The 115,343-nt window shown below is 42.2% G+C and carries 84 protein-coding genes (2 of these 84 cut by a window edge); 29 read left to right on the top strand and 55 right to left on the bottom strand.

All coding sequences use genetic code 11. The features are described from left to right. The 12 genes from ACYQ2C_RS05075 to ACYQ2C_RS05020 all read right to left on the bottom strand — a co-directional run. Nucleotides 1-1,086, bottom strand: the 5' portion of a protein-coding gene (locus ACYQ2C_RS05075) for a class I adenylate-forming enzyme family protein (RefSeq protein ID WP_460100383.1). Its footprint begins 363 nt before the window's first position; the window shows 1,086 of its 1,449 coding nt (coding positions 1-1,086); its start codon is at nt 1,084-1,086; the stop codon falls past the left edge of the window. 53 nt (nt 1,087-1,139) lie between these two features. Beyond that, complete coding sequence (locus ACYQ2C_RS05070) at nt 1,140-1,688, bottom strand: hypothetical protein (protein ID WP_460050366.1); 549 nt, start codon at nt 1,686-1,688, stop codon at nt 1,140-1,142. 42 nt (nt 1,689-1,730) lie between these two features. Further along, nucleotides 1,731-2,291 (bottom strand): hypothetical protein, encoded by a 561-nt coding sequence (locus ACYQ2C_RS05065; protein ID WP_460050368.1) that lies wholly within the window; start codon nt 2,289-2,291, stop codon nt 1,731-1,733. A 31-nt stretch (nt 2,292-2,322) separates the two neighbouring features. Beyond that, nucleotides 2,323-2,613, bottom strand: a complete 291-nt coding sequence (locus ACYQ2C_RS05060) for a DUF1330 domain-containing protein (RefSeq protein ID WP_460050370.1) — start codon at nt 2,611-2,613, stop codon at nt 2,323-2,325. A 66-nt stretch (nt 2,614-2,679) separates the two neighbouring features. Next, nucleotides 2,680-3,645, bottom strand: coding sequence for a hypothetical protein (locus ACYQ2C_RS05055; RefSeq protein WP_460050372.1), 966 nt, complete (start codon nt 3,643-3,645; stop codon nt 2,680-2,682). Nucleotides 3,646-4,838: 1,193 nt separating this feature from the next. After that, nucleotides 4,839-5,768, bottom strand: coding sequence for a LysR family transcriptional regulator (locus tag ACYQ2C_RS05050; protein ID WP_460100378.1), 930 nt, complete (start codon nt 5,766-5,768; stop codon nt 4,839-4,841). Nucleotides 5,769-6,842: 1,074 nt separating this feature from the next. Continuing rightward, nucleotides 6,843-8,297 carry a Na+/H+ antiporter NhaC gene (nhaC, locus tag ACYQ2C_RS05045; RefSeq protein ID WP_460100375.1) on the bottom strand — a complete coding sequence of 485 codons (1,455 nt, stop codon included), beginning with the start codon at nt 8,295-8,297 and terminating at the stop codon, nt 6,843-6,845. Nucleotides 8,298-8,604: 307 nt separating this feature from the next. Then, nucleotides 8,605-9,978 carry an N-succinylarginine dihydrolase gene (gene astB / locus ACYQ2C_RS05040; RefSeq protein ID WP_460100372.1) on the bottom strand — a complete coding sequence of 458 codons (1,374 nt, stop codon included), beginning with the start codon at nt 9,976-9,978 and terminating at the stop codon, nt 8,605-8,607. After that, nucleotides 9,975-11,507, bottom strand: coding sequence for a succinylglutamate-semialdehyde dehydrogenase (gene astD / locus ACYQ2C_RS05035; protein WP_460100369.1), 1,533 nt, complete (start codon nt 11,505-11,507; stop codon nt 9,975-9,977). The genes astB and astD overlap by 4 nt, the downstream gene beginning before the upstream one ends. A gap of 30 nt (nt 11,508-11,537) precedes the next feature. Next, the gene (locus ACYQ2C_RS05030) at nt 11,538-12,560 is read right to left on the bottom strand and encodes an arginine N-succinyltransferase (RefSeq protein WP_460100366.1); all 1,023 of its coding nucleotides are present in this window, start codon (nt 12,558-12,560) and stop codon (nt 11,538-11,540) included. 331 nt (nt 12,561-12,891) lie between these two features. After that, nucleotides 12,892-14,172, bottom strand: a complete 1,281-nt coding sequence (locus ACYQ2C_RS05025) for a hydrolase (RefSeq protein WP_460100363.1) — start codon at nt 14,170-14,172, stop codon at nt 12,892-12,894. Then, a complete protein-coding gene (locus ACYQ2C_RS05020) occupies nt 14,169-15,500 on the bottom strand; it encodes an acetylornithine transaminase (RefSeq protein WP_460100361.1) in 1,332 nt (443 codons plus the stop codon). Before ACYQ2C_RS05020 ends, ACYQ2C_RS05025 begins: the two co-directional genes overlap by 4 nt. A 451-nt stretch (nt 15,501-15,951) precedes the next feature. Between ACYQ2C_RS05020 and ACYQ2C_RS05015 the strand changes: the two genes are divergently transcribed. The 9 genes from ACYQ2C_RS05015 (at nt 15,952) to tcdA (ending at nt 27,492) form a co-directional block, all read left to right on the top strand. Beyond that, a complete protein-coding gene (locus ACYQ2C_RS05015; RefSeq protein WP_460050388.1) occupies nt 15,952-16,434 on the top strand; it encodes an Lrp/AsnC family transcriptional regulator in 483 nt (160 codons plus the stop codon). Between the two features lie 574 nt (nt 16,435-17,008). After that, nucleotides 17,009-18,409, top strand: coding sequence for an amidohydrolase (locus tag ACYQ2C_RS05010; protein ID WP_460100359.1), 1,401 nt, complete (start codon nt 17,009-17,011; stop codon nt 18,407-18,409). Between the two features lie 4 nt (nt 18,410-18,413). Then, complete coding sequence (locus ACYQ2C_RS05005; protein ID WP_460100356.1) at nt 18,414-19,661, top strand: amidohydrolase family protein; 1,248 nt, start codon at nt 18,414-18,416, stop codon at nt 19,659-19,661. A gap of 627 nt (nt 19,662-20,288) precedes the next feature. Then, a complete protein-coding gene (locus ACYQ2C_RS05000) occupies nt 20,289-20,858 on the top strand; it encodes an RNA polymerase sigma factor (RefSeq protein WP_460100353.1) in 570 nt (189 codons plus the stop codon). 94 nt (nt 20,859-20,952) lie between these two features. Then, on the top strand, nt 20,953-21,681 hold the full coding sequence (locus ACYQ2C_RS04995; protein ID WP_460100351.1) for a hypothetical protein: 729 nt from the start codon (nt 20,953-20,955) through the stop codon (nt 21,679-21,681). A gap of 392 nt (nt 21,682-22,073) precedes the next feature. Next, nucleotides 22,074-25,277, top strand: coding sequence for a CHAT domain-containing protein (locus tag ACYQ2C_RS04990; protein WP_460115642.1), 3,204 nt, complete (start codon nt 22,074-22,076; stop codon nt 25,275-25,277). 65 nt (nt 25,278-25,342) lie between these two features. Beyond that, the gene (locus ACYQ2C_RS04985) at nt 25,343-25,861 is read left to right on the top strand and encodes a hypothetical protein (RefSeq protein ID WP_460050398.1); all 519 of its coding nucleotides are present in this window, start codon (nt 25,343-25,345) and stop codon (nt 25,859-25,861) included. Nucleotides 25,862-25,873: 12 nt separating this feature from the next. Further along, nucleotides 25,874-26,575 carry a hypothetical protein gene (locus tag ACYQ2C_RS04980; protein ID WP_460100346.1) on the top strand — a complete coding sequence of 234 codons (702 nt, stop codon included), beginning with the start codon at nt 25,874-25,876 and terminating at the stop codon, nt 26,573-26,575. Nucleotides 26,576-26,676: 101 nt separating this feature from the next. After that, nucleotides 26,677-27,492 carry a tRNA cyclic N6-threonylcarbamoyladenosine(37) synthase TcdA gene (gene tcdA / locus ACYQ2C_RS04975; RefSeq protein ID WP_460100344.1) on the top strand — a complete coding sequence of 272 codons (816 nt, stop codon included), beginning with the start codon at nt 26,677-26,679 and terminating at the stop codon, nt 27,490-27,492. A gap of 5 nt (nt 27,493-27,497) precedes the next feature. On the opposite strand, the gene ACYQ2C_RS04970 is transcribed toward tcdA, so the two are convergent. From ACYQ2C_RS04970 to pomA, 6 genes are all read right to left on the bottom strand, one after another. Continuing rightward, complete coding sequence (locus ACYQ2C_RS04970; RefSeq protein ID WP_460100342.1) at nt 27,498-27,938, bottom strand: SufE family protein; 441 nt, start codon at nt 27,936-27,938, stop codon at nt 27,498-27,500. 2 nt (nt 27,939-27,940) lie between these two features. Then, nucleotides 27,941-28,771 (bottom strand): TatD family hydrolase, encoded by an 831-nt coding sequence (locus ACYQ2C_RS04965; protein ID WP_460100339.1) that lies wholly within the window; start codon nt 28,769-28,771, stop codon nt 27,941-27,943. 91 nt (nt 28,772-28,862) lie between these two features. Next, the gene (locus ACYQ2C_RS04960) at nt 28,863-29,432 is read right to left on the bottom strand and encodes an HNH endonuclease (protein ID WP_460050408.1); all 570 of its coding nucleotides are present in this window, start codon (nt 29,430-29,432) and stop codon (nt 28,863-28,865) included. Between the two features lie 1,166 nt (nt 29,433-30,598). Then, complete coding sequence (locus ACYQ2C_RS04955; protein WP_460050412.1) at nt 30,599-31,156, bottom strand: PilZ domain-containing protein; 558 nt, start codon at nt 31,154-31,156, stop codon at nt 30,599-30,601. A gap of 13 nt (nt 31,157-31,169) precedes the next feature. Continuing rightward, nucleotides 31,170-32,165, bottom strand: a complete 996-nt coding sequence (locus tag ACYQ2C_RS04950) for a flagellar motor protein MotB (protein ID WP_460050414.1) — start codon at nt 32,163-32,165, stop codon at nt 31,170-31,172. Between the two features lie 12 nt (nt 32,166-32,177). Next, complete coding sequence (gene pomA / locus ACYQ2C_RS04945) at nt 32,178-32,939, bottom strand: flagellar motor protein PomA (RefSeq protein WP_460050416.1); 762 nt, start codon at nt 32,937-32,939, stop codon at nt 32,178-32,180. A gap of 233 nt (nt 32,940-33,172) precedes the next feature. Here pomA and ACYQ2C_RS04940 point away from each other — a divergent pair, with 233 nt between their 5' ends. From ACYQ2C_RS04940 to dxs, 3 genes are all read left to right on the top strand, one after another. Continuing rightward, the gene (locus ACYQ2C_RS04940; RefSeq protein WP_460050418.1) at nt 33,173-33,427 is read left to right on the top strand and encodes an exodeoxyribonuclease VII small subunit; all 255 of its coding nucleotides are present in this window, start codon (nt 33,173-33,175) and stop codon (nt 33,425-33,427) included. A 42-nt stretch (nt 33,428-33,469) separates the two neighbouring features. Continuing rightward, entirely contained in the window at nt 33,470-34,354 is an 885-nt protein-coding gene (locus ACYQ2C_RS04935; protein ID WP_460050420.1) for a polyprenyl synthetase family protein, read from the top strand. A gap of 82 nt (nt 34,355-34,436) precedes the next feature. Next, nucleotides 34,437-36,380: a 1-deoxy-D-xylulose-5-phosphate synthase gene (gene dxs, locus ACYQ2C_RS04930; RefSeq protein WP_460100334.1), complete on the top strand. Its 1,944-nt coding sequence runs from the start codon at nt 34,437-34,439 to the stop codon at nt 36,378-36,380. A gap of 174 nt (nt 36,381-36,554) precedes the next feature. Here dxs and ACYQ2C_RS04925 read toward each other — a convergent pair whose 3' ends face one another. Both ACYQ2C_RS04925 and ACYQ2C_RS04920 read right to left on the bottom strand, forming a co-directional pair. After that, nucleotides 36,555-37,046 (bottom strand): N-acetyltransferase family protein, encoded by a 492-nt coding sequence (locus tag ACYQ2C_RS04925; protein WP_460100331.1) that lies wholly within the window; start codon nt 37,044-37,046, stop codon nt 36,555-36,557. Between the two features lie 21 nt (nt 37,047-37,067). Then, a complete protein-coding gene (locus tag ACYQ2C_RS04920) occupies nt 37,068-37,454 on the bottom strand; it encodes an MmcQ/YjbR family DNA-binding protein (RefSeq protein ID WP_460100328.1) in 387 nt (128 codons plus the stop codon). 123 nt (nt 37,455-37,577) lie between these two features. On the opposite strand from ACYQ2C_RS04920, the gene ACYQ2C_RS04915 reads away from it, so the two are divergent. Further along, nucleotides 37,578-37,889, top strand: a complete 312-nt coding sequence (locus tag ACYQ2C_RS04915) for a hypothetical protein (RefSeq protein ID WP_460100326.1) — start codon at nt 37,578-37,580, stop codon at nt 37,887-37,889. Between the two features lie 276 nt (nt 37,890-38,165). Here the strand turns inward: ACYQ2C_RS04915 and putA are convergent, their stop codons facing one another. The 5 genes from putA to speD form a co-directional block, all read right to left on the bottom strand. Beyond that, nucleotides 38,166-41,306, bottom strand: coding sequence for a bifunctional proline dehydrogenase/L-glutamate gamma-semialdehyde dehydrogenase PutA (gene putA / locus ACYQ2C_RS04910; RefSeq protein WP_460100323.1), 3,141 nt, complete (start codon nt 41,304-41,306; stop codon nt 38,166-38,168). A gap of 689 nt (nt 41,307-41,995) precedes the next feature. Then, nucleotides 41,996-44,239, bottom strand: a complete 2,244-nt coding sequence (locus ACYQ2C_RS04905; protein ID WP_460100320.1) for an EAL domain-containing protein — start codon at nt 44,237-44,239, stop codon at nt 41,996-41,998. 775 nt (nt 44,240-45,014) lie between these two features. Then, nucleotides 45,015-46,175 (bottom strand): type III PLP-dependent enzyme, encoded by a 1,161-nt coding sequence (locus ACYQ2C_RS04900; RefSeq protein WP_460100317.1) that lies wholly within the window; start codon nt 46,173-46,175, stop codon nt 45,015-45,017. Nucleotides 46,176-46,771: 596 nt separating this feature from the next. Beyond that, nucleotides 46,772-47,629: a polyamine aminopropyltransferase gene (gene speE, locus ACYQ2C_RS04895; protein WP_460100314.1), complete on the bottom strand. Its 858-nt coding sequence runs from the start codon at nt 47,627-47,629 to the stop codon at nt 46,772-46,774. Then, nucleotides 47,629-48,108, bottom strand: coding sequence for an adenosylmethionine decarboxylase (gene speD, locus ACYQ2C_RS04890; protein ID WP_460050440.1), 480 nt, complete (start codon nt 48,106-48,108; stop codon nt 47,629-47,631). Before speD ends, speE begins: the two co-directional genes overlap by 1 nt. A gap of 825 nt (nt 48,109-48,933) precedes the next feature. On the opposite strand from speD, the gene ACYQ2C_RS04885 reads away from it, so the two are divergent. Then, nucleotides 48,934-49,719 (top strand): TSUP family transporter, encoded by a 786-nt coding sequence (locus ACYQ2C_RS04885; RefSeq protein WP_460050442.1) that lies wholly within the window; start codon nt 48,934-48,936, stop codon nt 49,717-49,719. A 156-nt stretch (nt 49,720-49,875) separates the two neighbouring features. Here ACYQ2C_RS04885 and ACYQ2C_RS04880 read toward each other — a convergent pair whose 3' ends face one another. From ACYQ2C_RS04880 to ACYQ2C_RS04845, 8 genes are all read right to left on the bottom strand, one after another. Then, nucleotides 49,876-50,331 carry a methyltransferase family protein gene (locus ACYQ2C_RS04880; RefSeq protein WP_460100310.1) on the bottom strand — a complete coding sequence of 152 codons (456 nt, stop codon included), beginning with the start codon at nt 50,329-50,331 and terminating at the stop codon, nt 49,876-49,878. A gap of 404 nt (nt 50,332-50,735) precedes the next feature. Beyond that, nucleotides 50,736-51,098 (bottom strand): putative quinol monooxygenase, encoded by a 363-nt coding sequence (locus ACYQ2C_RS04875; protein ID WP_460050446.1) that lies wholly within the window; start codon nt 51,096-51,098, stop codon nt 50,736-50,738. A gap of 586 nt (nt 51,099-51,684) precedes the next feature. Continuing rightward, complete coding sequence (locus ACYQ2C_RS04870; protein WP_460050448.1) at nt 51,685-52,344, bottom strand: 3'-5' exonuclease; 660 nt, start codon at nt 52,342-52,344, stop codon at nt 51,685-51,687. Nucleotides 52,345-52,346: 2 nt separating this feature from the next. Continuing rightward, nucleotides 52,347-54,212 (bottom strand): DUF294 nucleotidyltransferase-like domain-containing protein, encoded by a 1,866-nt coding sequence (locus ACYQ2C_RS04865; RefSeq protein WP_460050450.1) that lies wholly within the window; start codon nt 54,210-54,212, stop codon nt 52,347-52,349. Further along, nucleotides 54,209-54,715: a hypothetical protein gene (locus ACYQ2C_RS04860; RefSeq protein ID WP_460100305.1), complete on the bottom strand. Its 507-nt coding sequence runs from the start codon at nt 54,713-54,715 to the stop codon at nt 54,209-54,211. Before ACYQ2C_RS04860 ends, ACYQ2C_RS04865 begins: the two co-directional genes overlap by 4 nt. A 328-nt stretch (nt 54,716-55,043) precedes the next feature. Continuing rightward, a complete protein-coding gene (locus tag ACYQ2C_RS04855) occupies nt 55,044-56,774 on the bottom strand; it encodes a sodium:solute symporter family protein (protein WP_460100303.1) in 1,731 nt (576 codons plus the stop codon). A 15-nt stretch (nt 56,775-56,789) separates the two neighbouring features. Next, complete coding sequence (locus ACYQ2C_RS04850) at nt 56,790-57,056, bottom strand: DUF4212 domain-containing protein (RefSeq protein WP_460050456.1); 267 nt, start codon at nt 57,054-57,056, stop codon at nt 56,790-56,792. An 80-nt stretch (nt 57,057-57,136) separates the two neighbouring features. After that, nucleotides 57,137-58,510 (bottom strand): DcaP family trimeric outer membrane transporter, encoded by a 1,374-nt coding sequence (locus tag ACYQ2C_RS04845; protein ID WP_460050458.1) that lies wholly within the window; start codon nt 58,508-58,510, stop codon nt 57,137-57,139. 377 nt (nt 58,511-58,887) lie between these two features. On the opposite strand from ACYQ2C_RS04845, the gene acs reads away from it, so the two are divergent. The 3 genes from acs (at nt 58,888) to ACYQ2C_RS04830 (ending at nt 62,559) form a co-directional block, all read left to right on the top strand. Next, on the top strand, nt 58,888-60,840 hold the full coding sequence (gene acs, locus ACYQ2C_RS04840; RefSeq protein ID WP_460050460.1) for an acetate--CoA ligase: 1,953 nt from the start codon (nt 58,888-58,890) through the stop codon (nt 60,838-60,840). Between the two features lie 234 nt (nt 60,841-61,074). Further along, nucleotides 61,075-61,764 (top strand): response regulator transcription factor, encoded by a 690-nt coding sequence (locus tag ACYQ2C_RS04835; protein ID WP_460050462.1) that lies wholly within the window; start codon nt 61,075-61,077, stop codon nt 61,762-61,764. A gap of 639 nt (nt 61,765-62,403) precedes the next feature. Beyond that, nucleotides 62,404-62,559, top strand: a complete 156-nt coding sequence (locus ACYQ2C_RS04830; RefSeq protein WP_460050464.1) for a hypothetical protein — start codon at nt 62,404-62,406, stop codon at nt 62,557-62,559. 131 nt (nt 62,560-62,690) lie between these two features. Here ACYQ2C_RS04830 and ACYQ2C_RS04825 read toward each other — a convergent pair whose 3' ends face one another. Continuing rightward, the gene (locus ACYQ2C_RS04825) at nt 62,691-66,236 is read right to left on the bottom strand and encodes a sensor histidine kinase (RefSeq protein ID WP_460100297.1); all 3,546 of its coding nucleotides are present in this window, start codon (nt 66,234-66,236) and stop codon (nt 62,691-62,693) included. 435 nt (nt 66,237-66,671) lie between these two features. Here ACYQ2C_RS04825 and ACYQ2C_RS04820 point away from each other — a divergent pair, with 435 nt between their 5' ends. Beyond that, complete coding sequence (locus ACYQ2C_RS04820; RefSeq protein WP_460100295.1) at nt 66,672-68,231, top strand: diguanylate cyclase; 1,560 nt, start codon at nt 66,672-66,674, stop codon at nt 68,229-68,231. 256 nt (nt 68,232-68,487) lie between these two features. Continuing rightward, nucleotides 68,488-69,162, top strand: a complete 675-nt coding sequence (locus ACYQ2C_RS04815; protein ID WP_460100292.1) for a DsbA family oxidoreductase — start codon at nt 68,488-68,490, stop codon at nt 69,160-69,162. 25 nt (nt 69,163-69,187) lie between these two features. Here the strand turns inward: ACYQ2C_RS04815 and ACYQ2C_RS04810 are convergent, their stop codons facing one another. After that, entirely contained in the window at nt 69,188-70,081 is an 894-nt protein-coding gene (locus ACYQ2C_RS04810) for a DMT family transporter (protein ID WP_460100289.1), read from the bottom strand. A 498-nt stretch (nt 70,082-70,579) separates the two neighbouring features. Between ACYQ2C_RS04810 and ACYQ2C_RS04805 the strand changes: the two genes are divergently transcribed. Both ACYQ2C_RS04805 and ACYQ2C_RS04800 read left to right on the top strand, forming a co-directional pair. Next, nucleotides 70,580-71,635 (top strand): extracellular catalytic domain type 2 short-chain-length polyhydroxyalkanoate depolymerase, encoded by a 1,056-nt coding sequence (locus ACYQ2C_RS04805; RefSeq protein ID WP_460100286.1) that lies wholly within the window; start codon nt 70,580-70,582, stop codon nt 71,633-71,635. A 30-nt stretch (nt 71,636-71,665) separates the two neighbouring features. Further along, nucleotides 71,666-72,187, top strand: a complete 522-nt coding sequence (locus ACYQ2C_RS04800) for a hypothetical protein (protein ID WP_460050476.1) — start codon at nt 71,666-71,668, stop codon at nt 72,185-72,187. Nucleotides 72,188-72,455: 268 nt separating this feature from the next. Here ACYQ2C_RS04800 and ACYQ2C_RS04795 read toward each other — a convergent pair whose 3' ends face one another. The 6 genes from ACYQ2C_RS04795 to ACYQ2C_RS04770 all read right to left on the bottom strand — a co-directional run bounded on the left by ACYQ2C_RS04795 (nt 72,456) and on the right by ACYQ2C_RS04770 (nt 78,396). Beyond that, on the bottom strand, nt 72,456-72,878 hold the full coding sequence (locus tag ACYQ2C_RS04795) for a group II truncated hemoglobin (protein WP_460100282.1): 423 nt from the start codon (nt 72,876-72,878) through the stop codon (nt 72,456-72,458). 296 nt (nt 72,879-73,174) lie between these two features. Continuing rightward, nucleotides 73,175-73,993, bottom strand: a complete 819-nt coding sequence (locus ACYQ2C_RS04790) for a dipeptide ABC transporter ATP-binding protein (protein ID WP_460100279.1) — start codon at nt 73,991-73,993, stop codon at nt 73,175-73,177. Between the two features lie 14 nt (nt 73,994-74,007). Next, the gene (locus tag ACYQ2C_RS04785) at nt 74,008-74,835 is read right to left on the bottom strand and encodes an ABC transporter ATP-binding protein (protein WP_460100275.1); all 828 of its coding nucleotides are present in this window, start codon (nt 74,833-74,835) and stop codon (nt 74,008-74,010) included. 3 nt (nt 74,836-74,838) lie between these two features. Next, nucleotides 74,839-75,732: an ABC transporter permease subunit gene (locus ACYQ2C_RS04780; protein WP_460100273.1), complete on the bottom strand. Its 894-nt coding sequence runs from the start codon at nt 75,730-75,732 to the stop codon at nt 74,839-74,841. A gap of 7 nt (nt 75,733-75,739) precedes the next feature. Next, nucleotides 75,740-76,744 carry an ABC transporter permease subunit gene (locus ACYQ2C_RS04775; RefSeq protein ID WP_460050481.1) on the bottom strand — a complete coding sequence of 335 codons (1,005 nt, stop codon included), beginning with the start codon at nt 76,742-76,744 and terminating at the stop codon, nt 75,740-75,742. Between the two features lie 56 nt (nt 76,745-76,800). After that, nucleotides 76,801-78,396 carry an ABC transporter substrate-binding protein gene (locus ACYQ2C_RS04770; RefSeq protein ID WP_460050483.1) on the bottom strand — a complete coding sequence of 532 codons (1,596 nt, stop codon included), beginning with the start codon at nt 78,394-78,396 and terminating at the stop codon, nt 76,801-76,803. An 893-nt stretch (nt 78,397-79,289) separates the two neighbouring features. Here ACYQ2C_RS04770 and ACYQ2C_RS04765 point away from each other — a divergent pair. From ACYQ2C_RS04765 to ACYQ2C_RS04750, 4 genes are all read left to right on the top strand, one after another. Next, nucleotides 79,290-81,158 carry a M2 family metallopeptidase gene (locus ACYQ2C_RS04765; RefSeq protein WP_460100269.1) on the top strand — a complete coding sequence of 623 codons (1,869 nt, stop codon included), beginning with the start codon at nt 79,290-79,292 and terminating at the stop codon, nt 81,156-81,158. 422 nt (nt 81,159-81,580) lie between these two features. After that, a complete protein-coding gene (locus ACYQ2C_RS04760) occupies nt 81,581-82,099 on the top strand; it encodes an RNA polymerase sigma factor (protein ID WP_460050487.1) in 519 nt (172 codons plus the stop codon). Nucleotides 82,100-82,533: 434 nt separating this feature from the next. Continuing rightward, nucleotides 82,534-83,535 (top strand): FecR family protein, encoded by a 1,002-nt coding sequence (locus ACYQ2C_RS04755; RefSeq protein ID WP_460100266.1) that lies wholly within the window; start codon nt 82,534-82,536, stop codon nt 83,533-83,535. A gap of 299 nt (nt 83,536-83,834) precedes the next feature. Beyond that, nucleotides 83,835-86,945: a TonB-dependent receptor gene (locus tag ACYQ2C_RS04750; protein ID WP_460100263.1), complete on the top strand. Its 3,111-nt coding sequence runs from the start codon at nt 83,835-83,837 to the stop codon at nt 86,943-86,945. Nucleotides 86,946-86,970: 25 nt separating this feature from the next. On the opposite strand, the gene ACYQ2C_RS04745 is transcribed toward ACYQ2C_RS04750, so the two are convergent. From ACYQ2C_RS04745 to ACYQ2C_RS04720, 6 genes are all read right to left on the bottom strand, one after another. Then, entirely contained in the window at nt 86,971-87,885 is a 915-nt protein-coding gene (locus tag ACYQ2C_RS04745; RefSeq protein ID WP_460100261.1) for a class I SAM-dependent methyltransferase, read from the bottom strand. A gap of 6 nt (nt 87,886-87,891) precedes the next feature. Continuing rightward, on the bottom strand, nt 87,892-89,685 hold the full coding sequence (locus ACYQ2C_RS04740) for a putative 2OG-Fe(II) oxygenase (RefSeq protein ID WP_460100258.1): 1,794 nt from the start codon (nt 89,683-89,685) through the stop codon (nt 87,892-87,894). 64 nt (nt 89,686-89,749) lie between these two features. Further along, complete coding sequence (locus ACYQ2C_RS04735; RefSeq protein ID WP_460100255.1) at nt 89,750-92,593, bottom strand: TonB-dependent receptor plug domain-containing protein; 2,844 nt, start codon at nt 92,591-92,593, stop codon at nt 89,750-89,752. Nucleotides 92,594-92,869: 276 nt separating this feature from the next. Beyond that, complete coding sequence (locus tag ACYQ2C_RS04730) at nt 92,870-93,565, bottom strand: 2OG-Fe(II) oxygenase family protein (protein ID WP_460100253.1); 696 nt, start codon at nt 93,563-93,565, stop codon at nt 92,870-92,872. A gap of 108 nt (nt 93,566-93,673) precedes the next feature. Further along, nucleotides 93,674-95,908 carry an NADP-dependent isocitrate dehydrogenase gene (locus ACYQ2C_RS04725; RefSeq protein ID WP_460100251.1) on the bottom strand — a complete coding sequence of 745 codons (2,235 nt, stop codon included), beginning with the start codon at nt 95,906-95,908 and terminating at the stop codon, nt 93,674-93,676. Between the two features lie 468 nt (nt 95,909-96,376). Beyond that, complete coding sequence (locus ACYQ2C_RS04720) at nt 96,377-96,694, bottom strand: hypothetical protein (RefSeq protein ID WP_460100248.1); 318 nt, start codon at nt 96,692-96,694, stop codon at nt 96,377-96,379. Between the two features lie 448 nt (nt 96,695-97,142). Here ACYQ2C_RS04720 and ACYQ2C_RS04715 point away from each other — a divergent pair, with 448 nt between their 5' ends. From ACYQ2C_RS04715 to ACYQ2C_RS04705, 3 genes are all read left to right on the top strand, one after another. After that, nucleotides 97,143-98,441: a dicarboxylate/amino acid:cation symporter gene (locus tag ACYQ2C_RS04715; RefSeq protein ID WP_460052745.1), complete on the top strand. Its 1,299-nt coding sequence runs from the start codon at nt 97,143-97,145 to the stop codon at nt 98,439-98,441. Nucleotides 98,442-98,452: 11 nt separating this feature from the next. Continuing rightward, nucleotides 98,453-99,997 (top strand): alanine/glycine:cation symporter family protein, encoded by a 1,545-nt coding sequence (locus tag ACYQ2C_RS04710; RefSeq protein ID WP_460052748.1) that lies wholly within the window; start codon nt 98,453-98,455, stop codon nt 99,995-99,997. A gap of 115 nt (nt 99,998-100,112) precedes the next feature. Then, on the top strand, nt 100,113-101,126 hold the full coding sequence (locus ACYQ2C_RS04705) for an aldo/keto reductase (protein WP_460100245.1): 1,014 nt from the start codon (nt 100,113-100,115) through the stop codon (nt 101,124-101,126). A 68-nt stretch (nt 101,127-101,194) separates the two neighbouring features. On the opposite strand, the gene ACYQ2C_RS04700 is transcribed toward ACYQ2C_RS04705, so the two are convergent. The 5 genes from ACYQ2C_RS04700 to arsS all read right to left on the bottom strand — a co-directional run bounded on the left by ACYQ2C_RS04700 (nt 101,195) and on the right by arsS (nt 107,462). Then, nucleotides 101,195-102,247 (bottom strand): methyltransferase domain-containing protein, encoded by a 1,053-nt coding sequence (locus ACYQ2C_RS04700; protein ID WP_460100242.1) that lies wholly within the window; start codon nt 102,245-102,247, stop codon nt 101,195-101,197. Between the two features lie 54 nt (nt 102,248-102,301). Next, entirely contained in the window at nt 102,302-102,979 is a 678-nt protein-coding gene (locus tag ACYQ2C_RS04695) for a TIGR04282 family arsenosugar biosynthesis glycosyltransferase (RefSeq protein ID WP_460100240.1), read from the bottom strand. 188 nt (nt 102,980-103,167) lie between these two features. Beyond that, nucleotides 103,168-103,848, bottom strand: a complete 681-nt coding sequence (locus ACYQ2C_RS04690) for a TIGR04283 family arsenosugar biosynthesis glycosyltransferase (RefSeq protein ID WP_460100237.1) — start codon at nt 103,846-103,848, stop codon at nt 103,168-103,170. 210 nt (nt 103,849-104,058) lie between these two features. Continuing rightward, the gene (locus ACYQ2C_RS04685) at nt 104,059-106,221 is read right to left on the bottom strand and encodes an FAD-dependent oxidoreductase (protein WP_460100234.1); all 2,163 of its coding nucleotides are present in this window, start codon (nt 106,219-106,221) and stop codon (nt 104,059-104,061) included. Between the two features lie 203 nt (nt 106,222-106,424). Beyond that, nucleotides 106,425-107,462, bottom strand: a complete 1,038-nt coding sequence (gene arsS / locus ACYQ2C_RS04680; protein WP_460100231.1) for an arsenosugar biosynthesis radical SAM (seleno)protein ArsS — start codon at nt 107,460-107,462, stop codon at nt 106,425-106,427. A 748-nt stretch (nt 107,463-108,210) separates the two neighbouring features. Between arsS and mtnP the strand changes: the two genes are divergently transcribed. Then, complete coding sequence (gene mtnP / locus ACYQ2C_RS04675; protein WP_460052816.1) at nt 108,211-109,089, top strand: S-methyl-5'-thioadenosine phosphorylase; 879 nt, start codon at nt 108,211-108,213, stop codon at nt 109,087-109,089. 345 nt (nt 109,090-109,434) lie between these two features. Here the strand turns inward: mtnP and ACYQ2C_RS04670 are convergent, their stop codons facing one another. The 3 genes from ACYQ2C_RS04670 to ACYQ2C_RS04660 form a co-directional block, all read right to left on the bottom strand. After that, nucleotides 109,435-109,695 (bottom strand): phage tail protein, encoded by a 261-nt coding sequence (locus ACYQ2C_RS04670; protein ID WP_460052834.1) that lies wholly within the window; start codon nt 109,693-109,695, stop codon nt 109,435-109,437. Between the two features lie 397 nt (nt 109,696-110,092). Beyond that, nucleotides 110,093-113,281, bottom strand: a complete 3,189-nt coding sequence (locus ACYQ2C_RS04665) for a sensor domain-containing protein (protein ID WP_460100227.1) — start codon at nt 113,279-113,281, stop codon at nt 110,093-110,095. Nucleotides 113,282-113,729: 448 nt separating this feature from the next. Continuing rightward, nucleotides 113,730-115,343, bottom strand: the 3' portion of a protein-coding gene (locus tag ACYQ2C_RS04660; RefSeq protein WP_460100224.1) for an ATP-dependent DNA helicase. The gene runs 1,080 nt beyond the window's last position; 1,614 of the gene's 2,694 nt are visible here — the last part of the coding sequence; its start codon lies off the right edge, out of view — the gene reads right to left on this strand; it ends in the stop codon at nt 113,730-113,732.

The raw sequence follows: 115,343 nt of genomic DNA, 5'->3' as shown, positions 1-115,343 counted from the left end.
CCAATCTGGCATAAAGTAACCTTGCTCAACACCGTAGTAATAACCCAACATACGAGTGTCTGTGCGTACTAAAAGCTCGCCGTATTCGCCTTCAATATCGTGATTATCGATAATCAATTCGCAACCTGGTAAGGCTTCGCCTAGGGGTACAATTTCCGAATCGGGAACCACTCGATTATCAAATCGCCACGTGGCCACACGTGGACCAGCTTCCGTTAAGCCATAGGTGCTGTATAGTTCACATTGTGGGAAACGTTGTTGCAATTCGCGAGCAATATGACCAAACATGGCATCACCGCCAAAGGTCATCACACGCAAACTCGGCACGTTCATATTTAATTGCATGGCAAACCAGGGAGTTAGTGATAAAACAGATATTTTCTGCTCATTCGCCCACTCTTCGGTTAAACCCGATGCATTTCCTAAAAATACAAACTTAGCACCAGCGGCCAAACTTCCCATTAAATTAGCAACTAATCCGTAGCTGTAATAAATTGGTAGAAATCCAGCGATAGTGTCAGTACTGCGTAAGCCAATCGCATCAGCGTGTTTTTTAGCGTTTTTCAGTACAGAACTTACATTATGTAAAATGGCTTTTGGCTCCCCGGTAGAACCAGAGCTGAATACCGCAATATTTACATTTGCCATTCTTTCATCTTGATTGGCTAAAGTCCGGCTAAAATGTGGGCAAAAACCAGCGGCAAGTTTACCAGTTTGCAAGCGCTCTACTCGCACGCCTTCACCTAGGCTTGCTTGTAACGCCAATACCGACGGCTTATCACCAAAAAAAGCTCCGATACCAAACTTTTTAATAATACCATCACACTTGGCAATAGGATCGTGAGGATTACCAACAAACACCACACCACCAGCTTTTAAAACAGAAAATAACATAACAACGCTGGCCACGTTGTTACTTAGCCGAACAAGACAGGAGGTTCCTGCTTTAAAGCCTGAGTCGATAAGTTCTTGGCTTGCCGATAAAACTTCTTTTAAAAACTCTTCGCCTGTCACTTCCGATTTTTGATCTGCTAGTACTACACTTTTGATATTTCCGACGGCATCTAAAAATGCTTGAATCGTCATGAATAAGACCTCACCTAGAATTTAGAGTTAAAACCAGAAGTCCCACAAAGCTCTTAATTTATGAATTGGTAAATATTGGCCAATTCACTGTATTGCTCAAATGCCTTAAACGGATCAATTGAAGAAACCCAAGGATAATCTAATAAGTTTGATTGTAATTTCAAAAGCCAGTTATTTTCATTGGCTGGAAATGAAACCATATCTAAAATAGTAATTTCTAATCGCGCTACCTTTGCTTGTTCTTCTTCAGTAAAAAACCAATTGTAGTAACCAGCACCAATGCGAGTATTAAGTGTTTCTCTCTCGATCATGGTAACTAGCCAACGTTGATTTTTTACCGATTTTTTTGAATACAGCTTATTGATATCCGAATCAATGTAGTAGCTTTTTACATCCTTGAATTTATCATGAAACTCGCCAAACATTTCTATCGAAATATTTTTTGCACCAGTAATAATTTCTGGAAAATAAATATTGCTAGGTTTGATATCAAATACAACATCCGCATTTTGACTGAACACAGACTCTAGTACATCTGCCTTGATGTTATCTTTGCCATCCATGTATCGTTCTAATAAAAAACGCGCATCGTTTGCATTCATATCATTTACATCCTAAATAATAATCCGATTAATAATTCTGAATTAAATCCAAATACCATCGTACACTTTTGGATTTGCCCGCAAAATCAACGACTCAACTTCAATGGCAGCTTTAAATGTTAAGCCGTATTTGTTGGGTTCTTTATAATGTTTAAAATCGCGAACTCGGCCTTCCATTTTTACGCGCATAGTCTTGCCTTCACCTTTATCTAAGGCCCAGACGGCAAAATCTAAAACACAACCCGGCGGAATCGGATGACCATAATTGCCTTTAATTTCTTTAAATGCAGTGAAGTCGCCATTTAATGGCCCAGTCATCGCCGAGAACAATAAGGTCGCAATCTGATTGATGTCTTGGGTTAGGTTGGTACCTGGATACATTGCCGCGTCAAAAAAGTGACCCGCAAAGACAGGATCAGAAATTGAAATCCCTCTTACTGCGTGCACCCAGCCTTTTTCGAAATCATGATCAGCAATCCAATCAACGCCTAGCGCCGGATGTGAATGTCGCAAATATTTTTTACACTCAGTGTGGCCGATCATCCCATTACCGTGCCCGCTTAATTCATGAACTATATAATCAAAACTCATTTCTTCGTTCATAGCACAGCCTTTTTCTGGTTACATAATTTAATTAGTCTGCAAGCAACAGTGTCATTTGCGTAAATGCTTTATCGCGCAAAGGAATTAACGCTGCGTATTCCTCACCATAAGCAAAATCTTTAAGACCTTCTTCAGTTTCAAATTGCACAACCATAATGACTTTGGCTTCGAAACTACCGGTTACAGTTTCGGTTGCAACGGAACGTGAAGCGATGGAGCCGCCAAATTTTCCTAAAAGCGCTTTCACGCCAGCGCCATATTCTTCTGCCGCTTCTTTGCCTTCTGGATTGGGATTTGATAAAACAATTAACTTAGTTGCCATGTACGTTTTCCAAAATTTATCGATAATAAAAATGTCGTGCCGCACAAGGCAGCACGACAAAAAACCTTATTTACCGGCGAAAATGCTTCGGTAAGGTGTTTTACAACCGTGAACAGGACGGCCAAATTCGGTCGCAGGCGCTTGTAATAAGTCACCGTTGATTGGCCAAACCATTTGGTTGCCTGCGTATAGACCCGCTGGCGCGTTTGCAAAAGTACCCGCAGGTGATGCACCATAAGCTTGACCATCAAAGTGATAGAAGCCTGCTACATAACTGGTACAAGATTCCGCACCACTTTTACATTCACGAGTTAAATCGTAAGGAAGAATAACTTCACGGAATACACAGCCTTCGGCGTCGGTACGAACAACGTTAGGAATACCACCTAAAGGTACTGCGTAACCGGCTTCATTCTCAGATAACGGGAAATTCGAACCTACATCCCATAAAGTAAATACTGCATTGGGGAATGCATCGCGTAGCGTAACGCGTACTGTGGTTGTGCCATCATCATTTACCACTGCTGTTAACACACCACGTGCGGCTTCCCACTCTGCAACGGTAGGAGCTTCATTAACACCTGCAGAGCGATAAACGGTTGGGTTACCGCTGATGGTTTCAAATGATGGTGGTACGATACGATCATCAACTGCGGTAAAACCAAAGAAGTTGCTGCCGATTTGATCTAAAGGTACGTTCAGTAGAGATAAATCAATTTCGCCGCCTGGATTAAAGAAATCTAAAAAGTCGCGGGTAGTTGCAACTGGCAAAGAACGATCAGTATCCGCGGTAATCACACCACCATCAGTACCTTCCGGTGCTCCTTCAATGAAAACACCAATTTCGCGTGGAGCTTCAAATAACCACTCAACGCCTGGAGAAGTATTCGAATAGTCCGCAATTAACTCGCCGTTATAAACGTTAATACCGTGAGAAATATAACCTGGAAATACTTGGACTTTTTTATCAGCAAATGCAGCTGACGCAACAACCAAGCTCAGCGCAGTAACTCCCGTTTTTACGAATTTCATTTTTTGCTCCTACTTCCTTTTAATTAAAATCTAAGAATATTTTTCAGCGTGGATAATTTCCACCTCCAACTGAGCCGAAACCTTATACGAAAGACTTAATAAGGGGTAACCCCAAATAATCGAACTTAGAGTTACGTTTTTTTGAACACAATCTTAAACACTCTATAAATTAGATTTAATTATTTTTTTCAAACGAAAAAGGCAAAAAAACGCACCGAAAAAAACAGCCTATAAATTTAAAAATTAAAATATCTGTAACATTAGGGTCGAACTTAAACAAAAACCAACACCTTAAGATTTATTAAAAATCTCACCTTGCTCACCAAATACTAGGCTTTCTTACAGGAAAAAAATCATCGGCTTCAAAAAAGCAATCAAAACAAGAACATCCGTGGTGCATTTAAAGATTTAACTGCACCAAATAATATTTACACAGCAAAGATATTAAGTATTTTTCTCAACAACTTGTCACGAATAAATAACAGAAAAGTCAAAATATAAATTGGGCCAAATTAAGACAGTCAATCTTAAAAAGCACCAAAATAGGAAGATTAGAAAGATCTGGTAGAGATCGATAAAATGATGAAGATCAATTTTTTTAAAAAAATATTCTCAGAAGTATTTATTCTTCAAAACATGAACCATACCTCAGAAGAAAATCAAATAATTCGCGATTACATGAAATTACTCAAAATATCCATTACACACGATTTCAAATCTAAACAGACCCACTCTTACAATAAAAACAAATAATACCGTTTTTTAGAATATTACTAATTGGCGAATTAAAGACAGAACAATTGGCCTTCGATATATCGGAAATCGAACATTTTTGCATTTCTTATTTTTAACAATCGTTACTGAATAATTTAATACGCTTAACCTATTAGTAGGGAGGCGACGAAATTTTCAAACAAGTATCGAAACCGTAACCAATCTTTAACAAAAACCGGAATAAATTATACGAAAAACTCGCCAATCGACGATTTACCGAAAAAACTCTGAATAAATTATGGAAGGTTCATCGGAGCTCTCTAACCCCTCATTTAGAGAGAAGCTCAGATGTAATGACGTAACAGAATAGCTAGAGGTAGATTTTAAATTTGAACAATTGATGAGCGCCACTCAAGATCTAGCGATATCTAGAGCTCACTCTCATCAATCGATCATTAGATGAGGCGTATTATTAACGTTTAAATAACGTATTGTTTTTTTTGCGGAATAATTTCCGCGATTTTATTCTCAACACTATCGATAAATGTTTTAATTTTATTCGGCACCTTGCCGTGATAAGGATGCACTGCATAGATAGGCCATTGAGTGCACTTTAAATCGGGCAATATCCGAACTAATCGTCCTTCATTTAAAGCATTTATGACGTAAATATCTGGCAAGATAGCGATTCCCATACCCAGCTCGACCATTTTAAAGGCAGCAGGTAAAGTGTTCGCTCTCATATCTTGAGGGAAGTCAAATATCTCAACATCACTATTACACGAGTGCACAAAACTGTATTGTGGCTTTATTTGCTGCCAGCCAGTTGCAATCCATTTGTGTTTATAGAGATCTTCGACACAATTGATTGGGTCGTGTCGCTCAAGATATTGAGGCGATGCACACAAAACGTCGTTAATGGTGCCGATATTTCTCGCACGATAATTACTATCGCTGAGTTTGCCAATGTGAATTGAGATATCAATATTATTTTTAATGAGGTCCAGCGGTTTGTCATCCGTAATTATACACGGCTGAATATTAGGAAACTGTTCACAAAAACTTTGTATAACAGGAATAACAACGTGCTGTTCTAGCGAATGCGGCGCTGTAACTGTAAGCGGCCCTTTGGGCTGATGATCGATTTCTTGTAACTCATTAAACGACTCAACTAAATGCGTGTTTATTAAATTACAGTATGAAAATAGACGCTCTCCGGCCTCGGTCAATTGAATACCACGTGTAGAACGATTCAACAACTGCACTTGCAACCGCTCTTCTAAACTTGTGATATGAAGGCTAGCGCCGGATTTTTTTAATCCAAGTTTTTTGGCTCCTTCAGTAAATGAGCCTTGTTTGGCAACCTCTAAGAAAATAATAAGTCTAGGTAGGTCTTTTAAATCGTACATAAAACTAATAAAAACCCCGAAAAGGTAATGCCAAATTTAAGCTCGCAAATACGAATTACGCGAACACTAATAGACGTACCAACATGAATTACATCAAATTAGGCTACCTAAAAATCCACCGTTTAAAGAGAGTGAGATTAGGTCTTTTAGATCATCAAGAGTATTATGCCTTGTTAAACGCTCGGTCAAAATAGTAAAGAAATCGCGATAATAATACAACCACGCAATTTGGTGCAGATATTATAGATTTTTGTTCTAAACAAAACTGTTAATTCATCCGTTCTTTGACAGGTATTGATAAGACAGTTCGGATTGTTGTTCTTAGTCAAATTCTAGCTGCTATTATCCTAGCCACTATTAATAAATGGTGTTTCTAATAAGCGCTTGGCTTGACACGTCGGCTTGCATATTTTGGTTACTACTTGCATATTTCGGTTACTAATAGTACGGAAGCGTTTCGGCTCGCAGATGGTGTTAAAGCTAATCACAAAAGCAAAGAATTAGCACTTAACGCTTTAGTCACAGCCACTGAAAATAGCGAACACGTCAAAATTAAAAAATGATCTCAATATTTACAAGCTATCTGCGTAAATAATATTTTTAATCCGACTAAAAATCTTGCAATAAATTTTAGTTTATCGCCCTTTAACCAACCAACTAATTGGTAGATTGGTCAGCTAATTTCGATAGCAACAGAATTAACGTGTCGAAGATCGGAATAATGGGTGCTTGATTGGATAAAATCACGGAATCTAAAAATACGCGTCTGAATTTCATAATAATTTTATTCACATGTAACCGTTGAAACTGTCGACACATCTTCTCGTTGCGAGAAAAACTCTAGGAACCTCTGATTAACTCATCCTTGATTTAATCAGAGGGACACATCCTTGTGTTGCGAGAAACTCTAGTTTAATTAGAGTTTCCTTATTATTAACGTTGTTCAATCTTTAAGATTGACGTGTTAATAGTCGATCAGTTTACTGGGCAACACGCAAAAAAAACGGGCTTTAGTAGCCCGTTTAATTATCCGATAATTTGAGAGAATTCGTACATTCTTAGTTTATTGAAGCGCTAAGCCAATTGCGTTTCACCGGAAGTTTCTGGTCTTTTTGCAATTTTAATGTTGAAGACTGCGAAAATAATGCTCATCAGTGGGCTGATGATGCAGAAAAATGCGTACATGAAATAATCACCGGTCGCGACATTGAGTACACCGGCGTGATAAGCTCCGCAAGTATTCCAGGGAATAAGCACAGACGTTACCGTACCGGAGTCTTCTAGGGTGCGGCTTAAGTTTTCGGGGGCAAGGCCTCGCTCACGGAAACTGTCGGCATACATACGACCGGGAAGCAATACCGCGAGATATTGATCAGACGCCGATAAGTTCGTTACAACACAGGTTCCGGTGACTGCGGTTACCAATCCGCTGACCGATCGCACACGACTCACCAAAGCGGTGGTGATGGACTTAAGAAAGCCACTACTTTCCATTACGCCACCAAATGTCATGGCCGCAATAATCAACCATACGGTACCTAACATGCCGTGCATACCTTTAGAACGCAGTAATTCATCGAGAATTTCATTGCCCGTTTCGATGCTCACTTGCCCGTACAACGCTTGCATAATTCCGATATAGTGGAGATAACCTTCAGCACCGTAAGCAAGACCCGCATTGCGAATCGCCTCTTCTTGGAAGATAAACGCAAACACAGCGCCTAACACGGTACCTGCTAACAAAGCTGGCAAGGCGGGAATTTTTTTAATAATCATCACCAATACCGCCACCGGCACCAACATTAGCCAAGGTGTAATATTAAATTTAGCGTCTAATAAGGTGATAATTTCGTTGATAGCTTGATCGTCTAGCTGGTTGGCATTGCCAAAACCCAAAATGCCAAATAAAAGCAGTGTGATTAATATAGAGGGAACGGTTGTTAGCATAAGGTAGCGTATGTGCGTAAAAAGCTCGCTACCAGCTGAAGCCGACGCTAGGTTAGTAGTATCAGAAAGTGGTGACAATTTATCACCGAAGTAAGCGCCAGATAAAATAGCGCCGGCAATCAAACCGGGATTAAGTCCTAACACTTGACCAATGCCCATCAGGGCAATCCCAATCGTCGCTGAAGTAGTCCAAGAGCTACCGGTGAACACCGAAACAATCGAGCAAATTACGCAAGCCGCTAACAAGAAGATGTCTGGTGTTAGGATATGCAACCCGTAATAGATCATGGTTGGAATAATACCACTGATCAACCATGTTCCCGATAAGGCGCCGACCATAAGCAAGATAAGTATCGCGGGGGTCGCGAGCTTTATGCCTTTTACAATCCCATTCTCTAGATGTTTCCAGGTGATGCCAATGGAAATGGCTAATAATGCTGCCATCGCCGCACAGGCAATCAAAATCATCTGATTTGAGCCACTGACAGCATCATCACCAAAGATATAAACATTGATTGCAAGCAGGGCAATCAAAATCACAATGGGAACGATGGAAATACCCACGCTGGGATTCTTACTCATAACGATACCTAAATTACTTTGGCTAGATTTCTACTGACGCATTCAAGGTTTACTTGGCTTTAATTTAAACCTCAAAAACCCGAATGCGCAGACAAAAAATCTTGAAACATACAAAATCCAATTAGAGTATGCCAACTTTTGTTGACGCGTCTCAAGTTAAACGAACGATGCCGCAGCGCCCCCAATCTGGGACGATCGTAGAAATCGGAATCTCGCGAGTATATAAATAGTGAAACGTGGCTTGTTATCAGGAGCTTGTTATCAGGGAAAGAAGGCCCGAGGTGCATCGGGCCCAAAAAAGAAAATATTATCGGGGAAGTAACTGAAAGTCGTAGATGGAGCCCAAATTGAGCAACTGGGTTAACTCATCCAAAGCGCGACGAGATTCATACACCAATTCAGGATCGGCCAAATCAGCCGGAGCCAACTCATCCCGATAATGCTTTTCTACCCAGCCAGTTAATGTTTCGTACAAACCATCATCCATAAAGACATTGGCAGAACATTTTTCTATTTGCTGACACGACATGACCACCCGAAGCCGCAAACAAGCAGGGCCACCGCCGTTGCGCATGCTTTGTTTTAAATCCAGAAAGATCACCTCGTCTATGGCCGGATGATCCTCCACCAACCAGTGCAAATAATCGGCAACATTGCGCATGTGTTTACATTCTGCGGGCGCGATAATGGTGTGATTTTTTCGACCGGGAGGCGTAATCAACTGTGTATTAAACAAATAGGAGTTCACAGCATCATGAATAGAAATTAACGCACTGGGAACTTCAATAAACTGAAGTCCGGATGCATCTGGCAAAGCATCTCTTTTCAAAGCACTGTTGAGCTGCGCAAGAACATCGTCGGTATTTAAAAAAGCTTGCTCGTGATAAAACAACAAATTGCGATTACCAACGGCAATAACGTCGTTATGAAAGACACCGGCATCAATCGCCGCAGGGTTTTGCTGCGCAATAACATATTTATGCGGGCAGAGATTGTGTTGCCGAACAATAGCTTCGCAGGATTCTTTGGTTTGACGGGCCGGAAATTGCGTAGGTTTTGGTTGCGACTTATCAAAAGCGTGAGCGCCGTAAACAAAAAACTCTACACCAACTTCGGCGTATTCACGACAAAAACGCGTGTGGTTAGCAGCACCTTCATCGGAAAAAAAACTACCAGCCGGTAACGGATTATGATGCACATAATCATCACCGCGAAAAATCGCCTTTAAAATTCGCGCCGTGGTTTCAGGCTCGATAGATCGGTGAAACATGCTCGATAAATTCGCAGGCGTAAAATGCGTTTTACCATCAACCGTATCGGGAAACGGAGAAACCGTAGCCGCATTAGCAACCCACATATTCGACGCAGAACTAACCGCTGATAATAAATAAGGTGCTGTATTTAACGTGTTGGCAATAATGTCAGATTCAGTATCACCGGCAATACCGAGCTTTTTTAACGTTGGAATATGAGGACGTTCATGGGGCGGCAGTACCGCTTGCATTAACCCTAAATCCGACAACGCCTTCATTTTTTCAAGCCCTTGCAAAGCAGCTTGCTTGGGTGATGCTATTAAACCTGCGTTATTGTTAGAGGCTAAATTACCGCGAGATAATCCTGCATAATTATGGGTTGGGCCAACAAGGCCATCGAAATTAACTTCAAATACTTGAGATGTCATAAACTTACTCCCGATAATAGTTTTTCCGGTAATTCGAGTGTTTCGTCCAACATAGAAGCAACAGGATAAGCGCAATAATCTGCTGCATAATAAGCACTGGGACGATGATTACCACTATCGCCAATTCCACCAAAAGGTGCGGCACCACTGGCACCGGTTAAAGGGCGATTCCAGTTAACAATGCCCGCCCGAATACGTGGGTAAAAATAATTCCACGCGTCTTTATTATCGGTAAAAATACCAGCCGACAAACCAAAGCGTGTTTTATTGGCAACACGTACAGCGTCTTCTAAATTGTCTACCCAAATAACTTGCAACATAGGACCAAAATATTCTTCGTCGGGGAGATTCTCTACCGATGTCACATCCACTATGGATGGAGAAATTAACGCGCTGGTTTCATCGAGTAAGGTCGCACCTAATAAAATGTTTGCGCCTTTATTTTTTAAATCTTCTTGAACATCAATCATACGTTGAGCAGTGGCTCGATTAATAACCGGCCCCATAAAACAATCTTGGCCGGAGCCAATGCGCAAGTTTTTACTTACACTAATTAAACGCTCAAGAATTTTTTCGTTGATGGATTTTGACGCATTTTGTCGAGTTAAAATTAAACGTCGAGAACAGGTACAACGTTGCCCCGCAGTCATAAAGCTCGATTGAATAATATTAAATACGGCTGCATCTACCGAACTGACTTGATCGATAATTAATGGATTATTACCACCCATTTCTAAAGCAAGAATTTTTTCCGGTTTTAAAGCAAACGATCGTGTTAAATGATGACCTACCGCAGAGCTGCCGGTAAAAAATAAACCATCAATACCATCGTGTTCAGAAATCGCTTTACCGGTATTCACACCTCCGTGCAATAAACTCAATACACCGCTTGGCAAACCACACTCTTGCCAAAGCCTAACCATTACTTCTGCAGTTGCAGGAGTTTGCTCGGAAGGTTTAAAAATAACGGCATTTCCAGCAATTAATGCCGGAACAATATGTCCATTAGCAAGATGTCCAGGAAAGTTGAAGGGACCAAAGACCGCAACAACACCGTGTGGCCGATGTTCAAGTCGAGTAATTACAACACCGTTTTCCGATTGTTTTGAACCGGTTCGTTCTTGGTAAGACTTAATCGACAGGTCAACCTTACCAATCATGGTCGCCACTTCGGTTTTGCTTTCCCACAGAGGTTTACCCGTCTCAAGAGTAATTACCTCCGCCACATACTCACTATTTTCTTTTAATTTTTCTGCGTACAAACGGCAAAATTGAATGCGCTCTTGCACATCCAGCAAAGACCAGGTTTCAAATGCTGTTCGCGCATGTTGCAGTGCTTGATCAACATCATCAATCGTTGCGCTCTTTCCCTGCCAATAAACATCGCCAGAAACCGGGTTGTGTGTGGTAAATACGTCACCTTGCCCGTCTCGCCATTCGTTGTTAATAACGCACTGCGTTTTAAAAGAATTGTTTAAATAAGTGACTCCTTGCTCGCTGCTGATATGTGCGAAAACAGGATTTGTCATAATTACACCTGCTCATCTGAGCGTTTAAATTTAATCGCGCAATGGCAATACAGAAACCTCTGATTGCAATTCAACCTCTAGCATTTGTAATGCTTTTTCTGAGAGAACAATGGAGTTTTCATCCAATCGTTCGACTTGTGCTAATACCGCTTTAAAACTACCGAATTGTTTGTTGCTAACAATGCAATTATAGGCTTCGTCAGCACCAGAAAAACTATCTACGACTCTATAATCTTGCGTTTGCAAAACGGATTTAATTCGATCTTTGTATGACTGAACAACAGGCCCGGCATCAAAAATATCGACGACGCGTTGATATTGAAAACCTTCTTTTTCTAGTAAACGCATGGCTGCCAAAGAATCTTTATTAGGCTTGCCAATCACCGCAACCGCCTCTTGCGACAACAATTCTAAATACACCGGAAAACGTGGCATTAAATCGGAAATAAACTGTGAACCGTTAACCGCACTGATGAAATCAGCTTTAAAATACGGCATATCAAAGAATTGTCGGCCAAGGCTGTCCCAAAACGGAGACTCACCTTCAGAATTTAGCCAGCCTCTGATTTCTGCAAAAACCACGTTTCCAAATAAAGATTCAAACTCTCGTAAAAACATGAAGCGCGATCGCGATAAAAATTGTCCAACCTTAGCTTTGCGGTGCGATTCTTTTAAAAACAACGATACCAGTTCGGTTTCGCCGGTAAAATCATTGCACAAGTTCAGCGTATTACTGTTTACGGTAATGTCTAACTCTTTCGATTTAGACACATGACGCGATAATTTATAATTATAAAAAGGACGGTTTAAACCAACACCTGCGTGCATACCACAGGTGCCAACAATTTCTTGAATGTCTGGATCTTCGAGTACAAAAAAATAAATTGCCTCATGCATTTTAGTCTCACGAGAAGAGAAACTACTTTCAACCAGCGCTAGCTTTTTTTCCCATGTGCTTTGATCAAATGGCATTGAAGTCATACCACCGGGAATGGATTCAGACAGCTGTAGAAGAGCAGGCAGATCTGCATGAGTGGCTGAGCGTAAAATCATAAAAATTCTTTCTCTACTGAGGTTTAAAGGTATTGCCTAATTATGAATAATAGGAGACAGCTTAAACGCGTTGTTCATCATATTTCTTTAAGAACACAAGCTTTTTTGCCTTCGACGAACTAACTATGCTTACATAAACATCAATAATGCCGGTACCTATTGCCAACCTCTACCAAAACAGATGCGAAAATCCAAATCTTTAAGCATCTAATTTTGCCTACAAAACATCCACGCCCAAATTGATCGTCAAAGCCAAGCCTATCGAATCAATAAAACCCTTAAATAAGCACAACTGTTAAATAAAACTTCATTACATTAACAACGCCCCAACCTAAGAAAGCTTTAAATATTCTTCATGATTAACAGCAAACTTTTCGAGCAATAAAAAACTTAATTTCGCCCTCTCGGCAAGACTGTCTATTAAAATAAATTCTTGATCTGTGTGTATATTGCCGCCGCGTATGCCAAGTGTGTCGATATTCGCCAGTCCAGCTGCATTTAAGTTATTACCGTCGCAACAACCGCCGGTTGGTTTGAAATGCACTGGAATATCCAACTCACTGCCAATCTCAGATAACCATTGACGAAGCTTTAACGTTTTAGTGTTCGCGACCTTAGGTTCACGATTAAAGCCACCGAACAGTTGAACATCAAAACCTTGTCGAGAATTAATATCGTCAATAATTTTGTTTATTTGCGACTGAATAAAACCTTGCTGATCTATATTTTCGCAACGCACATTAAAATGACCAACCGCTGTATCCGGCACAATATTAACTGCACCACCACCACTAACACGCCCCAAATTTAAAGTAATGCCAGAATTTTCTTCAGAATTTAACTGCTGTAGACGATAAAAAATCTCGCATAGAGCTGCTATAGCATTTTTGCCAAGGTGAAATTCACGGCCTGCGTGAGCAGATTTACCGCGCACTCGCAAACTAAAATTACCGCTGCCTTTTCGATCGCCAGCCAGAGTGCCATCGGCCAAAGCTGGTTCGTACACCAATCCTAAATGCGCTTTTTGAGCGAATTCCGCAATGAGAAATCTTGATGCTAAAGAGCCGGTTTCTTCATCGGGATTTATAGCAACATGCCAACCTAACTTTGGCGATAACGGATGCAGTTCAAATGCTTTTAACGCTAAATAAATAACCAATAAACCGCCTTTCATATCGGCGACACCCGGCCCATTAAGCGTATTGTTGTCTAACCAAACGGGTTGCTGAAATGCGTGTGTTTGTTCAAAGACCGTGTCCATGTGGCCGAGTAATAACACCTGTAAAGGAGCATCAGCCCTCTTTTTGAACGACAGCATTTTGCCGTGGCGATTTTGTATTACCTCGCCGCCATCAGTAAGCGCTTCAACATCGGGTAACGGTAAGGCATTAAATTGATCAGATATCGGCGTAAATTGCTGCTCCAACTCTCTCGCCATAGCGTTAAGGCCATCAAGATTACGAGTACCCGAATTAATGCTCGACCAGCGCAACAAGGTTTTTACGGTTGTATCTACGAGTTCATCAATGCAGGTAAACGCTTGCCTTCTCGCCGCTAAATACTCGGCATTTAAAGCTGAATTAAGATTCGGTTCCGATAACAAATCGGTCATTTTGAACTCTCGCTAACGGAATTCACCACTGCAACACGCTTGTGTTCATCGTCGGATAATTTTTGAAAACATTCTTCCATAATCGCAACCGCCTTTTCGATGTGTTTATCGGTAACGATTAAGGCAGGTAATAACCGAATCATATTTTTTCCAGCTTTACCGACCAACAAACGATGCTCACGCAATAAGCTCAAAATCTCGGTATTAGGAACGACGCACTCCACGCCTAACATAAGTCCGCGGCCATCAACTCTGCTTACAACATTGGGATAACGCTGGCACAAACTTTCTAATAAACAGGTTAACTTCTCGCCTTTGCGCGTAACTTCAGCCAGAAACTCTGGCGTTGTGGTCAGTTCTATCACCTTACTGGCAACGGCCATGGCTAAGGGATTACCACCGTAGGTCGTACCGTGTGTACCAATCGTCATGCATTGTGCGACATGACCTTTTGCCAAACACGCACCGACCGGAAAACCACCACCCAACCCTTTTGCCAATGACATAACATCGGGCGCTATGTCGCTGTGTTGATACGCAAATACTTTGCCGGTGCGAGCAACGCCACACTGAATTTCGTCGTACATTAATAATAGACCTCGCTGGTCACACAGCGCTCTTAGGTCTCGCAAAAACTCTTCGGTTGCCGGGCAAATACCGCCTTCGCCTTGAATAGGTTCTACCAAAATACCAGCGGTATGCTCATTAATTAAGGCATTTACAGAATCGATATCGCCCCATTGAGCGTGGTCGAATCCGTAGTCGAAGGGAATAAAACCGTTACAGTGCGCAGAATTACCAGCGGCAGCCAGTGTTCCTAGGGTTCGACCGTGGAAACTGCCTTCAAAACCAATGATGCGATACTTATGCGGTTGACGATTTTTAGCAAAATAACCACGAATTGCCTTGATACCCGCTTCTACTGATTCTGCACCGGAATTGGTAAAAAATACCGCATCGGCAAAGCTCAATTCGCACAATTTTTTTGCCAAGGTTTCGGCTTTGGGTACGCGAAATAAATTCGACAAATGCCACAGTTTTTCGGCCTGAGTTTTCAAGGTTTCAACCAGTTCGGGATGTGCATGGCCCAAGCTGGTTACGGCAATCCCGGAGATAAAATCTAAATAACGTTCACCCGACTCGGTAACCAATTCACAACCTTCACCATACTCAAAAACAATATCTTTTGGCGGGGAATAGGTTGGCCAAATTGCCTCGCGAGGATCAACCTGGTCGAGGTTAGAAATTTCGTGTCCGTTGACGGTATTGAGAGAGTTCTGATATTCAGACGCTTGTTGATGAGCTTGTGTTATCGCTGAAGAAACCATGGTTGCACCTCGTATGTGTGCGTAAAAATTATCATAAGGTTCGCCGAATTAGCTGTTTATTTTTGGCAAAGAATTGCAGGTTTGAAATTAAAAAACGTGTTAAACAAAAGAATATTTGGAATTGTTTAAGTTTTACTTTTTAAACTCTTTTTAATTGCCAAAATTAGAAACCCAAGGAAATAATAAACCCATTACTTAGATTTTCTTCAAATAATCGTTCTCATATTAACCGAGCGATTATCAGCGCCGGCGTTACGGTTTTTGAGAGACCAAAACATCGAGGACGGTGAACGAAGATAGAGTCAAAATAAACAATAAAACGCGTGAAACTATACAACCGGTGTATAGCTTTTGATCACACCTAGATAACGTTGATTAAATGATGAATGAGTTAATCGTAATTCCTGTTGTATGCTGACCTTTATAGGGACTGCTATGAGTAAAACACACCATGAAGCTTGATCGTATCGATCTGAATATTCTATCCATATTGCAAAAAAATGCTCGAGTCACGAATCAAGAACTCGCCAGTCAGGTCGCACTATCGCCGAGTTCTTGTTTACAACGCGTTAGACGATTAGAAGCCGAAGGTTTAATTTTAGATTATCAAGCCCGACTTAATTTAAATAAATTAGCAAGGCACATTATGTGTATTGCCACTGTCGCCATGAAAAACCATTCCGCCGATGATTTTCGAAATTTTGAGGCTCTCGTGGAATCCATTCCAGAGATTGTTGAATGCTTCACCGTTAGCGGCGCCTTCGATTTTTTTCTGCGCATCGTCTGCCCAGATATGACGCGTTATTTGGAAATCAACGAAAAACTGGTCAGTTCGGTGAATTACTCACTCACCATCAATACTCATGTGGTTATGAACGAAAATAAACCCTTCTCAGGTGTGGATATTTTAGGATTGCAAATCGACGACAAATAACCAATACAAATTCGGCCATAAAATGACAGCAGCCCGTAATCGATCTGACTGAGTGTGTCTGACTGTCGCCCCATTCAAATCGACAGGAAACTTTATTATTAACCTGTCGTTGGCCATCAAATTTTCATGGGTAAAATCATATCGAGCGAAACTTTCGCCAACTGTTTACAACACTTAACACACAATAAATGGCGGAGATAACACGCAAATGCTTTTTTACGGCTTTTACATAGAAAACTCTGATTAACCTAGAGTTTGCCGCGACACATGAGTGTCTCGTCAACTTCAAGAACAGTAAGTGATTGAAATCGTGAAGAAATTGGAAATAACCTTGTCAATTTCTGCCCTCTGATTCAATCACGGATGAGTTAATCAGAGATTCCTATAGATTAAATGCGTGAGAATCCTTGGTTGACCTAGATTCACGTTAACTCCAATCAACACGGGTTATGGTTATTCCAGTCTGTTTATTATTAAACATTCCACTGAACTGCATAAACACTGTTGTGGAATTTGTCTCCATAACCGTTTCTGAACCAACCCCGTAACATCGAACCGACCAGAGAGCAGACATATGCGACTGTCTTATTTTCTTTCAGGGCTTGGCTTATGTGTCGCCCTAGCCGGATGCGGCAGCGAAAGCAGCCATCCAAGTAAAATCAGTGTTAATAAAAACCCCTTCCCCAGCACCTACCAACATCTTCCCAGAAGCAGCAGTTTATTGATTCAAAATGCCACAGTATTAACCGGTACGGGTGAGCGTTTAGAAGAATCCGACGTATTAATTGTTGACGGAAAAATTTCGCAAGTTGGAAAAGATCTTCCAACAGACGGCGCAACTATCATCGACGCAAAAGGTAAGTGGGTTACGCCAGGGATTATTGATGTGCACTCACATCTTGGCGCCTATCCAACTCCGGCGGTTGAATCTCATCAAGACGGTAATGAAATTACCAGTCCTAATACCGCCGAAGTTTGGGTAGAACACTCCGTGTGGCCGCAAGATCCCGGATTCAACACCGCTCGCGCCGGTGGCATCACCTCTCTACAAATTCTTCCCGGATCAGCAAACCTCTTTGGTGGGCGCGGTGTGGTTCTTAAAAACGTTCCTGCATTTACTGTTCAGCAAATGAAATTCCCCGAGGCACCTTACAGTTTAAAAATGGCCTGCGGTGAAAACCCCAAACGTGTGTACGGCAGTCGTCAACAAGCACCGGGCTCAAGAATGGGCAACATGGCAGGATTTCGAGCGGCTTGGGCAAAAGCAGTTGAGTACAAAGCCAATTGGGAAGATTTTGAAAACGGCCTAATCTCCGAACGCCCCGAACGCGATCTAGAGCTAGACACCTTGGTTGGCGTATTAAACGGTGAGATCCGAATTCATAACCACTGCTATAAAGCCGAAGAAATGGCCATGATGATCGACATGGCAAAAGAATTTGGTTACGACGCAGGCACCTTCCACCACGCCGTTGAAGCCTACAAAATCGCCGACCTTTTAGCAGAAAACGGTAATTGTGCTGCCATGTGGCCAGATTGGTGGGGCTTCAAAATGGAAGCGTACGACATGATTTTAGAAAATATCGCCGTAGTTGATGCGCCGAAGAACTCATGTTCTATCGTTCATTCTGACTCAGAAAACACCATTCAGCGCTTGAACCAAGAAGCCGCCAAAGTTATGTATCGCGCTAACGAAAATAGCTTTGACATTAAAGACGAAGACGCCATTCGCTGGATTACCTACAACGCCGCTAAAGCATTAGGTTTAGAGAACAAAACCGGTTCGCTAAAAACGGGATTAAATGCCGACGTAGTTATTTGGAATCACAGCCCATTTAGCGTTTACGCACTTGCCGAGCAAGTATTTATCGATGGCGCCAAGGTTTACGACCGAGCAGATTCAACCTATCAAGCCGTTAGCGATTTCAAACTTGGCCAAGCGACAATCACAACTTCAGAAAAAGGCGGGGAGTAATTATATGTTATCTAAGAAAAAACTTGCTGCTGCCTTGTTCATATCAAGCATGAGCGGCCTCACCTTCGCCGAATCCGTCGCCATCACGAATGCAAACTTATACACAGGTGCAACGCCTGCAGTACTCGAAGGCGCAACGATTGTCTTTGAAGACGGTAAGATCAGCGCGATCAATCCCGATACCTTAAATGCCGATACGGTCATTGACGGCACCGGTAAAATTGTCACGCCGGGCCTAATTGGCTCCATCAATGCTTTGGGCTTGGTTGAGGTTGGCGCCGTTGCTGACACACGTGATTCTGGTACCGAAAAAGGCAGCATTACCTTCAATCCTTCGCTGGCATTTAATCCAGAATCCACATTATTACCTTTGGCCAGAAAAGGCGGCGTTACCTCAGACATTATCGTGTCTTCGGCAGAATCTAATGACTTCGCCGGTGCCGCCACTTTGGTCAGCACTTCGTCGTCGCTGGATTTTACCACGACGGAAGTTGCCGTAATTACCTACTTACACGGTGAAGAAAAAGGCTCTCGCGCCTCGAAGATTCAAGAGCTGGACGACGCTTTATCGAAGCAGCAAGAAAAGCTGACTAAAAAAGACGACAAAGAAGGCGATAAAGCCAAATCACCTAGCGAGTCTGAAAAGAAACTTACCGCCATGTTAGAAGGTAAATTACCGCTAATTGTGGCCACCGAAAGACCTGCCGACATTTTGCAAATGCTCGCACTCAAAGCGAAATACAACCTTAAACTCATCATCGCCGGAGCCAGTGGTGCGGTCGCAGTGACCGATAAACTGGTTGAGGCAGATGTACCGGTGATCATCTCTGCGACTCATGATCTTCCAGAGAGCTTTGACGAGCTCTATGCAGCCCTAGACAATGCCTCTGTGCTCGCCAGCAAAGGGGTCAAAATCGCTATAACCGTCGCGGGTGACTCATCGCACAATCTACACCAGCTACGATTTGAAGCCGGTAACGCCGTTGCACACGGCCTAGACTATCAAACTGCAATTCGCGCGATTACCAGTAATTTGGCGGATTTTTTCGCACTCGAAAGCAAAGGCTCTTTGGAAGTTGGGAAGGACGCCGACCTAGTCGTTTGGAGCGGCGATCCGCTAGAGTTTAGCAGTCGAGTCGAATCCATTTGGATTGCTGGAGAACAGCAAAGCACAATTACTCGCCAAGATAAGCTTCGTGATCGTTACTTAAACACTCAGCAAAGTGATTTACCGCCCGGATATCGAAAATAACTTTGTCGTAGAAGTTGTGAGCTCGGACACCGGGCTCACTGCGCCTCACCATCAAGAATTAATCATCATCTTCACCCAGAACACCAAAAATACGCGAACCAAACAAGTACCCTCATCTCTTCCGGCCGCAAAAATCAAAATAATACGAACACATCTGCACATTTTTTAGGACAAAAACCCTGCAAAACACTCGCACCCAGCATTAAATTGCTAAATCAAATCCTGCAAATTGATTCAATTGATGTAGAGGTCGACAAAGGTATATATTACAAAATTATAAAAAAAGATTCTTAGCCGAGAGTAATGATCATTAAGTATTGGGCAATTTCGATTCGACTGTTTAAAATTGCCGTAAAATTCAAATTTATCGAATGGGTTGATGCTAAAATTGCAAGTCGCCAATATGAATGCAGGAGCAAATAGATACTTAAGAATAATATGGCGATATGATCACAGCAGGAAGGTACAGCCGATTGGTTGCGGCCTGAATCAATATAAACGTCAGAGTACCTTTATTGATTTCTGCAAAACCCGATCTACAGCGAACTTGCTGACTGATTGATAGGTAAGCCTGCAAAGGCAGCACTAGAACCAACTGGATAAGACACCTGGGGTAAATTTTAACGTATGGGTCGCGGGTACAGAAAATATAAAGACTTGTCCAGCGAAGAGTTGGTTCACGAGATACGCTCAGGTAATTTGCTTGCAGAACACGAAATGATTACACGTTTTGCAAGAGGATTAAATCTGATGCTGCAGCGCAAATGCGCTCCAGATATTGCGGCCGATGTTAGCCAGGAAACTTGGCGAATCGTTATCGAAAAGGTCCGCAATGGCGAGTTGAGACAACCCGACCGACTGGCTGCATTCATCCACCAAATTGCACGAAACCAAACCGTAATGTATTTCCGAAAACATGGCGACAGCACCGAAGACCCAGAAGAACTCGATCTGGTTGCCCCAAACTCTTCTCCCGAAGAAGCGTTTGAATCGGCTCGGCTTCGACAATATGTGAGAGAGATTATTGGTTCCCTAGAAACCCCACGCGATCGAGAGATCCTCACTCGATATTACGTTGAAGAAGAAGATAAAGAATTGATCTGTCAGGAATTACAGTTGACAAGTCAGCACTTCAACCGTGTTATCTACCGCGCTAAAACACGTATGCGAGCGTACATTGAAAAAGACTTAGAATAATAAAATCACGCATATTTTAAGTGGGACTATGAATGTTCAATCCACACTATTTTAGCGAGAAGCCACTAAAAGGCTAAATACACGGAGAGAATCAGTGACACCAACAAACGGCACTATTGCCGAGTTCGACGAAAGAGTAGACCAATACCTACTTGGCCGCATGAATGAACAGCAGGCACTCGAATTCGAAATAGAATACCTCGACAATCCGCAACTTCTAGCCGAAGTCGAAATGGTCGAGCAACTTATTCACGGCTTAAAACTGAATGCCGGTGAAGCATTTGATACCAATGTATCCTATGCAAACAACGCAAACCTTCAAAAAACCAACATCAAATCTTCTGAATCTTTTATGGATAGAATCAGCAGATTTTTTGGCGGCTTTTCGGTTCCACAGGCAGCCTTCGGTGCTGTGGCAGCTGCGGTACTTATCGTACCTGTGATGCTGTACCAGCAAGGTGAACACGGAGCCAGCCCAATACAAACGACCTCCGTTTATGTATTAGGCCAACAACGCGTACGTTCTGCGGCTGCCGTTCCTGATGCCAACATAGAAACCATAGAACTTGCGTTGGAACAAACCAGTTTTACCCTAGGTATTGCCACATCACCTATTGCTGGTATTCCTGAGCCCTATACCCTCAAGGTCTACAACCAAAACAACAAACTAATTTGGCAACAAGACAGTTTGTATCCAGATTATCAATGGAATGTTTATGTAAACCTAGCAACTAACTTTATTGACGAAGGTGATTATCGATACGAACTTCAATCAGATAATGGCGAAGACAAATCTGGAATGATGCGTATTAAAAAACTGTAATATTATTTTCACCAAGAAAGCGCTTTAACTAAATGCAAGGCCTTAGGGTGTACTCTATAAAACAAAAAATGCCCGAGCATTAAAGAGTACAACGCAATAAAAATTTAAAAAAACTAGTCTCAAAAGACATAAAGCGCTTTTATAGTAACAACCGCTACATCATCTAACGATCTGTAAATCACTCCCCTAGCAAACCTCACCGCATATATCCTCCGATACAGACCAAAAGCACTCAATAAAAATGATTAAATTTCTATCAACAGTGTTGGGAAATAAATTAGTTATTGATAAGATTCGGTAAGACAATCACAAAGAAAATTTCTAGAACGTTATCCAGCACAAAGAACATAGATAGCGAAACTGATACGAACAAATAACGACAGCGCTGCAGTATGAACCAAAGTATTACTAAAAAAATTACCACTATTACAGCATTCTTAATGCTTATGTTTTCCGTGAACACATTCGGACAAATTCAACCGGATGTACCAACAGACGCCCCACCTATATTCGAAAAAACCATCTCCGACGTGGTTAATGGCCCCTATGAAAAAACCATCGAATTTACCCAAAATGAAGACGAATTTACCGTATTCGAAATCGCCGGATATGGAGTGAATACTTATGAGATTTTAAATGGCACTACAAATTTAAAAGAAATGCAGCCTTACCCTATTTATGGGAATTACACTAAAAAAAACTACTTAATAACCAGTAATTTATGTAAAACATGCAAAATCACATTCGGGGGAATCGAGAAAAACACTAGTGAATCATTAATTAAAACATCCTTGAAGGTTTATAACAAAGGCAGCAACCTTGATCGATTCCAAGCCGAACAAATACTACAAAGCGGATCCGAGACAGAAAATATTAATAAAAAACTAGACCTGCTCTCGCAAGAAATACTTTTAAGAAAAAAAATTGGGGAAAATATCCGAGTAATAGGACTAACAAATATACGCACCCACCGTAAGGCAACAGTATACGGCTTTACCAATGAAGATATTGAAATATTAGAGAACAACAGCCTACCTAAAAACCATCCAGACTACCTCTACAATGAATCTTATAAGCTGCTCACAATAGGAAGAATTTTCTTATTAAACAGAAACGTAAATCAAGCAATTTATAATCTGAAAGCAGCAGCAACCATCCTAGAAGAAAAAGGAGAGACCTTAGATGAAAAAATATTATTTAATCATCATCTAGCATATGTTTATACAGTTCTATCGCAGGCTTTGCTTGAAAACAAGAAATATGAGGAAATGCTTCCGATTGTAGAGAAAGCCATTAGGCTTTCAAAAGAAAATAACGATTATGGAAATTTAATTCTTTCATACAATAATTTAGGCGCGTTAGAAAGACAAAAACACAACCTAACGAAAGCTATCAGCTATCACGAAAAAGCAATAGCTGTTATTAATCAACCTGAATTTATAGCCACAAGCTCAAAGAATGCTTCCAGATCTCACCTGATGCGTTCCTATTATTACTTATCAGTAGTAAGTGCAATTAAAGGACGATACTACGACGCAGTAAAATTAATAGAGCACTCAGAAATAATAGCCACTGATCAAAATAATAATGTATGGCTCGCCCATATAAAGGCAGCCAAGGGTAGAATTTTTTTAGAATTACAACAATACGAAAAAAGCATTGCTGAATATGAAACTTCTTGGAGAATATATGAAGAGCAAAATAATCAAGAAGAATTAGGAGTTTTATCAATTAATTTAGGTCGTTTATATTCAGAAATAGGAAACCAAGAATTAGCTTTAGAATATATCAACAAGAGTTATGAAATTTTTTCAGAACCTAAAGACATAGAGTTCAAAATAAAAACAAACTTGGCACTGGCTAATGCCAATTTACTTCACAATGATAACTTAGAAGCAATTGACATTTATAACGAATTATTATCTATCGCCAGTAAATCAAACGACCTATTTCTTGAAGGCAGAACACTGACAAGTAAAGCACAGGCTATGATTAAAATTGGTTCTTTTAAAGAAGCATTAAAAACTTTAAATTTGGCAATACAACTTCAAAAAAAGCACAATGACACTTTATATCATACTAAAAGCAATTACCTATCTGCATTGGCTTATAGTAAAATCGACAAACCTGAAATTAATAAAATAGAATTACATCTAAGCTTAGCAAAAGAAAATATCGAAAAAATAAGAAGCACACTAGATGATGATCGGCTAAGACAACAGTACTTTGCTTTACAAAAGGCTATATACGAACTAGAAATTTCCACGTATATGCGTGATACGTCTTCTAAAGAGAATTTAATACAAGCCATTATAAGTGCGGAAAACTTCAGATCCAGAACCCTATATGAATCAATCACCTCAAAAAATCAAACCGAAACACTCAAATCTGAAAGAGTTGAAAGGCCTGAAAATAAAGAGGCAGTCTCTCTTACAGAATTAGTATTACAACTTAGTCAAGATAAAATAAATAGTGAAGACAACCATAAAAATGAGCGTATAAACATAGATAAAATAGAAAAAAATACGGCTATACTTTATTATTTTTCGGGAAATGAAGAGTCTTATTCATGGCTAATAACCAGCGATGAAATTTATTCCTCCAAACTACCTAATGCATCAGAACTAGCGTTGGCGGTTAACAATTACTCATCCGCCATAAACAGACCTCCTGCCGGAGGACTAAGTAGTAAAGTATGGGAAAAATTATTCTATGTAACAGAAGCAATTAGCGAAATATTAGTTGGCCCTTACACAGAACAGATAAAAGACTATGATTCAATAATAATTTCACCTGATGGTCCATTGCATAGAATACCCTTCTCTGCATTAGATATTAATCTTGAAGATAAAAAGCTAACTTATTTGTCATCAAACCATAATTTGTCTTATACACCGTCTCTACGAACATACGACATATTTAAGAAGAATAATGACAGCCAGATTAATAATAATTCTCTTCTACTTGTCTCAAACCCAACCATAATTCAGCCTGAAAAAGAACATAACTTTGCAATTTTACCATCGACTGTAGAAGAAGCCGAAACTATAACTAATTTATGGAAAAACATTGGCCCAATGAGTCAATTGAGCAACAAGATGGCAACAAAAGAAAACTTATCAAAAATAATAGATAAAGATTTTAAAATAATGCACTTTGCCACCCATGCACTAGCTAGCTGGGATTATCCTGGACAGTCGTCTATTGCTCTATCAAATATCAATCAACCCAATGGTATCAACACCTCACTAACAATTGAAGATATCAAATCTTGGAACCTCTCTAGCGAACTAGTAGTGCTTAGCGCCTGCGATACTGCTGTTGGCAAGCAAATTGAAGGTGAAGGCCCTATAGGTTTATCCAGAGCTTTTATTGAAGCTGGATCAAAACGTGTAATTGCATCATTATGGCCAATCGATGATGCTGCCTCTGCACATTTAATGAAACAATTCTATAAAAATTTAATCACGAATAATTACTCGCCATCTAAGGCTTTATCTCAAGCTCAAACTGCAATGCGGCAAGATAGTAAATGGAGTCATCCTTATTATTGGTCCAGTTTCAATCTTTATGGAGAAGGTAGTTCCTGGAACTGAAAACCAGACACCTAAATTGCAACCTAAATTCAAAAACAAATAGATTAATCGCTAGGAGAAAATTAATGATAAAGACAAAAGAAGATCTAATTAACTTTTTTAACAATATTAAAATTGTTATAAGTAATTCAGAAGTGAAATTAAGAAAACATAACGACAAAGATTCTACTTGGCCTGATAACGGTGATATTCTCACAATTAAATTTGACGATAAAAAGGAGAAATTATTGTCAGTAAATTTAACTCGAAAAATTCGCTCTGAAGAAAACGGGTCTAGAAAACAATTAAAAAATCACTTCAGATTTGATATATCCAACTCTAAATTTTCGGTATCTAAAATCAGTGAACATTTTGTTTTTTTGTGCGTTGAGAACTTAAAAATACCAACTAATACTGAATATAATGAATCAAACCCTTTCAAACTAGAAATTATATCTCAATGTAATTGCGGGCATAATACACGTTCAAAAATGAAGAAAGTTACGTTCTTTCTTCATGAACATAATGCAAACGACACTACTGATCTACATGGCGGCACTGAGGATCCAGTTGGAGGTACGGGCGGCGGCTGGACCAAACAATAAGCCGAGTGCCCTTTGATTCTACCAACCTACCTCCGTATTAATTTAGTTAACTCTCACCGTAATTCCGGCAGTGTTGGAATGTTGGTGAGGGATAACCGCTCGTCTAAACTAGGTGTGATTTATTGTTTGCACCAGCATAAGCAGTTTTGTGCAGATACTAATACCCCTACGGATACGGAATTAACAATTTCAAATTATTCAAGATCGATAACAGTTCCGGTTAAATATGCGCGCGATGGTTTTTCGCAATTTATTGATGCGGCTTTTGCGGTTTTTGAAGATGTTAGTGATATTACTAAACTAGGTTTTAGGGCAGATAAACTGTTTACTGGTATTAGTGATCCAAACATTGGCGACCCATTAACTATGTTTGGTATTGGTTCTCAGGGTAATTTAAATTTCGCTCGGGTGACGAATTTACAGGAGCAGCTTGAGTTTCCGTTATTGTCCAACGAGAAGATGATTTACAACGGTGTCTTACTCGGCCCAATGAGTGCTGAAGACCCTGCATCGGCGTTTTGTTATCCCGGTGATAGCGGTGCTATTTGGTATAACGATAAGTTTGAAGCTGTTGGTCTGCACGTTGCCGGTTACTACGCCGAAGCGGAGCATAAAATCCTCCCGTACATGCTGAAAATATCGGATGTTCTTAACGCATTAGATGTGTCTATTGTTACTCCCGATGAGTTTTCAAACCTCGTACCCACCGAATAAAATCTAATCAAACCAACTTTTTCCGTGAATACTATCGGCTATCACCTAACGAGGGTGATAAACTTAGGCGATTAATTTCAACTTATGATGCGTTTAAGAACATGATAGAAGCCGACGGTTATCAGCAGCGTTATTCGGGTATTGGTCGCTTATACGGCCGGGCTCACTACCATTCGCTTAGAGACGCTCATTTTCTGATTATCGGTATAGGCGGTGTTGGCACTTGGGTTGCCGAAGCTCTTGCGAGAACCGGTGTCGGTAATCTTTCTTTGGTTGATCTGGATGACGTTTGTGTAACCAATATTAATCGCCAAATTCACGCACTGAGTAACACCATCGGTCAGGGTAAAGTGCACGCAATGGCAGAGCGTCTGCAATTAATAAATCCTGAAATTAACGTCAATCTTATCGAAGATTTTATCGACCTGGATAATATTCCTCAGATTATTGAATCGTCTATTTCTGGCGTAGTAGATGCGATTGATTCGGCCACAACAAAGGCTGCTGTGATTGCCTATTGTAAGCGCCAAAAAATCCCGATGGTTACCGTTGGTTCTGCTGGCGGTAAACGCGATCCTCGCTTGGTAACGAGTATTGATTTGGCAAAAACCACCAACGATCCGTTGCTGGCTAAAACGCGTAATCAATTACGCAGGCTTTATAATTTTAGTAAAAATACCAAACGTAATTTCTCCATCGAAGCGATTTATTCTACCGAGCAAATGGTTTACCCATTGCCAAATGGCGAAGTTAGCCATACGTTTTCGTCAGAGCGCGACGGAAATCAATTAAATTGCAGCGGCGGGTTCGGCTCCGCGACAATGGTCACTGGAACCTTTGGATTTATTGCCGCAAGTCGAATTTTGGAAAAGCATTTTAAAAAGGTCGATTCACAATCTTCAAAAATTGAGGATTAAACCCTTTAAATTGAACGTACACTACTTACAAAATCCGTTAACTTCACCCAAAAAGAAAGTAAACCATTTACGCGTGAGGGACTAAGGTGTTTTTCAAGTTGCAGTTCATGCATATAATCGTGCAAATTAAAATCGCCAATTTCACTGATTTTTTTATCGTTGATTGGCGCAAGAACAACACAACATAACCCTTTTACCACAGCGGACTCACTGTCGAAAGTCACTTCAATTGTTTCAGGGTTTATTAATTGCAAATGCAGCCAAGTTTTTGCTTCGCAACCCGCCACTAAATATTGATCTTGCTTAATAATATCATCAGAGGGCAGCTTTTTACTTAAATCAATAATTGATTTGTATTTACGTTGCCAGTTTTTTTGATTTTTTAATTCAATTAAATCCACATCAGGAATTTTGCAAATAATGTGTGTATTGTCTTTCGCAATCATGATTAAAAATTAAAAAGCCGTTGGGCATTTTCTGTGGTTTTTTCCAAAATATAATCCACTGGTTCACTTCTTAATTCTGCTAATTTAAGCGCAATTAAAGCAATCTGTTCCGGTCGATTGGCCTGCCCTTGAAATCCACACACCGGCATCGCCGGAGCATCTGTTTCAAGAACCAAAGATTCTATGGGTAACCTTGCCACAGCTTCGCGAGTTTTGTTGGCACGTTCGTAGGTAATGGTACCACCAATGCCTAGGTGCAGTCCTTTTGCCCAGTAATGTCTGGCCACCTCTAAGCTACCGGAAAAACCGTGAATAACGCCTGGTAAGCCATTTTTATAGGATTTTAAAACCCGTTGCATTTCATCGTGCGCTCGCACACAGTGAATAATCGCAGGCTTAGTAAACGCTTGAGCTAGTTCTAAATGAGTAATAAAACTCGATCTCTGGGCTTCAAAGGTGTCTTTTTTTAGCTTATCTAAACCCGTTTCGCCGATGGCAATACAATCTTCACGTATTGCAAAATCAGCAAGCGCTTGCGTTAAATCTTCAGCAGAAAAAGCAGTGTCTGGATTAACCCACCAAGGGTGCACCCCCACGGCAAAATAAATCCGTTGATCACTTTTAGTAAAATCGCTGATGCGACACCACTGCTCGGGATACAAACCGGGAATTACTAACTTACCGATTCCTCGTTGGAAAGCTTTAGACGCGAGTTCAGCCATCGATTCTTGGGTTTCATCGGCTAAGTCGTCGAGATGTACATGCGTGTCGATAACGCCCTTGAGATTAAGGCTTTGAGCAACTGCTATTAATGAGGTGAGGTCTTGTGTCATCGCCGAATTGTGGCGAAAACACGGAGGTCTGTCGATACTCGGATTCTCTGCTTTTGCTAAAGATTAGTATCGACAGGTATTTTCAAACACCTCAAGATGAAATACGTATTCGAGAATTTTTCGAGAACTGAGCGCTCAGAAACTCCATTTGATCACCGCGGATACGATCACTGTTGGTCAAAGCAAGATATTCTGCCGTGTTTGGTCGAAACGGTAGCGCCAGTAATTCCATGGAGATTTCAGACAGTAAATGATTACTTTTGCGTTGGTTGCAGCGCTTGCAAGCTGCCACGACGTTAGTCCAGCTATCGGCACCACCACGACTCACCGGCACAATATGATCTCGCGACAGCTCTTCAAGTCGAAAGTGATTACCGCAGTACATACATTGATAGTTGTCTCTCGAAAAAAGCGCTCGATTGGTCAGCGGTGGAACAACATGGGATCGATTGACGCGCTTGCCGTTACAAGCGATGATGGCCGGTAATTCCATAAACGACTGCATGCCAGAAAACCGTGAATGACCACCGTAAACGGTACGAACCACGCCACCCATAGACCAGCATACTAAATCACGAGAGTACAAACAGGCAGCCTGCTTCCAATGAAGCCATTCAATGGGTTGCCCTGTTGAGTTTAATCTTAGGATACGGGGTTCCATAACAATCCTCTGCCAAAGAAAGCATCAACATGGAATCGAAAATCACGATGTTTTAAAGTGAGAGAAAAACATAACCCAGCTGAGGGACAGCTCGGTATCGCCGAAGAACAGACGGTAAGAAATGAACGAGTAACCCAATCTCTTACGACGGTACCCGCGAAATACTGTAAGACTGTCTTAACAAATATCTTTAAAACTATGAAGACGGCATTCCTTCCATGATACTTAGCTACGGTCGTTAACAAACAAGCAGGGTATTGCGAAAAAAAGCGTTCAATCCGACAAACATTGGCTACGCCATAGAGGTGACTGCATGAAACTCAAATCAGGCGTGTCGGTACCCTATACTCGATAATGTGTCATCAATTTGTGCGCCAACTGCACAAACAACATTCATTTAGTAACGTTATACTCGCTTAATAAGCGCTCAGCAATGGTTAAAAATACTTAAAATTGAAGAATTTACCACCACCATGGACACAACTTATCCAAAATATGTGGCATTGATATGACATTAAATAATGTCTTCATGAACATAAATTCAACATTTGAATTTGAGCGATACTATTAAGTAAGCAACATCAATGTAAGCAAGATCGATGGAATGAACAACACCAATAGGAATCTTCAAGTTGTTAGGTTATGGGTGGTAGTCGATTGTCTCAGGTATACGATTGTCACGACTATAAAAGCCATCCGCTAAAACAAGTGAAGTTACAACCACTCACAATTGCGACTTGATGACATTATTCATTGGCGTGAAGGCTGCACGCAGCCGTTTAACGTTTTTATTCAGTTGTTTTAATGGTCTGTTTTAGCGATCTCTTTTAATTTAATCAATTTAAGTTGATCAAATTTTTTATTCAGCCATTAATTTTAGCTTTAAATTACCTCACAAAAAAACCTGCATCAACATTGCAGATCTCGGTAGAACCCGATGTTTGCGCGATTCTGCAATACCTTGTCAAATACCTCGTCAATTGTAATAAAAAACTTTAATTCAATTAGAATTTCCAGCAACACAAAACTCTATCGCCACATCAATAACAGCTAATGATTGAAATTGTGAAAAAGTTAGCAACCGCGAGTTTAATGTTTGTCCTCTGATTAAATTACAAAAAATTTGGTCAGAAGTTTCAATGTCTATAAAAGGTAAAAAGAGATTATTAACTATTAAGATTTGAACGAATTAAATAACCTTGCCGTCGTACAATGTGCTGAATTAACAATTCCTGATCAACAGAGCTCATGCCAAAAAACTCAAGTCTTACATAATATTTCTTATCTTCTACAGATTCACAAGAAATCACTCTACCAAAGCTGCCAATGTTTATATTATCGGGAATTAAAATAAGATCTAAACTCAACAACGTGGCTTCCGCTAAAGCTTCGTCAATATAAAAACCCATTCCACAAGCGCTGATATTAACTTCATGAACATGATGCGCAATGCGTTGTACCAATAAGTTATCCATTTCTAGTTGGTTAATAACAACGTTTATTTTCTTATCAAGTGCTTCTAATACATTACCCACAAGAGGATCTTTCAATTTAACTTCTTGCAGTGTTGTGGCTATTTCTTTGTTCAGTTTTCTGAGCGCACCAAAATTATCGGCAACCCGTAGCGGTTTTAACTCGCCCGATAAATCATTTTCACTGATAATTTTGTAGGAAACACCTATTTGATCATCAATGCGGAAATAACGGCGGCGATCTTCGGACATCACATAAACTCCCTTAAAAAATTTCGTCGGGTTTTAGGTCAAATATATAGTCTGGATCGAGATCGAGCTCACGTAAAATATCGCCACCGTCTTGTTTTAAGATTTGTTTGTCTTCTTCAGAAAGTCCATCGGCAATATCTTGGCGAACAACAATTTCTACACGACGATTGCGCGCACGCCCTACTTCGCTTTCATTGGTTGTTAGGGGTTTAGTATCGGCAAAACCCTTAACTTCAAACCGATTGCGACTTAAAACATCACCTTTCATCAATTCCATAGCCACCGATACCGCCCGAGAAGAAGACAATTCGAAATTCGATCTGAATCTGCTGGTTTTTATGGGAATATTATCGGTGTGACCTTCAACAGATATCGTACCTTCAGTGTCGCGCAAGACTTCTTGAATTTCGCTGATTACATCGAAGTACTCTTCGGCCAAATCGGCAGATCCCGAACGAAACGCACCTTTCTCGCGAATCCGAATAATGATATTCCTACCTTGGGTTTCAATTTCGACTTCACCTTGAATAATCTGCTTTTGCAGAGATCTTGCGAGATCTGTGGCTTCTTTTTGAGCTTTACCAACCGCCTCTTCAACCAGCTTTTCGAGCTCCTGCTTGATGCGTGTTTTTATGCCGGAATCCTGATTAATTTCACCCTGTTCTATATCGTACTCAGCCTGGCATTCCACTTCTAAACTCATTTCTGTGAAATCGCTGGTGTTTTGATAGATCACATTTAACGGCGTTGGCTCTGGAATACCGGGGCTGAACTCTTGGGCAATAATGCTGGTACCTTTTGGTGGATCTGTAACATCAAGGCGATTTTGCACACCAAAAGCTTGCGCCAAAGAACCCGCTAAACGCTTAAATTTTTGCGCGTCCATCTCCGAAAACGATAGCAGCAAAACGAAAAAGCACATCAGCAAAGACATCAAATCGGCAAAAGTACCCATCCAAGCCGGCAAACCGGCCGGACAGTCGCATTTGTGCTCTTCTTCATCACTCATGACTGATCTCCGCTACTCATCCTTGCCAGAGTCGCGTTTACTTTCAGGAAGATAGGTTCTAAGCATGGTATCGATGACCCGAGGATTCTGTCCGGCCTGTATAGCCAGCAAAGCATCAATGACGAGGTTTTTAACCATCGCCTCTTCGGCAGCGCGCAGGGCTAACTTATCTGAGATAGGCTCGGTTAAACCGTTAGCCAATACTGCACCGTAGAGCGTTGTTAACAATGCCACCGCCATCGCCGGACCGATGGACTTTGGGTCAGACATGTTAGCCAACATCGCCACCAGTCCAATTAAGGTGCCAATCATCCCCATCGCAGGCGCTACACCGGTCATCGCAGTGAAAATCTTCGAACCTACCGCGTGACGCTCTTCGGCAAGTGTTCGATCTTTAGAAAGTAAGGTACGAACTACGTCAGGATCGTGGCCATCCACCAGTAACTGAATCCCTCTTTGTAAAAAATTACTGCTAACTTCCTTGCCTTCAAGCGAAAGTAATCCACCTTTACGGGCAGCGTCTGCAAGTTCAACAATTTCATCGATAAGCGCTGAGGGATCATCAATTTTGTTAGAAAAACTTTTACCCGCTACCTTCATAGCGCCTAAAAATTGCCCCAAACCAAACTTAGCCATTACCGCAAAAATACTTCCGCCGACAACAATCACTAGCGACGGAATATTAATGAACATGGATAACGAGCCACTCATCAGCATGGTGACAACGATCAAACCCATGGCGCCCAATAACCCAACAATCGTGGCTAGATCCACAAGCAGCTCCTTATAAATGCAGGTCGATAAACGTAACTCTGTGCATGTGGCATCGGCTGAAATCGAAGAATCATTAATTCCAAGAAGAAATTCGATAGGTAGGATAAGAATTTTGAAGATAGCCGTTTTAACGATGAAAGTTTTGTTCAGAAATCTTAAAAATAAGCGCCACCAATTGACCAATAACGCGGTGTCGGTTAGGGTTCAGGCCATTGAAGAGAGGAACCTGTTTCATGGCGGCACGCAAAAAGTATCCTGACTTTGAATCGGCATTAAGCGAATTAGAAAACATCATAGAACAGCTTGAATCTGGTGATTTAAGCCTTGATGAATCGTTAAAAGCTTTCGAAAGTGGCATTAGGCTCACTCGCGATTGCCAGCAACGCTTGACCGAAGCCGAGCAAAAAGTGCAAAAACTTGTTGCCGAACAAGGACAGCTCAAATTAGAAGATTTCGACGAACTCGACGACTCCGACGATTCTTACTAACCTTCCCGTCATTCGAATTTACCCGTCTAAAGGCACGCATCGTTGTTTCAGCAGTTTTTAAAAACCAGTCGCGCTCGCGTTGAACGAGCCCTGGATATTTGGTTGCCAGCAACCACTCAAGATGACACGCAACTCATCTCTGCCATGCGCTACAGCGCCTGTGGCGGCGGCAAGCGCGTGCGTGCCGTACTTACCTATGCGTCCGCAGAAGCGTTCGGTTTCGATAACGAAGACGCATTAGATGCAATCTCAGCGTCACTAGAATGTGTTCACGCTTACAGTTTGATACACGATGATCTGCCATCCATGGACGATGATGATCTGCGTCGCGGTAAACCCAGCTGTCATATTGCCTTTGGTGAAGCCATTGCCATTTTGGCGGGCGATGCCCTACAAACTCGCGCCTTTGAGATTCTCACCAGCCCAGAGCTCGATATTGCCCCAGAATTAAAAGTACGTTTAGTGCAAGAACTTGCCAATGCCTCCGGAGCATCGGGGATGGTTATCGGCCAAGCCATTGATCTGACCGCCACCAATCGCACTCTTACTCAGCCACAGCTGGAGCGAATGCACTTGTGCAAAACCGGAGCCTTAATTAGCGCTGCCGTGAGAATGGGCGCAATAGTTGCTGGCGCAAATGATGAACAGCTTGCAAACCTCAGCCGTTACGCACAAACCGTGGGACTGGCCTTTCAAGTCCAAGATGATGTTTTAGACGTAACAACCGAGACCAGCGTGTTAGGCAAACCTAAGGGTGCCGACGCCGCGTTGAATAAACCAACATTTGTAAGCTTGCTAGGACTTGAAGCTGCGCAATCGTTTGCTAAAGAACTCCATAATCAAGCATTGAATAGCCTTAGCAGCTTTGATTACCGCGCCGATCACCTGCGCAACCTTTCAGGTTATATTGTCAACCGAAGTAACTAATTACCGATTCAGCACGTCACAGTAGTTTGTATTTGTTTTGCTCGGTACAATAACCTATTGCCGTGAAGAAAATTACGCCGTTATGCTCACAGAAATACCGCTGCATCGCCCGCAAACGCCACTGCTTGATCGAATCAACTCTCCCGAAGACTTACGTCAACTCGATGAGAGCGAACTACCGATACTTGCAGAGCAGTTGCGCGAATTTCTCCTGTACACCGTTGGTAAAACCGGTGGACACTTTGGTGCCGGTCTCGGCGTAGTCGAGTTAACCATCGCCCTTCACTACGTGTACAACACACCAGACGACCGACTGGTGTGGGATGTGGGTCATCAAACCTACCCGCACAAAATCCTCACCGAGCGCCGCGAATCCATGCATACCATGCGTCAGCTTGACGGTTTAGCGGGTTTCCCCAAACGCACCGAGAGCGAATACGACACCTTTGGCGTGGGTCATTCCAGTACATCGTTAAGCGCTGCCCTTGGCATGGCCGTGGCCGCACAAAATGAACCCGAAGATCAACGCCGCAAAATGGTTGCTGTGATTGGTGATGGCGCGATGACCGCAGGTATGGCGTTTGAGGCGTTAAATCATATTGCGCACTTAAATTCCGACATGTTGGTTGTGTTAAACGATAACAACATGTCTATTTCGCCCAACGTCGGCGGGCTTGCGACCTATTTCTCGAAAATTTGGGCCAGTAAGCTTTACACCGATTTTCGTGAAGGTAGCAAAAAAGTTTTATCAAAAATTCCACAAGCGTGGGAGCTGGCTCGCAAGACTGAAGAGCACGTTAAAGGCATGGTTTCTCCGGGAACCCTCTTTGAAGAGCTGGGTTTTTATTACATAGGCCCAATTGATGGTCACGACTTACCACGGCTGATTCACGACCTAGACGCGCTGCGTAAGCTCAAAGGCCCCAAGCTTTTGCACATTATCACCAAAAAGGGCAAAGGCTTCGCTCCAGCCGAACAAGATCCGGTTGGATACCACGCGTTAAATAAGATCGAACCCAAAACCTCAGTCGCACCGGTACAGGTAGACAACAAGCCGAAAAAGCTCAAATACCAAGACGTTTTTGGTTACTGGCTGTGCCAAGCCGCCGAGCAAAACGAAAAACTCGTGGCAATTACTCCAGCCATGTGTGAAGGCTCTGGTATGGTGGAATTTGCAGAGCGATTCCCAGAGCGATTCCACGACGTAGCCATTGCCGAGCAACACTCTGTAACCTTTGCCGCGGGTCTTGCCTGTGAAGGCTACAAACCGGTCGTTGCCATCTACTCCACGTTTTTACAGCGCGCCTACGATCAGCTCGTGCACGATGTTGCCTTGCAAAATCTTGATGTTACCTTCGCTATCGATCGCGCGGGTTTGGTTGGCGAAGACGGCCCAACCCACGCCGGTAGTTTTGATATCAGCTTCTTGCGCTGCATTCCTAACATGATTATCGCCGCACCCAGCGACGAGTTTGAATGCCAACAGCTACTAAAAGCCTGTTTTGAATTTACAGGCCCATCCGCGGTTCGCTACCCACGCGGGACAGGCACTGGTGCTGCGTTAGATCAACTCCAACCCACCCCAGAAATTGGTAAAGGTGTTGTTGTAAGATCTGGCAATAAAATCGCTATTTTAAGCTTTGGGCCGCTGTTAGATCGCGCTCTCGCCGTTGCAGAAAAACTCAACGCAACCGTTTGCGATATGCGTTGGGTTAAGCCTATCGACGAAGCACTTATTGCCTCGTTGGTGCAAAACCACGAGTTGTTGGTAACCATTGAAGACAACACCATTGCTGGTGGCGCTGGTTCTGCGGTTAACGAATATTGCCAGCAGGAATGTTTTGATGTGAACGTATTAAATTGCGGTCTGCCAGATTATTTCCAAGATCACGGCAAACGCGATCAACTGCTTAACGAAGCGGGTTTAAGTGTCGAAAAATTAACGCAAAATATTGAAGCACGTTTAAAGAAATTAAATCAGCAAAAAAATTCCGCTAATGCAGCAAGTGCTCCAACTGCCGTTTAAATCACCTACAAAAATTTATTCTCTGATTAATAAACTATGGCTTAATCAGAGAATAAATCTTTTAAAACTAGCACCTAAAAAACTGATATCTAAAAACTGGCTATCTAAGAAACGGAAATCAGAGATAAAAATTATCATTCCCTCATCAAAATCCTAATCTCTTAAAACAAAACCCTAATCTCTTAAAATAAGCTGCCAAAAACCCACATCAATATACTGATTAAATTTAAAACCGACCTCTTTAAAATGCGCGACTTTTTCCATGCCGATTTTTTCGTGCAAGGCAACGCTTTTAGCGTTAGGCAAACTGATAACCGCAATTACGCAATGAGTGCCCCGTGCTTTTAGAGCCGCCAATAACGCCTTATACAACTGTGTTCCTAATCCTTTACCATCACAACCATTTTTAAGATAAACCGTACACTCTAACGAATACCGATACGCAGATCGCTCTTTCCATTGTGTGGCATAGGCATATCCCACTACTTCAGAATCTTCAACGGCAACCAGCCAAGGCAAAGACTGTTGTTGTACCGACGCCATTCGCGAACGAATGTCCAGCTCAGTGACGGGTATATCTTCAAAGGTAATGTAGGTTTCTTCTACATAATAATTGTAGATATCGGCAATGTATTGCGCATCGTTTGCAGTGGCTTCTCTGATCATTATGCACCCGAATTACATCAATTATTGGCCACAATAAATTGCTGGCTCGCCATAACGAATTTCTAAATTGGTGCGCATTTTACGCGTCATACCACGCACCACCATGGCATAACTGTGATCGATCATACGTTCGATTTCGCCACGCGGAACACTGCCATCTAAAATTACCGTATTCCAATGGGTTTTATTCATGTGGTAGGCAGGAATCACCGACTTAAAAATATCCCGTAACGCCAACGCTTGGTCGGGATCGCATTTTAAATTCAGCCAAGCCACCTCATTGTGCCACGACACCAACGCAAACATTTTTGTGTAGACTTTAAACAATGGAATATCACGCTGAAACGGAAAATCTAAACTCGTCTCTGGTTTAGCCAGCGCATAGTGTTTCACTTCTTCGTAATTCACCGGTATTACTCATTCAAATTTACAAGTAAGATAACTTACAAACCAAAATTGGCTTAAGATTTAATCATAAACCCTTGCTGGCTCCGTTAAAAAGACCAACATACCGTATATATGAGAACAATAATGCGAAAACTAACAACAATCTTATCAACTTTAGTGTTAGCCACACTACACGGTTGCGTAGTAGTACCCACCAGCGACTCGGAGCACGTTGCCAAATGCGAAATCTCCAGCGATCGCAAAACCCTAAGAGTGATCGACGTCGCCAAAGAAACCAACAGCTACTACTCGATAGAAGGACTTTTACTAACACCCATCATCTACCCAACCACCGCTTTAATTTCGGGAATTTACGTTGGCGTTAACAATATTTATAACTTGGGCGAAGAAAAGGTTGTGTGCAAGAAACAGCTTGAACAAAATACGCCGTCATAATAAGGAATAGAAAAAGCTGGAAATTACACAAACAAAATAGAACCTCTGATTAAATTACCGAAGAGTTAATCAAAGGTTCTTAGAGCAATTAAATGGGTATAGGAAACTCTGATTAACCTAGAGTTTCTCGCGACACAAGGATGTGTCGCCAATTTCAAGAACTGTAAGTGATTGAAATTGTGAAGAAATTGGAAATCACATTTTCAATTTCTTCCCTCTGATTAAATCAAGGATGAGTTAATCAGAGGTTCCTATAATAATTACGATAACTAATTGTTAATCCGACAAGTTCAATAACTCGGTATTTCCACCCATGGCCATGGTATTAATGGTTAATGTTTTTTCCGTGGCAAAGCGATATAAATAACGCGGGCCACCGGCTTTAAATCCTGTTCCTGATAGTCCTTGTCCGCCAAACGGTTGCAATCCAACCACAGCGCCCACCATGTTACGATTTACGTAGGTATTACCAACGGGAGCCTGAGCAAAGATTTCTCGCCAACGGCTTTCTAAACGGGTTTGAATACCAAGTGTTAAACCAAATCCGGTTGAAAATGCTTGCTGAATGGTTTCGGGCAATTTTTTAGCGGAATATTTTATAACGTGTAACACGGGGCCAAAACATTCATCACTTAATTCGCTGATGGAATTAATCACAAATAAATGCGGAGTAATAAAGGTACCGTTATTGTAAACGGCTTTATCGTATTCGCCAGATGTGTAGTGAGTAACCGCTTTAGTTTTAAATTCTGCAATATGATTCTGAATTTTTTCAAGTGCGGTTTTATCGATAATGGGGCCGACATCGGTTTTACTGTTTGCGGGATTATCAATAATGAGTTGATCCATCGCACCTTTTATTAACGATAGCGTTTCATCAAAAATATCTTCCTGCACATAAAGCACACGTAATGCCGAGCATCGTTGGCCAGCACTGGCAAACGCGGAGCGAATAACATCGTCGCAAACTTGTTCCAACAAAGCGGAGCTATCGACAAACATTACGTTTTGGCCACCGGTTTCTGCAATTAACGGCACAATGGCGCCGGTACGATTGGCCAAATTAAGGTTTATTTTTCGCGCCGTGTGCGAGCTGCCGGTAAAGGCAACACCACCAACATCGGAATGTTTTACAAGATATTCGCCGACGTCGGGGCCACCCGGAATAAACGCTAAAATCTCTTTAGGTACTCCGGCTTGATACATTAATTGAATGGCTTCGTAAGCAATTAAAGGCGTTTGCGGTGCCGGTTTAGCGATCACGCTATTACCTGCCGCTAATGCAGCAGCAACTTGACCAACAAAAATCGCCAAAGGAAAGTTCCACGGGCTGATACACACAAAAACACCGCGGCCGTGAAGACTGATTTGGTTTTGCTCACCGGCGAGTTTACCACCGTTAGGCAACTGCTCGGCATCGCTAAATTCTGCTCTGGCTTGGGCACCATAATAACGGCAAAAATCTACGGCTTCTCGCACTTCGTCTAATGCATCTTCAAGTGTTTTACCGGCTTCTCTCGTTAATAAAACCATTAATGACATGAGATTTTCTTCGAGTAGATCAGCAACTTTCTCTAAAACAACCCCGCGTTTATCACCACCCATTAAATCCCAATACGGTTGATGTTTTTTCGCTTGTTCGAAAGCGTTATCAACCTGTGTTAAAGACGCCAAATAAACTTGTCCCAATTCATCTTGATGATTGGCCGGATTATCTAGCGGATGCGAAGCTTGTTGTGAAAAATCATCAATACCTGCAATTAACGGTGTGACCGTATAACGTTCGGCTTTTTTGTTCTCAAAGGCTTCTTTAAATTCATTGCGGACGCTAATGCTGGTTAGATCGATACTCACGGAATTTTTTCTCTCACCAAAAATTTGTTGTGGTTTTAAAATATTCGGGTGCGAATGCACATCACGACGTCTGACTTTTTCTACCGGATCAACCACCAATTGTTCCGGCGTAATTCGATGGTCCAAAAGATGATTAATAAAGGAACTGTTCGCGCCGTTTTCTACCAGGCGTCTTACTAAATAAGCTAATAAATCTCGATGACCACCCACCGGTGCATAAATACGAACCGGCGGAATGGTTTCGGATAATTTAAACGCGCTGCCGTAAACGGAATCACCCATGCCGTGCAAACGTTGTAACTCGATATTTTTGTGATTGGTTCCCGCAAGCTCTATAACCGCGGCGATAGTATGCGCATTGTGCGTGGCAAACTGGCAATACAAATAATCGCGTGCCGCCAACATTTTTGTTGCACAGGCAAGATAAGAAACATCGGTATTGGATTTACGCGTATAAACCGGGAAATCGGCAACACCTTTTTGTTGAGCGTTTTTAACTTCAGAATCCCAATAGGCGCCTTTAACCAAGCGAATTGGAATGTGTCTGCCCTGCTGTTTTGCCAACTCAATTAACCAATCAATAACCGCGGGAGCTCGCTTACCATAGGCTTGCACAACCAGCCCTAAACCATTCCAACCTTTTAATGATTTCGCAGTAGCCAGCCGTTCAAAAATCAATAAGCTCATTTCAAGCCGGTCGGCTTCTTCAGCATCAATGGCAATTGGAATATTACCTTTCGCAGCAACTTCACACAGCGCTAGCATTTTGCGTGTTAAATCGGCGCAGGCTTGCTCAGCGTGACTGGTTTCGTAGCGGCTATACAGCGCCGAGAGTTTGATAGAAACACCGGAGTTTTTATGGGTTTCTGATTCGCTGGCTAAACCACACAAGGTATTAATTGCGTTTAAATACTCTTGATAATAATGCTGGGCGTCTTTTTCGGTTCGCGCTGCCTCACCCAACATGTCAAACGAAAACAACCGTTGATGCGCGGGTTGCTTTTTTCCACGTGAAATCGCTTTTGGTAGCGTTTCTCCTAAAACGAAGGTTTCTGCCATTAAATCCAAGGCAGAATTCATAGCCGCGCGAACCATTGGCAAACCTAAACGCGCAACCAACTTGGTAATTTTGGAGGCATCGACCTTGCGCCCTTTTACCAATTGCCCAGTGAGCAATAAACCCCAAGACGAGGCATTCACCCAAAAAGATTCTGATTTAGCAATGTGCGCGTGCCAGTTACGATCATCAAGCTTGTCACTGAGCAGCTGATCACGCGTGTAGCTGTCTGGAATACGCAACAGCGCTTCGGCCAAACACATCAACGCCACACCTTCGCTGTCTGCTAAGCTGTATTCCTTAAGAAAGCTGTCTAACAAAGGCGGTTTCTTTTGTCGGGCTAGGTCAACAATTGCGACAGCTTGGTCACAAATTTTTTCACACTGCTCTTTTGTTAATTTCACTTCCGACAATAAATTATCAACAGCGACGCTTTCGTCTAAATATTTTTGATCTTCTATCGTTTTGGGGAGAACGTTGTTTAATGGAGTAGAGAAACTGGTCATGAAAGGTCTCACGGAGTTCATAGATTAACGCTACAACGAATGACTGGAGACATGTCACAGGTCATTTTTTTGCAAAATATATCGTCCAAATTAGAGATCGGCGAACGAATTAAACTCTCAAGCTTTAGGAATTCTATTCTTCAATATCGTTGGCCGTGAATTAAATTATTGGCTGATAGTTTTTTATAACGAGGCAGTTAATATTCTTCGAAATTGCAAAATAAAGATAACTGACTCATTGAGAAAAATTTGAAGGTAAAAACGGTGAGAAGCAATGGCGATGAAATCCAAATGCATAAAATAACGCTGACTGTTCAACAGCGTGATTTTTAACTTCTGCCATAAGAGAAAAGTGAGGAAAACTGACGGTGATGAACGATCAAAAAGCGCGGCGGTAGAAACCAATAGATTCGAATGAATTATAGGAAGCTCTGATTCACCTAGAGTTTCCAGCGACACAAGGATGTGTCGCCAATTTCAAGAACGGTAAGTGATTGAAATTGTGAAGAAATTGGAAATCGCATTTTCAATTTCTGCCCTCTGATTAAATCATGGATGAGTTAATCAGAGGTTCCTATAAAGGTTTGGCGCGACAAACCGCCCACCCAATTTTAATAAGTGAATACTTACCTTTGAATAGCCTAAGAAAGTCTGATTAAACTAATCGTGAGCGAATCAGAGGTTTATGGTTAGATCTTTTCAGGTTTGGACTCTGAATATCGTTGTTTTAGCCATAAAATCACCTTGTCTACCGGCATAGGCTCTGCGAATAAAAAACCTTGCCCGTATAAGCAGTTCATCGATAACAATTGATCGCGTTGCTCTATAGTCTCTATACCCTCGGCGAAGACCTTGTATCCGTAACGCGCGCCTAAGCGCAAAATAATATCCACGACTGGTTTACCCAAATGCTTATCGTGTATTTGCGATACAAATACTCTGTCGATTTTTAAGCTGCGTGCGCTCAAGCGATAAATGTGCGATAGCGACGAGTACCCTGTACCAAAGTCATCCATGCTCACATCAATACCAGATTCCATAAGTTCCTGGAGGCGCTGATGAACCTTGGTGAAGTTTTTCAATGATTCGGCTTCGGTAATTTCAAATTCTAAATACTGTCGCTCTATGCCTGAACGATCGATCATATCGTTCAGGCGCTTATACGCAACGTCACTGAGAAGTTGTTGGGCGCTTAAGTTAAACGCTATTGGATAGCGAAATCCTAAGTCAAAGATTTTGCGTGCGGCGTCCAAGGTATGCTCAAACAGTAATTCGCCCAAACCTTCAATTAAACAAGCCGCTTCTGCAACAGGTATAAATTCCGTTGGAGAAATCATTTTCCCGTCGAGATTCCGCCAACGTGCTAGCGCTTCAAAACCAATAACATCACCGGTTGCTAATTCAACCTTAGGTTGAAGCTCAATAAAGAAATGATTTTCAACAATAGCTTTGCGTAAATCCGATAACAACTGATACTTACCTCTAACGCGATCCTTAGTCTTTTTAGAATAGACCATTAGATGAGTTTTATTGGCTCTAGCAAAACCAATTTGCGCCTCAGCAATGCGCATAACAAAATTCGGCGAATGTTCATTAAGCTCTTCAAGGCCCACAAGAGATATTCTGGTGGTGAGTTCGTGCTCAACTTCATCAACCAACAGCTTAATGTATTCAGCTTTGTGCCTATCAAGATAATTAGAGAATTCTTGTTTAGAAATTACCAAACCGAATCCGCTGTTATTCAGTTTAGCCAACACAGTTCCCTTGGGAAAACTATCGCGCAAATACCGATACAAATTGGTATACAACTGCATGGTAAATTCGTCGCCCAGATTCGACAACATTAGCGCGTAGTAATCTACATCAATGACCACCAAATAATAATTAGCTCTATCATTAACAGATAGCTCTTCTAAATTTTTCAATATCCAATTGTAATTGGGAATATTTAGAGAGACATCATTGTAGGCAAGGTGATACAAATAATCTTTGTGCAATAAATTTTCACAGCGAGTTTTTGCGGTTTTAAATAAATTTTCAATTAAAGCTTTATGAATTAACTCATATGTTTCTATATTGATGTAGGCTATCAATACTTGACCACGTTGATTATGAGGAAACTCATTAAAACAACAAAATACCGATTGCCCGCGCTTCTTTAATGATAGGTTTTGTTCACCCAAATTAAGCGTCGAATATTCGATGTTAGGAATAAGCTCGCCAACAGTTTTGCCAATTAGTTTTTCATCAAAAGCACGATCAATCACCCAATACTGTGGCTCGTCATCAATCTGCCAAGGCGATTGCCGTGCAATAAAACCGATACCTTTGCCATCAAAAATATGATCTAAGCAATTAAGCGAGGCTAGAAACAACTCCGACAAACTTTGAATATTACTGAGTTCGTAGACCATCTTGGTCGCGGCTTCGAGTTTATTGAGTTGCACCACCTGACGATTACTGAGATGTATATGTACCAATATACCTTTAATAATAACTTCTAATATTCGATCGTTAAGGGCCTCGTTATCAAACAGCTCAATAAAACTATTTTCTCGAACAAATTGATCAAACAAGTCATTGGCTTGAGGCTTAATGATTAAAATCGCCAACGATTGATTCTTACAACTCTCCACTTTTTCTATAAACCGAACCACATCAACATCGTCAAACAGATCGGTAAAAATAACCGCAATCGACATAGCATTATTAGTGAAGCAACACTCAGATAGACTCGACAATGAATGTATATTCAGCTCTTTTAATACAAGCCCAGACTCATAAAGATTAGCGGCAACTTTTTTCAGGGATTGCTTACAATAATCTGCCAAGTAAGAATCAAGCGGCGCTTCAGGTTCGGCCATAATCATATTGACCGGGCTGGCCAAGGTTTTTAGATGGCGACCAAGGTCTGTTGCGATTGCATTGTTCAAAGACGTTACCTTTCCTCGTTTCGCTATAAGCTATTCGTGGTCATTTACCCTAAAAAAGCCCGAATCATTCAAGCTTCCAACAACATCACCTGCCCTTTTAGTTTCAGCAACTTGATTTCAATAATTATCCGTTGTTAAAACTATGCCGATGTTGGAAATTGTATGTTCAACTCAGTCTCAGTGCATAAACACGGAGGAGTCAAACACTAGCGTCTCAAATGTCCTCGACATATTTTTCATGACAAGCGAGCGTATCGACTTTCGCTAGCAATTTTTAGTGTAGTACGAAATAAGCAGTACGCTTGAAGCAATACATCTAGGTTAGACCTAGATGTATTAACGAGAGGGATTTTCGATAGCAAAATAAAGCAGTATTTGAACATATAAGAACATTACATTAACGGGCATATTATCAAATACCAATTATAGGAAACTCTGATTAACCTAGGGTTTCTCGCGACACAAGGATGTGTCGCCAATTTCAAGAACTGTAAGTGATTGAAATTGTGAAGAAATCGAAAATGTAATTACCGACAAGAAGGAGAAATACGGTTTTAAATTAAGATAATTTATACAAGAATTTATGTATATTTTGAGGTTTTAAAATATCAACTTAGCATTAAAACTGACGGTCTTAGCAATAAACCGATAGAACCTCCGATTAAATCCTAGAACATGTAATCGGAGGTTTTTAGAGTAATCAGAGGTTCCTAGAGCAGGCAGAGGTTTTTAGGGTAACCAGAGATTCTTATAACAAAAGTGCTAGGTTAGTTAATTAGCCTATTTTCGCGGAAATTACTTTTGCTCTTGGAAATAAATTAAAATCCGTCGCCGATGCATTGGTATAAGCACCCATTACTTTACCAACGACTATATCACCAATGGAAAGCTCCGGAGTTGCAATATTTTCGGCGAAGACATCGATACTATCGCAGGTAGGTCCGGCAAAAGTTGCCGCGCTTGTTTCTTCTAAATCTGAAAAAATCGTCAGAGGATAGTTCGCATGATCGTAAATACGCCCACTGTAAGAGCCGTAAACTCCGTCATCAAGGTAATACCACATTCCGTTTGCGCGACGAGCAGCACCAATTATAGAGGCAATTGAAGTGACTGCTTCTGCCACTAAAAAACGACCGGGTTCGGCAATGATACGAATTTGTTCCGGTAATTTATCTAGGGCATTTTTGATAGGCCCGCAGAATGTTTCGATATCGGGTGTTGTCTCGTCGTATTGAGCCGGGAAACCGCCGCCAATATCCAAAATAGACATATTGTGTTCATGAGTGTTGTTATATTCCAGCAATAAATCAGCACATCGATTAATTGCCAAAATATGATTGTGAGGACTTACACATTGTGATCCGGCGTGGAATGATAAACCATTTACATGCAACCCCAATTGTGCGGCCTGTTCTGCCAATTCAAAAACTTGGTTTGGTGTACAGCCAAATTTTTTTGATAAATCCACCGGTGAAGCGGGATTCGGAAAACTAACGCGCAATAATAAACCGACACGAGTTCGATAAGCCGTGAATTTTTTTATTTCATCCAGATTATCGACCACAAAACTGGTACAACCATAGCGCAAGGCATCTTTAATGTCTTGATCACGCTTGATAGGATGCGTGTGAATACAACGCTCTGGATCTACTTTGGCGTTTCGCAAAAGTTGAATTTCACCGGAGGTGGCGATATCGAAATAAGCACCACAGCTGGCTAGCGTCTGAATGACTAATGGATCTGGATTTGCCTTCATCGCAAAATATAAATGGACACCAGGCAGGGCTGAACTCAACCGATTGAAACTTCGTGTGAGCACATCTGGATCTATCACAAGCAACGGCGAACCGTACTTTTTTATCAGTTCTTGATAGGGCTCTTGTGCAGATTTGTTTAAAATTGTAATCGAAGGTGCTTCAAGAGAAACGCTGGCCAAAACCTCACCTCGTTCTGTTAAAGATTAAAAGTACTGTTAAAGACAATAAGTACAATTTGGACAATAAAATTCTTATATATACTCAAAAATAAATAATAAAAAATTCAGACCCATCTGAGAAAACACGATAGACAGCAGAATATTCGGCAAGATAAATACCAGCAGTGCGCATCAATGATGAATATTATTGAAAATGTGTAGACGTATAAAATTGCTCTTTTATTTTATACTCTCTGATTAAATTACACATAAGAATGCACTGATTATCTCAGAATTTTTAGCAACGCAAAAAATGTGTCGTCAATTTCTGCCCTCAGATTCAATCACACAAGAATTAATCAGAGATGCCAATAAACCATCTAAGAAAACTATCTAAGAAAACTATCTAAGAAAACTATCTAAGATTCATAAAAATCTTTTGTAACTAACGCAAGTGTAGTCAACGTTAATACATTGTGAAAATGACGATAACTTTTAAAATGATATGTTCTATACAAACCTCTAATTAAATCAGTAACGACTTAATCAGAGGTTTATTAGACTAGAAAATTAGCGATTAGCCACAATAGCTCAATGATGCATTAAGGAAACTCGGATTAACCTAAAGCGTCCTTAAGTTGTTTTACTAAATAGGCAGGCAGCGCAAACGCGCCTAAATGAAGTTCAGGCGTGTAGTATTTACTTTCGAAATGTGCGGTTTGGAAACGATCGCGGAGCTCGTCTAAAGATACTTGACGAAGTGCTTCGTTATCGGTTGCCCAGCTAAATGCCATGGCGCCGCCAACATAGGTTGGAATCGCTGCCATGTAGAACGTGTGATCTTTAAAATGCGAACTCTGACGACGATACGTATTAACTAGTTCGTCGGCTTGCATAAAAGGCACACCATTTTGAGTAACCAACACACCACCGGGATTTAAGCAGTTTTTACAACTGCCGTAGAAATCCTGTGTAAATAATACTTCACCCGGACCAATTGGATCGGTACTGTCGGAAATAATTACATCGAATTTATCGGTAGTTTCTGCAACAAAACGCGCACCGTCGTTGATGACTAAATTCAAGCGTGGATCGTCAAAGGCACCTTGGCTGTGGTTGGGCAAATATTCTTTGCTCATTTCGACAACGGCGTTGTCAATTTCAACCATGGTGATTGATTCAACCGATGTGTGACGACACACTTCACGCAAAATACCGCCGTCACCACCGCCAATAATCAACACTTTTTTTGCATTGCCATGGGCCAAAATAGGTACATGGGTTAACGATTCGTGGTAAACAAACTCATCGGCTTCGGTAGTTTGAATCACACCGTCCAACGCCATAACACGGCCGTAAAGCGCATTTTTAAAAATAATTAAATGCTGATGTTCGGTGTGTTCTTCGAAGAGAACCTTATCAACCGCAAAGGATTGTCCCCAAGCGTTGTAAAGTGTCTCGTTATAGCGATTCATTAACGAATTACCCCGCGAAGGTTTTCACTTACTTCAATACGCTCTGGAAAAAACGCACGCTTCAGTTCAACAATCGCAAGTTCTGGCATTGCATCACCGCACATAAATACGTCAAACGCGGCATATTCACGCTCAGGCCAGGTATGAACACTGATGTGCGATTCTGCAAGAACAGCCACGCCAGAAATACCGTCAGGAGCAAAGTGATGAAGATGGATGTGCAAAAGAGTAGCGCCACAAACTTCTACGCAGCGACGCATTGCTGTTTCCATTCTCTCCATATCGTCTAGGTGCTTAGCGCCCCAAAGATCGATAATTAAGTGAGAACCAGCAAAGGTAACGCCATTTCGCGTGATAAAGTGGTCTTTGTCTTCCTCAGGAAGAGTGATAACACTCTCGTTTTGAGAGGTTTTGGGCATTGAGCCTAGGTCAGAGCTGCATAAAGCAGTTGGTATGAGGGCATCAGCGGCACTCAGCATTAACGCATTCCTCCGAATCGCTGTGGTTGTCTGTCTGTTCAGTCACCACCGCATGCAGGTTGCGTACAACTCTAGCTGTCGATGGTGCTTTAATGGACTCGCATAAAATAGTTTCATTAGTTAAAGGAGCCGCGATTTTAACTATTTTTTTTTGTAGTGCAAGTACTTAGCACCAATTTTTAAAACTGCGCCTAATATCCACGCGAAAATATTTTTATATGAATATTTTTTTACAACATAAAAAACAGCGTTTTAATTACCAAAAAATGGTTAAGCCTTGGTATAGCCAAAAAAAGCAAGATCCCGAAAACCTTCGGTGCTCTAAGCTCAAGTTACTCGTGTGATAACGACAAATTACCGAGATTATAGCAACACAGAAAATTGTATTTTCAATTTGGTTCAGCCAATTATACTGCCGAGCAGCGCATCAAATCCTGTTATTAGCTGATGTTGAATGAATTAATCATCAACAATAATAAACCTGTAATAAAATAATAAACCTATAATAAAGAGTAGCTCAGAGATTCCCGCAAGCCGTACTAAATCTCTCAACGGTAATCAAACTTTAACATCGCGCATTTCTCTGAGGTTTTACGCCTCAAATTAAACGCAACGGTAAATAATAACCCCTCATGCTTTATTGTTTTGTAGGTTTGATTTGTACATTCAACTTACGCACCACATAAAGAGAACTTAATCGATAAGCTGACCAAAACGGTCGCTCGTTAACGGGGTATTAGGTTCAACAATAGGTTGGCAGGCAGAGTCGATAAGATTCGGGTAAAATCGTCAAATCTAATGGATTTGAGAGCTTAAGGCTGCTGTATGTCCGATTTATCGGTGATTCAACTCGTTTTAATTGGTTTGATTTTTATTTGGAGTGGCTTTGTTCGCTCGGGATTGGGATTTGGTGGAGCCGTTTTATCACTGCCCTTCTTACTGATGATTCTTGACGATCCCTTAGTTTTTTTACCCATTATTTCGGTACATTTATTGGTGTTTGCCTCGCTTACGGTTTGGCAAAACAGCCGTAATAGCGCTAAGAATGATGTGCACACCGGATTTTTAGCGACCGTGGATTGGCGGTACCTATCCAAAGCAATGGCAATTATGATTGTTCCGAAAATTGCTGGTGTATTTGGTCTTATTGTATTTTCAAATACACTAATGAGCAGCATTATTTTTGTAATTGTTGCCATTTATTCTATCACTTACATATTAAATAAACCGTTTAAAAGTACAAACCCTGTTTTAGATACATTATTTTTAATCTTGGGCGGTTATGTCAGTGGCACTTCTCTGATTGGCGCGCCCTTAATTATCGCGGTTTTTGCTAATCACGTTGCCAAGCATCAATTACGCGATACCTTATTTGTGCTTTGGTTTATTCTTGTTGCTATTAAAATGGCTGCCTTTATTTATGCAGGAATTGATTTACAGTTAATACACCACCTTTGGTTACTTCCTTGTGCGGCAATTGGGCACTTTATTGGTTTACGTGTGCATAAATATTTAGTAACCGCGGAGACACCTATATTTTTCAGAGTTTTGGGCTGCGCCTTGCTAATTGTTAGTGTCGCCGGCCTAGCGCAAACATTGCTGTCTCGTTAACGGTTATATCACTCATTGACGCGTCAGCAATGTTAGTTCTGATAAATATTTCCAGCACTCAATTGGCCGAACCAAACCGATCGTCAAGCGAGCAAGATATTACTGTTCAATTAGGTTCGAGTTTATCCGAGGCTTCTTGAATTTATTGAGATATTGTTACAGCCATCGTCTGACGGAATTTTTGTACGCTGTATAATTTGCTCCAAACTTTTCCGCTAAAATTTTTTCTTCAGGAATAATTTGAAAACGATTTAAATACAAAATAAATATTGGCAACGCAAAAATAGACATAGGTGACTTGAGGAAAAAGCACCAACCCAATAACGATACTGCCATACCTAAATACATGGGATTTCTTGATAACTTATAAATTCCTGTATCGACAATTACATGAGTATTATTAGGATTTAAAGGGTTGATCGTTGTTTTTTTAACACCAAAACCGGTAATAGCAATCACATCGAGAGAAACACCCAAGACAATAACCGCAATTCCTATATTACTTAGCAATGTTGATTCCAGTCGCCACACATAGAGACTCAGCAACCACATTATAAAAGCGGTAATCATTCCAATAATTGGTGGTGGGATTTTTAGCTCTAACCAATTCATACCACATTAGCTCGCAATACAAGAAAGACTCACAGTATATTCGTTTTGGCTTAAAAACTTGCGAGACTTAATCAAAAAACGTTAAAAAGAATCAATAATAATCATTAAAACCGAATCAATAATAATCATTAAAACCGAATCAACTTAATAAGCCGGTATTTACAGCTGATAATCGTCCGGCTACAAATTTTTATTGTGCCGATGAGATGGCTAGTGAAAGTTTTAGGTAAGGTAGGTAGAGAATTGCTCAAATTAAGTTAACGCTCACCAACAACCTATTGGCGCTTACTTAAAGATAGATACATGACGGACCAAATTTATTAATTTAGGTACCTCTAATTAATTTAGGTGCCCCTGATTAATTCAGGCATGATTAATCAGAGGACAGAAATCGAATTTATAAATTAATTACGGAAACCAAATTCGAGTGTGAAGTACTGAGGGTTCAAGCCCTTTAGTGGCTCTTGAAGCTTTTCTAATTCGCTGGCAGGGCCGTGAATTTCTAGGCGTGTAAGTTCACTGATCTTTAGTGCCTCTTCCAAAAGTGGGCCAACATTTTCTAAATGCGCCAACACACCTTCTGCATCGGTGTAACCTTCACGGGCGTGGGCCAGTGAGCCATCGAAAGTATAGGCGTAATGCAGACACTTAGGCTCTTCTTTGGTCTTCTCGACCATTTTTTTAGCGCCTTCTTTGAATGCATCGAGTTGACCTTCTGCGACTTGGAAGTATGGAACGATTGTGCAGCACGTATCTTGAGTAGACATATATCACCTTTATTATTGCTTTGGCTGTGAATGTGTTATTGAACATCTGTTATCGAAAACAACGACTATAAAACATTAAGACGTTTTGCGCCTTAATGTTTTCGTAGGCCTTTTGTTGGATTAACGAACTAGTCTTTAGTGGCAATTTTTCAAAAAAGGGCTAAATATGTCGCTTACATCCACAAATTGACGGTAAAAATCCACGAATAGGGGTCAATAGAAAATAAAAGGTTATGTGAAAACACATAATCACTACTAGGATCTTATCGCTAAAACTTTAAGTTTCACAAAATAAAACAGTTTAGAGGAGTTTGTAGTTACTTCATCTCTTACATCATTGAAGATGAAAAATTGGCAATCGTATTTTCACTTTATGTCCTTTAATAAAACCCCAAATTTATAAAACCTAAAATGGTTCAGTTTATAGACATATATTGTTCAACACTCGCGCAGTTAAATACTGGCGAATAATTGTTGCGAAAATACGAGCAGATACAGCGCGCAGTAACGTTAACGGCACATAAAATACACCGTTAACGGTAATTTAAAATAGGTATTCCGTAATACCCACTTTTAATTATTCATATTATGCGGCGGTTCGATAGTGTTGCACTAAAAACAACTCTGCGGTGGCAATAGCATCGACCAGTGCATTATGCCCAGGATAATTGGGTAACTTATGACGCTTGCGGCATGCGGCCAGTGTTAATGAATTTTGCGGCAACACCTCAGACATTTTAAGCATATTTTCTCGCTCGGTTCTGAAGGTATCTCGGTACGGAAGTAATAACGGAATACCACAATATTTTAAGCAGAGTTTATTTAAAAAGGCTAAATCCATTTGCGCGTTATGGAAAACTAACACTTTTCCTTTTGCCGCAATCAACAGTTGTTTTAGCATCTCGCGATCAGATATGCCATTTTCTAGCTCACAGTCTCGGATTTTATGAACTGTAGCGCTGTCTCCTACACTCATTTCGGATGCAATCAACCAGTGTTCTGCCGTTGCTAATTTTACGGCACCATTTTCTGCAGTTACCCAGCCAGCACTGATAATCTCGCCTTTTTCACAATCCAAAGATGAGGTTTCGAAATCAACCACTAATGCCGGACAACGAGTGTATCCGGCTTTAGAGCTGGGTAAGCTTTTCCAGCAATCCAACAAATATTGTGCGTCTGCATTTTTCTCGGGATCAGCAACTTTCGAATAGTACATGCGAGCCGACTTTTGATACCAATCATTCATCATTAACGCCCCATTCCTGGTCTGTATTTTTGTGCAACACCCGATTGCGCATCCGCAACAACAGAAAACGCATCACGCAGTTGTTGTCTATTTAATTTGCTCAGCTTGGCAGGATTAACATAATTGCTGACAGGCTCTGACGCTTCGATTTGTTTTGCTTGTTGATTTAATCGAATTTGCATAATCACGCTCCATGCGTCTTGCAAATTTCGACTATCACCAATAGTGAGCGCCTTTACTTTTACCAGCTCGTCGAGCCTAGCGTGGGTATTAACGGCTTTAATGCCATTGCTAAGCGCGTGTATTCGAGCGATATCAACAATCGAAGAAATCGCCTGCTTTTTAAGATTTAACTCATCGCGATGGTCGCCGTTACGTTCAACCACAAATCGTCGGAAAATACCAAGTGGCGGCGGCGTATCCAAAACATTGGCGGCCAAGGCGGCCAAGAAGATGCTGTTACCCCGCGCCTTTTTAAGCATATGAGCTTGCAGTTGATTTGCTAAGGTGTGATCACCGTAGACTGCGCGCAGATCAAAGAAAATACTGACTCGCATAACGGCGTCGGTACTGGGCGCATTAGTCCATCTATCCACTGTACGACACCATCCAGAAAGAGATTGTCGCCACTCATCTGTGGTCGCCATCACTTTGCCGTGACAGTACTCATAACCACAGGCATCTAAGCCATCACACACTCGATGCGCTAAAGCCTCAAACCAAGGCTTGTGTTCTTCCTGTAGATCGTCGCTAATTAATAAGCCGTTATCTTGGTCCGCGCCAAGGAGTTGTTCCGCCCTACCTTGTGAACCGAAACCTAACCAGCAAAATGGCACGGGTGCAGGGCCTAATTCTTCGATGGCCATATCAATTAAGCGAATGGCTACAGCGTCGCTCACCGCGGTAAGAATTCGACTGACTTGGGCAGGTTGCGCTTCTGCTTGAACCCACTGCTGGGTCAGTTGAGGCAACTGAGAGCAAATAACTTTTAGACCTTCAATACTGTTTTGACGGCGGATATGATTAACCAAATACACCGGTTCGTTTTGACGAGCCAACATTAGATCGGAGCCCGTTACAATACCGACTAATTGGGTTTGATCGGAATCCGAAAAGACCGGAATATGATGGAAACCTCTGTAGGTCATAAACAGGGTCGCATCAAATACATCGTCATTAACGGTTAAACCCGCAGGATTTTGCGTCATCACGTCGGCTATGGCTTTGGAAACGTCAAAACCGGCCGCCGTCACTCTGGACCGCAAATCACGATCGGTAATAATGCCAACCAATTTTTCGCCATCCATAACCAAAGCACACGAAACCCTGCGCTCGCTCATAACCGCGGCGGTATGCTGAATAGAATCGTACGGTGCCACAGAAAGAACTGACGTGGACATCAAACTGCCAATCTTACGTCCAAGGTCGGCGGAGGTGTTCAACGACATTGCTGCGCGGCGAATACGACGGCCCCGCTGGGAATGAAAATATCGATCGATATGACGTTGATTAGAACGAAGGGCTTGGTACTGCTCTTCTGGGAAAAAATACAATAAAGTATCTTCGATTAGTACCGCACTAATTCCGGCGCGCTCGCTCAACAAACCTTGAAGATTAAAGCTCTCGCCCTCTTCTAAGCGCTCAATTAACTCACCGTCGGCATCTTTTAATTCCGCGGCACCGGTTCTTAAAATTCGTAAACCAGGATCGCAATTATTTTGCTTAAAAACAGCGCCCTTGCGGTGATATTGAATTTCTAATTGACCGGCAACGGTCACCAACTCCGACTCATCGAGTTCATCAAAAGGCAAGCACGTTTTCAAAAAGTCTAAGACGATTTGAAGCTCTTCTTTATGGGGAGTATTCATTCTTCTAAGCGTCGAAAGTCTCGATTAAACGTAGTTTGGTAATCAATGAACGTTAGCTTGGTTTCACCAAAAAATAGCGATTCATTTTCAGCGGCGAAAACCAATTGCAGTTGCTGTTCATGAGACTCTGGATTGATTTCAACTTCCCACTCCATTCCTTCGCTATCAACCGCTAACCAATCAGACGGAATACCAATGCTTTCGGCGGCATTATCAACCAACGCAATCTTGGCGCCCTCTAGAGCCTGACTGGACGTAAGAGTAAGTTTTAGGCCGCCATTGGGGAGCTCATGTGGAAGGATTTTTACCGAAAAGTCGCCATTTTTTAGTTCGCACATACCACTGGTATAACGACAATTGGGTTTTTCGGCAAGTTTATAACTCTGGCCCGATTCGGCTTTTTGAGGAGGTTCGGCAACCCAAAAACCAACAGCAAAGTAACTCAAAACTGCAAGAATAGGCGCAACGATTAGAGCGGTGACAACGTGTTTATTAGTGAACATAACAACTTAGCTCTTTATATTTATTATTAGAATGAGATGTTCATTAGACTCAAAAACTTCTAACTAACTTTGCCATAAATTAATTAGCGTTCTCTTAAGTTTAACGAACTGATTTTTTCAGTGAAAAATTACTGATAAAAACCCACTTAATTATCTGTCTCGACTATTCAGGCTTTGTGGACTTGAGTCAAATATTTAAATTAACTTTTATCAACAATCTAACTTTTATCAACAATTTGTAGGTAAGCCTAGCATTAATCGTTGCATGTTTTTTGAGAGAACCATCGGCGAGTTACCCCGCCGATGGGCGTAATCCAAGGAGGCAGAATTAGTGAGCGTGAGCGTCACTTACACCTGTTGGAACACGGATTTGCTCAACCATTTCTTGCACTTCTGCTGGTGGTGCAGCAGTTACACGAGAAACAAGAATCGCAACGATGAAGTTCACAAGGGCACCAACCGCACCGAACGCATTAGGCTCAATACCTAAGAACCAGTTTTTCGGCATGCTACCCAAGAACTCGGTACCTGCGACAAACATAATACCCAAGTGTTGGAACACGTAGAGTAGAGTTACGGTGATACCAGCAATCATACCCGCAATTGCACCTTCTTTAGTGATGGTCTTGCTGAAGATACCCATCATTAGTGCCGGGAAGATAGAGGATGCCGCCAAACCGAAGGCAAGTGCTACCGTTCCCGCAGCGAAGTCCGGCGGATTGTACCCGAGGTAACCAGCACCGGCGATTGCAACAGCCATAGCGATACGACTCGCCATAAGTTCTTGTTTTTCGCTGATATCTGGAGCAATAACCCCTTTCAACAAGTCATGGGAAATCGCAGAAGAGATCGCCAACAACAGACCCGCAGCGGTAGAAAGTGCAGCGGCAAGACCACCGGCAGCAACTAACGCAATTACCCAGTTTGGTAGTTCAGCGATCTCTGGGTTCGCCAATACCATGATGTCTTGGTCAATTTTAACCATTTCGTTTACAGCTGGATCAGCACTGTATTGAATGGCGCCATCGTTGTTCTTGTCGTCGAAGCCAAGTAGACCGGTTTTTTCCCAGTTCTTGAACCACTGAGGACGGTCTTCGTACACCAAGTTTTCACCTTGCTCTGGCTGAATGGTGTTGATTAGGTTCAAACGAGCCATACCAGCAACCGCAGGAGCAGTGGTGTAAAGGATAGAGATAAATACTAGCGCCCAACCTGCTGAAGAACGCGCATCTTTTACTTTAGGTACAGTGAAGAAGCGAATAATTACGTGAGGTAGACCCGCAGTACCAATCATCAATGACAAGGTGTACACGAACATGTTTAGAGTGCTACCACGCGATGTGGTGGTGTACTCAGAGAAACCTAATTCGGTAACAACTTGGTCAAGACGATCTAGAAGGAATACATCGGTACCCACAAGCGTACTACCCAAACCTAATTGAGGAAGAATATTTCCGGTTAAGTTTAGAGAGATAAACATTGCAGGAATGGTGTACGCCAAGATCAAAATACAGTACTGAGCGATCTGGGTGTAGGTAATACCCTTCATACCACCCAATACGGCGTAGAAGAATACGATGACCATACCGATGAGTAGACCTACTTCGTAACTTACTTCTAAGAAACGAGAGAAAGCCACACCAACACCTTTCATCTGACCAATAACGTAAGTTACCGAACAGATAATTAAGCAAATTACCGCTACAATTCGCGCACCGCGTGAATAGAAACGATCACCGATAAATTCCGGAACCGTGAATTTACCGTATTTACGAAGGTAAGGCGCAAGTAGCATTGCTAGAATTACGAAGCCACCGGTCCAACCCATTAGGAAAACCGAGCCGCCGTAACCTAAAAACGAGATTAAACCCGCCATAGAAATAAAGGATGCAGCTGACATCCAGTCTGCCGCCGTTGCCATACCATTAGCAACAGGATGCACGCCCCCACCGGCAACATAGAACTCTTTAGTAGATCCAGCGCGAGCCCAGATCGCAATACCAAAATACAGCGCAAAAGACGCGCCTACGACAATGTATGTTAATGTTTTTAAATCCATCTTTTGTTACCTCACTTATACGTCGTCTACGCCGTATTTACGATCAAGTTTGCCCATTAATGCGGAGTAAACAAATGTGAGTACAACAAACACGTAGATGGCCCCTTGCTGAGCGAACCAAAATCCGAGCTTGTACCCCCCGATTGAAATGTTATTAAGTGCATCAACAAACAAAATCCCACACCCAAAAGAAACTACAAACCAAACCACCATTAATTTGATGACCAGAGAGATGTTTTCTTTCCAGTAGGACTTTGCGTCCGCTTCAGACTGAAAGGCCATACATACTTCCTCTAATAATTGTTGTTAGAAATACTGCAAATACCTATAAGAAGAGATTGGGTATTTATTTTTATAGTTTTTTAGAAGACCCACTTACTGGTGAACTGTAAGCGGTTTAGATCACCGTCAACGCCACTTTCAAGTTCGCGCTCTGCGTACTCGTAAGCAACACCGAAGGTTAACTTTGGTACAGGTGAATACATTAAAGAAACGTTTGCGTTAGAAAGCGTTTTATTAACATTTCCGCCGACTGAATCTGGGTTATCCGCTGTACTGTACGCATAGGTAAAAGTACTGCGCCATTTTTTATCCCAGAAATGTTGATAAGAAATAAAGCCACCGGTTACGTCAATTAAGTCGATATCGCCATCGGCTTCAATTGCACCGTCACGGAAACCCGCAAGCGCAATGTATCGACCAAGAGTACCTTGGCTTAGAGAGAAATGAATGTTGTCGCCGCCATCGAATTTATAAACGCCGGTAAAGTTAATTGCTGCGCCGTATTCGTCTTCTTCTTGGCTACCTTGGCTGTACGCAATTTCGCGACCAACAACCGCAAGAGAATAATCAAGATTACCGGCTTTACCGTTATAGCGCGCAACTATGTCTGGCAAGGTGTTGCTATCGAATTGGTTACTGTCAAAACCGGCGCCGCCGTCGTAAAGACCTGATGATGGGTTTTCTAGGGCTAACATAAATGATGTGCCGTTACCCAAACCTTTAGTCCAACGAATTTGTGGTTGACGAGTAAATAGAGTACCCGCACTTGGACCGACGAAGTCGATAGCTTCTGGTAGTGCTGCTACGTTAAAGAACGTACTCCAAGTTTGACCCACAACGATTGAATCGGTCTTGTTGTAGTTATAGGTTAAAAATGCATGACGTAGGCCGTTTGATGCTTGGTTGGTAATACGCTCATCAACGCCTGAGTTAAAATCGGTTTCTACATAGGAGCTTACTGTTTGGCCATTACCAACATCGGTGGTGGTTTTGAACCAAAAACGGCTGTGTTTTACGTGTGAATCAAACGTAATATCGTCTGGAGCATTATCGTTGCCAACAGGAATGGTTGATGGAACTAATAAATCATCACCAACACTTGCTGTTGCACGATCGCCGTCTGAATAATCGTTAGCAATAAAATCTGCTTTAATAAAGCCGCCATATTGAAAGCGAGTGCCTTTTTTAATGATGACGCCTTTTTTCTCTTGGTCTTCTTCTTTTTCTTGAATTTGTTTTTTGAGCTCAGCAATTTCTTGCTCTAAAGCATCGAGCTTTTGGTTTACTTGAGAGGATTGTGCAAAAGTATCTGCACCGAACAAACAAGCACATACACCAACGGCTAGGCTTAATTTGCTTTTTTTGAAAACGTTTGAGAAGGATTGAGAAGACAAACTCTTAGAGTTTGCAACGTAAGGTGTTTGCACAACTGCATTAAAAGCACGTTCGGACATGCTAGGTCTCCTTGTATATTATTATTGTGTATCTTTTTTATTGTGTGGGTAAGTTTTAACGTTTATTGGACGTCGACAGTATTAGCCGATGGTCGAGATTCGACGAAAGTCGTAGCAACTTTTTTTCCGATACACGAAGAAAATTCATTGCTGTAAAAAGGTGTAGTGCAACTTTAGACAAAAGTCTAATTATAAAAACACCTGTTCTAGAGGAAACTGTTTAAGAATAAAGATTGATCACAAAAAACCTTTGTTAAAAAGAATAAAAATAAAAAATTTAAATCGCTAATTTCTTTTCCATTACAAGGAAGGCAAACAATAAAAATTTCCAGTTTGCACTTTTGTTATTTTTTCAGGGTTTAGTAGAGACAAAAAACATGAGCAACGATATTTATCCGGTCAGCGCAGAAATGCGTGAAGCGGCTTTACTGTCGCCAGAGAAATACGAAGAGATGTATAAAGCGTCCATTGAAGACCCAGAAACATTTTGGGCCGAGCACGCAAATCGCATCGTTTGGAGAAAGCCTTTTACCGTTGTAAAAGATGTCTCTTTCAAGAAAGAAGATTTACACATTCGTTGGTTTTCTGATGGCGAGTTAAATGTCACAGAAAGTCTGCTTGACCGACACGTTGAAACAACACCCGATAAAGTTGCCATCTATTGGGAACCAGACACCGAGCACGGCGAAACCCGTGTTATCACCTACAAAGATTTATCAGAACGCGTCAATCAATTTGCCAATGGCCTAAAATCACTAGGCGTTAAAAAAGGCGATGTTGTTACCGTCTATTTACCAATGGTTCCCGAAATGACCATTACCATGCTGGCTTGCGCTCGCATCGGTGCGGTTCACTCTGTGGTATTTGGTGGTTTCTCGCCAGAAGCCATTGCCGGTCGTATTGCCGATGGCTCTTCTGAATATGTCGTTACCGCCGATCAAGGCTGGCGCGCAGGCAAAGCGGTACCATTAAAAGCTAACGTTGATAAAGCCGTTGAAATTTGCCCACAAGGTTTGGTTAAAAACGTTATTGTTTTAAAACACACCGGCGGCGAAGCTCCTGTTGTTGACGGTCGCGACGTAGATTTCAAAGAATTAGCCGACTCACAAAGCACTGATTGTCCGGCAACAATTGTAAATGCCGAAGACCCGCTATTTTTGCTTTATACCTCCGGTTCTACCGGTAAGCCAAAAGGAGTTCTTCACACCGCGGGCGGCTACGCCGTTTATACCTCATTGACTCACCAGTACGCATTCAACTACACCGGCGAAGAAATCTACTGGTGTATGGCTGATATCGGTTGGATTACTGGCCACAGCTACGCCGTGTACGGACCATTAAGCAATGGCGCGACCTGTGTGATGTACGAAGGGGTTCCAAACTATCCAGACTCTGGTCGTATGGCTCGCCTTATCGACAAATACAAAATCAATATCGTCTATACCGCGCCAACCGCCATTCGCGCATTAATGGCACATGGCGACGAACCTGTTGCCGGCGCATCGCTTGAGAGTGTAAAAATTCTTGCGACCGCAGGTGAGCCAATCAACCCAGAAGCATGGCGTTGGTTCTACGAAAAATTCGGTCATTCGAAATGCCCAATTATGGATACTTGGTGGCAAACCGAGACCGGCGGCATGATGTTAACCCCATTACCCGGCGTAACCGATTTAAAACCAGGTTCAGCAACAAAACCGTTCTTTGGTATTCAACCAGCGCTACTGGATAGCGACGGTAAAGTGCTAGAAGGCGAAGCATCTGGCAGCCTTGTTATTTGCGACAGCTGGCCATCACAAATGCGCACCATCTACGGTGATCACGAACGCTTTATCGAAACCTATTTCTCAACCTTTGAAGGTTATTACTTCACCAGTGACGGTGCTCGTCGCGATGCCGATGGCGACTATTGGATCACCGGCCGTGTGGATGACGTACTGAACGTTTCCGGTCACCGCATGGGCACCGCCGAAATCGAAAGCGCTATGGTTGCACACGAAAGTGTTGCCGAAGCCGCGGTTGTGGGCGTTCCTCACGACATCAAAGGCCAAGGTATTTACGTATACGTAACCTTAATTGCCGGTGTTGAACCTACCGACGACATGAAAAAAGAGTTGGTTAAATGGGTACGCTCTGAAATCGGCCCAATTGCCACGCCAGATTTCATTCAGTGGGCTCCGGGCTTGCCGAAAACTCGCTCGGGTAAAATCATGCGTCGTATTTTGCGTAAGATTGCTACCAACGAGTACGAAAACTTGGGTGATACCTCAACATTAATGGACCCGGCAGTTGTTGATACTTTGATCAATGGGCACCAAGAATTGATGGGCTAAAACCCTACAAAAATTGGATTACCTCCCCTAATATAAGCGCCGCTATCAAGGTGCTCTTCCGGTGGTGAGCTATCTGGCCCACCACTTTTTTGCACATCTGTTAGCTTTTTCACTTGATTTCTTGACCAAAGACAGGCGAAATACACACTGAGGTCGACATTACGCCCACAATAATAAGATTTTGTAATATAACGAGACTCTGATCATTACAAGCGATCAGCAAGAGGGTAACTGATGCAAAGCCTAACGTCAGTCGAGCAGGTAATTATTGCCGACGACCACCCCTTGTTCCGAATGGCGCTAAAAAACACTATAGAGCGTTTGTTTCCTGAGACGAATATTCGCGAAGCCGAGGATTTTAACTCTCTTGCCGAGCTACTTCAGGCCGAAGGTCAGCGCAGCCAACTGTTACTGTTGGATTTGCAAATGCCAGGCTGTGAAGGCTTCAGTGCATTAATTTATGTACTGACACACTTCTCACACATTCCAGTTGTGGTGGTGTCTGCGCACAGCGAGCCAGAAATCATTCGTCGTTCTATGGACCACGGAGCAGCAGGATTTTTACCAAAAAGTGCAGACCTTAACGATATGGGTGAAGCCATTAACACGGTATTGGCCGGTGGTTTATGGCAACCAGATATTGGTGACGGCCCGCAAACCATTTCTGATCAAGAACAATCTATCGCTGATTCTTTATCAAAACTCACTCAACAGCAGTTTCGAGTTGCCAGCATGGTTTACCAAGGTTTATTGAATAAACAAATCGCTGCGGAATTAAACATTACCGAAGCTACCGTTAAGGCACACATGACGGAAATATTCAAAAAACTGGGCGTGAATTCAAGAACACAGGTTGTGCTCGCTCTAGGCCAATTAGCTGTAAAACCTCCGGTAAATTTGGAAGAATACCGAATTAGCCACTAATAACAACGATCACTGTAAGCCATAAATCCACAGTTGCACTTATCGTTTAGGAAATTTTTATCCATAGGCGATAACTTCATTTAACCTCTCCGGAGTTTCTAAATCAGTCATACTCCGGAGTACTAAGTATTCCCCATCAGTTTTCGACTATAGCTAAACCCGCCAATCCAGCACCGAAAAATCCCTGCATAGACAGTTACCACAAGAAACGGATGAATCCAAATTCACGTCTCAACAGCGAATACTTCATCATTAAAAAAATGATCAAGAATTTAGTCTCAAATTATCCAAAGCAAGCTCTGATTAACCTGGAGTTTCTCGCGACACAAAGATGTGTCGCCAATTTCAAGAATTGTAAGTGGTTGAAATTACAAAGAAATTGGAAATCGTGTCGTCCATTTTTGCCCTCCCATTCAATCACGAATGAGTTAATCAGAGACTCCTAAAGATCTTCTCGCATTACCCGCCGGCTCTTTTATTACCCGTCTGCACAGCACCAGCATCTCAAGCTCGATCCGAGTTTTTATAATCTTAGAAATTAACGATTAAACCTTTCGATCAATTTGTGCATCCTAATTTTTACTCGACATAAAAATGCCCTATCAATCGATCCAATTCTGAAGGAAATTCAATGCAAAAGTGCCAACAAAATTCCAAGAAAATAATGCAAGCCTTATGTTGGGCGAGCGCAATTATTGCAGCAGCCATTCTTGGCGCATCGAATTTTTTAACCGTGATTTTGCTGCCGATACTCGCCCTTACGGCAATTGGATTAACGTCGAACGAGCACAATAAAACAGCGTCCTGAATAAACCTGCGTCGCTAAATTAAGCCTTCTGATACTTTAAAAATGTTAGAAGGCTTAATCGTAACCACTATTTTGTGACGACTATTTCGTGGCTACTATTTCGTAACTACTATTTTAGCTATTCTGCATCGGCCATTTGTTTTCTGCGTAGTAATTGACGTATCGTGGTTCGAAGCGCCGCCGGTTGAACTGGCTTGGCTAGAAATCCATATCCCGCCTCGGCGATCACACCGCGCAGCCCTTCCGAATTATCAGCACTGATAATCATGGCCGATAGCTCACAACCCCAGTGATAGGTTAACGCCTGTAAAACGTCTAAGCCCGTTTCGTTATCCAAATGATAATCTGCCAGAATAATTTCCGGCGGTTCGGTATGCGCCCACCGACTCAAACACTGCCCTAGGTCGGCGGCAGTTTCGACCACACAACCCCACTGCTCTAGAAGCGAACGCATACCCTCACGATTTGGCTCTTCGTTGTCGATGCACAACACATGCACGCCAGAAAGCTGAGTATCCACCACGCGCCGAGTTGCCACTGCCTGCTTGGTGCCAAGAGGTACTGTTATACGAAACACCGAACCTGAGCCAGGCCAAGAATCCAAATGAATGCCATGACCCAACAAATCCGAAATACTTTTAACGATAGAAAGCCCTAAGCCTAAACCTTGGTTACCATTCACATGGCCGGGTAAGCGTTCAAACTCTTCAAAGATTTTTTCACGATCGCGCGCATCAATACCGGGGCCCGTATCCCAAACCTCAATCACGAGGTGTTGTTGCTTACGGCGACAACCCAGTAAAACCTTACCTTTTTTCGTGTAACGCAGTGCATTACTGATAAAGTTTTGCGCTACCCGGCGCAATAAATGCGGATCGGTATAAACCCATTGATGGGTTGGTACCCAACAAAACTCTAAACCCGCTTCATCGGCTAATACTTGGGCTTCAGACGCAAGCGGCCCCAAAATTTGGTGAATGTCAAAATTCTCGCGACGAGCTTGTTCGCGACCAGAACTTAAACGCGAAATTTCACGCAACGTACTGATCAATTGCTCGGTTGAACCGAGCGCTGCATCCAAATATTTAAGATCGTGGCGCATATCATCGGCTTGTAAATCCGGCTTTTTCACCTTCTCTAACAGCGATGACACAAACAAACGCGCGGCATTTACGGGTTGCAAAAGATCATGGCTGGCAGCAGCAAGAAAGCGACTTTTACTGGCGTGAACGGCTTTTAACTCGCCTTCCATTTTGGCTCGCAAACGATTTTCTTTTTGCAGCGTCTCATTAAGCTCCGTTAATTCGGCCGTACGTTGCGCAACACGATCTTCCAAATGATGTTTGGCTTCTTCGAGTTGAGCCAATATTCGATGATGATCGGTAATGTCGGTGTAGGTGGTTACATAACCACCGTTAGCCAGCGGTGTTCCGCGAATCTCTAGAACCAAGCCATTTGGTAAAATGCGATTAAACAAGTATGGCTGACCAGACTTAAGATTATTCAACCGCCGCTCAATGGCCGCATCCATTGAGCCTTTATCATCGTTAGAGGCACCCAAATAACCGCGCTCGGCGTTAAATTGGTAGATTGTCTCAATCCTGCATCCTACATAGAGCAGTCGCTGAGGATAGTTAAAGAGGTTTTGATAAGGCTGGTTCCAGGCCACCAAACGCAGGTCTTCATCAACCACGCTAATGCCTTGAGGAATATTTTCTAGCGTGGTTTGCAGCAGGGTTTGACTGAACTGAATTTGACGTGAGCTACCGCTTACTAACGACACAAAGTCCTGCAAGTGTAGAGGCTGCTGACGTGCCAAGAGTTGCATTGCACGGTGGGCAGACATGGCACCAATAATGGCTGCCAATTCGGCTTCGATAGTTTGCACCACAAAAAACGGCGCCTTATCGTGGGGAAGCAATCGATGGCCGAGCTGGTGTTCAAGTTGTTGCCAAATATTTTGAGTGCGCTCGGCACCAAACAATGGCTGCACCAACGCTTGCAACTGCTGAACTTCAATATCCGAAGGTTCGCGGTCACCTTGTGAACGAGAACCCGGCCAGCGAACCTGCGTAAATGCATCGGCCTGACGAATATCCAGAGCACTTAAATGAGAACGCCTTGAGACCAACCAAAAAGCCAAACAGTTAGGCACCAAGCTCCATATCAAACCGTGGCTGAGCGGATCTAAAAAACCACCGCCCAACAAATTGTGCGGTGACAACCACGTAATTCCCCAGGGGCCGTCAACAATCAGCGTGTGATGATGCGTTAATAACGTTGGAACCAACAAGCAGTAAAGCCAAAAGAGCATTCCCAAGGCTAAACCCGCCAGCACACCCTTTGAATGACCGCGATACCAATACATGCCGGCAATTAACGCAGGCATAACCTGAGCGGCGGCAGTAAACGACAAGAAGCCAAGCGACGCCAAATCACTTTCGGTACTGAAAGACTGCTCCAGCGCCCAAGCTAATAACAACACCACCAATATTGAAAAGCGTCGAATAAAACGTAATGCTCGACCAAAGTGAGTCGGCTTAAGTACACGCCGAGAGCTAAAAGACAACCAAGCAGGAACGATTAACTCATTGGCGATCATGATCGACAGCGCAACGGTCGCCACAACCACCATACCGGTCGCAGCAGAAAGGGCCCCCAAAAAGGTTACCGCCACCAAGGTTTCAGCGCGCAACCACTGGGGTAATAGCAGCACGTAGCTGTCTGAAGGGATATCAAGGCCCGACAATAAGTAAGTCGCCGCAAAGGTAATTGGCAGCGCAAAAACGGCGAACGCGGCTAAATACAGCGGTGTTAGCCAGCGAACAAACCTAAGATCACTGCGCTGATGGTACTCAACCACCATAAGATGAAACTGACGTGGTAAACAAACAAACGCAAACGCCGAAACAATCACCTGAGTTAGAAACGAAGGCGTAAAAATCTGGTCCCACGAAAAATTCGGCTGGGTTTGGTACTGTCCCAGCGCTTTAAAATCTGGCCAACTCCAAAAAGAACCTCCCGCCAGAAGACTCCACGCAAAGACCGCCACCGATACAAATGCAACCAACTTAACAATCGATTCAGTAGCAACGGCCGTGAGCATTCCGCGCAGTCGCTCGGGTTCGTTAAACAAACGCGTACCAAATAAAATGGCAAACCAAACCATTACCAACGCTGTAATCAAACTGGTGTAATCGCCGAGTTGCTCGTGGTTAATATCCCAGTTGATCGTCGACCAAGCTAATACTACGGCTCGCAACTGCAAGGCAATGTAAGGCAAGGTGCCCAGCACCATAACCAAGGTTACCGCAGCCGCTAACGGTTGATTTTTTCCGTAACGGGAGCCAATAAAATCGGCCACAGAAGTCACTTTGTTGCGAGCAGAAATAACCAATAGCCTGCGAATAAATCGCCAGCCAAACCATAAAATAAAAATTGGCCCAAGATAAATAGGCAAGAACGACCAGCCACTGTCGGCGGCCGTGCCCACCGTGCCTAAAAATGTCCACGAGCTGCAATACACACCTAAAGAAAGTGCATAAATTAATGGTCGCCACCAGCTAAATTGCAATTTGTGACCATAGCGTTCAGCCAGCCATGCAATACCGAATAAAAGACCGCCGTAGATACAAACTAGGAGTAATAAAAGCTGACCGTTCAAAAATAAACCTTAACAAAAATAGATTTCGCGAAAACAACGCGAAGATTTCACGAATACAGGTTCGTAACGCATGCAGGAAAGTTTACTTTAGCATTTTGGAATGCAAATGAGACCATGGTCGGCAGCTAAAGAGCAAAAACAGATTAACTAAAACGTTGAGCACACTTTGAGAAATAACAACCTCAAAAACACTAAGAACACACTAGAGTCTGTCTATACTTACACGATAAAGAGTCCAAATTTGCAAAGAAGTAAGGATGGGAATACATCAAATGACCGTAAAAAAAGTATAGATTAACGCCTCAAAACTTGTAGATTAGATAAATCAAATACAACGGTTATCACGCCAAATAAACATTACAAAAAGTCAGGCTTTACCTAAACATCAATAGCACAATTGCTATTGAATAAAGAACGGACCAACGATAGTTTTTAATGGACAGTACAAAATACGAAAAAAAATCGAAAAGACTGTTCATTGCCTGCGGTATTTGCATTGCAGCGAATCTACTGCTGCTTCTGTACACGTTCGTGCTCAACAGCAATATCCAACTTCTTGAAAAACAATGGGTAGAATCCACCTATATCGCCAAAGATCACGCGGATAAATACGATCGGTTTCTAAAAAGTTTTGCCTACGAAGGATTTTTGAAAAATTATGCAAAAGCACTTGTATCACAAAATCTAAGAGCAACTTATATAGCGAAAGAGAGCTTATTAAAGGCTCAGCAAGATTTCCTCAGTCTCAAAGGTGTTTTAAAGCTCAGAGACCAGCTTGAAATGGTCTACGTCATTGAGTCAATTCTGAATAAACACGAGGCGACACTCAACAATCAAATAAATTTGCTCAAACAAGATGTCAAACTCGATAACAGCCAAATCATTCAAATATTATACGAAGAAGAACTGCTTTACTTGTCGCCTGTAGAGCAGCTCGGTGAGGCGGTTCACAGAGAGTTCCACCTAGCCTCTGAATTTCATCAGAAAAATATCGAAGAGCGCAGAGCCAACGTACAAGCTATTTTATTAATTTCACAACCAACATTATTGATCGCAGCTTCGTTAATTTTGGTGTTGTATCGCCGAAGTGACGATGCACTAAAAGAAGCTCAAGCTATTTTTGAGGCCACTCCCGACGCTATTATCATCAGTAACAAAGATGGTAAAATTATTAAATATAATTCTCTGGCCGAAAATTTATTTGGCTATACAAAATCGGAACTCAAAGAACTCACCATTGAAGACTTAGTCGCCAATGATCCCAGTGGCAAAATTACCCACAAAATTCTTCGCGACAGTTACATTGAAAACATAGCAAATCAGGTACTTAAAAGCCAAAGCAACTCTAAAAATATGGTGCAAGTGGATAACAAGAATGACATTTTTGTACTCAACAAGAATAATAAAAAAATACCTGTAAATATTAAGTTAACAACTTACTACTACAAAGACCACATCAAAATCATTAGCTCCATCAGCGATTTATCGGAGTCTAAATCTCTTGAAGCAAAAGTATTTATCGATCCACTCACACAAATTGCTAACCGCAACCTCATCGATAAAAAACTCAAAAGTGAGTTACAAAGGGCCAAACGTTACGACCGTCCTTTTTCTGTCATTTTTATCGATATAGATTACTTCAAAAGAGTGAACGATAGCTTTGGTCACCTGATCGGCGATAGAGTGTTGGTTGAATTCGCCAGTGTACTTAATAATCGAATTCGAAAAGTCGATATGGTTGGGCGTTTTGGTGGCGAAGAATTCATTGTTCTTAGTACCGAAACACCACTGAGTGAAGCGGTTGCTCTGGCAGAGTCGTTAAAATCTGCTATCGAACACCATGAATTTCCGAAAGCGCTTTCGATGACTGCAAGCTTTGGTGTGGCAGCTTATCATCCTGCGTCGGATATCTCAGAAAACGATCTCATTCAACGTGCCGACGACGCACTCTATAAAGCTAAAACTTTGGGAAGAAATCAAGTCGTTTCTCATTGATCATTGCCTGAATAAACCATCTTAGCGGGATAGATATTCTGGGGAAACTCGCAGTTTGTGTGAACCAACATTCAACTCTCGTTTAAAGTTATTGATAAAACTGCTAAAGTAACCTACTAATTATTTATCAAAAGGAGTTCTACACGGCTAGTTCTCCTGCGGCCTAACTCAACCTCAATTGAGTATTAATCACCGTCGTCAGGAATGGAATCTAACATGTGTAGCAATCAAAATCTTACCGGTATTGGAGGCCAACGTGACGACCACAGAAATTAGAATCGATATTATTTCAGACGTTACTTGCCCATGGTGCATTGTTGGCTATAAAAAATTACAACAAGCACTGTCAAACATTCCCAACGCTGACAAAATTAAAATCCAGTGGCAACCATTTGCATTAAACCCTGGGCTTCCAGAAGATGGTGAACTGTTACTGGATAATTTAAAACGCAAATACAATATGTCTGAACAAGATTCATTAAATTTTGCGAATAAACTTAAGGCCATTGGCGCCAAATTTAATTTTGAATTTAATATTGGGTCGGATTTTAAAATGTACGACACCAATAATGCACACGTGTTATTACATTGGGCTCAGCGTTACAACAAACAAACCGAATTGAAACTCAAATTATTTGAGTACAACTTTTCAGACAACAAAAATATTAACGACGAAAACGTGTTATTGGCCGCGTGCGAAGAGGTTGGTCTCAACCTAAATGAAGCGCAAAAAGCACTGCACGACGAAACCATCATCGGTGCCGTGAAAAAAGAAAAGCAACTGTGGGCATCGGCTGGCATTAACTCCGTACCATCGTTTGTGTTTAACAAAAAATATTTGGTCAATGGCGCACAAGAACCTGAACAATTTATTGAGGTTATCAACACGCTATTTGCCGAACAAAATCAGCTTGTTACCGAAGCCGAATAATCTTCAAACTAACGCGCTTTAACCACTAGGTTCGAGCGCGAAGTTTTGCTCCCGTTATAATCACGATTGCAACACCACCTAAAATCATGCTGGATGTGATGTAAAAATGTAGGTCGAGTAATTCACCCGCAAATATCACACCGGCGACCGCAGCCAAAACAGGCACCAATAACTGTAATACAGCAGCTTGCGTGGTGTTTAAATGCCGCAAAGCAGAATACCAAATCGCGTATCCGCAGCCAGAGGTAATTGCGCCAGAAGTAATTGCCAGCAAGGCGCCCTCTAAGGTCATACTTCTACCGGCAAGAAAAAACACACTCAAGGCAATGCAAAGAGGTACCGTTCTAATAAAATGAAGACCGGTTTCGCGAAGCGGATTCACCGAGCCTTTACCGGCCAGCGTATACATGGCCCAGCCTAAACCCGCAATAATCATTAACAACGACGGTTGCCACTGAGGCGAGGTTAGATCCGGCCAAACTAGGGCCACAAATCCAGCTGCGGCCAACAGCAAACCCAACCACTCCAAAATACTCAGACGAGCACCTCGAAATAGGCTAATGGATATCATGGTAATTTGAACGGTAGAAAAGAGTAGCAATGCACCGATACCGGTATCGAGAGAAATGTATGCGAAAGAAAAACAGGCCGCGTAGATAAACAAATACCACAACCCCAGACCTTTCTTTGAAGTATATCCCGCAAGGACTTCTCGCCAAAAGGCTTTATTGCTGGGCTTTTCGGATTGAGTAAACTGAATCAGAACCAGTAAAGTAATAGCCGCAGAGATGAGCCTAACCGAGGTGAAACTTGCTGCATCAATCTGAGCAGTAGGATTTGCCAGTAATGCTAAACGGCACAATACCGAGTTGCCTGCAAAAGCAATTAAAGCAAACACAACGCTTACGATCAGTTTCAAACCTCTACCCTCTCTCTTGTTTTAGTTATTTTGAGATTGTTATCTTACTTCATTAAGTCATAAACAAGCATACAGAAATTTATAAAAATATCAGTATCGAAACAAAAGCCAATAATTTCTACTGACATAATGCCTAGCCACATAGCTGGCAAAATTTTTAGATCCTAAAAAAATAATTTTTAATGCAATAATATTCAATATTAACCCTATGGATTACACCTATAATTTTTGTTTTGATTGTTCTACTTTTATAAAGCATATTTACCACGTTATATCGCAGCAATTACACCTTGATGTATCAATAGAAAAACTCTGATTAATCCATCTACAATTTAGTCCGAGGGCAGAAATTGAAAGTACGACTTTCAATTTCTCCGTAATTTCAATAACTTACGGTTATCGAAATTGACGACCTGTGCATGTGTCGTCAAAAACTCCTACCACTGGGAGTTTTTTATCAAAAAGCAATATTACAATAATTAAAATCTAGGGCATTCTATGAAACCAATTCAAGCTATTGCTATTGTATGCTCCGCACATTTATTACTGTGCGCACATACCGTGAACGCGCAACCCGATAAACTGCCAGCTCTTGGCGTTAAGCTCAATGACGTAACTGTTTCCGGATTATCATCGGGCGCATTTATGGCGTCACAACTGTACATAGTTAATTCACAAATTATGTCGGGAGCAGGCATTATCGCGGGCGGCCCTTACCTATGCGCCCTATCTTGGGATTTCCAATCCCATGTACAAAACGCCACCGGTTCTTGCATGAACCCGCTAACTCACAGCTCAGGCCCAAACACTCCGCATCTATCTAGTTTGACGCGCCAACTTGCAGAAAAAGGCGACATAGATTCAATCACCAATTTAGTGGATGACAAAATCTATCTATTTAATGGCAAGGCCGACCACACCGTTACCACAACCGTTATGGATCAAACTTACCAATATTTTCTTGATCTTGGTATAAACAAAGACGCTATTGAATACGTCACCGACGTTGACGCAGGTCACGCCATAGTTACCACCAGTTTTGGTAATAAGGAATGCGCCGTAACTGAAAAGCCGTTCATCAACGACTGTGACATTTATCAAGCGAAAGACATTCTAAATCATTTATATTCGGGCTTGTCCGAACCGGCAGCAGAAGTTGCTCAAGCAATTGTTGAATTCGATCAGACGGAATTTATCAAAAGCGGTAACACTAGCATGAGTGATTCTGCGTTTGTCTATATTCCCGAAGGCTGTCGCGAAGGAGGCTGTAGGCTGCACGTTGTGTATCACGGCTGTTTACAGGGCTATACCGAAATCGGCGACCAATACTACATGGGCACCGGTTACAATCAGATCGCCGATGCCAATGACATTGTCATGCTGTATCCACAGGTCGAACCGTCATCGAAAGATCCGTTTAACCCCCAAGGCTGCTGGGATTTTTGGGGATATTCTCAACCCAATAAATCTGAACCCGATTTTTACAGTAAACACGCTCCGCAGTTATCGGCCGTAAGGGCGATGATTGATCGTCTCGCGGAGCCCGTAAATTAATTAAAATCCTTTTCTGAATTGGAGCTTATTATGAATGCGCTAACTCAAATGCCAGACCTTTCGATGGACAAAGACCTGAAAGCAGCTCTTGAAAGAGCTAATCAAGTGATGAAAACCTCTATGGAAGAAATGAATTTATTAAAAAATGCATTTAATCCAATGCAAACATTCGTTCAAATCAACGAACAATTTATGCAGTTTTTTTCGAAAACAGATTGGATGGGATTTTTTTCGCAAAAAAACGATCCTGCTAATATCCAAAGCTGCATGACCGATTTTTTAGACGTGCAAAGTACCAGCTTCAAAAAATTAACTGAGTCACAACAAAAGCTTCTTATCGATTCGGTTAAAGACATCAGCGACAGCATGACCGCATTTAAAGCAGGCGCATCGCCCCAACAAAACCTAGCCGCCGTTATTAACAAAAACCTTGATGGATTTGAACAAATTCAAAAAGATGTTAACGCACAAGCGTCGTTAATGGGTTCTATTCAAACCGCTTACGTTGCTTGGTTGCAAAGCACATTGGAAAAAACTTTGCCGAAGAAATAAAGCGCTAATAAGTTAAAGACTCTTAAAGGAACCTCTGATTAACTCATCCATGATTTAATCAGAGGGCAGAAATTGAAAATGTGATTTCCAATTTCTTCACAATTTCAATCACTTACAGTTCTTGAAATTGGCGACACATCCTTGTGTCGCGAGAAACTCTAGGTTAATCAGAGCTTCCTAAAGTTTTTAACCATTCACAGAATACTAAAAAGGCTCTGGTTTTATCAGAGCCTTTTTTTATTACATCTTCCATACCATGGCAGAAAATTTATTTTTGCGGTTCGCACATAAGACGAATACTTTCGGCAGGAATAGAAAGTTTGTCGATAATGTACTTCTGAAAATCATCCGGATAAAACTCATCAGCCAACGCTTTTTTCATGCACAACAGCCAAGCGTTTTTGCCATCCATATCAACTGGCAAATGCTTGTGTGCAACCGGAATTGAAATAGAACCAAAATGCTCTTTATACAACTTTGGGCCACCCATCCAACCCGACAAAAAATAAATTAATTTTTGGCGAGAAAGGCTCAAATCTTCTGGGTGCATATCGCGAACAAATTTGGCCTCTGGGAGCGTCTCCATATAATCATAAAAACGATTGACCAACCGAGTAATTCCCTCTAACCCGCCTGCCGCTTGATAGGTTGCATCGCCATTGCCGTAAGAAATTGATTCAACATGTACCACAGAAGTACTCCCTAAAATTTACACATTACAACAACACGCTTACAGCAGTATCAATTTGTTTGCCAAAAAACATGTTTTCGGTCAAAAGTTATCGATAAAGATGGTTGTTACTGAAGAGAAAAACCAACAAAAGTTATAGGAAACTCTGATTAACCTAGAGTTTCTCGCGACACAAGGATGTGTCGCCAATTTCAAGAAGTGTAAGTGATTGAGATTCCTATAGCTGCTTTTAAAAACTGGTCACTCGAAAAGAAAGATAACTCAAAACGGGTTTGAGTTATCTGAATTGAAGAAGTTTAGTTTGCGAGACGTTCGCGAATTGATTCAACATCTGCTCTGGGTGTTGCGGCAAATAGCGTTTGTGTGTATTCGTGTTGGGGATTGGCAAAGATTTCGTCGCGGCTGCGATGTTCTACAACTTCGCCAAAGTACATAACTAACACTTCATCGGCGATGTATTTTACGACCGATAAATCGTGACTGATAAACACGTAGGTTAGGTTTAGTTCTTCTTGAAGGTCTGCCAATAAATTCAGAATTTGTGCCTGTACCGACAAATCCAACGCTGAGACAGGTTCATCCAACACGAGTAATCTCGGTGTTAACATCAAGGCGCGAGCAATGGCAATACGCTGACGCTGACCGCCCGAAAACATGTGCGGATAACGGTGATAATGCTCTGGCCCTAAACCCACTTTTACCAACATTTCATCGGCTAACTTTTTGCGCTCACCAGCGGTTTTTTTGGTGTTTAACAACAAAGGTTCTTCTAATACCTTGCCGATTTTTTGCCGAGGATTTAGCGAGCCATAGGGATTTTGAAAGACGATTTGGACCTTCTGACGAAGCTCTGGGGTCAATTTAGTTTTAGCAATATTAACGGACTGACCATCGATTTTTAAATCACCCGAAGTCGCGGGATCAATTAAGGTTAAAATGCGAGCCAAAGTGGATTTACCACAACCCGATTCACCAACGATGGCTAGAGTTTTACCTTCGTGCACTTCAAAATTAATACCTTTTAGTGCATTAACGGTTTTTGATTTTCCCCAAAGACCACCTTTAACGTGATAATCGCGAGTAATATTTTCTGCTTTTAATACCGGCTGAGTCATTTTAATCGATCACCTTACGCTTGAACAAAATCAGCTACCGTAGGCAAACGATCGCCAGTAGCATTTTCAGGCAGCGCTGATAACAGCGCCTTGGTATAAGGGTTTTTCGGCGACTCAAATAAATCCAATACCGGTGCCTCTTCCATTAATTTGCCTTTGTATTGAACAATCACGCGATCGGCGGTTTGTGCGACAACACCCATATCGTGGGTAATCATTATCAACGCCATTTTGGTTTGCTGCTGAAGATTCATCAACAATTCTAAGATTTGCCTTTGAATGGTTACATCAAGCGCAGTTGTAGGCTCATCGGCGATCAGCAATTTTGGTGAACACGCAATTGCCATAGCAATCATCACTCGCTGACATTGACCGCCCGACATTTGATGCGGATATGACTTTAAACGCGATTTTGGATCGGGAATGCCAACGTCGTTTAATAACTCTAAGCAGCGATCTCTACGTGCGGCTTTGCCCAAATCTGTGTGGGTTTTTAACGCTTCATTTAACTGAAAACCAACGTTAAAACACGGATTTAAACTGGCGATTGGCTCTTGGAAAATCATCGCGATTTCGCTGCCAATTAATTTACGGCGCTGCTTTGGGTTTAATGTTTTTAGGTCTTGACCATTAAATAATAATTTATCGGCGCTAACTTTTGCGGTTTTGGGAAGTAAGCCCATTAACGCCAACATAGCCACGGATTTACCGGAACCGGATTCACCAACAATGGCAAGCACCTCACCCGGATCAATGGTATAGCTCACGCCATCGAGAGCGCGAAACACACCGGAGGAGGTATCGAATTCAACACGGAGATTTTCTATTTCTAATAAAGGCATCAATCAGCTCCGCTTTAATTTTGGATCAAGGGCGTCGCGAAGTCCGTCGCCAAATAAGTTGATGGCTAAAACGGTAATTAGAATCGCCAAACCGGGAAATGTAACAACCCACCACGCGCGCAAAATAAATTCGCGAGCTTCAGCCAACATGGTGCCCCACTCAGGTGTAGGCGGTTGCGCGCCCATTCCCAAGAAACCAAGCGCCGCAGCATCTAAAATTGCCGAAGAAAATGACAAGGTAGCTTGTACAATTAAAGGAGCCAAACAATTCGGCAAGATGGTGTAAAACATTAACCGTAAATGACCACTACCAGCGACTTTTGCCGCCATCACATAATCACGCCCGGCTTCCGATAATACCGCTGCACGAGTTAAGCGAACAAAATGCGGTTGCAATACCAGCGCAATGGCTATCATGGCGTTAACTAAGCCCGGGCCTAAAACAGCAACCAAAACCAACGCCAACAATAACGATGGGAACGCGAGGATGATATCCATAATGCGCATGATTAAGGTATCAACCCAGCCTTTGCAGTAACCAGCCGTTAAACCTAAAACCACGCCGCCAATTAAAGCAATGGCAACCACGACACAACCAATAAATAAGGAGTAGCGTGCGCCATAAATCAATCGTGAAAGAATGTCTCGACCAACAGCGTCGGTACCTAACAAGAAGTCGCTGTTGCCGCCCTCAATCCAACTGGGTGGTAACAAGAAATAATCACGATATTGAAAATCAGGAGCATGAGGTGCAAATACAGGAGCTAACAACGCCACAAACACCAACAGTAAAAACACAGCCAAACCAATTACTGCGCCTTTGTTTTGAGAAAAATAAAACCAGAATTCCGCAAGCGCGCTTGGCCGGTTTAATTCCAAGGAAGATTCAGTCGCCATTTCCTACTTATCCTCGAATCCGTGGATTAATTAGACCGTACAACACGTCTACGATTAAATTCACAATCATAATAATTGCCGCGATCAACAATAACGCGCCCTGCACCACAAAATAATCTCGACGCGTAATCGAGTCGATTAACCACTTACCGATTCCCGGCCACGAGAAAATGGTCTCCGTCAAAATAGCACCGGCCAACATCACGCCAATTTGCAAACCAATGGTTGTGATAACCGGAATCATGGCATTTCGCAACGCGTGAACACCAATGACACGAAACGGTGATAAACCTTTAGCGCGCGCGGTTCGCACATAGTCTTCACCCATAACTTCAAGCATTGCCGAGCGGGTTTGACGAGCAATAACCGCCAATGGAATCGTCGCTAACACTATGGACGGTAAAATAAGATGTTGAATCGCCGAGGCAAAAGCGCCTTCTTCACCGGATAGCAAACTATCGATCAACATAAATCCGGTAACCGGCTCAAAAAAATACAACAGAGAAATCCGACCAGATACCGGCGTCCATCCGAGGGTGCCGGAGAAGAAAATAATCAGCAGCAACCCCCACCAGAAAATCGGCATGGAGTAACCCACCAAGGCCGTTCCCATGATCGATTGATCGATAAAGGTGCCGCGTTTAGTCGCGGCAATAACACCGAGTGGAATACCAATAACGACTGCAAGAAAAATCGCGCAAAGAGAAAGTTCTACCGTAGCGGGAAATAAGGCAAAGAACTCATCGACAACCGGTTGTTTGGAGGCAAATGACGTCCCCAAATCACCTTGCAGAATATTGCCTAAATAATCGAGATATTGTTTCCAAAGAGGTTGATCAAAGCCCATTTCTGCCATGAGCTGGGCTTTACGCTCGGGATTAATACCACGCTCACCGGCAAGTAATTCAATGGGATCACCGGGCAATAGCCGGATAAACGAAAACGCAACCAAGGTTACGCCTAAAAACGTGGGCACCAGCATAGCGAGGCGCCCCAATAAAAACCGTAGCATCAGTAAACCTTTTTAAGAATCGGCTTTAGCCCTATAAATGTTCAGTCGATTTCGATTTACTGTATGTCTACGCCATCAAAACGGTGACTACCCAGTGGATCCATACGGTAATTTTGCACGCGTGTAGACATCGGCATAAATACCACGGAATGCGCGATAGTGGCCCAAGGCGCTTCACGTTTGAATACCGCCTGGGCTTGTTTATAAAGCTCGGCTCGTTCTGACTTATCAGACAAGGTTTTTGCTTTCTGAATCAATTGATCGAATTCTTCGTTACACCATTGCGCTCGGTTAGAGCCACCAACACCGTCACAACCTAAAAGCACAGCTAAGAAATTATCTGGATCACCATTGTCACCCGTCCAACCCATTAATAAGGCACCATCGCGATCAACCTCTTTAGAACGGCTAAGATATTCACCCCACTCGTAAGAAACGATATTGACCTTTACACCAATTTTCGCAAAATCGGATTGAATAATTTCGGCCATACGACGTGCATTGGGATTGTAAGGACGCTGCACCGGCATCGCCCAGATATTCATGCTCAAGTCTTTTACACCAGCTGCCTCAAGCATGGCCTTGGCTTTTTCTGGGTTGTATTCGTCGGGCTGAGTTTCTTGGCTGTAGGACCACATGGTGGGAGGAATTGGATTTTTCGCGGCAGAACCCGCACCTTGGAATACGGCATCTAAAATAGCTTGTTTGTTAATGGCCATATTAAGTGCAAGGCGCACTTCGGGTTTATCAAAAGGAGCCATTTGTGTGTTGTAGGCCATGTAACCCACGTTTAAGCCTTCTTGCTCCATTAAATTTAATTTGCCGTCTTTACGAATAATGTCTAAATCGGCTGGGTTTGGATAGGACGCTACGTGACATTCACCGGCTTTTAATTTTTGCAGTCGCACCGAGGCATCTGTTGTAATTGCGAAAATTAAATTATCTAAGGGTTGCTTACCAGCCCAATAGCCTTCGTGTGCTTGATAGCGAATAACAGCGTCTTTTTGGTAGATCACAAACTTGAAAGGACCCGTGCCCACGGGCATTTGATTCAGAATTTCTTTTTTGTTTTGCCGTTCTAGTTGATCGGCGTATTCTTTTGAAACAATAGACGCGAAATCCATCGCTAGGTTGGCAAGCATTGGCGCTTGCGGGGTCTTTAATACAAATTTAACGGTGTAATCGTCTACTCTTACAATCTCCGAAATCAGATCGGGCATAGACATGGACTGAAAGTATTCCCAAGAACCACCGGCAGTGTATTGATGCCAGGGATGATCTTTTTGCAGCTGACGCTCGAACGAGAAAATTACATCATCTGCCGTTAGCTCGCGAGTTGGACTAAAAAACCGAGTTTTATGGAATTTAACGCCTTTGCGTAAATGAAAGGTGTACTCCAAGCCATCTTCAGAAATATCCCAAGACTCGGCAAGACCCGGAATAACATCGGTGGTACCGCGATCAAATTCAACCAATCGGTTATAGACGGCACGGCCTGAGGCATCGAATGTGGTACCGGCGGTATAGAGTGCCGGATCGAATCCTTCCGGTGAACCTTCCGAACAGTACACTAAATTCTTAGCCGCTTGACTGCCCATACTTACACCAGCGGCTAACAATCCAGCCACTAAACTTCGATACACCTTTTTCATTATTGAAGAATTCCTTAATTTTGTTCCGAGATTTGGTCAACAAAATGCGTCGTGCTATTTAGAGGTAAGGTAACAAATTTGTTTCCGCAAAAACTACCTGCTTTCTTATATTCCGCACAGCCGAAACCAATATTTGCTGGAAAAAGTTAACCGTTCGAATAGATTTGGTTGACGAAACAAGCTTCTATGGCCTCAAGGGACGCAAAATCTGGCGCCAAAATACGTGCATTTTGCAGCCATTGCACACAGAAACAGCCTGTAGAAAAACCTATCAGTGATTTAATTATCACTTTTTAACCACGAACTCTTGAATTTTTTGATTCAGATAGACAAGATTGCTTCATGAACTCTTAACCAGATAGTCATAAAAGCCAAACAAATATCTGAGGTGGGCCATTTAAGAACCTGAGTTGATCATTAGGATTAGTTGACTGATTGAATAATAAAAATAACCACCGCAGTGTTTAAGAATTAAACTCGATTACTGCGGATAAAAATTACTTATATTTAAGTGTTCAACGCACAGTTCAATACATGACATCGAGACCGCAGGACTTCCGATATAACGCTTGCGCAGAAAGCTGGGCAATTGCTTTCAATCTCGATGAATTGTTGTGCTAGCTCTTATAAACTTGACCAACCGGACAAGCTTTTAGATCTACAGCTTGGGACCAATCCCAGAGCATTGTATTGCGTGTTCGAATGTTCTTTAGTAGTTTGATGGTAAGACTCTTCTTTCAATCAGTTACCGTATAACGTTTTGAAAGCAGAGCCTTTCAATTCAAAGCAGCAATACACTCCTAAATTTGTCGATTTAATCACTCGGAGCTTAATCTCTGTTCACCCTCATAGTTGTGAATCGTTGTGCTATACGGTTCGTTTAAGGATTATTTATGTTTGTTAGCAGTACATTAAAATCACCCAAGAAACGATTGTCTCTAGCGCTGTCAGTGAGTGCTGCTGCACTACTAATTTCGGGTTGTACCGTGACCATTGAACCCGACGGCAAACCTGTTGTTTATTCTGAGCTCAACTCTGTGGAGCCGGAAAAGTTCGTCCGTGACTTTCAACGCGACCTATTAGAAATCAACAAAGAAGTTGAAGCCGCCCAGTGGGTAAGAGCCACTTACATTACCGACGACACGGGCTTTTTGGCAGCAAAAGCCAACGAAAAATATTTGGAGTTTTTGGGGAAAGCCGTTGATAAAGCCAAGCGCTACGACAACGTGCAAATGGACCCAACCACTCGCCGCGCCATCGATCTCATTTTGCTTTCTACACCCATGCCAAGCCCGGACAACAAAAAAGAGCGTGCCGAGCTTTCGCAGATTGCAACGGATTTAGAAGGTATCTACGGCGCAGGTAAAGCCTGTGATGCCGACGGTAAAAACTGTCGCGACCTTGAGGAATTAGAGAAAGTACTGGCCACCTCGAGAGATTACCAAGAGCAACTGCAAGCGTGGAGTGACTGGCGAACCATCTCTGTTCCCATGCGACCCAAGTACGAGCGATTCGTAGAGCTTGCCAACAAAGGAGCTCGCGATTACGGCTTCAAAAACCTAGCAGACATGTGGAAATCTGGCTACGACATGCCAGTTGCCGACTTTGAGCAAGAAATCGAACGCCTTTGGGGTCAAGTCGAACCACTTTACGAGCAACTGCATTGCTATGTTCGCTCTGAGCTTTCGGATTTTTACGGTGAAGACAAGGTTGCTCTCGACGAGCCAATTCCCGCGCACCTACTCGGGAATATGTGGGCACAAACTTGGGGCAACATATATCCCATCGTAGAACCCTATGAAGGTGTAGCATCACTCGACATCACCGAGAGCCTTAAGGCACAGAATTACACCCCGGTTAAGATGACCGAAACCGCTGAGAATTTCTTTACCTCTCTTGGCCTACCCGAGTTACCAGAAAACTTTTGGAAACACTCTCTACTGGAAAAACCACGTGATCGAGACGTTGTTTGTCACGCTAGCGCATGGGATATGGGCAACGGTGAAGATCCAAGAATCAAACAATGTATTGAGCCTACCGAAGAGCATCTGAGCACCATTCATCACGAGCTTGGCCACATCTATTACTATTTGATGTACAAAGATCAACAACCGCTCTTTAAAACAGGCGCACACGACGGTTTCCACGAAGCTATTGGCGACACTATTGTTCTTTCAATGACGCCTGCGTATCTCAATCAAATTGGCTTAATCGACGAGCCAACTAAAAGTTACGAAGCAACCATTAACGAGCAAATGAAGGCAGCACTCGACAAAATTGCTTTCTTGCCATTTGGCAAGCTTATCGACCAATGGCGTTGGGAAGTATTTTCGGGCGAAGTTGCTCCTGAAAATTACAACCAAGCTTGGTGGGAGTTGCGCGAAAAATATCAAGGTATTAAACCCGCGGTAGAACGCAGCGAGTCTGATTTTGACCCAGGCGCTAAATACCATATTCCTGGCAATACACCTTACACTCGATACTTCTTATCGTTTGTCATTCAATTTCAATTCTACAAATCTCTTTGTGAAACAGCAGGTCATGAAGGCCCACTAAATGAGTGCTCGTTCTACGGTAACAAGGCGGCGGGAGAAAAGCTTGGTAACATGCTCGCACTCGGTGCTAGCCAACCTTGGCAAGACGCTATGGAACAACTCACTGGCACGCGTGAGATGGATGCATCGGCAATGGTGGAATACTTCCAACCATTATTGACGTGGCTGGAAAAAGAAAATCGCGGTAAATCCTGTGGTTGGAAATAATCAACAAGCACCAAATAAAGTCACACAAAGCACCAATTAAATACACAAAAGCTTAACCGGTTAGAAACTGGTTAAGCTTAGAACAAAATACTTGAGTTTTTTTAGCCGTTGCTAAGGTTTTTTGAATACTGAAATTACGCAACGTCGAGCAAGAAGGACTTTTTTAAGCGCACAGCAAAAAAGCGCTAAACTATTGATGTATATCAATTTTTAAGCTTCTAAGCAGTTAATAAAGTATAAAAATAATAGGCTTGGGCTTACGTTTTATAGCTATTTGGAAGCAAAGGGATTCGTGCTTATGAGGTTTGTGCGGATATAACGATAAACAGGCCCATCAGTGGCATAGAACTTGTTTTAATCAGACTATGACAACCAAGAGTTCCCTAAAATTCCATCAATCTGAATCTCACGAGGATTTTTCTGTGCTGGATACTAACGCACCCCTAGAACAGGTATTTACCGATCACGCACAAGGGCTTGTAAGGTTCTTGTATCGTAAAGTTAAAAACTGGGAAGATGCCGAAGACATAGCGCAAAATGCGTTTATTCGAATCCAGCGTCTTACAGAAAGTGGAGAGCTAGAAAACCCGAAAGCCTATCTTTATCAAACTGCCTCTAACTTGGCGATCGACAAAATCCGCCGAGAAAAGCTTCATACCAACTACATCCAGTCAGAAACTGCTGATCCTGCATTTGGTGTGGCCTCCGGGGAGTCAGATGCATACTGCCCAGAAAGACAACTAAGGGCACGTGAGCAACTGAGACGCGTTGAAGACGCATTACTTCAATTACCAATTAAATGCAGACAAGCGTTTATGTTGCACCGATTGCGTAATATGTCTTATAACGACATTGCTAGTGAAATGAATGTTTCTGTGTCTTCCGTAGAAAAATACATACTGCAAGCACTGAAACACTGCCGCAAAACGCTAAAAGATTGAATTTTAGCGGTTTTCGTAGTTAGTCAGCACTTAAAGCTTATTATCCTCTCTATTTCAAACCCAATGATTGTTTTTAAATCGTTGGGTTTTTTTCATTTAAGGCCCTCATGCAACTTTTGAGGCTTAAACCTTCTAGCTCGTTTCAACATCTAAATGCACCATATAACAATGTTTTGTGCCAATTACGCAGTAATAAGCACAACTTGCGCTCACTGCGTTAGCGTTTATTTATATGAAAACATTTATTCAAAATTCACAAAAAAATATTCGATAACTCATTTATTAAGCACTTCGAACATTTTTTGGCTAAAGTTAAGTCATATTTACTAAAATTAATAAGATCGTAAAACTTAAGCGATTAACTCTAACTTAGCTGCACTAAGTTATTGCTTTATAATTTCACCGATATTGTACAAAAGCAGGCAACCGAAATAGTGAATACAGACCCTGACCTTTACGAACAAGCACTAGATACCGCCTCGGAGTGGTTGGTGCGCTTGCGTTCAGAAAATGTCAGTGAACAAGATAAAATCGCATTCTCAACTTGGTTAAACACAAGCCCTAGTCACATTCATGCCTTTGATGAAATTACTGATTTATGGCGGTTAACCGGCCAAATAGACGATGAGCTGCTGGCCAGTATCGAGCAAGCCAAACCGAAAGTTGAATCATACTCAAGTCATTATCAATGCTCAGATGGTTCAATTTTCAAGCGTCTATCCATTTGGGCAACGGGATTAGCGCTAGTTTGTTTGTGCGCGGTTGTGAGTGTGAATTGGTACCAGTCTCAAACGCTAAATCCGAGTGTTGAATACCAAACTCAGGCCGGAGATTTTTTAGAAGTTAATTTGCCAGACGGTTCTATTGTTCATCTTAATACTCGCTCTAAAATAATCGTCACCTTTACGGCCAAACAAAGACTTGTTCAGCTAGTCGATGGCGAAGCGTACTTTGAGGTTGCTAAAGACCTACAAAGACCTTTTGTTGTTGAAACTACTCGAGGAACCGTGACAGCAGTCGGCACAGCTTTTAACGTTTACAAACAAAAGTCTTCAGACACTGTGACTGTTACGGAAGGCATTGTGCGTGTTAAACAACACAAAGGTGCAACGACTCCTTACCCAGAAAGCAAATTTGTCAGCGCCAATCAAGAAGTAAAACTGAACTCAAATGGCTTAAGAGAAGCTGATGCAGCCCTGATGAAACGCTCTGTGGAATGGCTAACGCAGACCATTACGTTTCAAAATACGCCTCTGGGTGAGGCTATCGAAGAAATTAATCGCTACCTGGATACTCCGGTGTATTTTTCTCAAGCAAAACTAGCCGCCCTTCGTGTATCAGGCACCTTTGCTACGGCTACACCGACCAGTACTTTGACCGCAATTCTTGAGAGCTTTAATCTAGCAGTGACAGAGAGTGGTGAGATCTACCAATAATCTCACCCTGCTGCGTAATCTAGCGACTCATTTAATATTTAGCTATATCTCTCAACCATTAAGAAGCTACTCTCGCGTTAATCCTCTCTTTTTATTACACAGAACTTAACAATTTTTGAACAGTTTTGTGTAAACGCCACTTCTCATCAGTACACATCTTGCTTATTGTGTAAGTAGGCTATATAAAAAGCCTCAAAATTAAGCAGTCAGATAAACATTTATGCGTATGTATAATCATCGATGAAACGCATATTTCATGTAACTTACTGTTTTGATTACAGAAATATTCGGAACTAGGAATGGCAAAGGCTCCTAAACTCAGCAAACAAACTAAGGTTTTTAACCTTGGATTTGCTGCACGCTGCCCTGTTTTTGCCAAACAACCGGATAAAGCTGTCGAAGTCGGCACAAAAACCCAATTCAGTATAAATTTAAAGCTTATACTCGCAACAATACTCATGCTAGGCGCTGCGTTTGTTACTAACATCTGCCGAGCGAATATCGATCAAAAAAAGTTGCTATCCCTTCCCGCTCAAGAGTTATCTATCAGCCTTAGAGACCTGGGAATTGTCTTTAATTTAAGCATTATCTATCCCGCAAACGCTCTAAAGGGCTTATCTGCTGAACCTTTAAACGGGCAATACTCCCCCAGAGAAGCAGTCGAGAAACTACTCATCAACACCCGTTTCAGTTCAAAAATCATTAATAATCAGGTGGTGGCAATTGTCCCAAGAACGTCGGAACTGAGTCCTCAAGAGAAGGAATACATACAACCGACCTTTTATGAAGAGGTGACGGTTTACGACAAGCCCATTCTGGGCTCACGTATCGGTGAACATAATTTTAATGCCTCAGCGCCTGTTACGGTGATTACAGCGCCAGAGCTTCGAGCAACCGGCGCTCAAACTCTTATAGAGTTTCTAAAATTCAATCCCGCCGTTGCCGGTAATTCCACCAGCACAACCGTCTCCAACGGCGGCGATGGCTCCGCTACCGTAACGCTTCGAGGACTGCCCGCAAATAATACTCTGGTGCTAATTAACGGCCATCGCGTTGCATTCAATGGCTTGGCCGGCGACTCCGTAGATTTAAATACGATTTCGCCTAATGCGATTGAACGAGTCGAAATTCTTACCGATGGCGCCTCTGCATTGTACGGATCGGACGCGATAGCCGGTGTGGTCAACATCGTGTTACGGGACGAATTTGAAGGCGTACAAGTAGAACAATATTATGGAGAAAGTAGTCGAAGTGACCTAGAGACAACCACAACCAGCCTACTTGCTGGAAGAAAGTGGGGCAATTTAAGTCTTCTTGTCGCGGCTTCCACTTACGAGCAAGAAGGATTGTTTAGCAGAGAAAGAGACTTCTCGGCTACTGCCGATGCAAGAAGCCAAGGTGGTATCGACCTAAGATCGAGCTCTACCCCCAATGCTCGGATTCGCCTTAATAACGACCAAGTAGTTACAGTTAATGAATCTGGGGCGTCTTTGGCTAACAACGGCAACGTAAATGATATTATTCAAGTAGACGACTTAGGTGATTTCAGAGAGGCAACTGATGAAGATCTATTCGACTTCAACCAATTTACGTCCTCCACATCTCCGTCTGAACGAGACAACATTTATTTTGCTGGAAAGTACGGCATCGATGAATTTACTCAGATAAAAGCCAATGCCTCCTACGCCAACACAAAAGCCACCATCACTCTCGCTCCCCTGCCCTTATTTTCATCTTTCGAAAACCCACCAATAACGGTCTCAGCCGGGAATATTTTTAATCCTTTCAACCAAGAAATCACCGATATTCGAAGAAGATTTACCGAACTTGGTAGCAGAGAGCAAATTAATGAATCCGATGTCTACCGCTATTCTTTCGGAATCAATGGCGCTAATGAGCTTTTCGACTGGTCACTCAATACCTTTTGGACTAGAACTGCCTCTACGCAGACGCGTACCGGCTTAGTTGATGCTGAGCGCCTTGCCAGAGCGGTAGGACCTGCCGACCAATGCCAGGGAATAGACAGAGACGGCTGTGTGCCGGTAGACCTTTTTGGCCCGGCTGGCTCAATCACACAAGATCAACTCGATTATATTGGGCTCCAAGAGCGCTCACGCGGCACCAGCGACTTGAGAGGTATTAATACCGAACTGCAAGGCAGCACATCGATATTTCCTGCTGGAACCAGCCGTTATGCGATTGGATTTGAATGGCGCTACGAACGAACTCGCCTTGCAGTAGACAGCACCAACGATTCAACAGAATACGTAGGTGGGAACGAAACCCAAAGTGTTAATGGCAAAAGAACGATAGGTGAAGGCTATTTCGAATGGCATATTCCTGTTCTTGCCAACGGCCCACTCATTGATTCTGTTGACTTAGAACTAGCAGCAAGACTTTCAAGATACTCTGACTTTGGGTACAACTCCTCCCCTAAATTAGGCATCAAGGTTAGGCCCAATCAAAACGTGCTGTTGCGTTCAACTTTTGGTCGAGGATTCAGAGCACCCAGTATTAGTGAACAACGGATTGAAGGTTTCCAATCACAATCGTTTTTGGTAGACCCTTGTTCCATCGCAGAGAACGTAGGTGTGTTACCGGGCTGTAATCAATTAAGCGACGCCACACGCAATCAATTTCAAACGACCTTCGTGAGCGACAACAATTTAAAACCAGAAAAGTCAGAAAATATTACGTTGGGGTTTGTTTTAACGCCCGAAGCATTCCCCGGATGGAGATTCAGTTTTGACTGGTTTCGAATCGACCAGAAAGATATCATCGATACCAACCCTCAGGCGTTGGTAGATTTAAACGCAACGACAAACGAATTCCAGGATTTAATCATTCGCGACGAGCGAGGTAATATCTCAGAAATTATTACCCCCGCGGTTAACTTAGGTACACGAACCGTAGTTGGCCTTGATATATCGTGGCGCTACATCGTCGAAACCGAAAAATACGGCGCCTTTGCTTTAAATGGTAATGCCGTCAATCTAAGAAAGTATCGCCAACAACAAAGCAGTAATAACGAACCTGAAGACCTCGCTGGAATATTTACAGACTCATCCTCACAGGGAACCGGAGCCCTGCCCGAATGGAAAGCCAGCACTAACCTAGAATGGACCAAAAACCATTGGCAAATAAACTACGGAATTAATTTCATCGACTCAATGACAGAAACCATTCCTAGAACCGATAGCACACGCAAAATAAACTCCTGGCTTACACACAATGCTCAGGCCTCTTATAAATTCAAAAACCTATCAGGACTTACCGCATCATTGGGCGTAGAAAACATATTTGATAAAGAACCCCCCTTCGTCGCCTCAGCTCTTACCGATAACTTTGACGGTTTTGCCTACAACCCCAAACAACGCTTTTTTTATAGTCGAATCACGTATTTTTTTTAGTGATCGAATTAACTGACATTTACCTCTAATTATTTTCCCCAGTGAAAGACCAAGCAATCGGTACCATCCCCGCACCTGCATCCATTCTCAATAGTTTTGGCTCATTACATACGAAATAGTTGCTAAATAGCTGGAAAATATCATCCATATCATTAGAAGACTTTCCCGCGCCAATCAATTGTTTATTGCGTTCTAATTCAGCTTTTAATTTTATTTCGGTCTGTTCTAGCCATACTTGATAAGACAAAAAATCATTAGCTCTATTTTTCAGCACCAAATCAGCACCTAATAATACATTTTTCACAATATTATTAAGCCTAGATCCCTTAGAGCTACTTACTAAATCTTGAGAGTATTCTTGTAACTCACGTAAACTTAAGCGTTTTTGAGAGTATTCGTTAAATTTTTGTATAAAAGAATCTTTTTGTAATAAAAAATTTATAGCGGATATATTCTCCTTTCCCGCAGCCACAATCGGGCCCTTGTCATAATGAATGACAAAGTTAAAGGCATTATCCTTTGTGATAAATTCGCTCAAAGACTCAAGCAATAAATTCAGGTTAGAATACTCAACCCCAAACAAACTCACAATTGTGTCAAATGAACTGTGACTACGCCAAAAATCAAATGTCGTAAAGTCAGTATTATTGAGTAAAGAAACATCACTTAAATTTTTATTTTCATTCTTCACTTGAGCATAATCAGCACTGGATGCATCGACACCTATAACATTAAGACCTCTATTAGCAGTATTAATTATCGACGCAACATAACCACTACCAGTGCCCAAATCTATTATTGTGGTCCCGGAACACAATCCCAGAGCGTAATCATGCCAATAACTTCTAAATATTTCGACACCGTTGATATCTTTTGGTGAACAGCTAGTTAAAGCACCAGTGCTCCAATATTTTGTCCACGCTTCAGATTTATGTGCCATATGCAGTCACCCTGGAACCAAGTCAAATGGAGTTGTAATTCTTTTACTATCATCATTTATATTTTTATTATGAAACGGTTTTGTCTCATGCCAAAAATACGATGGAAACAATACTAATATCCCGGGCTCTGGTTTAATCTCACGCTCGACCGAATTAATTTTAAGCGATTTATACGGTGCGCGTCCGAATAAGATATTCCCGCCATCTTGCTCCTCAGTTTCAACAGTACTGACGTAAAATGCCGAAGAAATCCAACCTTCTGGATGAACATGGCTGACATGAAACCCACCATCCTTTAATGCAACAGACCATGAACCAGAAAATCTATATGACTTAGTATTTCTTTGCAGAAATGGGTGATGTGTATTTATTGGTAATTTACACAAAAATGCTTTAATTTGTTTATTTAAAGCTTGCACATGAGTTTTTATAATGGGTATATTTTTTGAGAAAAATCGGCCTGATGATTGAGATCCATTTCTTACAGATTGAGTAAGAGGCTCTTTTTTAGATATATGCATAGATAGCACAACGTCCTGAAGTTCATTCAAATAGTGCTCAAGCGATAGATATTCATTTGGTTTTTCAATAGTACGAATATCAATAAACCTATCATAATCGTTTAACCAATAATATCTCTCATCACCCCTCTCTCTCCACATCGAACCCAATAAACCAAGTACTTTTTGGTTGAAAACACCACCACTATACAATTGCATCAAAATTGTTTCAGCTTCAGAAAAATAACCTGCCAAAATTAGAAACTCAGCATATTCTACTTTAAATTCAAAAGAATTAACTGATCTAGCAATTAATTCATATAGGGGCAAAGCTAAATCAAATTTCCCTAATTTAGAGTAGGCTCTTGCTACATAGGCGTTAAGCTTTAAACTACATTGTTTTGAAATTTTAGAAAGTAGATTTTCTAACTCTTTATAATTTTCAGATTGAATCAAAATTGTAATAAAAGAGATTAAAATTTCTTCATGATTAATATATTTTTTGTTTAATAACTTCTGATAACGCTCCACCGTACGATTTGCCTCATCGCACTGCCAGTCTAATTCAGCTAAAGCCTCTAGGTATGATACTTTATTAATATTTTTTATATGCAAACTTTCTAGTAAAGTTCTAGACTTATTAAAACTCCCCGCATCATATAAACATAAAGCCTCAAGATGTCTTAAGTGAGAAGAGTCGATATTACATATTTGTAGTATTTCAAGACTTTTTTCCACGTCCCCCAACATTCTGAAACAAATCGCTAAATTATGAGTAGCTCGTAGCGAATCCTGATTAACCTGCAAAACCTTTTGATACCACTTCAAAGCACTTTCAAATTTATTTTGAACTCTGTAGGCATCACGAACTGAGCAGAGTAAGTCCTCATTTTCTTCAGCAATTATATTTTGTGAAAACACTAATTGATCGAACTGAGCATATTGTTTTGTATCAATGTAAAGCTCGATTAGATTCACACAAGCTTCAAAGTAATCAGTTTTTAGAGAGATTGCAGCTTTAAAATGTAATTCTGCTTTTGAGTAATAACCTAACTTACTATATGACTGAGCAATTTGGTTATGTAATTCTGGATTTTTTGGCTCTAAACTCAAGGCATATGCAAAGTACTTTAAAGCCTCTGACCATGACTTTTTGCCTAAATAAGCAGCTCCAACGAGCTGCACAACATTGCAAACCCTATAATGCCCCAACAGAGGAAGTAAGTTTTTTAAAGCTAAGTCATACTTCTTATCTTTAATTAATTTATATGAATCATTAATTACTGCATGTAAATCCATAATAAACCCCTAAAAAAAGAGCGGCTAAATAGCCGCTCCTTTTTATTTTTAGACAAATCCAAACTTATCTAAACTTATAAGTAGCACTCAAAGTTACACGAGGGCCTAACAAATCATAAGTTGATGGAAAAGTATTCGCTTGTTGTTGAGAATCACCCAACGGAGTTGGTTCTGTATCAAGTACATTCTTAAATACTAAAGACGCAGTAAAGTCTTCGTTGAAAGAATACGCGGCTGTTAAGTCTAAGTAATACTCATCATCAATCTCAGAAACAACTAAATCGGAGCTAGAAACACCATCAACGGCGACTTGATCATCAGTTGTAGAGTCGATATAACGAAGCAACGCTGAAAGAGTCAAGGGACCAGTAGTCCAAGAACTTCTTAAATTCCATTTAACTTCAGGAAGTGGTTCACCGCAGGTATTACCATACGCACCGGCACATTCGTTAGTTTGTGGAAGGCCCGCAACAGGAGTTACATCATACGTATCTAGGAAGGTGCTATTCAAGGTAAAGCTTAAACTAGAACCTTCTCCGAAAAGGCCAAATGCTAAATCAGTAGTGTAATGAACATTAAGGTCGATACCAGAAGTTTCAATCTCACCAATATTCTCATTAAGTACTGTGACTTCTAAGATACGGCCATCTGGGCCACGGCTAACAGCTTGACATAGAGGATTACTGATATCTTGAATATCGTTGTAACAAAGATTTAACACGTTTTGAACGCCACCACCCGCAACAGAAATAGCGTCTTCAATCTCAATGTCATAGTAGTCTAATGTAATATCTAAACCATTAAGAGGTTGCCAAATTATACCGGCAGTAAAAGTAGTAGAGGACTCTTCTTTTAAGTCTGGGTTACCACCAAATACACCTTCAATCTGAGTATTACCTTGGTCAAAAACACCTACATCCGCAGCATCAACACCTGCAGCAATACAGGTTGCCGCATCACCAGAACCACCAGCGGCACACGGATCAGTTGCTGGAGGGAAACCCTGAGTTTGGCCTTGGAATAACTCTGCAACGTTAGGAGCTCTTACTGCTTCCTGGATGCCTACGCGGAACCCAAGTTGTTTAATGGGTGCGTAGTTAATTGCAAAAGCGTAACTATCTACGGAACCAATATTTGAGTAATCAGAAGTACGGTATGCACCCCAAAGGCTTAAATCTTCTGCGCCTCTTTTACCTTGAATGATTGGCACATTAGCTTCAAGGAAAAACTCTTCAACAGAGAAAGAGCCTACTGTAGCGTCACCAGCGTTAAAGCCAAGAACATCACCAGAAGACAAGAATGTGTCAGGTCGGAAGTTTGAATCGTCTACACGATGCTCGTATCCAAAGACTAGCGCGATAGGGTACTCTGCACTTGGTAATGTGATTAACTCTCCGCTAACACTACCTTGAATAATCTCTTGATCAATATCAGTAATATTGGTTGCACCAACATTAATAAAGTCAACAGCATCTTGAGTTAGAACGCCTTCGCCAAATATGTTAACCGGCACACAATTGGATGAGCCGCTTTGGCATGATAGACCATCATCAGTTACTAACAAGCCTTCTCTTAAACGAGTTTCTGACGCGTCATTGTTTAGAGTATTACTCTCTTGTAGACGGCTGTTCGAGTAAGAAATATCGTATGACCAAGTATCTGTAAATTTACCCTCAAGACCAAATAACACCCTGAAAGCATCACGAGTAGTTTCTGACTGACGAGAACCATTCTCAGTTAAACGACGTCGGACGGTACCAATAAACGCATTATCATTACCATCAACTACACCATCACCGTTTGTATCTACTCGAAGAGCATCCAACGCCGCTTGTGTTGCCGGGTCAAAGAATGGACTATCTGGGTTTAACTCTACATTGTTAACTGTAGCAGGGGTAGGAGCTAACTCTGTAGGAACACGGTTTTGCGCGAAGTTGACCTCACCGTACAAAGTAGCTTTTTCATTCAAATCATAATGAGTGAGCGCACTAAACAAATAACGCTCTTGGGGAAGCTGCAAATAATTGTCTGGCGCATAGTTAAACAAACCACCAGGAATATCCAATGGCGAGGCTACACCACCGGGGAAATCAATGAAGTCACTGAACTCATCTCCACTATTCGGCACGCCATCGGGGTCAATTAGAATATCGCCATCTTGGAATAAGCCCGAAGGTACGGTGATCGACCCTCCAGGAACCAATCTGTCACCATCTTCTGTCAATGCTACTCGAGAAAAGCCTCGATCACCTTGGAAGACTGCTTCACGCTTAGAGAATGAGCCGTATAACACAGCATTACCACGACCCTCATCGAAGTTGCCACCGATAGTGATATCGATATTATATTTTTCTCCGTCACCATCTTCAGTGATATCGTACAAACCACTGATCTCAGCGCCTTCGAAGTCATCTTTTAGAGTAAAGTTTACAACACCAGCTAATGCGTCGGAGCCATAAACGGCCGAGGCGCCACCAGTTACAACGTCGACATTTTCGATCAAAGACGCTGGGATAGTATTTAAATCGACAATACCGGTCTGTGTCGATGGTATATAACGCCTACCATTTACTAGAACCAAAGTTCTATTGGCACCTAAACCACGTAGGTCAGCACGTGCCGTACCATCACCAGGGTTGTTAGAGCTCGGGCCAAAGCTAGGAGTAAATGCTGGCAATTCAGCAAGTTTTTGCTCGACGTTTAAAATCCCGGAGAGTTTGAATTCCTCACCTGAAATTACAGTTACAGGACTTACTGACTCCAAATCTTTTCGAACTAGACGCGACCCTGTAACTGTAACTTCTTCAATCACCTCATCCTGAGCGTAGGCGTTACCACCAGCCAGGAGAGACAGTGATGTCAAAGCGATTGCACCTTTCACGGCAATCGAAAGAGCTTTTCTTTTCATATCTCTTAAATCCCAATGTGTGTTGACTGATTATTTCCAGCTTTGGTGCCTGTGAACTACATCCAACCCGGAAGGCGTGTGTTGCAACTGACATAAAGTATTCATCTGACACTCGCTTGCCTTCTAAAACGGTTGAATCTTACAGCCCCTCAAAATAAATCGACTTTTCAAGAAATTTATTCGGAACAAAATACTGATCGTAGAGTCTGGGAATTCTTTTTTTTAAAAACGCGAGAAGTAAGCATTAATTAAATAACACTTTGGATGACTATATCTTTATGAATGATACCAACCACTGATGGTGTATCTGCTAGCAGGTGAGAACTGGGCGACGGATGTAACTGAATGAGGCAAGCTGACGTCGAATATGCCAAAGCTATTAAAATCGGGGCTCCATGATTCGATGGGCGTGCCGTTTGGTTGGTAAAATTGCAGTAAACCACCCCAGTCGGGGTGCCATTTTGGTGCTAGATTTAATACATAGGCAATTTTTCGATTTTCGGCGGATACCAGGTCGTTGTGACGTGTTAAAAAGTCGCCTGGGTTGTAGCGCGTGAGCTGCATGGTTATTCTTGTTAACTCGCCGTAGCCACTTATTTCTCTCATTAAAGAGAGCATTTCATCGCTTTCTAACCAGTTCTTTATTTTTTGTACAGATTCTAAAACCTCTCCATTTGGCTCATATCTTCCGTACCAAAAACCGGTGCCTTGCGCGGCCTGCGCGTAAATTTTCTTGATAAATTCTTGTCGCTGGCTTATATCTAACTCAGCAAACTTTGTCGGGTTTATCAACTGCGATTGGCCATCAACGAAACACGCTTGGTGATACACAGGTATCGACATTACGGTTTGCTGTATTTGAATTGCGCTTTGTAGCGACAAGAAAGACGAGATGCGTGCGCGGCGATTATTTCGGAAAATTTCAATTGCCGCAGATTTATCAAACGACTGTGGATTTAACGTGTAAGACAAGTTTTTGATCCTTTACAGAGAAAAATATTTTCTATCTCTATAAACGAAAAAAGAGGGGTTAGCCCCCTCTTTTTTGTGTGTCATTTTAAAACGATTTAAAGCGATAACTTACGCATTCACTGCCGCAAGTGCTTCGTTTAAGGTTTTACTTGGACACATTGCCGCAACAGCTTTTTCTTCGACCGGCATGTAGTAACCGCCGATATCAGCAGGCTTGCCTTGGGTCTCGTCAATTTCAGCAACAATTGCGGCTTCGTTGGCGGTTAAGGTTTCTGCAAGCGATTTAAATTTAGCCGCTAACTCAGCGTCTTCAGTTTGCTCTGACACGGCTTGCGCCCAATACATAGCCAAATAGAAGTGGCTGCCACGGTTGTCTAACTGACCAACTTTACGCAACGGCGACTTGTTGTTTTCAAGCAATTTTTCGGTCGCTGCATCCAAACATTTTGCCAAGATACCGGCTTTTTTGTTGCTGGTTTTAACGGCTAAATCTTCAAAAGAAACAGCTAACGCTAAAAATTCACCTAAAGAATCCCAACGAAGGTGAGCTTCTTTTAGGAACTGTTGAACGTGCTTAGGCGCAGAACCACCGGCACCTGTCTCGAATAAACCACCACCGGCCATTAACGGCACGATCGAAAGCATTTTCGCACTGGTACCTAACTCTAAAATTGGGAACAAGTCGGTTAGGTAATCACGCAATACGTTACCGGTAACAGAGATGGTGTCTTGACCGCGAATTAAGCGCTCCATGGTGTAACGAATCGCAGGAACTGGAGCCAAAATTTGAATATCAAGACCTTCGGTGTCGTACTCTTTTAGATATTCGGTCACTTTCAAGATCAATTGAGCATCATGTGCACGCTCTTTATCTAACCAGAAGATTGCGGGAGTATTCGATAAACGAGCACGAGTTACGGCAAGTTTAACCCAGTCTCGAATTGGCGCGTCTTTGGTTTGACATGCACGCCAGATATCACCGGCTTTCACTTCGTGTTGCATTAACACGTTGCCGTCTAGGTCGATAACCTTAACAACGCCATCAGCTGGCATTTCAAAGGTTTTGTCGTGTGAGCCGTATTCTTCTGCTTTTTGCGCCATCAAACCAACGTTAGGCACGGTACCCATAGTTGCTGGATTAAACGCACCATGAGTTTTACAGAAGTTGATAACTTCTTGGTAAATGGTTGCATAGGTACTTTCTGGCATTACCGCCTTGGTATCGTATTCTTTACCGTCAGGGCCCCACATTTTGCCGCCGTTACGAATCATTGCAGGCATAGAGGCGTCAACGATTACATCTGAAGGTACGTGCAGGTTGGTAATACCACGGTCAGAATCAACCATCGCTAGACGTGGACGCTCTTCGTAACACGCTTGAATATCAGCTTCGATTTCGGCGCGTTGTTCTTCAGGAAGAGACGCGATTTTGTCGTAGACGTTGCCTAAACCGTTGTTTGGATTTACACCTAACGCATCAAAGGTTGCGCCGTGCTTTTCGAAAACTGGCTTAAAGAATACACGCACCGCATGGCCAAATACGATTGGGTGAGAGACTTTCATCATGGTCGCTTTCAAATGCAACGAGAATAGAATGTCGTATTCTTTGGCGTCAGCGATTTCAGCTTCTAAAAACTCACACAATGCTTTTTTGCTCATGCGCATTGAGTCTAGAACTTCGCTCTCTAACAATTTAAGTTCTGATTTAAGAACGGTGATATTACCGTTGGTATCGGTAAACTCAAATTTAACCGAAGTTGCTTTCGGTAGGGTTACCGATTGTTCGGCTGAGAAGAAGTCACCACCGGTCATGAAAGACGCGTGGGTTTGACTTGATTTTGCCCACTTACCCATGCTGTGTGGGTTTTTCTTAGCGTAGTTTTTAACGGCGACAGGTGCACGACGGTCAGAGTTACCTTCACGCAACACAGGGTTTACCGCTGAACCCAGAATTTTGGAGTAACGATCTTTTATGGCTTTTTCTTCGTCGTTTGCAGGCTCATCTGGGAAATCAGGAATGTCGTAACCCTTTTCCTTTAGCTCAGCAATCGCTGCTTTAAGCTGAGGAATTGAAGCACTAATGTTTGGCAATTTAATGATATTAGTGCCCGGCTCGTTAGTGAGTCGGCCCAACTCAGCCAGTTCATCAGAAATTTTTTGATCGTCGGAGAGTTTTTCTGGGAAGTTGGCGAGAATTCGACCAGCAAGAGAAATGTCGCTTAGGGTAACGTCGATGCCAGCACTGGAAGCAAAAGTTCTGATGATAGGCAATAAAGAATAAGTCGCCAGAGCAGGAGCTTCGTCAGTTTTCGTATAAATAATGGTTGACTCGGATGTTGTCATTTTAAACCTCGATTGTTGCTAGCGAGCGCTACACAGTTAGACAAACGCAGGGAGTCGACGATGAATTGTTGTTTTATTTCTATCCCTGCGCAAAATACCTCGCAAATGAGCTTGCACTCCAGCTCGCTCGTTTGGCGCCTTGGGCACGCACATGCGCACCAACTGGCTGCTTCCGTATTTGGAAACTTTCGATGCCCAATAGGACAGAATGATCTTCCATGTCATTCACCGATTGCACGAAAGCTAACATGAGTTCGTACAATCGTACGGTTGCCGGGACGCGTTACAGAACGCTGAATAACATCCCGAAAACACAAATAACTTACTGATAAATAAGACTTTTCTTGTCTTGACCTAAAACACATAATAGGCCAATTAGAAAATACCGGGCCGAATTATACCTAAATATCCACTACTAAAGTACTTGCCATTAGTAGTAGGCTTTGAATGCTTACTTATCAGCAAACATTAATGGCAACTCCAACCCCATGTCCCGAGCTTTTCAACAAAGCTATTGGCCTTTTCTTCACAATAACTGGTTGAGTTATCGGCCTGCCACAAGACCTTTTTCTCGCCGGGCGCTTCGTCGTCTTTGTAATAATTGACACTGCACGGCAAACCGGTAAGAGGATCGAGATACTCAATTTCAACACGACGAGTAAGGTCTCTAAGCTCACATACATAAATCTTGGGCTCTGCTTGCGAGTCAGACTGCGCAAAAATGGGCTTCATCACAAACAGCAACGTGATGCTCAAAATTATGCGTATTGCGCCTTTATGGTTCATAAATGTTCCTACTATTTTATGTTTATCAGTTCGATGCCAGAGGCCTTAGACTTATCAAATCTTAGAAGAATATCCATTCAGACGGGCATTTCTATCGAGCTTACGCCACTATGAACCAGATTTCGTGACAGATAAGCTGCGGTAGACCAGTTTGGTCTCGTCTTAACTCTCAAGCCTTAACCCTAAGAATTTTATGATGATACTGGCACCAGATGTAGTTTTGTTTAAGGTATCAATCAAAATTCAGTGCCAACAGTATTTAGCAGCCTTCGATGCTTCGGGGTGAGTATTTGGCACTTACAATGAATGTTTGAATGGCACTTGTCGTTCACGAAGGGTCGATTTTGGCCAATAAATATTACACCCAAACCTGATAAGTCGTGCGAGTAACTGTAAACTAACCTGACTTAAACATCTAAAAACTAACCACAAATCAGAATATTGCGTTATGAATCTGACTGTAAAAGTATTTATTGGCCTAATTTCCGGCACTTTTTTAGGGTTGACCTTAAACCTTTCGGGCTTTGGTGAAGAGGGATCTTTTGTAACAACCTATTTTTCTGACGGGATTTTTGCACTCGGCGGCAATCTTTTTGTTAATGGCTTAAAAATGCTAGTGGTCCCGCTGGTATTTTTCTCGATTGTGTGTGGTGTGGTTGGTATTGGAGATATTAAATTACTGGGCAGAATTGGTGGTAAGTCATTTATCCTATACATGGCTACTACTGCCATTGCAATTACGACCGCACTCACTGTGGCAACAATTTTCTCTGTAGGTTCTGGAGTAAATGCCCCTACTACAGACCAAATGTTCAGCAGTAAAGAAGCTCCCTCCATCGTTAGTGTGCTTACCAGCATAATTCCAAGCAACCCAGTCGCAGCCATGGCAAACGGCAACATGCTCGCCATAATTTTCTATTCAATCGTGGTTGGTATTTGCATTCTCTCAATTCAAGAAAAAGTGCCTACGGTGCGTAAATTCGTCGACGAGATGAATGAAATCATGATGAAAATGGTAGAAATCGTCATGCATTTTGCACCTTACGCAGTGTTCTGCTTGGTCGCATCAATATTCGCAAAACTAGGCATAACATTATTTATTGAATTGTTACTTTACGTTTCTGTATTGGGTGGCGTGTTAATTTTCCATGGCTTCTTCACATTGCCGTTTACACTCAAATTATTGAGTGGTTTAAATCCTCTTACATTTCTTTCAAAAATTCGCGAAGCCCAGATGTTTGCCTTCTCTACCGCCAGCAGCAGCGCAACCATTCCCGCAACACTGCACGCCACAGAAAATAAAATGGGTGTAAATACCTCTGTAGCGTCCTTTACAGTACCTTTTGGAGCCACCATTAACATGGACGGCACGGCGATGATGCAAGGTGTTGCCACCGTATTTATCGCCAATGTTTACGGTATCGATTTAGGTTTCAGTGATTATCTGCTCGTGGTACTGATGTCAGTATTAGCCTCAGTTGGTACAGCAGGCGTGCCGGGAGTCGGTTTGGTGATGCTGACCATGGTATTTAGCCAAGTAAATCTGCCAACCGAAGGAATTGCACTCATCATTGGTGTTGACCGACTCATGGATATGATCCGAACCGCGGTTAATATCACTGGTGACGCAGCGGTGACCTGTGTGGTCGCCAAAAGCGAGAACAAACTCGATATCGATCAATATAACAATCCACACGCTGGCGCTCTCGAAGACAACGAACAACACGCTAGCTCACCGACTGCATAAGGCCATAGGGTATGAATGATATTATTAACACGCTAAACGGATTCGTCTGGAGCCCAATTCTGGTGTATCTATGTTTAGGCGCAGGGCTTTTTTATTCGATCCTGACTCGATTTGTTCAGGTTCGAATGTTCCGCGAAATGTGGGTGTTGTTGTTTTCCAACAAAAAAGACGATAAAGGTATTTCATCTTTCCAAGCTTTAGCAGTGTCACTGTCTGGCCGTGTTGGTACCGGAAATATCTCAGGCGTTGCAGCAGCCATTGGTTTTGGTGGTCCAGGTGCCGTATTTTGGATGTGGGTTGTGGCCTTTTTGGGAGCCGCAACCGCATACGTTGAATCGACTTTGGCGCAAATTTATAAGGAAGAAAAAGACGGCCTCTATCGCGGCGGCCCTGCTTTTTACTTTGAGAAGGCGCTTGGCCAAAAATGGTACGGAATTCTTTTTGCCATTGCGATGATCATTTCTTGCGGGCTCTGTCTTCCCGGTGTTCAATCCAACAGTATTGGTAACGCGGTTGAAACGGCTTTTGGTGCGGGGACCATGATCGACACCACCATCGGCACCTTCAGCTCTACCAAAATCCTGTGCGGCACTCTTGTTATCATAGCTCTGGGATTTATCATTTTCGGTGGTGTAAAACGTATCGCGGCGTTTGCACAGGTAATTGTTCCATTTATGGCTCTAGCATACATTATCGTGGCCTGTGTGATTATTGCCCTGAACATTACCGAATTACCCGGCGTCATCACCAATATCGTCGGTGATGCATTCACCCCCATGGCCGGTCTTGGTGCTGCCATTGGTTGGGGCGTAAAACGCGGCGTCTACTCCAACGAAGCCGGCCAAGGTACAGGCCCTCACCACGCAGCTGCAGCGGAAGTTGATCACCCGGCACAACAAGGTATCGTGCAAGCATTCAGTGTTTACGTAGATACGTTATTTGTCTGTTCGGCAACGGCATTCATGATTCTAATTACCGGCTCCTACAATGTGCACGGTGATGGCGATGTATTCTTAATTCAAAACCTTGCCGCAAACATTGATCCAAACAGCCCAGCATTTACTCAAGCAGCCTTGGATAGTGCCCTACCCGGTGTTGGCTCTACCTTCGTAGCGCTAGCTTTATTGTTTTTCGCATTCACTACTATTTTGGCGTATTACTACATCGCCGAAACCAACGTGGCCTACTTAAACCGTTTCCTAAATATGCCTTCACTGAGCATGGTATTAAAATTCGCACTGATGGCTGCGACATTTTACGGTGCCGTAAAAGCAGCAGGCGTGGTTTGGGCACTGGGTGATCTTGGTTTGGGAATGACCGTCTGGTTGAACGTCGTCGGTATTTTAATTATTTTCCTAGTCTCAAAACCTGCGATTGTCGCGCTCAAGGATTATGAAATTCAGCGTAAAGCGGGCGTCGAAAACTACACGTTTGATCCTGAAAAACTGGGTATTAAGCACGCTGATTTTTGGGAAAAGCGTTTGCGCCGCGAAATATCCAAAGCGGCTCCGAGCACAGATAAAAGCCCCGAAAAATCCGAAGAGCAGACCGTATAAATCGCGTTTAATTACAACTACTTTCAACCCCGGTTCTACCGGGGTTTTTATTTCTGCATCAGAATAATTTCTGTAAATGCCAAAATCCTGTTGATTAAATAAGGACAACTAAGCAATGCAAAAGAATCGTCTCGGTAAAAGCAGTCTGGTAGTACCGGATATCTGTATGGGCACCATGACTTTTGGAAGTCAAGCTGATGAAGCCATGTCCATGCGCATTATGGATGCCTCTCTTGAAGCCGGAATTAATTTTTTTGATACCGCGGAAATGTATCCCGTACCGCCGGACATCAAATGGGTGGGCAAAACCGAAGAGTTTGTTGGCAAATGGTTAGCCACCAAACCTCGCGATCATATTATCATCGCGACCAAGGTTGCCGGTCCCGGTCACACCTGGTTTGTACAGCCATTGCGTGGTGGCAACACGGCCTTGGATAAAAACCACATTGTCGCTGCGGTAGAGGGCTCGCTGAAAAAACTCAAAACCGATTACATCGACCTTTATCAAACCCATTGGCCAGATCCAGACTATCCCGTCGAAGAAACCTTAAGAGCGCTCGACGATTTAATTCGTGACGGTAAAGTTCGCGCCATTGGTTGCAGCAACGAAAATGCTTGGGGATTAATGAAAAGCCTTTGGCAATCCGATGTAAATGGATTAGCTCGGTTCGACACCATTCAGAATAATTTCAGTCTGAATAATCGCCGTTTTGAAGATGAACTTGCCAACATCTGTCGCCGTGAAAATGTCAGCTTAATTCCCTATTCTCCACTAGCGGGCGGCGTTTTAAGTGGTAAATACAATGATGGCTTTCCAGAGGGCGCTCGTTTCACCGACTACCAAAATGCCGGTCCTCGTCAGCAGGTTATGGCAAAACGTTTTGTAAACGACGCCACCATCGCATCCACCAAACGCTTTATGGAAATCGCCCGCGACATTGGTATCTCACCCATTACGCTTGCGACCGCATGGAGCAAACAACACGACTTTGTCGCTTCAACCATTGTTGGCGCCAGCCATGTTGACCAGCTGGATGAAATCTTTGCCGCGATCGATCTAACACTTAACGAAGAAACACTTAAAGCCATCGACGCGGTAAGTGCAGAATTTCCCTACCCAATGGGTTAAATATCCAACGGAATAATCACCCATAAAAAAACCCGCATTAAGCGGGTTTTTTTATTTAAGTTTTTGTCTTAGCAGCAGCTCGAACCTTCATCACCACCAACAATCATTAAGCTGTCGAATGGCGCTGAACCACCGCAGCCTGGGAAGATACCGAAGTGATTTGAGAAATTACCAATAAATTCAAAGTCACTGGCAAAACGAGAGTCTGCCAACATCATCCAAGTATTACCACACACAGGGAACACACGACCAGCTTCAATCACGTGGTGTTCGTCGAGAACAAAATACTGCGGCATTTCAGGAATGGTGCCCTTGTAGATTACCGCTTGGCCGTAATCTTCACACTCGGGCTCCAGTTTTGGCAGTTTAAACAAACGATAGGTCGCAGACATAAAGTTAATCGCGCCGACCTTGGCCTTCAATTCCGAATCGGTGACTTCAAGAGTACGTTTTTCCACCAAACGAGGATCAAAGAAACCTTGACGCTTAGCAATGGCTAGGAAGTCATTCCAGTAAAGCGCGCCACCCAAACATTCACCTAATAACACTGGATCTTGGGCAACCGCAGCCGGTACGCGACGATCTGCGTACACGTCGGAGAAATAAATTTCACCACCTTCTTTTAAAAGGTTGTAAGCGCCAGCAATAACCGCATCTTTATCGGGAGATAGGTTAATAACGCAGTTAGAAACAACCACGTCAAAGCTGTTTGGCTCTAGGCCTAATTCGTCTAGGCGCTCAATATAGCCTTCAACAAAACGGACGTTGTCGTAGCCAAACTTATCAACATGATATGCCTGATGACGGCGCGCAACTTCAAGCTGCTCTGGAGTCATATCAACGCCAACCACTTCGCCTTCAGGCCCAACTAATTGCGCCAACGCATAAACATCGCGACCAGAACCACTGCCTAAATCCAGAACGCGAGCACCGCGTAGGTTGGTTGGGCAAACCAACCCGCAGCCGTAATAACGGGAAAGCACTTCATCGTGAATGTTAGATAACAGTGGCTTCAACCAATCTGGAACGGCGGATGCGTCACAACAAGCATCGGTTTTAAGATCATTAGAGCTTTGCAGCTGTTTTCCATAATAATCTTTTACCACATCATGGCTTTCCATACATTTTTACCCTAAAAACAATAGTTAAAAGTCAAATTCAGTTACATCAATTCATTATTGATCGAGTTCGGCTAACCACTCAGGTGGCAGCCATTGCAGATCTTGTTGCTCATCAATATCGTGCATTGTCGGCAATTTTGTATAAGACCATCGCAGCGCTTCAAATCGCTGCTCGGTTGTAGAACAAACCACCTCAGTGCTCCATTCAATATCGGTGAAGATAGAGCGATGCAGCCGCTTTAATCCCAAAGCGACATAGCCACCATCGCTGGCCGGGATTAAACAGGCATCAACCGTATCAAGTTCAGCGGCACACATGCGAAGCACTTCTGCTGTTAAACTCGGGCAATCGGTTCCCATCAAAATAATTGGTGAGTTCAACTCGATGGTTTGCTCAGACTCATGACTTTGCAAGGCCGAAAACTTCACGGCATCGTCGTTGGAGTGCATCGTCAAACACGCTTGAATTAAGCGATTTCCTAAATCACCGTCGGCTTGAGGAAATACTCGTAAACTTTCTGGTATACAAACATCCGGCCATTGTGACAAAGGAAAAGGTGATGCAAACAAATAAGCATCGCCCAATTCAGCAGAAACAGCCTGAGCTGTGGCATGTTCCAACAGACGTTTGGCAATTTTTGCCGAGCCCTGTTCACCCAAAGCAGGAATTAATCGAGTCTTGGCAAAACCGGCGACCGGAGCCTTTGCAATCAATGCAATTCTTGCGTTCATTTACGACTGCTTTTCTAATGGAGGCATTATTAACCTCGCTGAAAGAATAATCCAATCACGGTGATTGAACCAATGACACTGACCCAAAAAAATGCCTCAGTTTGGGTCGATTGGACTGTAAATTTGTAAAAAAATTGTCTGCGAATTTAGCTATTAAGCTGATAAATTCATTCATCACTCAACAGCCTTTATCGATACCGCCGAGCGAGATCTTCGGGGTTAGCTCCGCGCCAATAGGCCCAACGTAATTGCCACATCAAAACAATGGTGCGCACAACGCCGCGTTGCTCCCAACGACGACCCGAGGTAGCTATTTTGGCCGTCAAACACTCCGGTTTACCAAGCTTTAATAAGCGTCGGCAGAGCTCAACATCTTCCATCAAGGGTTGCTGCGCGTAACCACCTGAGCTTTCAAACACCGTACGGCGCACAAAAATGGCCTGATCACCAGTTGCAATGCCCGTAAGCCGAGATCGCCAATTCATCATTCGGGCCACAACCTTTAACAGGGGATGACGCCCAACAATAAAGGCATCGAACCGCCCCCAAACCGCATTAGGTTTGGCAAGAGCTTGCACGATAAGAGCATCGGCATTATCGGGCAAACGAGTATCGGCGTGCAAAAATAACAGAATATCGCCGGTTGCATGCCTAGCACCTTGATTCATCTGCAAGGCTCGCGAGCGTTCTGAGCGAATCACGGTAAAGCCTTGAGCTTGAATCAAATCGAAACTGTCATCGGTGCTTTGTCCGTCAACCAGAATGACCTCATAACCTTTATCTTGGTAGGGCTTAAGATGGCTCAGCAATTCAGGCACATTTGCCGATTCGTTATAAACCGGGACAACAATAGAAAGCTCGGGTGACATTCAGGTAAGGCTACAGTTTGTTCGAAAAAGAGTTGGCGCGAATGTTTGATTATAAAAGAAATAATCGTCAATCAATAATAAGTTAACCCAGACAGGTAGTTTTCCTATTTTTAACCACGCGTGAAAAAACACCAAGCCACAAGCAAACCAATACGAGATATAAAAAAACCACCCGAAGGTGGTTCTTTTACGACAGGAAATAACGTCGAATTAACCTAGACGCCAATTGTGGTATTTCTCAACCAACTCTAAGAGTTTCTTAGGTTGATTCGCACGCTTCCACTCACCGGCAGCGTATTTGTTCGATTCAGACCACGTCGGATAGGTATGAATGGTACCCAAGATTTTGTTCAAGCCAAGTTTCCACTTCATGGCGGTCACAAACTCGGCAAGTAATTCACCGGCGTGTTCACCAACTATGGTTACACCCAAGATTTTATCCTTGCCCGGAACAGTCAGAACTTTCACAAAACCGTGCGCTTCGCTTTCTGCAATGGCGCGATCAAGATCATCAATACCGTAACGTGTTACTTGGTAAGCAATACCCTGCTCTTTAGCATCTTGTTCACTCAAACCCACACGTGCAACTTCTGGATCGGTAAAGGTCGTCCAGGGAATCACACTGTAATCGGCTTTGAATTTTTTAAACTGACCAAACAAACCGTTAACTGCGGCATACCAAGCTTGGTGAGCAGCGGTGTGGGTAAACTGATAAGGACCCGCAACGTCACCGGCAGCATATATATTAGGGTAAACCGTTTGTAGATATTCGTTGGTAGATACAGTGCGATTGGTATTTACACCTAATTCTTCCAAGCCGTAACCGCTCAAACGTGGCATACGACCCAATGCACAGATGATTTCATCAAATTCGATGCGTTTGGTTTCGCCATTGGCTTCAACAATCAAGTATTTCTTCTTGGTTTCGCCTTCGGTAACCAGCTCAGCGCCCACCGCTTTATGATCGGTAAGCAGATTAACACCGTCAGACAACAACGATTTGGTCACCAATTCGGCAACATCTTCGTCTTCTTTTAGCAAAATACGTGGCGCCATTTCGATTTGCGTTACGTTTGCACCCAAACGAGCAAAGGCTTGCGTTAATTCACAACCGATTGGACCACCGCCTAAAACAATAAGCTTCTCCGGTGGCGTATCACGATCGGATAAAACTTCCCAAAGCGTATCACTGGTTAGGTAGCCGGTTTCTTCTAAGCCCGGAATACGTGGCACCAAGGGAGCGGCACCTGCGGCAATAACAATGGAGCGCGCAGTTAAACGTGATTTTTTGCCTTCTTTATCGGTGATTTCTACGGTCCACGGATCAACCAACTTACCGTGACCCAGTTTTACGTCAACACCAAGACTTTCGTAACGCTCAACGCTGTCGTGGGGTTCAATGTCTTTAACAACCTGTTGCACACGCGCCATGATTTTACGGAACGAGAACTTAGGCTCTACGGCCTCTAGCCCGTAGTTTTCGGCGTTACGCATTTGTTTAGCAACACGCGCAGATTTAATTAACGCCTTACTCGGTACACAACCGTAGTTTAAGCAGTCGCCACCCATCTTGTGATTTTCAATTAAGGTCACTTTGGCTTTTACAGCCGCGGCAATATAAGAAGACACCAGACCCGCAGCACCAGCACCAATGACGATCATGTTACGATCGAATTTTTTAGGCTGGCTCCACTTTTTATAAACCTTTGCAGCGTTTACTTTCGAGACAATCGCTTTGGCAATTAACGGGAAGATTCCAAGTAAAAAGAAGGAAATAAATAATTCAGTAGAAAGGATATCGCCAGTCGACTCGATTTGCGCCAATTGAGTGCCTGCGTTTACGTATATCGCAGTACCAGCCAACATTCCTATTTGGCTAACCCAATAGTAGGTAATGGTTTTGATCGGCGTCAGACCCATCAACAAATTGACAAGGAAAAAGGGAAATGCAGGAACAAGTCTTAACGTAAGTAGATAAAACGCCCCATCACGCTCGATACCTTTATTTATTGATGACAGACGATCCCCAAACTTACTTTGTATGGATTCACCAAGAACATAACGAGACGCTAAGAAAGCGAGCGTTGCGCCAAGTGATGATGCAAAAGACGCAATTAAAACACCCCACCAAAATCCAAAAAGCGCTCCAGCAGCTAGGGTCAAAAGAGCCGCACCAGGGACTGAAAGTGCAGTTGTTATAACATAGACTGTGAAGAAAATGATTGCAAAAGTTAGAGCTGATTCTGCACGCCAAGCCTGCAAGGTATCTACATTGTTTTTAATACCTTCAACAGATAAGTACTGTGTTCCATCAAACGCGAAGAACAACCCCACCAAAATCGCGATCGCAATCACGATAATAATTTTTTTCATGTCACTACCTTCTTTGCCAAAACGGCTTATAAAACAAATTTTGTTCTTTTATAAAAGCATTACGCATGCTCAATAAAGCATTGGGATCAAAACAATCTCAATTGCTGGCACACTAGCATGAAATTTTTACAGGTTTTGCCAGCAATCCGAGCAAAGTATTTAATAAAGAAAAATACGAATAAGATAAAAGAATAAAAATTCAATTAACTCAGTGATCCACCACAGCTCGAACCCGAACCCGCAATACAGCCATAGCAGTGATCCGCTACTTTAATCGCGCAACCTTGCAAATTATTTTCAAGCAGATCTTTAAGCTGTGCGTGAGCGCCGTTGGAATCAATAACAACCGGCATTTCTAACTGTTGGTTAAAATCGCAATCGTACAAATTACCTAGCCAATCAACGCTGACCAGACTCTTGCACATCACATGATCAAGATTCCCAAAGTTAGCATTAGTTTTTAACAAATTCATATAATCTGCGAACTTGCCTTTGGAAATGAGCGTAGAACCAAAACGCTTAATCGGCATATTGGCCAAGGCAAACAATTGATTGAAGTGAATGCCGAAATTATCAAACAGGTGCTTTTTATATTCTTGTTCGAGAGCTTCTTGATTGGGCGGTAGTGTCGCACCCAAAGGGTTGTAGACTAAATTCAAGGAAAGCTCAGAATCTGGTAAGCCATAACCCAATTTATTCAACATCTGTAAACCGAGAATACTGCGATCAAAAACACCATCGCCGCGCTGGCTATCAACATTATCTTGGGAATAACACGGTAATGAAGCAACTATATCAACCTTATGTTCGGCTAAAAACTCCGCAGTACCTTCGTATCCGGGTTCCGTTAGGATTGTCAGATTGCATCGATCAATCACACGTACACCCATCGCTCGTACTTTCGCCACAAGCTCTCTAAATTGCTGGTGCATTTCTGGCGCACCACCGGTGAGATCGAGAGTATTAATGCCGCGAGCTTTAATCACTTCAGGAATCAGTTGAATCAGCTCTTCAGACATCATTTCTTTGCGATCTGGGCTTGCATTCACATGGCAGTGTAAGCATCGCTGATTACACAAATAGCCGATGTTGACTTGAAGCGTGGTCAATTCAGCGCGGTTAATCTCGGGAAAGTCCGTAACTTCTAACAACGGCAAGGTAGCGTGCATAATGCCCTCAGGTTCTTTATATGCGGAATTTATTGGCTTAACAAAACTTAATCGGTCGAATATGACAGACACCTTGCGAACTAATTCCATTGGTACTGAGCGAAAAAGCTCAATCGTCGGACACGATTTACGGAACTGGCTGTGGATACAAGGGCTTTCGAGAAAGTTAATAGCAGAAGTTAAAAAAAATTTAAGATTTGTACAAGCTAGTATTATTTCTCAACCGTACAACTAGCTTTAGCTCAAGCAGAACGCTTAGACGGAATTTAACAAACATAAAAACAATCTGCGATTAATCTTGATGGTATCTAGAAGTACACAAGCATGCCTATTTTGCCAATCTTTAATTAAAAAACTCTTCACTAAATTAAGCATTAACGGTGCTTACGAATTTAACCACAAAAATAGATTTATTTCCGCTGATGAGGTTTCAGATCTCAAAGAAGAAGCGTATACGCCTAGCAAAATATAAACATTAAATATCGCAAAAATTACTAAAGAAAAGGGTTTTGTCACGGATAAAACCCATAAAATAAGCTCCGTTGAATTCTCACTTTTCGTTAAAATTTTGTGGCTCCAAAAGTAACTATAGCGGTGAAGCTAGTAAATGAGAATTATTGTTAAATAAAAAAAGCGATATGTCGATTATGCCCAGCACAAATACAGCAACTTAGCCCACCGATAGTAACTGCTTCAATCTGCAATTAGTATGTCTAGAAGACAAATTTTTCATCAAAGATAATGAACCATACAGACGTAACAATACCCAATGGTTTAATTTAATAATCACACTCAGTTTAGGAGTGTTTTCGGAGAACTCATGCCAACAACATTGCCACAGGCTGCTATCGGTATTTTAGGTGGAAGCGGACTTTACCAAATGGACGCATTGGAGAATGTCACTGAACATTTTGTGGATACGCCATTTGGCAAACCATCAGATGCGTTGATTTGCGGAACAATTAATTCTGTTCCCGTTGTGTTTATCGCTCGCCATGGCCGAGGTCATCGTTTACTGCCTACAGAAGTCCCTTATAGAGCCAACATTTTCGCGCTAAAACAATGTGGTGTGAAATACCTTATTTCCTTATCCGCTGTAGGGTCGTTACAAGAGCAACTTGCACCCAAACACATGGTTATTCCAGATCAGTACATCGATTTTACCAAAAAGCGTGACAGCAGCTTTTTTGGATCAGGCGCTGTTGCACACGTACCAATGGCACAACCGGTATGCCCTAATTTAGCGGATGTTTTAGCTCAATCGGTTGAAAGCCTAGAAGAAGAAAGTCAGGTAACCCTGCACAGAGGTGGAACCTACGTTGCCATAGAGGGGCCGCAATTTTCGACCCTGGCAGAATCTTTGTGGTATCGATCTATGGGTGCGAGCATTTTAGGCATGACTAATATGCCAGAAGCAAAACTGGCTATGGAAGCGCAAATGGCTTACGCGTCTTTAGCGATGGTTACCGATTACGATTGTTGGCACCCGCACGAAGAACAAGTTTCTGCCGATATGGCAATCCGCAACCTAATGGAAAACGCCGCCAAAGCGCAGAAAATTGTTATTGATTTAGTAAAGCGAATTGATCAACAAAAACCGGTATCCAATGCGCACTCCATTTTGAGCACATCTTTAGTTACACCATTGGATGCCATGGACGAAGGCACAAAAGCCATTGTTGATATTTTAAGAAAATAACGACTATTAATTAACGGGAATTGTTCAACACAAGGATGTGTCATCGATACTAAGAACAGCAAGTGATCAAAATAGTGACAACATTGGAAATCGTGTTTTCCAGTTCGGCGCTCTGATTAAATCATGGCAGAGATAATCAGAGGCTGTTAAAAATCAACCAGCAAATAAATTCGTTTTTATAAAAATCAAAACAACGTATTTAAAAAGTAAACGTATTTAAACAATATTTGAAAAAAAACAGCTCAAGTAAACACATTTTAAAAAACACAATCCAAAGCAATACTTTTTAAAACGCTACAATTTAAATACTGGCCAATCTACAAAACGACACCAACATGTTAATGATTACGGACGATCTGGATAATCACCCTCAAAACAAATAATATAGTTTAAATCATCGTATGGCTCTGAGGTTTCCGCCCCGAGCAAAGGCGCGATATTTGGCAAAGCAAAAGTTTGATGACCATCGCCACCATAACGATTACCAACTATCGAGTACAACACTTGGTATTCATAAATATTTAGCTGCTGCCCTTTACACGCCAGCCAATTACGCGGCGCAAATGTACCCGCAAAACACTTAATCTCTCCCACATAACCTTGCATAAATACATCCTCTATAGGTAATTTTTAATCGAGCTTATGATTCACCGATTCTTGATTTAATTAAAAGCAACTGAATATATTTCGGACGAATTAAAAAATTCATTAAAATATAAAAGCTCAGGGATTTTATTTTTAGAAAAATACGCTGAAAATCGACAGCGACTAGCAATAATGACAGGATTCAACGCGTCAATTCATTAATTTTACATCGTTGAATTAAATTTTAAGGTGAAACTAGCGTTAATATAACTATTAGAAATCTCAGATTAACTGACATTAGATTAAGACAAAACTTACAAGAGTGAAAACACCCAAAAGCTCTGCAATACAATCTCTTAATACAAAAACACAAATATCCCATCGATCACTAAATTAGGTTTAACCATTCAGTAAACAGCTAAGTTTTAAAGGCCGGATTTTTTGACCATTCAGAATCTCGAACCCATTGCTCAAAGTTTTCTACGGTCATAGGGCGACCAATAAAATAACCCTGCGCCATATCACAATTCATCAAACCTAGACGATTTAGAATTTCCTTAGTTTCCACACCCTCTGCAACCACCTGCAAACCCAAGTTATGGGCGAGATTGACCGTTGAATTTACGATAACCGCGTCGTACTCATCGTTCATCATATTTATAACGAAAGAGAAATCGATTTTTAAGGTAGAAACTGGCAGTTGTTTTAAATAGGCCAACGACGAATAACCCGTACCAAAATCGTCGATAGAAAGTGAAATACCCATATCATGCAATTCTTGCAAGGTGGCCAAAGCACCTTTAGGATCAACCATGATGGCACTTTCGGTAATTTCTAATTCTAAATTTTTTGCAGGGACACGATATCGAACCAACGCATCACGAATAAAGTCCGATAAATTCCCGGCAACGAGATTACGCGCGGAAAGATTCACCGCAACCGTAATATTTTTACCCTCATTCATCCAGACTCGACATTGACGCAACGCATTGCGAATAACCCATAATGTCAGTGGATGAATTAAATCTGTCGCCTCAGCTAATGGAATAAATTCCGCCGGAGAAACAATTCCGTAGGTTTGATGATGCCATCGTAATAAAGCTTCACAACCAATTAATCTAGATTCATACAGACAAATTTTGGGTTGATAAAACAGCGTTAAACCATCATCGCGAATGGCCTGTGCTAAGTCATTCATTAACGCTAGGCGTTTATGAGTATATTGATCGAAAACAGGATCGTATTCTTGAATACCGAGCATTTCGGCCTTTGCTTGATACATCGACATATCGGCAAAGCGCATTAAGCTCGATATATCTCGACCATGTTCAGGGCAATAAGCAATTCCTAAACTCGCTCGAATTTCAACACCAATTTTTACCACCGTCACCCGCTGTTGAATTTCACTTAAAACAAGCTTCGCTAGGCTCAAACCTTCTTCTCTAGATTCTACATAAACGGCCACGGCAAATTCATCACCGCCGAGACGTGACACTAAAGCCGGTTGATCTCTAAAAGAATTTTCAAGGCGTACTGCAAACGCTTGGAGTAACGCATCACCCACATGGTGGCCCAAGGTATCGTTAATTTCTTTGAAGCGATCAAGATCGATGAGCATTAATGCGAGATTTCCGCCCTGATCAGTTTTGCTAATCGCCTCATCGATAAATTCGTAAAGGCGCTTTCTGTTGGGTAAATTCGTTAGCGAGTCGTGATTAGCTTGATATTCCAACTCTTCTAAATGAAGTTTGCGTTGTGTATCATCGCGGTGAAACGTCCAAAAACCATAAACGTAATCATCAATAATGACAGCATCGGTATTGATTGTGACCCAAATTTCTCGATCACTAACGCTTAAATTTTTAACTTCTAAGCAATTGAATTGAAAGTCATGAGTCTCAAACGCAGTTCTCAAGCTCTGTAACTGCTCTGCGGTAGCAATTTCCACCAAGGGTAAATCTACGACATCGACATAAAAATCGTAACCGTTCTGGCGGGCAAACTCGTGATTACAATCAGCAATTTTGGCCGACGAAATAATTGCATCCGAATTATGTTTAGAAATATCGTCTAGGTGAATTCGGGTTTCAAGCTCAATAAAAGCAATACCGTCGTGGCTGTTTTGAATAAAACTGCGATAACGTTGTTCACTGCGTTTTAATTCAAGCTCACTTTCTACACGTTCGGTAACATCTTGATAAAACCCCCATATTTCAATGACAGCATCACCATCGAAACAAGCGTGTGCACTTAATTCGAGCCAAATTAAACGACCATCACTCAATCGCTGACTGAATAAAATAGAATCGAGCGAAAAATTATTATCAATTAATTGATAAATATATTTTTCTATACGACTACTGGCCAATGGATAAACAGGTTTATCCAAAAGGTCTTTGCAATCAACACCAAGCCCTCTCGCATAGGAGTCATTAGCCTCGGTATACCGTAAGTACTCGCGAATCCATTGTGCTTTTGCTTCTCGACTTAACGACATTTGCATGGGGCGATCTAATTTTGCACCAAAAATTGCCCCTGAACTGTTAGCGATAAAATTTCGATAGCTAAGCTCTGCTCTTAAAGCACTAAATTCTTTTTGTTTAGCATCTGTAATATCGGCGATAATGACCATAACGCCCATTAACTCGCCAACATCATTTTTTAACGGTAAATGGTCATAACGAAACCATTTATTATCGCCTGAAGATAAATTGGACTCTACATTTAAAACAGCTTCTCCAGACTTAAGTACCTGCAAATTGTTACGATCGCAATACGACATAGCCTGCGATGCAGGGAAAATCTCTGCCAATGTTTTTCCGGTTAAACTTAATGGCTGAGCATTTAAGTTCGAAAATGCACAATAATTAGCGACCGTATAACGGCCATTGGTATCAACACACCAAACCGCACAGGGCAGGGAATTAATAATATTAACAACTGATTGCCAGTAATCAGATTCAAACCGCGAGTGACTCTTGGCTGATGCCGGTCGAGAGGTAGGATTAATGTCGTTTTCGGACATTAAATCATCATTGCCCAAAAATATGGCTGTATTTTCGCTGCTGTGACAAAAATCCAGACGAGCTTCTAACAGCTCTCCATCGATGCATTCATCATCAAAAACTAACCCAACACCGTGCAGTTTATTCTCACACAAACTTGCTGCTTCATCTGCCACAGACAGTAATGCATCAGTTTTACCAGCAAGCCGTGCTTTGGCGAATTTATTAGGATCGGTTTCTATTTGTTCTGGATCATTAATATCGGCTTCAAGACTCAGTAACTCTTGATTCACAGACAACTTGACGGCGGTCCAGCGAGAGACTAAAGAGCCATGAGAGAAAAATAATGTTAGCTGCCACTCATACAACAAGCGCTGATCGTCGTCAAAGCTATCGCTGGCCGGTTCATTCAGAACACCCAGAATTATCTCGGCATCTTTATTGGAAAGCTTTTTTAACCATACTTTAGGATCGAGACAATGCTGAACATCGGCAGGTATTAAGGAGTCACCTGAATAGTTAAATAAGCGCTGAGACGGACACCAATGCCAAGTGTAAAAACCAAATTTAATTGGAGAACGCTCTAAAACAGTTTTAGCCATAGACTTAGAACTTCTAACATTAGCATTTGGAAAAATAACCTTTTCCAAAATTTTACCTCTCAACCAACAACAAACACTTGGCGAAACCACCCAATTCAACCCAAAATACGAACAGCAACAATTCGAGAAAGTCGAGATTCAACAATATCTAAGTCTAAAATTGCAGCCCCATTTAAATTCTAACGAAAGATTCTTAATGCGCTAGTTTCTGGCATTAAAATCACTAAAAAATAGCGGTTGTTATTTTTTTAGAATATATAAGCTGATTTTTTTTTACTGCCCACAAAACTTATCCACCGCTATTTATTCCTCCTTCAAAGTAGTAGAAGATTCATAATCAGCAAGTTGAATTCTAAGAAAATTTAAAGGGTTTAATACTGATTCGGAATGGAAAATTCAGAATTCAAAGAATAATGTCAATGAAGTTAATGCGTAAAATCATTACCATCTAATCTGCACACCAAAAACTACGCAAGTGAGAACATATATCATCGAGATTTGAGCAGGTACGAGACTGCCAGTGACCGGGTAACAGCCCTAGATAAGGCTGCTGCGAAAATCGCGAATCTGCAAGAACCACAACGCCCCGATCGGTTTCGGTACGAATTACCCGACCAGCCGCTTGTAAAATTTTGGTAACACCGGGATAAATAAATGTTGTAGCGAATCCATCGTAACCCGATTCATTCAACCACATCGATTGACGAGTTAAACCTTCCGAGGGAACCGGCGCACCGGATCCTAATATAATAACGCCATGAAGTTTATCGCCGTAAAAATCTAATGCTTCTGCGAAATAACCACCCAACACCACAAAACCCAGCGTCTGATTACCGGGTTCGAACATTGCGAACAGTGTTTCTCTTGCGGCTTGAGAATCAGACCGCGACTGTTTTACCGACGAAATATTCAGCTCTCTGTCAATAAAAGAATCATAAACCTTATCTAATTGATCAAACGAAGCAGCAAACACCAAATAGTTACCGGGCTTATGACTAATTACCGAAATAATTAAATCAACAACGTCGTCGATAACTTTATCGCGATTGTTCCAGCTAAGATCTAAATAACGTGAAATTAAGACCAATTGATTCTCTCTGGGAAAAACACTCGGTAATCTTAAATTAATGCTGGATAGTTTTTCGGCTTTTGGAGCACGACTTAAAGACGCAGAAAAAGCGATTTTTTTAGGTGTTTTTTGTAAAATCACTCGATGAATGTCAATCCCCAACTCATCCGTAGTATTTTCTGTAGCCTCTAAAACGTTGTTGGATGTAATGCTATCGACCATAGCAGAATCGCCTAATACACCAGACTCGCTGCCAAATCCAATTTGATGGGCGTAAAAATCCAGCGGCGATAGTGTTGCTGAAAATGCTGCTACCGAGCGTGCCCGTTTCAAATAAAATGCACTTACGGCGTTTGTATCAGCACATTCTATTAACACAACACCCGAAGACTCTATCGTGAGCATGATACCACTGGGTTTTATCTCGCGATAAAACAAGATAATTTCGCAATAACGATACAGTGCCAACAAAATATCTAAGACCGGTGATTGACTATCGTTTGCAACCAAAGACGCTCCGTTTACAGCTCTTGTATTTGCATTCAGATACAATCCCAGCTCTGAAAAATAAGTCGTGTAAAACGCTTCAGAAAATTGAGTGACTTCTGATAAGAGCGTTTGGAAAATCTTATCGAGGCTCTGACCGTCTAGATTCTGACCTCCTGGATTCTGACCACCTAGATGCAGTGTCGTAGGATTTTTGACAATCTGAACCTCAGATCGAGAAGAAGGCATTGGCTGTTTAAACGCTGCTAAATCGTCCGTGAGTTTTTCTAAGGAACTCAATAAGGAAGATACCAACCTAAAACTCTCTTTAAAGAACTTCCGTTGCTTTCTTAAAAAATGTTTCGCTACAGAAATTTCTTTCGGTACAAATTTTATCAAATGCGCTTGGCGAATTCGTTCGGGTAGATTGTGTGCTTCATCCACTAAAAATAGGCGTTCATTTTTATCGGCTGAAGTTTCTAATTTAACCTCTTGATTTAACGTTAA

It is taken from the genome of Sessilibacter sp. MAH3 (assembly GCF_054658275.1).
This window is presented reverse-complemented; position numbering and strand designations above follow the sequence as displayed.

Coding starts and splice junctions, on each gene's coding strand:
- ACYQ2C_RS05020 (WP_460100361.1), bottom strand. CDS start 15,500: ATGGTTTCTTCAGCGATAACACAAGCTCATCAACAAGCGTCTGAATAT.
- ACYQ2C_RS05005 (WP_460100356.1), top strand. CDS start 18,414: ATGTTATCTAAGAAAAAACTTGCTGCTGCCTTGTTCATATCAAGCATG.
- ACYQ2C_RS04955 (WP_460050412.1), bottom strand. CDS start 31,156: ATGTCCGAAGATCGCCGCCGTTATTTCCGCATTGATGATCAAATAGGT.
- astD (WP_460100369.1), bottom strand. CDS start 11,507: ATGACAAATCCTGTTTTCGCACATATCAGCAGCGAGCAAGGAGTCACT.
- ACYQ2C_RS05060 (WP_460050370.1), bottom strand. CDS start 2,613: ATGGCAACTAAGTTAATTGTTTTATCAAATCCCAATCCAGAAGGCAAA.
- ACYQ2C_RS04960 (WP_460050408.1), bottom strand. CDS start 29,432: ATGGAACCCCGTATCCTAAGATTAAACTCAACAGGGCAACCCATTGAA.
- ACYQ2C_RS04735 (WP_460100255.1), bottom strand. CDS start 92,593: ATGAAAAGAAAAGCTCTTTCGATTGCCGTGAAAGGTGCAATCGCTTTG.
- ACYQ2C_RS04865 (WP_460050450.1), bottom strand. CDS start 54,212: ATGAATACTCCCCATAAAGAAGAGCTTCAAATCGTCTTAGACTTTTTG.
- nhaC (WP_460100375.1), bottom strand. CDS start 8,297: ATGAGTAAGAATCCCAGCGTGGGTATTTCCATCGTTCCCATTGTGATT.
- ACYQ2C_RS04850 (WP_460050456.1), bottom strand. CDS start 57,056: ATGGCCTTTCAGTCTGAAGCGGACGCAAAGTCCTACTGGAAAGAAAAC.
- ACYQ2C_RS04685 (WP_460100234.1), bottom strand. CDS start 106,221: ATGAAAAAAATTATTATCGTGATTGCGATCGCGATTTTGGTGGGGTTG.
- ACYQ2C_RS04790 (WP_460100279.1), bottom strand. CDS start 73,993: ATGACTCAGCCGGTATTAAAAGCAGAAAATATTACTCGCGATTATCAC.
- ACYQ2C_RS05055 (WP_460050372.1), bottom strand. CDS start 3,645: ATGAAATTCGTAAAAACGGGAGTTACTGCGCTGAGCTTGGTTGTTGCG.
- ACYQ2C_RS04800 (WP_460050476.1), top strand. CDS start 71,666: ATGAATGCGCTAACTCAAATGCCAGACCTTTCGATGGACAAAGACCTG.
- ACYQ2C_RS04695 (WP_460100240.1), bottom strand. CDS start 102,979: ATGAACGCAAGAATTGCATTGATTGCAAAGGCTCCGGTCGCCGGTTTT.
- ACYQ2C_RS05065 (WP_460050368.1), bottom strand. CDS start 2,291: ATGAACGAAGAAATGAGTTTTGATTATATAGTTCATGAATTAAGCGGG.
- dxs (WP_460100334.1), top strand. CDS start 34,437: ATGCTCACAGAAATACCGCTGCATCGCCCGCAAACGCCACTGCTTGAT.
- ACYQ2C_RS04885 (WP_460050442.1), top strand. CDS start 48,934: ATGTCCGATTTATCGGTGATTCAACTCGTTTTAATTGGTTTGATTTTT.
- ACYQ2C_RS04700 (WP_460100242.1), bottom strand. CDS start 102,247: ATGGAAAGCCATGATGTGGTAAAAGATTATTATGGAAAACAGCTGCAA.
- ACYQ2C_RS04965 (WP_460100339.1), bottom strand. CDS start 28,771: ATGACACAAGACCTCACCTCATTAATAGCAGTTGCTCAAAGCCTTAAT.
- ACYQ2C_RS04845 (WP_460050458.1), bottom strand. CDS start 58,510: ATGTCCGAACGTGCTTTTAATGCAGTTGTGCAAACACCTTACGTTGCA.
- astB (WP_460100372.1), bottom strand. CDS start 9,978: ATGACATCTCAAGTATTTGAAGTTAATTTCGATGGCCTTGTTGGCCCA.
- ACYQ2C_RS04670 (WP_460052834.1), bottom strand. CDS start 109,695: ATGCAAGGTTATGTGGGAGAGATTAAGTGTTTTGCGGGTACATTTGCG.
- putA (WP_460100323.1), bottom strand. CDS start 41,306: ATGACCAGTTTCTCTACTCCATTAAACAACGTTCTCCCCAAAACGATA.
- ACYQ2C_RS04725 (WP_460100251.1), bottom strand. CDS start 95,908: ATGACAACATCCGAGTCAACCATTATTTATACGAAAACTGACGAAGCT.
- ACYQ2C_RS04765 (WP_460100269.1), top strand. CDS start 79,290: ATGTTTGTTAGCAGTACATTAAAATCACCCAAGAAACGATTGTCTCTA.
- ACYQ2C_RS04880 (WP_460100310.1), bottom strand. CDS start 50,331: ATGAATTGGTTAGAGCTAAAAATCCCACCACCAATTATTGGAATGATT.
- ACYQ2C_RS05015 (WP_460050388.1), top strand. CDS start 15,952: ATGAAGCTTGATCGTATCGATCTGAATATTCTATCCATATTGCAAAAA.
- ACYQ2C_RS04770 (WP_460050483.1), bottom strand. CDS start 78,396: ATGAAAAAGGTGTATCGAAGTTTAGTGGCTGGATTGTTAGCCGCTGGT.
- ACYQ2C_RS04750 (WP_460100263.1), top strand. CDS start 83,835: ATGGCAAAGGCTCCTAAACTCAGCAAACAAACTAAGGTTTTTAACCTT.
- ACYQ2C_RS04870 (WP_460050448.1), bottom strand. CDS start 52,344: ATGAATGATTGGTATCAAAAGTCGGCTCGCATGTACTATTCGAAAGTT.
- ACYQ2C_RS04775 (WP_460050481.1), bottom strand. CDS start 76,744: ATGCTACGGTTTTTATTGGGGCGCCTCGCTATGCTGGTGCCCACGTTT.
- speE (WP_460100314.1), bottom strand. CDS start 47,629: ATGAATCGCTATAACGAGACACTTTACAACGCTTGGGGACAATCCTTT.
- ACYQ2C_RS04780 (WP_460100273.1), bottom strand. CDS start 75,732: ATGGCGACTGAATCTTCCTTGGAATTAAACCGGCCAAGCGCGCTTGCG.
- ACYQ2C_RS04690 (WP_460100237.1), bottom strand. CDS start 103,848: ATGTCACCCGAGCTTTCTATTGTTGTCCCGGTTTATAACGAATCGGCA.
- ACYQ2C_RS05000 (WP_460100353.1), top strand. CDS start 20,289: ATGGGTCGCGGGTACAGAAAATATAAAGACTTGTCCAGCGAAGAGTTG.
- ACYQ2C_RS04985 (WP_460050398.1), top strand. CDS start 25,343: ATGATAAAGACAAAAGAAGATCTAATTAACTTTTTTAACAATATTAAA.
- ACYQ2C_RS04875 (WP_460050446.1), bottom strand. CDS start 51,098: ATGTCTACTCAAGATACGTGCTGCACAATCGTTCCATACTTCCAAGTC.
- ACYQ2C_RS04710 (WP_460052748.1), top strand. CDS start 98,453: ATGAATGATATTATTAACACGCTAAACGGATTCGTCTGGAGCCCAATT.
- ACYQ2C_RS04740 (WP_460100258.1), bottom strand. CDS start 89,685: ATGGATTTACATGCAGTAATTAATGATTCATATAAATTAATTAAAGAT.
- ACYQ2C_RS04915 (WP_460100326.1), top strand. CDS start 37,578: ATGCGAAAACTAACAACAATCTTATCAACTTTAGTGTTAGCCACACTA.
- ACYQ2C_RS04950 (WP_460050414.1), bottom strand. CDS start 32,165: ATGAGTGATGAAGAAGAGCACAAATGCGACTGTCCGGCCGGTTTGCCG.
- ACYQ2C_RS05010 (WP_460100359.1), top strand. CDS start 17,009: ATGCGACTGTCTTATTTTCTTTCAGGGCTTGGCTTATGTGTCGCCCTA.
- ACYQ2C_RS04745 (WP_460100261.1), bottom strand. CDS start 87,885: ATGGCACATAAATCTGAAGCGTGGACAAAATATTGGAGCACTGGTGCT.
- ACYQ2C_RS04820 (WP_460100295.1), top strand. CDS start 66,672: ATGGACAGTACAAAATACGAAAAAAAATCGAAAAGACTGTTCATTGCC.
- ACYQ2C_RS04835 (WP_460050462.1), top strand. CDS start 61,075: ATGCAAAGCCTAACGTCAGTCGAGCAGGTAATTATTGCCGACGACCAC.
- tcdA (WP_460100344.1), top strand. CDS start 26,677: ATGATAGAAGCCGACGGTTATCAGCAGCGTTATTCGGGTATTGGTCGC.
- ACYQ2C_RS04855 (WP_460100303.1), bottom strand. CDS start 56,774: ATGGATTTAAAAACATTAACATACATTGTCGTAGGCGCGTCTTTTGCG.
- ACYQ2C_RS04940 (WP_460050418.1), top strand. CDS start 33,173: ATGGCGGCACGCAAAAAGTATCCTGACTTTGAATCGGCATTAAGCGAA.
- ACYQ2C_RS05025 (WP_460100363.1), bottom strand. CDS start 14,172: ATGACCGATTTGTTATCGGAACCGAATCTTAATTCAGCTTTAAATGCC.
- ACYQ2C_RS05050 (WP_460100378.1), bottom strand. CDS start 5,768: ATGTACGATTTAAAAGACCTACCTAGACTTATTATTTTCTTAGAGGTT.
- mtnP (WP_460052816.1), top strand. CDS start 108,211: ATGCCAACAACATTGCCACAGGCTGCTATCGGTATTTTAGGTGGAAGC.
- ACYQ2C_RS04715 (WP_460052745.1), top strand. CDS start 97,143: ATGAATCTGACTGTAAAAGTATTTATTGGCCTAATTTCCGGCACTTTT.
- acs (WP_460050460.1), top strand. CDS start 58,888: ATGAGCAACGATATTTATCCGGTCAGCGCAGAAATGCGTGAAGCGGCT.
- ACYQ2C_RS05070 (WP_460050366.1), bottom strand. CDS start 1,688: ATGAATGCAAACGATGCGCGTTTTTTATTAGAACGATACATGGATGGC.
- ACYQ2C_RS04705 (WP_460100245.1), top strand. CDS start 100,113: ATGCAAAAGAATCGTCTCGGTAAAAGCAGTCTGGTAGTACCGGATATC.
- ACYQ2C_RS04665 (WP_460100227.1), bottom strand. CDS start 113,281: ATGGCTAAAACTGTTTTAGAGCGTTCTCCAATTAAATTTGGTTTTTAC.
- ACYQ2C_RS04805 (WP_460100286.1), top strand. CDS start 70,580: ATGAAACCAATTCAAGCTATTGCTATTGTATGCTCCGCACATTTATTA.
- speD (WP_460050440.1), bottom strand. CDS start 48,108: ATGCTGAGTGCCGCTGATGCCCTCATACCAACTGCTTTATGCAGCTCT.
- ACYQ2C_RS05030 (WP_460100366.1), bottom strand. CDS start 12,560: ATGATTTTACGCTCAGCCACTCATGCAGATCTGCCTGCTCTTCTACAG.
- ACYQ2C_RS04720 (WP_460100248.1), bottom strand. CDS start 96,694: ATGAACCATAAAGGCGCAATACGCATAATTTTGAGCATCACGTTGCTG.
- ACYQ2C_RS04970 (WP_460100342.1), bottom strand. CDS start 27,938: ATGATTGCGAAAGACAATACACACATTATTTGCAAAATTCCTGATGTG.
- ACYQ2C_RS04925 (WP_460100331.1), bottom strand. CDS start 37,046: ATGATCAGAGAAGCCACTGCAAACGATGCGCAATACATTGCCGATATC.
- ACYQ2C_RS04990 (WP_460115642.1), top strand. CDS start 22,074: ATGAACCAAAGTATTACTAAAAAAATTACCACTATTACAGCATTCTTA.
- ACYQ2C_RS04785 (WP_460100275.1), bottom strand. CDS start 74,835: ATGCCTTTATTAGAAATAGAAAATCTCCGTGTTGAATTCGATACCTCC.
- ACYQ2C_RS04860 (WP_460100305.1), bottom strand. CDS start 54,715: ATGTTCACTAATAAACACGTTGTCACCGCTCTAATCGTTGCGCCTATT.